Raw genomic sequence first — 115,343 nt, 5'->3', positions numbered from 1 at the left:
GTTCTGCACTTCGATTTCCGCCGCCTGCGCCTCGGCTTCCGCCTTCAGCGCCTCGGCTTCGTACAATTTCGGCATGATGCGGAACAGCAGCTGGCCGGCGCGCACGTGCTGCCCTTCGTCTACCAGCACCTCCTGGAGATACCCCTTTTCCTGGGCCCTCACTTCGATGTTGCGGATGGATTTGATCTGGCAAACGAACTCACGGGTAATGGTGGTGTCTGTCGTCAGCGGGCTGGTCACGAGCAATTTTGCATTTTCTTCGTGATGTTCTTCTTTCGGATGGCAGCCGGTATGGCACAGGAGGGCGCATAGGCCCGACAATATGAGGATCTGCTTCATAAAAAAAAATGGATCTGGGTACGGTTGTATGGAATAAAGCTTCCGTCCGGGCACATAAAATGCCCGTCCGCATGGCGGCGTCGTGTTACGGAAGTATATGAACGGAGGGTTTTCCGGCCGCGAACGGCCGGCGGGTCAGGATCAAATCCTGATCACGCGCTGCACGATGAATTTATCGGCGGATGCGTAGGAGAAATGTTGGCAAAAAGGTAATGGAAGTTGTGGGGAGATGGAAGGGAGCCGGTTGACGTCCGTGAAGATGGCGGTGATGAGGATCTTGCAGAATAGCTGTTGTTTGCGGAAGTTCTGCGCGTCTTCATCTTCCTGGATCTCCACCGCCTTCGTTTTTTCGAAGCCTTCGCGCGCGTCTGGCGGGGTGGATGGAGTGAACTGGTCTTCTTCGCAGTGCGTGTCTGCCGGCATGTCGTCGGCGGTGAGGTTTTGAAAATATTTTCCGGGGGAAAAACGGGCGGCCTGGCAGCAGGAATGCGAATATCCTCCCAACAGGAGCATATACGCAGTGAGCATGAATCCGATCAACAATCGTGTCATTAGACTATTTATTGTCGTGCCAGTTTGATGAATCCCGCCCGGGACCATAATCGGTTTTTAGGCGAACGGGTGTAAAATTAATGGGATTGCCGGCAAACTGCAAACTGTTTCCTCCAAATCCACATTAATTTTTCCTTAAAAATGCATTAAAAGATATATTTCCATATTTTTAATATGATTAAGATGTTATCCACATGCTTATTTGAAACGGTTGATTTTTGGATTATTTTTAGTTGATCCCGAATTATTATGCGTTTGATATTTTGTTTGGTGATGACCGTTGCGATGCAGCCATCCGCTGCGGCGGTGCTCCACACGGGGCATGGGCAGCGCTATGCGCAACTGGCGGAAGCGGCGGAAGCGGCCGTTCCGGGAGACACCATTTTGATACATAACGGCGTGTACCCGGGCGATGTGGACCTGAGCGGATTGAAGGGCTCCCCGGGCCGGTGGGTCTCCATCCTGGCCGAAAGCCCCGGCAGCGTGATTTTCCGCGGCGGCACTTCCGCATGGCACGCCAGCAGCATCGCGTGGCTCCGCGTCGAAGGGATCGTGTTTTCCCGACAAACCGGCAACGGAATCAATTTCGACGATGGCGCCCGTCCGGATTCCCCGGCGCATCACATCTATTTCCGGCATTGCGTTTTCCGCGACATCGCGGCGCAAGGCAATAACGATCTCCTCAAATTATCCGGCGTCCGGGACTTCACGATCGAGGGCTGCGTATTTGAAAACGGCGCCCGGGGCGGCAGCGGTGTAGATATGGTCGGCTGTCATGATGGACGGATCGTCAGATGCCGGTTCGCGGACCTCGGCGCCAACGCGCTCCAGATGAAAGGCGGCAGCAGCCACATTATTGTGGAAGCCTCCCACTTCAGGAATGCGGGCAGCCGGGCCGTCAACCTCGGCGGCAGCACGGGCGCCGCTTTCTTCAGGCCCGCCGATGCAGGGGCGGAAGCCACGCGGTTAACCGTTCGGGCATGCGTGTTCGAGGGGTCAGACGTTCCCGTGGCTTTCGTAGGATGTACCGATTCGGAAGTGATGCATAATACCATTTATCTACCGCGCCGCTGGGCCATCCGCATTCTCCAGGAAAACAAAGACACCGTCCGTTTTGCGAAATGCGCCCGGAATGTATTCCGCAACAATATTATTTATGTAGACGATCAGTTGCGCACCCCCTGCAGCACCGGCGCCGGCACTTCCCCCGAAACCTTCGTCTTTTCCCACAACCTCTGGTACCATGCCACTAACCGCCAATGGCAAGGCCCGCAACTACCCGCAGCCGAGCCCGGCGGCGTGTACGGAAAAGATCCGCAGTTCGCCCATCCCCCATCCGGCGATTTCTCCATCCTTCCCGCAAGCCCCGCCGCCGGTGCCGGCTCGGCCAATCCTTCACCACTGTCCGACCACCTGGGCAACGCTTTCCGTTCCGCCCCGTCTGTCGGCGCTTTTGAGGTAAAGCCTTAGTTAACGTCTGCCGGGCACTTCTCATTCAGTAAGAATTCCCTTAACTTCGATCTACAAGAAAGCTTTTTATGAATTACGAAGACATGGTGAAAAACCAGGCCGGCGAAATGGTAGAAAACCTCATCGCGGAAACGCTTGGTAAAAAAACATTCGACATCCGATACGATTACAACGACAGCGAACAGTGGTCCGTCATCTCCACCCACACCGAGGATGACAATGAGATTTCCCTCCGTGCCTACGGCGCCGACGACTATTTCCTGTACTTCGGTTATTACGATGAAGACGACGATTTCCACGAACTCCTGCAACAGCTGTCCCCCGAAATCAAAAACGCCATTCCCAAACCGCTGCAAAACGCTATGGAAAAAGTGCTGAACGATGAACAGGGCATGCGGCTGCCAGGGAATTTCCTTGGGAAATAGCCTTACGAACGATAATGCAAAGGCCCGCTTTTTATGGCGGGCCTTTGTTATTTCAGGGCAAGACTTACGATATATTCTCCAAAAACTTCAGCACCTCTTCGCGCTTGCGGCTGCTCACGGGGATCTGCTCGTTGTTCTCCATCTGCAGATAACCTTCCCGGTAATATTTTTTAACGAACTGAAAATTGACGAGCCAGGATTGATGGCAGCGTAAAAAACCCGCCGGCCCCAGGATATTTTCATATTCGATCAGCCCCTTCGACACGAGGATTTCCCGCTTGCCGGTCAGGTAAAAAGTCGTGTACCCCTTGTCGCTCCTGCAATACATGATATCTTCCACCGACACGATCTCCATATATTCCACCCGTTTCAGCGCCAGCCGCTTCACATTCCCCGCCCCCTGGGCCCCGTAATGCTGCCGCGCGATCTCCAGCTGCCGGCGGTCGAACTGCTCCTGCTGGCGGTGCTGGGAACATTTGTCCAGCATGGCCGACAGCGCATTTTCGTCGATGGGTTTGAGCAAATACCCGAAAGCCCCCATGTTCAGTGCCTGGATGGCGTACTGGTCGTATGCGGTCAGGAAGATCACCTGGAAACCGGTGTCGCCGATCTCGTGGAAAAGGCGGAAACTGTCGCCGTCTTTCAACCGGATGTCGGCCAGGATGATGTCTGGCTTCAGCGCGGGAATCTCCTTCGCTGCGGTGGCATTATCCGCCGCATGGCCCACTACCTGGACGTTCGGGTTTTTCTGCACCACCTGCAGCAGGTGTTGAAGAATGCGGACTTCATCTTCGAGTATGTATAATTTCATGCGCATGGTGATTGGAATTAGTCCCTGATCTCGGGAATGAGGATGTGGACCGAAACGCCGCGCCCGCCGGTGTTTGCCTTGTTTTCCACATCGAACCGCGCCCGCTGGCAATCTGTGGTGAACAGCGCCTGGAACCGCTCTTTCAGGATGGTTTGGGCGAGCGATTGTTTCTTCTGTTCTCCGGGGCTTTTTTCGGTGATGCCCTTTCCGTTGTCGTTCACGGTAATGTTCAGTTTACCGTCGCGCAGTGCGAACCCGATCGTCAGCATCCCTTTGTATTGAATATTCCGGAACCCGTGCTCGATCGAATTTTCCACGAACGGTTGAATGATCATGGGTGGGATGAGCAGTTCTTCCGGGCAGGTGCCTTCCGCCAGTTCCACTTTATAATCAAACAGCCCTGGATACCGCATCTGTTGCAGTTGCAGGTAGTTTTCCAGTGAGAAAATCTCTTCTTCGAGCGAAATGAAATCTTTCCGGCTTTGTTCCAGCACATTGCGCAGGAGGCCGGAGAAAACACTCAGGTAGCGGACGGATTCCCGCGTATCCCCCGAGGCTACGAGGCTTTGCAGGTTGGCGATGGAATTGAAGATGAAGTGCGGGTTCAGCTGGGCCTGCAATAATTTTTGTTCCATGATGAGCCGGTGATTTTCCGACTCGAGGCGTTTATTCCTTTCGGTCAGTTTGGTTTGACGGTAGAGGAAAAACAGGAACCCGATGCCGCCGAGGAACGCTACGGTCCCCAGGCCGAGAATCCATCTTTGCTGGCGGATGACGCTTTCGTTGAGGGCGTTGCGGCTGCTCAGCTCGGCGATGTTGCGGTCTTTTTTCTCGGTTTCGTATTTTTCGTGGATCTCGGCAAACTTGACCGCTTCGATCTTTTTAAGATTGCGCACTTCGATGCCATACGCAGAATCCAGGGCGTTCATGGCATTTCCCATGTCCCCTTTCAGTTTGTAGGATTCCACGAGGCCTTTGTAATATATTGGTGTTTGCCGGCTGTTCTGCGCCTTTGCCATGGCCATGGCTTTGTTGTAGTACCGGATGGCCGAATCGGGCTGGCCGTTGTGGTTGAAACTGGTGGCAAGGTTGTTGTACGCGATTTCGTGGGGGCGGCTCGTTCTTTCGAGGTAATCCACATAAATCCTGCTGCAGGCGAGCGATTTGGCGAAATCGCCCCGCTTGCTGAGCACCTGCGCTTCGCTGTCGTACGTGCGGGCGATGGCGAGGCTGTCGCCGATATGGACCGCCAGTTTTCTGGACAGCGCGTTGTACAGCATCATTTTATCGTAATCGTCTATCCGGTAAGCGAGGAGGAACGACACATCGTAGTGCCGTTGCATAATTACGGGATGGGTATTGTAGGGATGCGATTTGAAGTGGCGCTCGGCGTATTCGAGGGATTCGCTTTCGTTTTCGTTCTGATAATACGCTTTGGCCATGAGGTCGTAGAACCTGAAAGTGAGCGGGCTGTGGAGGCGTTCGGCTTGCTTCATCGCCGCCAGGATTTTCTGCATCAGTTCCGCTTCCACCATCATGCCGCCGCGGCTTTCGTAGTCGAGGATGGTGTGGTCCCGGAGCAGGGAAACATCGTCGTCCGGCCCCTTCCCTTTCATTTTAGCGAATTGGGCCATGGCGCTGTCGCGCCACTCCTGCTTGATGAGCCGCCGCCCGCGGAAATAGTGGAAAAACGGATTGGCGTTACTGTCTGGCCGATTGGACAGGAGACTGTCTTCCCGGAAAACCAGTTTCCAGTATTGGTCAGACGCGAGGGTGTCCATTCCGATTACAAGAGCCAGGTAATCCTTGTCATCCGCCGCCGCAGCTAGCTGCGGGGCTTTCCGCCGCGCAGGCTGCTCTCCGCAGGATGCGGTCATGAACAAGGCGATTATCCCGAAGACAGCCAATGCCGTTCTTACATTCATCCTTCAAAAATTTGCTCGGCTAAAAAACATAAAAATACGATCCGATCCCTATATGCGGAACGGTTAGATCGCATAACAATATAAATGTACCTATCATGGCGGATAAGCGGCGTGCCGGTTCCATATCCGCCGGGTTCCGGTCCAAATCCGCCGTTTTTCGCCGGATTCCTGCGCGGGGCTTTCCGAATATGGTTCAAATATGGGCCGAAAAGCTTCGAATATGGATTTCTATCCGCCGGATATCGGTTTGCCGTTGCCGGGGCTACGATTGGGAGCGAGATTTGGATATGCATTCATTCCTTCAATACATCATATCCGCGCTGCTGCTTTCCGCACTGTTCTCCTTCCGCCAGCAAGACGACACACCGTTTGAAGGGCGCGCCGGCATCGCATATTATCACTTCTCCCACGTCCGCGACACTATGCGCCCCTCGCGCATCTGGGAAGAAGATTTCCAGCTGGCGTTCGGGCCGCAGCAAAGCGTGTACTTCAGCGCTACCAAGCGCCGGCAGGATTCCACGCACCGCGCTGCCTTCGAGGAAGCCGAGCGCACCAACAGCACTACGGTGAATATGGGCGCCTGGAGGCCGGTCACGGAAGAATCCGTTTACACCAACGGGCAGGCCCTGCTGGTTAACCGTAATTTCCACCAGGCGAACTACCTCATCCGGGAACCCCTCGAAAAAACCGACTGGCAGATTACTACCGAAACGAAACAAATCCTCGGCCATACCTGCCAGAAAGCCACCGGCACGGTGAAAGGCAGAACTTATACCGCCTGGTTCACGACCGACATTCCCGCCAGCTTCGGCCCCTGGAAACTGCACGGGCTGCCCGGCCTCATCCTCGAAGCGCACGACGTCGCCAACCGCATCCGTTTCACCTGCACCCGCATCGAAACGGACGCCGCGCTGCCTTCCGGGGTTTCGCTCGACCCACCGGCAGACGCCACCAGCACAACTAACACCGCTTTCCTCCGTATGGAAGCCGCCTACCGCGAAGGGCTCTCCGCCAATGCCGGAAGCGCCGACGACGTCAGGGTCGAAAACGCAACGGTGAACGGCCAGCAGATGAATGCACCCAGCAACAAGCCCCAGCTCAATTACCCCCTCGAGCACAAGTTAACCAAGTAAAAAAATACCGGATTGCGCTCGAAACCGCTGTTGCTGATATGGCCCGTACTTTCCTTCGCCCTGCAAACCCTGGCGCAAACACCCTCCCCGGTGAACGGCAAGGTGAAAGACAGTACCGGCCGGCCGATTGCGGCAGCTTCCGTAACCATCATCAACACTTCCGGCGCCGGCGTCCATTTTACAAAAACGGATGCCAACGGCGCTTTCGATTGTAAATTCCCTTCCACGGGCAACGGATTGTCGCTCAAAGTGACCGCCCTGGGGTTCCGGCCTTTCATCCAACCCATCTCCAGCGGCAGGTCTCCCTTCCTCATTACCCTTTCCCCGCTGCCTACCGCGCTGGCGGAGGTTACCGTAAAATCAAAAACCGGCATCCAGGCCTCCGGCGATACGCTGAAATATCGCGTAGCCGCTTTCAAAGACAAGAACGACCGGGTGATCGGCGACCTGATCGCCCGGCTGCCCGGGATCGAAGTAGACGAAAAGGGTACGATCAGCTACAACGGTAAACGGATTTCGAATGTCTATATCGACGGGGAAAACCTCCTCAACGGGCGCTACGGCATCGCTACGAACAACGTGCCGGTAGATGCGGTGGAACAGGTGCAGGTGCTGGAGCGCGATCAACCGGTGAAAGTCCTGAGCGGATACGTTCCGGCAGACAATGTTTCCCTCAACCTCCGCCTGTCCGGCAAAGCCCGCGCCACCACGGTCAATACCGGCGAAGCGGGCGCCGGGAACGGTGTTTACCTGCTTTCTTTCAGCAATCTGATCCTGCAGCAACGTGTCAAGAGCATAAACTATGTGAAATCCAATAACGCGGGCGGCAACCTGCAGCGGGAAACCGCCGACCTGGGGGTTTCTTCCGGCAATGGCACCACGCCGCCCCCGCAACCCCACGCCTATCTTTCCATGACCGGAGAAAACGAGCCCGCCGTAAACGAGAAATATTATCTCCGCAATACCGATCACGCCATCAACGCCAACGCATTGTTCAAACTCCCCGCAGAATGGGCACTCCGGCTAAACCTTTCCGCCCTCGACCTGAAGCGCAGGTACGAGTTTTCGCAGTCGGTACAATATTTTCTGCCGCAGGGAGACACCATCCGCTACCACGAATCCCAGTTGAACACAGACCGCCACCGCGAATGGCAGGTGCAGGCACAGTTCGAGAAAAACAGTACCGGGGCTTTCGTGAAATCGTCCACCAAACTGAATATCCCCAGCGCCACCGAAAGGGGAGACGCCTGGCAGAACGGCCGGTTCATGCAGCAACGCCTGCCCGTCCGCCAGCAAGGCGCGGGCAACGAAACGCAGATCGTGAAAGCACTCGGCGGCGGACATTTGCTGCAATACAATTCGGTATTGCAATACGATCATGTGGAAGAAAATCTGTTCATCCTCCCGGGGCTGCATGAAAACCTCGTCAACGACAGCGCAGGGTTTCTGCAACTCGGTCAACAGGTGCGAACGGAACAGTTGTACGTGCATCAGTCCGCCGCGTTCAGGATCAGGCGGGGGCGACTGGTGTGGTCGTTTTCAGCAGGGGGAAATTATGAAAGGAACCATCTCCGTTCCGGCCTCCAGGCGACGGACAGCGCCGGGAAACCCAGCCCCGCGGGAGATCGGTTCTCCAACAACGTCACTTTCGGAAACCTGGGATTGTTCGCCAGCGCCAATGCCACGTGGATGTTGCCGCGGGGCGTGATCGTTGCAGAAGCGAAACCGGCCATGCATTTCATCGGGTATGGCGTACAGGGAGAAAACGGGGACCGCAGGCAGGAGCACTTCCTACTGAACCCCACGCTCGAATTCAGAAAGAACCTGGGCAGGTACAGTGAATTACAGTTCCGGTACGGCAGACAAACCACGTTCGGGCATGTCAACGACATTTATCCCGGGACCATCCTCGTCAATTACCGGCAATTCAACGCCAACGCGGCGCCGCTTCCCAAAACGGGCATACATTCCGCGACGGGCCGCTTCGCTTTCCGCAAGCCCATCCAGATGATGTTCTGGCAAATCACGGTTTCGGCGGAACACACCCGCCAGAATTTCCTGCAGGCTTTTATGGTAGACAGCGGCATTACCCGCATCACGGCCATGGATTACGATAACCGTCAATCGAAATTTACCGCCGGCGGGAATTACTCGAAATACATCTTCGCCTTGTCGCTTCAGTTGTCGGCCGCCGCAAAGGGCAGCCTGCAAACCGGTAACATGTGGTATAACGGCGATATATCGCCCTTCAACTCCCGTCAATTCAGCGTTAGCATGGCCGCACAAAAGAAACTGCCTTTCGGCGCGAAGATTTCCGTGTCCGGGGAAGCGGGGAAACAGGTGTACCGGCTGCAACCCCGGAGAGGCTTTGCAGCGCCCAATATCACGGAATCGGTGAAGGCGAGGGCGGAATGGCAGCAGCAGTTGACCGGGAAGCTTTCCATCACGCCGGCCTATCAATTCACAACTTACCGCCCTTCCGGACAAGCCGGCATCCACCAGCATTTCCTTGATGTGCAGGCGCGATATGCCGTTCCGAAATGGAAAAGCACGTTCGAGTTGAGCGGTATTAATTTGCTGGGACAGGAAAAATACCGGCAGATCATGACCACGGCCAACCAGTTATCCATCATGGAAATGCCGCTGCGCGGCAGAACATTGATGGTGAAGTATCTATTTGGATTCTGATCCTTTATTCCCCCAAACTTTTTACCGGATTCACGAGCGCCGCCCGAACGGATTGGAGGCCAACCGTTGAGACGGCTATAGGATGCATATTTCCAGAGGTTCCTGCAGGCGATCCTGATTGGACAACGGACGTCCGGCTACGGGCCATCAAAAAGGGCAACCCGGTGGATTGCCCTTTGGTGTAAGCCTGGATATTGAAATACCGGGGTTGCCGGCTTTGGGACCTGGCTTTCATCACCTCATGTCTAACAAAATTATCCGTTGAAGCAACCGTTGGAATCCAGGTGCTGGGATACGTAAGTGGTAGCGCAGTCGTACATCTGCAGCCAGGTAGAATTGTTCGGGCCGGATACGTACACAACGATGTGGTTGCCGCAGAGGTCTTGCGTCAGGATCTGGCGCTGGATGCGGAACTGGCTCACTTCCTGTTTTTTCGTGCTTACCACGATGTTGTTGCCATTGGCGGTTTTTACCGTTGCTTTTCCGGTAGCCGGTTTGGTGGTTTTAGCATCAGCTGCAAATGCGCCTGCGCCCAGTGCGAGGCAGAACGTAGCGAGAAATAAACGTTTCATTTTTCTTTGATTTAATTGTTAACAAATGTGTATTCGAATAAGAGGATGATCGGATTGCTGCGGTTGGAAGTGCATTCCGGCCGTAAAAATCGGGATTAACGACCGCCGAATCGGGGCGTTTGTATATTCGTGATCGCCGGATCGATATTCGTACCGATTCAGGGGAAATTCGCGGGAAGGACCAGGAAGCGCAGCGTCGTAAAATTATCCTGTAAGCGAATTAGGGTTAAAAATGAATTCGGGGAATGACAGCGAAAGAAATAAATATTCTACTTACTTTTGATGTGTACTTAACCTAAATGCGATCTTCTTTATGAAAAACAGTATCCTTAGCACACAACCGCTCAGTACCGACCTTGCCGCGCTTTTAATGCGCCTTATCGTTGGTGGACTTTTCATCTATCACGGCTACGGCAAGCTGGCCGCTTACGAAACCATGCTGCAGATGTTTACCGACATCATCGGCATCGGTGTGAAGCCCACAGTGATCCTGGTGATATTCGCCGAGTTTTTCTGCGGGATTTTCGTGGTGCTCGGGCTCTTTACCCGCCTGTCGATCATCCCGATCTTCATCACCATGATCGTTGCATTTTTCATCGCACATGCCAAAGATCCTTTCCAGAACAAGGAACTGGCTTTCGCCTACCTGCTCCTGAGCGTTGTAATTTTCGTGCTCGGAAGCGGACGCTTCTCGCTGGATGCCGCTTTCCGGAAAAAATAATTCCCGGTTTCCCGGTAAAGAAAAGAGCGGCCGGTGTGCCGCTCTTTTCTTTTTATGAGAAGTGAAATGAAAGAAGACGCACTCCGATCCCCCCACTATTCTTTCCCCGCCGAAATTTCTCCCACCACATTATACACCACTTTACTGATGACCAGTTTGTCGGGCGCCGGCGTCACTACCAGGTAACCAAATACGGGAGCGTTGCCGTTCAACGTGAATTTGACCGGTATATAAGCCGTTTCATTGAATTTGACGGTAGACGCGTAGTAAGTAAAATTGCCGGTGTTCACGGGATTGGTGGTAGAGAACAAAAAGCCCGAAGCCGTTTCGGGGTTGAAGATGGCGCCCGTTACCTGCATTCCCATGTCCGACTTTTTGATGTAGGAAGTGGAATTAACGTACTTGTGGGAAAACTTACCTGCGCCGTTCTGCAAGGTCAACAGGCAGTTCCTGTATTCCGTGGAACCGGAGACGGTGAAAATATTCCTGACGAACAGGTTGCAGTTGGAACCGTTGACCGGCATGGCTACGGTTTTTTCCTGTCCTTTCCCGATTTCGGCGTTTAGCGCCACTACGGTAGGCTTTGTGGCGATGAGCCCTTCGATCTGCGATTCTTCCGAACAGGAAACGGTAAATAAGGCAACGAATGCGAATAATATAAGGCAGGATTTCATGGTGCAAGTTTTTCGGTTAAGGCAAGATCAGTTCAGGCGGCCCTGGCGGATGATTTTCACCGCGAAATAGTTCACATCCTTCCTTTCGAGGGTCGAGGGGTAGTGCAACTCACCGGGGATGAAGGTTTTGGGTGTGTAGGTGAAGTCGAGCAGGATGGCGCTGTAAACATTGACCTGGAGGTTCATGCTCAGAACCGGCTTTGCGGCGCCCGTGAAAAACGACGGTTTTTCAAAGAATGCACCCGGCCGGAGGTACGTTTCCTTCCCCCGTCCCCTATCGATCCACCGGAGCATAAACCCGCCGCCATACCGCAATTTGCTGAACGACATATTCCCCTCCCGCACATCATCCGTAGCCGTATTGTTCTGCGCATCGGCGTCGTACTTGAACGTGCCGCTGTAGCGCATCCAGCCGCCTTCGCCGAAGATGCTGAATTTCGCGTGGGGTTTCACCGCCAGTTGCAATACCGCGGCCCCTCCGTAACTGAAATACCCACCGCTCACGCCGGGTACCAGCGCGCTCATGCCGAGATTCATTTCCGGTTTCAGGTAAATCGATACGGGTTTATTGTTCAGCACGCCCAAAGTAAAGCCGGTGTGGAACGTCAGCAGATTGCGCTCCTCGATCCAGGATTTGGCGGCGGCAAATTCGCCGGAGCCGTTGCTCAGGATCGGCGAATGCTCGTACCCCAGTCCCAATGAGAATTTCCCGGCGAAGCCCTTTCCGCTGTAACCATCCTTCAGGAAGACCATGGCGCCGGCGGCTGCGGTGGCCATGGTGCCGTAAGCGATATTCTCATCCTTGTCCCGGATGTTTGCCTGCTCCACCCTCACTTCCCGGTCGGCGGATTTCTTCGCTTCCAAAGCCGCGTTGTAGCTGTTGATGGCCCGGGCCCGGTCGTTGGCGTCTGTCGTGCTGTTCTGGGCAGCCTGGTAATAACTTATCGCGGCAGGGTAATTCCTACTGTTCATCGCCGCGTTGCCCTTCTGCATTTTTTCGTCGAAAGCGGCTTTTTCCGTGGCCATCTTCCTTGCCTGTTCTTCATTCTTGCGTTGCTCTTCGGCCAGGCGCTGTTCTTCCGCTTTCTGTTTTTGTTCTTCGATTATGCGTGCGCTTTGTGCGTTCGCGTTATCCTGCCAGGTTTGGGTTTTGCTGATGGATTCGTGGAGCCGTTTAAGCCCGTCCCGCGCTTCTTTCAGGACGTTGAAGTATCCGTCTTCGGTTATTTTGGTATCCTTCCGGGCATATTCGATCCGCTGGAGGAAATGTTTTTTCGTGGGGTTATCGTCCGGGATCTGGACGGCGTAGCCATTGATCTCCTGCATCAAATCCCTTTCCGATTCGCCGGAATTCTTCGTTCCGTCGTCGTCGCAGGAAAGGTTCCGGCCCGTTTGTGCGTTTTTCACTTCGGTAATGCGGATGCTTTCGATGATGCGGCCACTCATTTTATGGACGAATTCCTGCTGCTCCCCGGGCCGAAGGGTATGCACATCGCCGAAATGCATTTTACCGTTTTTATCGTACAGCCCGAAAACAAAGCTTACCGGCACTTTAAAATTCGATTTGACCTGGAAGTACATATGGACCTGGAAATTCCAGTCGTACCCTTCCAGCGTTTTGTTCCGGTATTGGAGGTTGGCGCATGCGGTGTTGCGCCATTCGTTCCAGTCGGGCTTCGGGGCGGGTTGGGCGGAGGATGTGGTGTTATTCGATTTGGGTGCCAGCCTGCTGCCGGAAGACAAGGTATAGAAGGTTTTTTCCTGCCCTCCCCTGAACATGGCCTGCGACCGGGCCTCCCGCAACGCAGATTCGTCCGACCCGAAGCCGGCGCCAACGCCATAAACCCTCTTCCCCTGGTCGTTCTGGGCGGCCACGATGGCAAAATGCCCCGGGCCGTTATGGGTGAACAGCAAAACCGGGAATTTCCCGCCGCGTTCCTTACAATGTTGATAGGCGTTATTGTCGCGCGGCGGATTTTCCAGTCCGGCGCTCCACCCGATTTCATTGGTTTCGGAGCAAAGGTAAACGCTGAGTTGACCGAACGAGACGGAAGTTTGCAATACAAGTGCAACGAGCAGTAGGCGACTTTTCATGGTAAGGTGCATTCTTGCTGACAAAGCTACCGGCTTCGGAAAAGCAAAAAAATACCTACCGCTAGTTATTTTATATCAAATCCAGCCCTCTCCGATCGCTTTGGTAACCAGCTCCAACGGGGTGTTGACTTCCGCTTTCCGCAGGATGTTTTTCCGGTGAACGTTGACGGTGTTGAGGCTGATGCAAAGCTCGCCGGCGAGCATTTTACTGGATTTCCCTTCCACGATCCCTTTGAGAATGACCCTTTCCTGTTTCGTGAACCGGTCAAACGACTTGGTGAATACCTGTGCGTCCTGGATATTGTAGTACGAGGGTTCGCCATCGAGGCCGATGATGGAGAAGCAGGGTTTGCCTTCGGGCTTGATGTGGGTGATGTCTGTTTCCAGGCAAAGCGTCCGGTAGTAATTCTGTTCGTCGAAATCGATTTGAACGGCCTGGTGCAGCAGGCGAACGTACCGACCGTCTTTGGCTTTGATCCGGAAATCGTATTGCACTTTGTAGCAATGGACTTTTTCGAACGGAAGGCCTTTGAAGAATTCGACTACTTTGTGCTCGAAATTGAGGAAAAATGGTTTATCGTCCGGGTGGATGCAATCCATCAGGAACGAAATCGACATTTCTTCCGGTTCATACCCCAACATGTTGGTGACGCCGGGACTCATCAGGTCGGTGTCGCCGGAATACATATTAAAAACGAAATAGAAATAGTTACCGGCCTGGAATACGTTGAGGAGTTTTTTGTGAAGTTCGATCTGCTGCTGCAGTGCGGCGGGGTCTGCGTCGGTCTCGATGTCTACGACCGTTTTCCAGAACTTTTTGGCCGTCAGGTAATACTTGGAAGGCGTGTTTTTCATACAAAACTGCTTGCGTACGGGGATATGATTTGCTCTTTGAAAATAAATCGGGATCAACTGATTTTGGTTCGGTGCATCTTGAGTGATATTAATCGAAATTGGTTGTTCACTTCATAAAAATTACGATAGTTAGGACTACGACATTGCTATAGACTCGTTAATGTACGATTTTTCGGGATTTCTGCAAATGTTGGGGCGGGATGGGGTACATAAAAAAGGCAGCACCCGCTGTTGAGGCGTGATGCTGCCGGCATATGATGTTGCGCTCAAAGCGCCTGGCGGCGGGATTACTGTGCCGAGGGAACGAGCACGATCTTGAACTTGATCGGGCCGGTGGGCCTGGAACCTGGTCCGCCGTTGGCGCCCTGGACGGAAATGGTCAGGAAGCCGGGAGAATAAAAGAACGTGTAGCTGAAACCGTCATACACCTGTGGCAATGCTTCGTAGTTGATATTATCGAACATCGCTGCCACCACTACCCCGTCGTTGTCGAAAGACACGTTGTCGATTTCGGGCATTTTGATGACCGCCGTATACGTACCGTCTGCCTGGTTGAGGGTCCAATCCGCCACTACAACCGTATGCACCACGGTAAAATTGGGTATCGTTTCATTCGTAATATATTCCTTTTTACAAGCCGAAGTGGTAAAAAGCACAATGCCTAAAAGGAGGAACAAGAGGGGCAATTTCTTCATATGGGTTGTTTTAATGTGAAGAAGCAAAAGGTGTACCGAATCCGGAAAATCCGCCGCTGAAATCATAACAAGGAAACATGAGGATGGTTTTATACCGTCTCAAGCCGTATGGATTTTTGGCGGGATGCAACAAAACAAATAACTATAAATTATTGATTATTAATAAATTGAGTCGGAAATGAAAATTCCGCCCTGGTGCCGTGGCATTATTTTACCGCACTGGATAAAAAAAAAGGCAACGACCAGGGAAGTAAATTCCTTCTGAATCGTTGCCTGTTGTATGTTTCCGCATCTTCCCCGAAGGGGAATGACGCGCCTGAAATCAATGTGCGGGCTGGCTTACTGCTTGTGCAGGTTTGCTGCGTTTCACCCAGAACCAGAGTAATGCGAAGAGCACGATCAAGACCCCGGGGAAGATGATCATGAGCTTCATGGTTTCCTGTCCGGCGGCGAGTTCGAGATCAGCTCCGGTCAAACCGTTTGCTGCGGCTTTTACGCGGCTTTCATCGATCCAACGGCCGATCACGGGGTTCCACATGGAGGTGGAGAACATCCCCATCGCGCCCACGATAGACATGCCGAGGGCGCCGCTTTTGGGAATTTTCTCTGCAACGAACCCGATCATGTTGGGCCAGAAGTAACATACTCCGATCGCGAAGAAAATGGCGGCTACATAAGCCATTCCACCGGTTTGCGTACTGAAGAGGTAAATGCCGATGGTGGCAAAAACCGCTGACCCCAATAACACGCCGGTCTGGTCGAACTTCCCGACGATGCTTCCGCCGAAATATCTCCCAACGGCCATCAATCCTGTTACCAGCGCCAATATTACCATAGGTTCGGCGCCGCTAGCGGCCATGATGATGCCGGTCCACTGTTGCGGCCCGAATTCACTGATGGCGGTGAGCGTCATGCAAAGGGCGATGAATATGAAAAGCGGTGTTGCCATCGCTTTCAGGTTCTCTACTACGGATACGCTTTCCTGGTGCTGCGGTTTCGGGAATTCCTGTTTGTAGAACAGGAAAGCGTACACCAGCGTGGGCAATAGGATAATCCATATCTGCGCTTCCCATCCCAGGTTCAGGTGCGTCATGCCCAAAGACACGAGGCTGCCGATCACGATACCGCCGGGGAACCACATGTGGAAACGGTTGAGCAGGGTATTCATCTGCTTGCCGGAATAACTGTCTGCGATCATGGGGTTACAGGCCGCTTCCGTACAGCCGTTCCCCAAACCCAAAAGCAGCGTGGAAATCAACAGGCCTGTATATCCCCCCGAGTAAATCGTCAGGAGAATGCCCAGCGTATGCGCGAAAAATGCGAAGATCATGATCCGCTTCGGCCCGATCTGGTAATAAAACAGTCCGCCGATCACCATGGAAATCGGGAACCCCAGGAACCACATGGAATTGATGAATCCCAGCTGCGTGGCGCTCAGTTGGAAAGTTTCAGCCAGTTGCGGAAGAATGCCCGCCCTGATGCTGAAAGAAAATGCAGTTGTGATCAGTGCAAAACAACTGCCATAAAACAATCTCAGTTTGTTGTTCATGACGTAGAATTTAAGATTTGGCCCAACGCCGAATTACTTCATAGGGTGTTCTTTCAGTAATTGATCCGTTGAATATAAATCTTTTTTATTTTCTGTGGCCTTTCTAATTTTCTTTACTTTTTCCGGGGAAATGGCGGCACCGTTGTTCCCGAACGAATTCCGGACATACGTCAACACCGCGGCCACCTCTTCATCCTTCAGCAAACCGCCGAAAGGCGTCATGGGCACCTGGCCGGGGTACTTCTTCCCGCTCACTTCGATGGGCCCCACCAATCCCTTGAGCACCAGTTTGATCAGCCGCTCGTCATTACCGTTTACCCAGGCATTCCCGGACAACGGCGGGAACCCGGCAGCCAGCAGGCCCTTCCCGTCTGCCTGGTGACAGGTCTTACAATATCCTTCCTTATTATAGATGACCTTTCCCTGGTTGAACAACGCGAGCGCAGGGCCTTGCAGGGTCGTCTTCTTCTTCGTTTCGGGGTCAGCTTCCTTTTCCACATCCACGCCTTTTACATGTGCCAGCGCGGTTTTATAGGCGTGAACGGTCCATTTGTCCATCGGGAACCTGCCCGCGGCGGCCAGCACCTGCAGCCCGGTTTCCTTCTTCATCCACGAAGCGGCCACGATGGCGGAAAGCCGCACCCGGCTGTTTTTGTCCCGGGCGGCCACCAGCAACTGCGCTGCGGCGTCGGCCACTTCCGGCCCCGCATACCGCAGCACTTGTACGGCCGCTGCCCTCACATGGTAATCTTTCGCTTTCAGGACCTGTTTCAGCAACTGCGGGTCTACTTTCCCGGTGCCCTGGCTCACCCAAAGCGCTTCCAGCAAATGGTGCTCCCGCCGGGCATCGCCGGTGTCCAGGCCGGCGGCCCAGGTTTTGACTTTTGCCATCACTTCCTTTGCATCCCTTCCCCGCAGTTCCCTGCGGGTCCGGTAGCGGGTCCGGTATTCGGGCAGTTTCAGGTTTTCCAGCAGCTCGTCGATCCCCGCACCGGCGATGTTCGCCGGTTTTACGAGCGGGCGGGCGGGATAGGTGATACGATAGATCCTGCCATGGGTATGGTCGCGCAGGGGGTCGCGGGCATTGTGCTGCATGTGGCCGATGAGGACGTTATGCCAATCCACCACGTACAAAGACCCGTCGGGCGCAAACTCCAGGTCTACCGGCCGGAAGTTCGGATCGTCGCTCCTCAGCAAATCCATATGAAAATGGCTTTTATAACCGGTACCGGCGTCTTCCATGGTATGCTGCTTGATGCCCAGGAACCCGATCGTATTGTTGATCAGCAAATCGCCCTGCACATCGTCGGGGAAATGCCGGCTGGAAACGAACTCGATGCCTGACGTGGGCCTCACCAGGTGCTTCGGCTCCACCAGCTGCTCGGATTTGTGCGTTGCACGGCCGTATCGCGGCATCACCATTCCCGGGAGCATCCAGCGCACGTCCGGCGAAGACGTTTCAGCGAAGAATGGCTGGCCCCAATCGTCGAACGTAATGCCCCAGGGATTGGGAATATCCAGCTGCGCGGTACGTTCCAGTTTCATGCGCCGGGTATCGAACCGGTAAAAACCGCCGTTGGTGGCGTAAACCGGGCCGTACGACGTTTCGATATTGGAACGGAGGAACACGCCTTCGCCCGAAAAGATAGCCCCGGAACCGTCTGTCGTGAAGGCGTGATTGCCGTGGTGGGAATCATGATCGTCGAACCCGCTCAGCAGGATCTCCTTCTGATCGGCCTTTCCATCGCCGTCCGTGTCTTTGAGCAGCACCAGGTCGATACCCTGCGAAACATACACGCCTTCCGGCGCTATTTCAAATCCCAGCGGCAAATGCAGACCGTCCGCAAAAACCGTTTGTTTATCGGCCTTTCCGTCCTGGTCGGTGTCTTCCAGGATGATGATCTTATCGTCGGGCTTCGGATCGCCGGGCCTGTATTGCGGATACGTGGGCATGGTAGCCACCCATAAACGGCCTTTATTGTCGAATGAAAGCTGCACGGGGTTGGCGAGATCACTGAATTCCGACTCCGACGCAAAAAGTTCCGCTTTATAGCCCGGGGGCAGTTTCAGGCTTCGTTCCGCCTCCTGTCCGTACAAATACTGCAGGTTCCCGTTCTTGCGGTTTTCGGTATAGTTGGTCTGGATGTCGGGCAGCACGCTGGTATTTTTATCCGCTGCCGCCAGGTCCATGATTTCTCCTTTGGAAGCGGCCAGCCAGATGGCGGTGTCGCGGATTTCTGTCAGCTCGCGGACCTTTTTGATTTCCGCCGGAAAGTTATCGGGCCCATAAGGCTTGTACCTGCGACCATACACATGCACGCTGTTCGGCACTTTATAATCGTACAGCCACATCCAGTTTTTCTCCAGCACCGCGTCGTTCACCAGTTTCCTGTCGGTTTGCGCTTGTGTCATTCCTTCTCCGAAAATCTGGTCGGCGAGCAATACGCTGAGTTTCCGGTAACCTGCTTCGTTCAGCTGGGAGCCGTCGATCGTTAATGGCGCGGCGGATTCGTTGTACCATTTCATGGAAGGATTGAACGCATCCACGAAAAGGACTTTATGCTGCGCGGCCACTTCTTTCATGGCGTTGGCGTATAATTGCAGGTTACGGTTTTCCTTGCGGCCATCGGGCAGATCGCGGGTGTCTGACAGGTTTTCGAAAGCGATCGGGGATACTATGACGAGTTGGGGGGCGGAGGCGCCGTTGTATTTTTGCCGGAGCGTCCATTTGATGAAGGCGCCCAGTTCGGCTTTGAAGTTGGGCAGACCGGCTTCGCCGGCGAAAGATTCGTTGTAGCCGAAAAACGCGATGATCACATCGGTTTTGAGCCGGGTGAGCCATTCATCGGGGGTTTCAAAAAAACCTTCCGCGGGGTCGTTTTCGTCCAGCAGCAATTTGGCGGGATCGGCTTTGCTCCTGATGAGATTAGCGCGTTTCACCGAAAACTTTTCAGCGCCGGGAAAAGCCCAGGGCGTTGTGCGGCCCGCATGCGGCCGGAACCCCGGCGTTTCTCCGGGGTCGCACATATTCCGGATAAAGAGTTGATATGTAGGGAACCGCACCTGGAGCTCGGTTTCCAGGTTATCATAATGGATCATCCTCGACCCCAGGTTATTGCCGATCATGGCGATGCGCGCGCCTTTGACGAGCGTCAGCGGCGGCGGGTCTTTTGCCCTGAAGGCGTTCAATAACAGTATTGCAGGCGCAACTGCACATAGTAGCAGCCCGCCAAACGTGGTTAATCTCATGATCTCCGGTAATTTATTCTAATTAGCTACGCGGTAAGGAACGTTGATATCGATCTTGCCTTTCCATTTCTTCGGTACCTTGCGCCCAAGCTCATCATGAATTGCATTGATCAGCAGCCGCTGGAAAGCTTCCACCCTGAAATCTTCGGGATGACCGAGCGTGGTCATGAATACTTTTCCACCGAAGGAGTTGGTGCCGGTCCAGGCCACGGGATTTTCCACGGCCGGTCTTTCCGGGTTCACCGCTTTGCCCGTCAGCAGCCACGTTGAGCCTTTGACGGGGTAATCGGGCACTACATGATAGAGCCAGGAACGCACGTGCCAGTTTTTCGCAACGCCCGTCAGGATGGGGTTTTCGGCTTGGGCAGGGATCACGCTCACATCGGTGCTGCTGCTGTGGCCATAGTGCGTATGTTTGGCTTTGCCGCCCCAGCCCGGAGGCGCGTTCAGGGCAAATTCCCCGAATGCGTTCCACTTTTCGCTGGCGTGGCCGGCGGGGAAATTAAATGCATGCGTGGTGGTACGGAAGCCCATCACCGGTTTCCCGGATTTCAGGTATGCTTCGATATGCGCCAGCTGATCGGCAGGAAGCCTGCGCCAGCGGAGGTAAAAAACGGCCAGGTCGGCATCCTTCAAGGCTTCCAGACCGGGGATGTTTTCTTCGCTGTTATGGTCCGGGGAAGATTTGAGCACGATCGTTCTCATGCCGTAATTCTTTTCCAGCTCCGCTGCCAGGATCGGCAGGGTTGCTTCGCCACTGTATTCATGGTCTCCGCACACAAAAACGACCAGCGGCTTTTTCGCCTTTTGAGGAGACTGGGTACAGAACAAACCTCCCAGCGTCAATAATAAACCGAAACAAAAAGTATTCATTTTAACAGGGATTTGTGATGGTCATACAAACGAGTTTCTATTGAAAACGCTTTCCTTGTCCGGCTCGCGGCCGGTCAGCAATGCTACTACATTGTTGATGGTGTAAACGCACATTCTCCGGTACGTGGTGGCCGTGAGGCTGGCGGAATGCGGTGTCACGAGCGAACGGGAGTGCTGCACCAGCGCCAGGCTCTGTACCGGCGGCTCGTCGGGCAGCACGTCCGCAGCAAAACCTGCGATGGCACCTTCGTTCAGCGCATCCAGCAACGCGGCATGATCGATCAGCGCGCCTCTTGCCGTATTGATGAGCAGCGATGCTGGTTTCATCATTGCCAGCTCCGCTTTTCCGATCAGATTTTCCATGCCTTTCGCCAATGGAAGATGCAGGCTCACGATATCGGATCGCTGCAAAACTTCCTGCATCGACAGATATGTATAAGGCAATTCCTGTTCCGAGCGGCTCCAGTACACCACGTTCATCCCGAACGCTTCGGCCAGGCGCGCCACGCGCTTACCGATGTTGCCCATGCCGAGGATGCCCAGGGTTTTGCCGTTGAGCTCGTCGCCGGCGTATTGGTTGCGCCAGTTCCAGTCTTCCTTTTTCACACGGTCTACCGAAGCGTACAGGTCGCGCATGAGCATCAGCATGAGGCCCAGCGTATGTTCCGCGATGGTGGCGGCGTTGCTGCCCGGAGCATTGACCACCCGGATCTTTCTTGCCGAAGCGGCGGCCACATCCACATTATCGAGCCCCACGCCGCAGCGGGCCACCACTTCCAGCTGGGGGCATGCGGCCATGAGCGCGTCGTCGACTTTCATTTTTCCCCGCGTGACAATGCCATGAATTTCCGTGGATGCCAGCACCGATTCCTGGCTGGCTTTATCATAGCCGGTAAAAACATGCACATGTTCCCGGAGCACGGCCAACGCCTCGTCGGCAATGGTTTCCAGCAGCATTACATTTTTCTTCATGGCTTGTTATGATATAATGTGGCGTCGTCTGATCGGTCTCCCCGGAAATCGTTCCGGCCGGAAACATACAATCCTTCTTCGTAAAATTCGTCTTCCAGGATACGCGGATCGATCGGTGCGCCGGGAGCGGACGACAGCTCTACCAGGTTGCCCGCCGGGTCTCTCACGAACATCTGCATGGCGCCATCGGGCAGTTTGCGCACCTTGCCCCAGGGGGCTACATCGATCACCCCGAGTTCCTTCATCCGGAAAAATATCGTATTGAAATCGTCTACCTGCACACAGATGTGGCCGCGGAAAGAAGTGCGGTCGTCCCATTCCGAGAGATGCAATTGCTGTTCGGCATTGAACCGGAAAAACATCACCGGGTAATCGAACCGGAAAGCGGGCAGCGGCTCGAGGCCGAGCTCATTTTTATAGAATTCGCCTGCCTTTTCCAGGTTGTCCACTATTAATGTTACGTGGTTGATTTTAATTGCTTTGGCCATAAATACTTTTTTTAAACACCTTGTTTAAATTCCCTGACAAAATCCCAATCCGGCGTCATTCCCAATCCGGGAGCTGTGGGGGCGGCGATGGAGCCGTTGGTAACCGTAATTTTTTCTTTCACGAGGTCGTACATCATCGGGTTGCCGCCCAGCGAAAATTCGATGATGGTGGCGGATGGAGAGGCAAACGCCACGGTGAGCCCGGCCATAAACGAGAACGCGGAACCCCAGCAATGCGGCGCCATTTCCACCTGGTGCGCACAGGCAAGATGCCCTGCCCGCATAGCTTCCGAGATGCCGCCGATGATAGCCGCATCCGGCTGGATCACGTCCACCGCCCGGAGCTGTAAAAGTTCATGTATGTCGAAACTGGTGAATTCACTTTCGCCGGCTGCAATGGGAATGCAGGTGGCCGCCCTTACCTCCGCGGTGCCGGGTTTGTTGTCCGGACTGACCGGCTCCTCGAACCAATAAATATTACTGTCTTCCACGCCGCGGCAAAACTGTTTGGCTTCCGGCACGCTGAAGGTACCGTGTGCGTCTACCATCAATTTTACGTCTGGCTCAAGTACCGCCCTTGCGGCTTTTACCCTGTCGATACTTTTCTGCACGCTGTCGTCCATCACCCCAACCCGCATTTTCACACCCCTGAAGCCTTTATCCACATAGCCTTTTACCTGTGCACCGATATTATTGACATCCGCCCAGCCGCCGCTTGCGTAGGCGGGCATATGGTCGCGGCAGGCGCCGCCGAGGAGGTCGAGCACGGGCACGTTAAGCATTTTGCCTTTCAGGTCCCACAGGGCGGTATCGATCCCGCTCATGGCGGAGATGGTGAGGCCGCGCCGGCCGAGGATGGGGAACTTCCGGCCTCTCGACAGGGCGTAATGATCGCGGGTGCCGTTGTACATTTCTTCCCACAGGCGGGTGATATTGCTGACAGGCTTCCCCACCAGCAAGGGTTTCAGTTCGTTTTCGATGCAGTTGACGATGGAGGCGCATACGCCGGAGGAGCCCACTGCGGCTTTCGCTTCACCGAAGCCCTGCAATCCGCTGTCTGTCGTGATTACGACCAAAGTCATATCAAAATTCGTCAGCAAGCCATAATCCGAGGCGTGCTGTTTTTCTTTCGGGATGGGGCAGCGTAACCAAAACGCTTCTACGTTCGAGATTCTCATTTATTGAAGTTGACCGCTTTTAAATAAGTTTGGATAAGGTATTATAGGACTCACGGGTGAGCATGGAATAAAATTCTTCCGTAACGGAAGAGCTGCCATGGTCTACCAGGAATTTCTCCTGTTCGGCCGAAAGGTTTTCCGGCGTTTCATCGATAGAGCCCGGATAGGGATTGGCCGGCGTCCGGTCTAGCGGGGCGCAGAATTCTACGGACAATACTTTGTCGTAGTTGACTTCGCGGAGGGTGTCCACGATCTTTTTCCAATCGAGATTCCCCATTCCCGGGGCCATCCGGTTATTGTCGGCCACATGGAAACCGGCCAGTTTGCTGCCTGCCCTGCGGATGGCGGCAAACATATCCGTTTCTTCGATGTTCATGTGGAAGGTGTCGAGGCACACGCCGCAATTGGGCCCCACGGCGGCGGCGAGCGCCAGCGCCTGGTCGGCCCGGTTGATGAAATACGTTTCGAACCGGTTGATGGGCTCAATTCCCAGTACGATCCCGGCGGCTTCACTGTAGGCGTAAATTTCCTTCATGGCGTCTACGGCCCATTGCCATTCTTCCTCCGGCCGGCCGTCGGGCACGAGCTTTCCAACGGTACCGGGAACCACGGAAACCATATGTCCATCCAATTCCTTCACCATTTTCACCACATCCTTTACATATTGAACGGATGCGGCGCGCTGCGCTTCGCTCCTGGCCAGCAGGTTCCGTTCTCCCAGCATGAGGGTAACCGACCCCCAGCATTTGACGCCGTGTTCCTTCAATGTTTTCCGTACTTCGGCCGTGTCGTACTGTTCCGGGCTTCCGGCAATTTCGAACAGGGGGTACCCCTGTGCTGCAATTCTCCGTATCGTGGTCGTGACTGTTTCGGAGCGCATCCAATTGTGTATCGCTAGTTCCATATCGGGCTGTATATAAAGTGAAATTGATGATCAGGTCGGTATGCAAGGTAGACTTCCTCTCGTGAAGCTGATGTTACAAACTTATTCAGGTTACCGTTGAAATAAAAGTACACCATTTGCCGATTTTCAATACTATATTTACCTAAATCCGATTTCCAGCCGCCGGAAAACAATTATTGTACTAAAATTGGCCGCATGAAAGTTTCTTACCGACATATATCCACCTCGGAGGATGCCAGTTTTGCCATCAAGGAATTCTGCCAGCCGCACTTCACCAACACGTTCCATTTTCACAGGGGATATGAAGTGACGCTCATCGTAAAAAGTGCGGGACAGGTGTATGTGGGCAATAAAGTGGTGAATTATGATGAGGGGGAAATATTTATGTTCGGGCCGGGACTGGTGCATTGTTTCTCCAACGACAACCTTTCCGTCGGGAAAAATGAAAACGTGCATGCGGTGGTGGTGCAGTTTGAAGCGGATTTCATGGGGAAGGATTTTTTCGACACGCTCGAATTGAGGAATATCAAGCTGCTGCTGCAGCGGTCCGCTTACGGCATCAAGTTCGGCAACAATCATGCATCCCTCCACCAGCTGTTTTTCCAGTTCCAGCCCAACCAGCAAATGAAAAACCTCATCGTGCTGCTGCAGATCCTGGAAGAATTATCCCGGGTCCATAAAGAAGACGGGGCCATCATTACCGACGACAGCCGGAAGATCCAGTACAAGGAAAGCGATGCTGAAAAACTGTCGTCCATTTTCAACTATGTGCTCGAGAACTACCATCATGACGTAGACATCCGGACCGCCGCATCGCTGGCCTGTATGAACGAAGCGGCCTTTTGCCGTTTTTTCAAGCGGAACACGCACAAAACATTTTCACAGTTCGTCAATGAAATCAGGATCAGCCACGCCACGCGGTTGCTGATCGGGAAAGACGATAATATTACCGACATCTGTTATGCCTGCGGGTTCGACAATGTATCCTATTTTAACCGGCAGTTCAAGATCCACCAGGGCATTACGCCGCGGGAGTACCGCAAGGTGTTCGTTGTCAGCAATGCCGGGACGCCGCTGTTGCGGGTGGTGGATTGAAATACTTCCCTTCCGGCGATACAAAAACCGTCAGTTCCGGGTATTTTAAAAGCCAAACACATCACATAAATAATAATAAGTAATAATAAGTAATAATAACACAAACAATCACTTGCGGTTTACGGAGAACAGATTTTGACAGTAAGAAAACCCGTTTACGATTAATTTACAAAGGTTACACTATTATTTACAATCCAGATTCTTCCAGTTGAAGCTCGTCCAGGTAATTTAGCTGAATCGCCATTTCCCGGATATACACGCCAAAGGAAATGCCTTAAACGGATCTGCTTTTCAGGAGATCGATTTATGTTAATTAAACCATCAAAAATCATGAAAAAATTCATTTATCTGCTGATCTTACCGCTGGTTGTGGTAGGCGGGCTTGTATTCGCGAATCGCGAGATCAAAAATGAGCCCCCCAAAAAATCAACTCCCAAACCCCTCTCTGCTGCCGAAATGGAAGCCGAACGAAAGAACTGGGAGGCCACCCCTGCAGGTATGAATTTCAAAAAATGGGAAGCGTCTCTTGCAGGTAGAAAAGTGCTTTCCAGGGCTGAAAAATTAAGGCATCATATAAGCACCTCTTCCAAAATGGAGGCGGTTGTCACGTCCCTTTCACTTCCACCTGGCTCACGATTAGGTTTCGGGTTGATGGTCAGGATCAATGGAGAAGAATACATAGCAACATTTCAGTCGGAAAAGGCACAAATGGAGGTATTGCAAAGCCTGAAAGTCAACGACAAGATTATTATGAGGGGCCATCACGTATCGTACGCGCCCAAGTATTCGTATCCAATAGTTACCGTCGAATATGCCGAACGGGATGGTAAAGCAATTTTTAAACGTATTCTCCCCGAAGGCGGTTGCTGAGTAAATCAATTATTCTTTGTTCCTGACGATTGCTTGCAGGCGTAAGGGCATTCTGCTGAATTGCCCTTACGCATTGCATTATATTAGATTAACAAATGCATCCCTCCCTCAAAATGAAAATGCCTGGATGGCACCAGGCATTTTCGGGATAGATTTTTGATGGGTTTCTGAATAATTACACCATGATGACGATTTTCACGAACACCATTCCCGACGGCCCGTCCCATTGCGTGAGCGTATAATTGTACGGCGCAGTAATGGTTGGGTTGGGGAAAGTATAACTGCATAACGGAACGTCCGCAATCTCTTCATAGAGCGTATTTCCATAGGAATTATCAACGCCTACGGTGAAGATCGAATTCCCGCCGGCGAGGATCTCGATTCCGGGGTTGGTCCCGTTTAAGCCATGGCCCCACACCATATTGGTATCGGTGCCCTCGATGGAATCGCCACCCGCGAATTGTTGCGCGCCGTAGGCAGGGATCGTATACTTCACCAGGGGGAAGTTAGTTGCGGTATCACATCCTGTACCAACAAGGTTATTGAGGGTCAATTGAAGCTCCAGTTCAACATTGGTCAGGTTTTCGAAGGTGAAGATGATGGTTGCCGCGGAAGGGACACTATTACTATCATCATATGTCAGCAGGCCCTGATAATCCACAGGTACGTTCCAACCGTCCAATCCCTTGAAATAGCTGACCACATTCATTCCGTTGCTGAGCGCCAGTTTCCATACATTATCTGCGATGTTGGTCGAATATTGGTTTTGGGTTGCGTCGGCGTTATCCATATAGTAGTTTCCGTTATTCCATCCTTTGCTGACGAGCGAGCCGTAATTCATGTGCATCGTGGCGTAGTTCTTGTAGCCGGAATTGGCGGGGATCAATGTTTTCAGGACGCTAAGTGCATAGGTTTGCAACATCTGGCTGGTGTCCATCGCCGTCATGGTAGACGGCCAGTAGAGCGAATACATGTCTGTCGTATTTTGGATCATATCGTAAACCGCCTGCATCTTTCCCCAGTCTGCCAGAATCGCCGTTTCTACCTGTCCCAGCGCGGTGCCGAGGGCTTCAAATTCGGCCAGCAACATTCGCTGCAAGCCGGCAACGGTCATTTCGTAATTGTAAAAATCGATTTCCGCCTGCTTCAGTTTTGCGAGCGCCTTGGATTCGTTGGCTCCCGGCGACTGTTGCGCTGCCTGAAAAGTAGTAAAACCGGTGGCCATTAAGTTAGCGAAGCATGGGAATCCATCCTTTACGATCCCTACTGCACCTGAAACTTCTTTCCCGGCCTCGGGATCTCCGACAAAACTGCCGGCAACGTTCAGCGCGGTATAGGTAATTCCTTCTATGAGATCCCCGATCCAGCTTTTCTTCTTCTTTTTCGGGGGAGGCGGCGGCACTTTGGTATTTATCCCATTGGGAAGCGAGCTGGCCGTGATGAGTTCGTCGAGCGTCAATACCTGGCCCTGGCTAAGGGAAAGGTAAACCGTGGTAGCCTGTTGGAACAATTGCTGAACAGCCATTACCGAGGTGATTTCCTTGTTGAGCCGCGCAATTACGTTACCACAATTCTGAATCTCCGACTGCGCCGGCGTCTTCCCTCCTGATTGCATACTTTCAAACAACATACCCGTCAGCATGAGATTCATTTCAGACAGATAGGTGGTCAGCGGCGCCGCGAGGTTGAGGTATTGGGTACGTACGCCTTCCGGGATCCCGAGCTTTGCGCTGATCTTTTGATAAGCGGTCTCCAAATCGCTGGCAAAGGCAGGGAAAGGCAATGAAGGCTGCTGCAAAACGGTCTGTAATGCCATGCCCGGTGCGAACTCCCAATACTGATAGGCAGTTTTCATATCAGTAGCGATGGCAGCGGTAACTACGCTGGAAGTTGCCACCGGCGTGGAAGCGGGGATCGGAATGGCGAGGGCTTGTCCGTTATTCCTGTTAACGATCAGGCCTTCTGCCGTTACGTCCCAAAGTTGGAACAGTGCTGGTTTCGGCATCCGCGCGTAAGCCACTACGGTATTGGTGTAAGCCGGCGCTACAGGATTACCGTTGGCTTCCGGCTCCAGAGAAAGTACGATGTTATCGTTTGCGCTGTTGACGATGTAACCGGGATACTGATATTGCCAAATAGTAGCAGTAGGATCGTTCTGCGCTGCGCCTACCTGTACTTTGTAGCCGCCGTTCACATCCGGATCGTTTAACAACGACAAAAACAATCCCGGGCTTTTACCGTCACCTGCATTCCGGATGGTGGTGCTGGTTTCAAACGGCATCGCATGTGGCAGCACAAACCACAATTCGCCATCGGTAACTCCTGAAGTTGGTGCGGATGTAAGACTGACCCCGCTCCCCGCTCCCCCCGAAGTGGACAGTATCGTGTTCCCTTGCGATGGCGAAAGTGAGCCTGCAGGTAATTTCTGATTCGTTTGACTGTCTACGATGAATTGGCCGTTGCCCCAGTTCCATATCTGACTGTCGTTCCCTGCCTCCAGCTGGCTCATGGCAAGGGCGCCCGATGTTCCGGCGGTGAGCGCCATATTGGGGATCAGCGCGTTTACGATATTGCCCGACAGTGTCCTTTTCCATAGCTGGTTGATGGCCGCCGCGCCGTTCTTCAATTTGGGGCCGCCCATGGGTGGCTGCACGCAGATCGATCCGTTTTCGGCTAAGGTAAGCAAGGAACCGGGTGCTGTGCCGGGCGCGGAGGTAGCAGACTGGATTGTAAACCATAGCCCTTCCGGTCGGTGAGGTATTACGCGCCATATGGCATTGCTGTTAACTGTGGCATTATACGCAATAACCACGGCGCCTGCCGAAGCATTTCCTCCACCAGACACGTTGGCGAAATATACTGCACCTGAATTCCCTATGGCCAGCCAACCGTTAGGTAACAGGTTCCAGTACTGAAGATCGGTGCCGAGGGGCGATACGGTGATCGGTTGTTTGTTGCCTGTAGTCGTGGTTAGCCCCCAATTTTTGTTGAGTGCGCTCACAACGTATCCATCGGCGTCAACAAACCACAGCTGGTTGAGGGACCCTGGCTGCAGGGCGTCGATTACCACCTGCGTACCAGCCGTGGGAGCGGTACCGGGGACGGTGATAACATAGACGGCGTTGTCTCCGCTTGCATCAGGCATTTCCGTCTGAAGGTAAAAACAGGTTGTGGAAGGTAAGGTCTGGACCGGAACCAGGTACCATAGTTCGTTTGTCGACCCGTCACACTCAAATGAAGTTACCGCATCCCCATTTTGTGGTGAGGAAGGCGCATTCAGCGCGAAAACAAAATTGCTTCCATATAGTGGCGCTGTCGTCAGACAGCCGCCGTCGCGTTTCCAGTCCTGCCCCTGGTACAGGTCAATTGGCGACATCAGGTTGACGCTTCCCATTTGAGGGGGGCCAATGTAGGTTGTAGTCAACAACATATCCGGATAAGCAATGGAGACGATGGTACCATTATCAAGAAATTCCCACATTTGCGCGGTACTACCCGGCGACCATTGTTCCATCGTCACGTTATAATCCGGACCAGGGCCCGCACTCGCCACGTAAGGGTTTGGGGTGGTTCCAGGATTGCCGCTGAGGGGCCGTCATAATATAAAATTGATTTGCCTTGATGGCTAGAGACACGGAGGGCGCCGTGCTGGGGTTCGCGAGTTTCATAAGAGGTGTATTGGTTAATAACTAAATGTAAGGATAAAATCTGCTCACACCATGCTGTCGGGGCGCATTAACATAATATCCAGTAATCACAAACTAGTTTGTTAATTGGGAGGATTTCTACGTGCATAATGTGTATAGGGAGTAAATAATAGTTATGATTGCTAACTATTGGGACGACCATGGCGGCTGATATCAACTGTGTTCGGATTGGGTGCGCGGGTTGGTAAATACGGATACTGGCAGCACAATGAAAAACAGGTTTATTGCAGAAAAAGCACATCGGCTATCAACAATTGGAACGATTCTTACGCCCTAATTTTAAGCTTATATCCTTTTCCGCGCACAGCAACAATGTTGATATCAGGATCAGGTTCCAGTTTTTTTATACGCTTTGAATTAAACGTATCCAGGCTACGCCCCACAATTACGCCTTCGCCTTCCCATATATCTTTGCAACCGGCTACTCGCTATGGTCTGGTTAGGCTACAGTGCGAAAATGAGCAGCAAACGCACTTCCGTACCAGACAGGTCTATAGTGCTTTTATTGATAACCAGGAGCCGTTCCTACGTATTAAACGAGCCCGACCCAATAGTCAAGATTCCGGAAATTTGATCGCCGGACAAAATGTAACAAAACAAAATATCGGGAAATGCAAAACATCCTAAAACCAAAAATCCTCTCATTTTTAATGAAATGAGAGGATTTCCTTATCAATGCTTATTGATATTTTGTTTTTTACTTCCCGATACAGAATGCATAATTAATTGAATTTCAATTCAATACCGGATTTAACTTTACTTAATCCGGGCTTTATGGAACGGTTCATAAAATCTTCGAAAATTGGTCTTCCCGGAAGATTATAACCACCCAAAACCGTAAACCATGTCTCGAGGAACCAGTTCGATCCTTTCCGAAAAGACCTATTCGGCGAGGGAAATTAAGGCTAAAAATAGTGAATTACCCAGGCGGACAAGTTCGAACTTTGGGTGACTAAGGCTAACCTGGAGGTCTTTAAACAGGAAATCGTTATCGAAATTCCCGCATTGATCTTTACTTTTGCGCCTTCTCCAATTTTCTGAAATAATTTGGTAGCGGCAAAAATTGGCTTCGTTTTCCGCTTTTACGTTCTTCAAGAACACCATTTTCAACTAACCCAGCGAGGTCATTTCGGGCAGTCTGATTGCTAATTCCGAATTTGTTTTGAACTTGAGCGACAGTAAAGTAAACTGTGGAATCCTTCAATATTTCTTGAATTAATCCAATTTGTCGGTCATTAAAAGACGTATTGCGAAGCAGTGTAATTATATTCTGTTTTTCTGCAGTTTTTCGCTGGATATAACTTTTCAAATCCTCCATTGCAATATTTATCGAACGGAGATTATAAATGATAAAATATGTCAAATCATTTTCATCTAGCTCTGTATGCAAATAGGCACGAGCATACTGAGCCTTTGAGTTAAGTATTACACGTGATACCGACATATACTCGATTAACCAATATCCCTTTTTAATCAAGTACCAATAAAAGATTGTCCTTGCAGTTCTTCCATTACCATCTACAAATGGGTGAATATAACCCATTAGAAAGTGAAGAATAATCCCCTTTGTGATTGGATGCATGAAAAAATTCAACTTTTCTTTATCATTAGCAAAATGACAAAAGTCCTCCATCAGTTGCTCCAATTGTTCTGCAGGTGGGGGCGTATAAACTGATCTCCCTGTTTGGACATCTACTACATTAATATCATCACTTTTCCGAATTGCTCCCTCTTCGCTTTTATCTGAAAGCGTGTCTTTCGTAAGTATCGCATGAATTTGAAGAATTGTATCTTTAGTAATACTCCTACTCTTATTCTCAACTATCCATTTCATTGCCTCATAGTTATTGAGAATCATTTGTTCAGAAGTATTCTTGGGTTTTCGGTTATTCTCCAACATTTCCTTTGCCACTTTCCGCGTTGTAGCAGCCCCTTCCAACTGACTTGAAGCAATTGCTTCCTCCATTAATGAACTAATTAAATAACGATCCCTGTCTTCTGAAGGTATAATGCTATCCCCCTGCAAGGAGCCGCCTAGGTTCATATCAAAAGCATGAAGAGCCTGTTGCACAATTGATGGTGACCCGACTAGAAATTGGAACTTAGGCAAGGACGAAATGTAGAGCCTTTTGTTTGAAAGTCGCCAAGTTTTTACAGCGGCCCAAAGCTTTTTGGCATCCAAATTCCAGTCATCTGCCAGATACTTCCACTTTTCCCAGTAATAATATTTGTTGTCGTTAATTTCTAAAAATTCCTGGAACTTCTTTATCTCTATTAACTGAGAAAGGACTTCAGAGTAAACAAAATCCTTGGGTATAATTGGCGGGCCTTCAGGTATTCTCATTATCTCCTAATTTTTACAAAACTAGGAGTTTTTAGAATGTAAAACATTTAAAATCGCCCTAAATTTCCTAAAATAGCAAAATTTAGGAGCAAATTGCTTTTGATAATACACAATGAACCAACTAACATGTTGCTTATCAATGTATTGCGTATATTCCATTCTTTATAGAAAACTACGCAAGAAAACTGTTAATACAAAATCAGCAAAAAAAGTTCTCACTTAAAGCTTTGAAGAACTGTAACGAAAACAGCCTTTTCAGTTTGATTGTACGTTCTTATCGATGGGAATATCTGTGAAAGGGGGAATATGGTAACGGTGGGCCACCATCTCACAAACGCGGTTGCTAATTCTCTCTTTGGTGGATTTGAGGTTTCGGACGATTTCGTCGCTGGAATAAAAGATTTCCAACCTGGAAATATCGTCCTCAAAGGACTTTTCGTTTGTCATGTACAAAGCGCGAGGAATAATGAGATCTTGATCTCTATCGGGTTCTAATTGGTCAACCCTTACATCCCAAAAAAGATGCTTAGGGAAAATTGTTGATATGTTTGCTACTTTGCGCACACCTCTAAGTTACTATTTTTCTATAGATTGCGATCTGCCCCAATGTAGCGATAAATACGACACGAAAATTGCAACCAATTGACCGAAGCTAATTGCTTTGATTTATTTCACTTATTTAACCTATTGGTCAATCATCGCCTCCAATCTAGCATATATGCTGGTAGACAATTCATTACGCATTAATAAAATGTATTTTGAAGAAATGTTTTCTGAGTAGTTAAAAGTAAACCTCAACTTTTCAGCGTTTTGAACATAATATACCATATGGTAACAATCTGCTTCAAAATAAAATCGCACTAACTCAGCTATAGGTTTAATAAAATACTCGGGATTAGGATTTTTGGCTGCAAAAGTTACATTAATTACTGCTTGCGGCTCAATTCCATCTATTAAATTCAATAAATCCGGGCAACCATCTGTAACTGCGTTAAAACTTATGGACCCATGGTGTTCTCTTTCTATTGTACATTCAACGTTTCCATAAAATGCAGCTAATGCTCTTGCCAAGAAAGTCGCAATACCATATATTGGCTGATCAATATTCAGGCAGATATCCTTTGCTGAAATCTCCAGCAATCTAAGCTTATTTTCTAACGACTTCTTCTGACGAGCCCTGTCAAAGAGCTTCTTCATCGATTCTTCAAAGTTTTCCATCTTTTCGGATTTCATCTAGTAGGGATTCAAGCGATTCAATTACTTTCTCTCCAATTAACAAAAACCATCCTTCTGGATCACCGTTATCTGCTTTCCTAAGTCTATCAATGTATATCTTACGCTCAATTTCCGTAAATACAGGAGGAGGAATTCGACTACTCAATAAAATTGAACTACTCACGATACGCGCAAGCCGCCCATTGCCGTCTGCATAAGGATGTATTGAAACAATGCGATAATGAAATTCGGCGGCCAATATCACGGGATGATAGTCTGGGCTATGTTTATTTGCATTATACCATTTAATTAAATCATTCAGTGCACTCTCTATCCGTCCTGGCTCGGCAAACCTTAATGAACCTTTGCTATCCCCAATTTCAACATGCTCAGATCTATAAACTCCTCCACCTTCGACAATTGCCTGATGAATCGAATTTAACTTTGTTATCGACAACTCGCTATTTCGAATAACTCCGTCTACCAAACTGCGTATCAACTTATTCTCAGACACTCCTAGGGGAATTCTATTAACTTTATGTTGATCATCAACTAACCCCTTAATTATTACAGCTTGTGTTGCTCCAATATTAAACTCATCCGTCGAATTTTCTGATCGATCAAACCCCCAGTCTAATCGAAATTTCTCCGAGGCTTTTAAAATAGCAACAGTTGAAATTACATTCTCATCAATCATATTGATGAGATGATTAATCCTTGATAATAATTGCTCTAAAAGCATGTTTAGTTCCTCCTTATACTATTAAGCTTACACCTAATTCAATATGAAAAATTCTATTTGCCCGCAGAAAATACAATTACGCTTTCACGCAGATTCTCAACACTGGGACTGTATTTAGTCTTCCTCCGTTTTAAATATCTTAACACTCCAATTTCTTGCAAAAACCACCCAGCCTTAGCACCAATATCACCAATTATTAGATCCACCGGCACCTCTAAATCTGCATATGCCGAATTGGAAACAACAAACCAAACTTGAGCATCTTTACTTGCCTTCAATCTCAACTCCTTAAGTACACCATAAATATCTTCAAAGTAGGCTTGAATCATCGTAGGTATGCTTTTATCCATTAAGGCGTCTCTATTCGCGTTTACATGACTCATAACTTGCTGAAACAATAATCCGAAATCCAACTGCTCTGGAGACTTCCATTTTGCTTGAATATGCGAACGAACAGTTTTCAACCGAATATCGTATAACTGCTGAGTGTCTTTGACAAACTTCCCTAAAAACAACTCTGGCCTATATATATCAGTATAGTCAAACGTATTGAGGTATGGCGGTGATGTTATACAAAGTTTAAATTGATCAATTGATCTATCCGTTTTAAGAATTGTCCTTGAATCGCCGTTAATAATCTGTGGAGCCTTCTTTATATTTGTACTATTTATATCTTCTTTAATAACTTCTATATTCTGAAAAAGCCTTTCTTGAAAGCTTGTTCGATCATATCCAAGGCGCTTCCAAGATTCTTTATACTTCATACATTTCCCATCTCGCCTTGCGTTACAGTTTTGCATAGCGGATGAAATCAAACTTAGTCGCAATAACTTTCTCAAGTCTCTGGATTTTACATCTGAAGTACTTGCCCATGCTCCTTCAAATGCCATCAATACATCATCGTTAAAAAGCCATTTCTCCAACCCCGGCGCCTTTGAAAAAGTAGAATATCCCATTAACGGTGAACTAGCTTTCTTTTGGCTCGCTAACATTAACGAATCCCTCCATCTATTAATTTCATTAGTTGATGACGTTTTTGTTTTCGCGTCTGATAAGAATGAAGTAAATGGATTCACCTCTATACCAGTTGAACGAAAACCTAATAAAGACGATGTTAAAGTTGTTGTTCCACTTCCATTAAAGGGATCAATTATCAATTCTTCTGGTTTGACATTCGCAACCTCGATGGCCTTCTCTACTAAAAGAGGAGAAAACCCCTCTTTATAAAAATACCATCTATGCCTGGGCACAGACATTGTATTTTCATAATTAGAATAACCTTTATTAGTCAAATCATGGTTCACATTAATCATCTTCCAATATTAATTTGAAATTCTTGGCTCCATAAAAAATCTCGTCGGCTTTGCAAAATCGCTTCTTTGCGCTGTATAATCAGGGTCAAAATTCACTTCCTTATTCTCAAAATGATATCCATTATTGCGGTCTAAGTCCGTGGTGGTAATTGAAGTTTGCCATCTCCTTCCATCAAATACAACTAAATACCCCTTAGTAACGTTCCTACTTGTATTCAATTTATTCTGATCAAGGTAGTCAGCTAATTGCTTAGCACCTGACTTTGCCCTTGAATCCGTATAAATTTGATTAAACTTTTCTCCCCCTGTCCTTTCAATTGACTTCCCTAACCATTTAATCTCAATTAATGCAATATGACTCGAAAATCCCCATGTAATTTTAATATCTACGGGCTCGGTATCATTGACATTTTGCTCTTCCCGCACCTCCGCCCTAACAGACAATGACAAAAAGTCATATAATGATTTTCGCATTTTCTCTTCAGGCTTTGGAGAGAAAAAGATCTGCTTTTCATCTATCCACGCCTGCTTCAAAAAAGGGCATGTAGACTTTCTAGCCCTAGCTAAATAATAATGCTGAAATGCGTTCTCTAAGCTTCTAAAAGTAGGAAATGCAAAATAGCTCGAAATATCAGGAGGTCTTTCAAGCTTTACTGGACCTTTTAAACAATAAACAAACTCTTGTCCTTGAGCATATCGATAAACTACAGCTTCTGGAATTATCCCTTGTATATCTATCGCAGTGTCATAAAGAACATAAATCTCCTCTGAACTGACGATTTCCACCGCAAAAGTATAAGAACTATTTGCCGAAAAGAAAGCAAAATCCGACACCTTTATCACTTTACCAGAATACTTAACAGGTAAAATTGATGAGGACTTGAAAGATTTAAATACAAGTATGTCGCACTTCTCATTCAGGTCAATATATTTGTACAGGGTAGATATCGCATCTGTAACTAATGGTAAACAGGTTACACCCTCATCCCCATAAGAATCGTGAATCGAAATTGAAAAAGATTTTTCTGCAATCTTTTTCATGAACGCTAGATCTTGCTCTTTTGTTAGAATCATAATGCAACACTAGTTTTTTTCTTCTCAGCCAAATATTCAAGCCAGACGACCGCTGGAACAACTAGATTGTCTCGTGAACCACCAAGTGCATTTTTCAACATCTCAAATTGATCATATAAAATAGAAAATGCAGGTCCATCCTGATCGGACAACAATCTTTTGTTAGTATGTTGATTGGCATAATTCATTATTGGCTCTTTTGATATTGAATCCTTAACTACACCATATGGAAGTAATTGTATGCTCTTGCAAGCGGCTTCTAAGGAGGTGATTCTGTTTCTGTTACTTGGGAAGGAAGAATAATTGTTGAGTAAAACGTGACCAGTATCACTCAATTTCATAAAGCCACCTTCATCTTTCTCCATATCCCCCTTTATTAATAAAGCTTCCAATGACTCATCCAATATTTTACTATAAGGTGAGCCCAAATCATTTTTTATAAATGCATAGCCCCAATTTGAAATTGGGTTACCATTGTAAAGAGAAAGCAAACATGATAGATACCCAAATAATTGCACCTCATAACTTGAAAAATCTCCAAGCTTCTCTTGAAGTTTAGCTCCAACATATAGGGAATCAAATATGCCAATTGATGATATCATCCTTCTAGTATTTCTTCAATTCTCTGAAAGGCTTCTTGCATATACGCTTGCTCCTGTTGCTGGACTTCTGAAAGGAATGTCCAATCAGTCATTTTTTCAAGTTTCATGTGCCCTGATCCACACTGCGTTGCAAGTTGAATCAAAAGCATGGACGAATTAATGTTGGCAGTCATAAGTAGATTATAATCTTTCTTAGTAAAGTCCGCAAACATTTTACCTGCCTTACTTTCATAGGCAATATCGAGCGAGCCTTCAGGGGTATCAATTAAAATAACTGCCTTTTCAGAGGAATATTCAATCAAAGCCATTCTAAGTGCAATATCAATAAAATAGCGTTGGCTTTCAGACAACTGATACTTCTCCTTTCGTAGAGAATCATTTACTTCTAATATTAAAGTAGCTCCTTTTGCATATGTCTGGATATTTACATTAACATCAAGCCCTAGAAAATTCCTCGCATAATCAACAAAAATGGGCATAAATTTCTCTTCAGCTTCAACGTACTTTTGATTAAGTTCTCTTTCTAAAATCTTCAACTCTTCTCTTTTCAAGTCTCTCTTTTTGCTCTCCTCCTGTTTGATCTGCAAAATTCTATCAATATGGGATCGCATGCTAGTTACAAGTACTGACAAATCTGTAGTTGCGGTATTTTTGTATAAACTCAATACAAAATTTTCGTTCGCCTGCTCAATTTCATCCATCAAACTCTTAATTTCATTCGCCTTATTTCGGTACTGCTTATAATCCTCGGTTAATCGATCCTTACGTTTCTGTATTTTGTCATGCTCAGAGGTCTTAGAAAATATATCTTCATCAATACTTCTAAGTCGGGCCAATTGCTCCTCACTGTCCAAATTACTATTCTTGATACATTTTGTTTCCCAAATAATCTTAATTATTTCGGAAAATAGAGGAGTGGGATCTACACCATCACAAACGTTATGTCTAATTTTAAATAGTAAGTCAATGATTGCAGGATCTTTCTCCAAAGCTGCATCCCTATTGAATGAAGAGTTAAACAATAAATCATATTCACTTTTTAATGTGGACATACGAAGTCTGTAATCAGCCAAAAGTAAATCACACTCCTTTAATTCACTTTCCACATTTTGTATCATATCTAATGTATCATTGAGCCTACCAGAGAGTTCTTGGTATTGCTTAACATCTTCTTCCTGGATTCCTGCATTGGAATTTCCAGAGTCTTCAATTTGACTTAATAAACTTGCTAGCTCCTTACCTTTTTGGGTAGCATCCCATTGCAAATTCCTCATTGATGATTCCGTTGCGGTAATTTCCTTTCGCAACTGATCTGCAATTTTGGCCTTGGATGGATCTAAATTAAAAAATAGATATAACACCCTTTCCATCAATGAATTATCCCAAAATAATAATTGATGTGTTTCATCAAACGTAAATACAAAAAATTGTAGAAATACAAATTGTTCAAAGTCTCCCAGACCAATATTCTCAGCCAAAGTCTTCTTGTAAAAACTATCTAAATCACCTTCTGTTACAGTGTTGGCTTCAACCAAGTTTTGATTCTCTCTTATTATCGATAATGACTCAATCGCATCGATGCTAAAAAAGTTTCGAGTAACAGTATAAATAGTGTTTCTGACAGAGAATTCGACGGTAACGTTGGCGACAGAACGATAGTTCTCATCTATCCGGCGATCAAAGTAAATAGGTGCAAATGACTTACTTTTCGTATAGAACTGCGGAATACTTCCAAATTGACTAAAGTCCGAATCTGGCCTTTTAACTATACCGGTTAATGCAAAATTTAGAATGTTAATAAAGGTCGATTTCCCAAGCCCATTTGCCCCTACTAAACAAAAAACCCCATTGGGTAAATCAATTGAAACTTGATTTACCTTTTTATAAAGTGTAAAATCATTTATTACTAGCTTTCTTATTATTGGAAAATAGTAGTTCTTCATCTCATAAGTATAATTTCGATTGGGTCAATCCATGCATTTTCATAATATCAAAGTAAATTGGGGTTATAGCAGAAATAGCAATATAATTAAAATATAGAATAAAACCAATACGTCACTAAATTTCACAACGGTAATTCAGGTAAAAAATCCTTTGGAGAACAACGCATTATCTTAGCAAGTTCATTCAAATGCCGAAGGTTGTATTTCGAAGCTCGTTTTGGAGTTTCTATATTTGCTATGAAACCTTCACTATAGCCTAACAAGTGAGCTAGCTGTTCCTGAGAAATACCTAATTGCTTTCTCCGCTCCCTAACTGCATCGATTACATATTGTTCAATTGGTGCCAATTCCATGTGTAAAAGGATTTGGGGCGAATCAACGGCACCCCGCGAATAAATTTACACGCCTATAGACTAGGGAATCAAAATATTTCGTATATTCGAGCTATAATTCCCCCAAAAGGCATCCTCAAAAAATGCCTGGGGAAAATATTAGCTTTGCAGCTTTAAGATATTAAGCGCATAGCCCGAATTCTCGTTCCAGACCCGCGAAACAAGGAACACGAGAGGAAGGCTTGCCCGCGTTCGTGCGCGGGCTCTTCTTGTCCGTGTTCCAATCCTCGCGGGTCTGGGCGGCAGGTTGAGTACCGCGCCTTTTTTATGCCGGTACCTCAACCCCCAAAACCGGCCTTATGCAGAAATCCACCAACATCAAGGAAAAGGTAGAGGAGTTAGCCAGGCTTCTCCTCCCACTGGGAATCTCCCATATTACTATCTACATCACCGGTAGCCGGGATCTGTTCTCGCCTGCCCTTCCCATCTCCCGCCTCCCGTTCAACGACGGCGAGCTCCTATTCCAAGAGATGAAAAATAATTGGGAGACCCCAATAACTGTCATTTTAAAAGCCTCCTCCATCTGAAATTAGATCCATCATTCATTAATCCGACGCTATATGACAAACAAGAAAAACGAACTGAAAGCGGTATCGCAATATTTTAAGGACCTGGACGACAAGTTCCGGAAGCGAGTCTGCAAGGAACTGGCCTGGCGGAAATCCACTTTCCAGCGAAAACAGAAAAGCCCCGCCAGCTTCAGCCCGATAGAATTGGAAACCATCAAAGGCATCGGCTGGGAGATGGCCGACGAGCTTCGCCGTAAAATCGCTAAATAACTGGTTATGGAAGATACACCCACAAACGAGGAGCCCCGCCGCCGCGGCCGTCCCCTAAAAACCGAGCGCCAGATCCCCGATTACCCGGAGGACTTTATTAGCTATTATCGCAACTTGTCCTTCATCGAACGGGAAAAGATCATCCGGACAGGAATAACCAAAAGGCAACTCGTTTGCCTGAAGGAAATATTAAAATTCGATTATGACACACTCGCCGCAACGATGGGAGTAACTACGCGCACCCTTTTCCTCCGGAAATTAGATCAGACATTCAGCCGAATGATGAGTGACCGGATCGCCATCCTGCTGGAACTGTATTGCTACGGTCTGGATGTATTCGGAGAACACGAACTTCTGCTCGAATGGCTCACCACTCCCAACGAAACCCTGCTGGATCAGCGCCCGATCGATATCCTCAATACCCATCCCGGCGTGCTGGAAGTGCGGAAAAGACTACATCGTCTATGTATCGGACAATTCTAATATCATCATGAAACTCTACCGCCTCGCTCATAAAGACCTTGTATTCCAACTGGAAAATAACCCGCTACTTGGATGCGTTTCGAATGGGAAGCACCCCTTCTTTTGCGCCTTCGATTCTATCGCATCCGCAATTCTGGAAAGCTGCGGGCATCGAACGCTGGGAAAATTGTCCCTCAATCTCCATTTGGTAGAATTTCGGCTGCCGGACCACTGTTGGATTTCCACGGTCCACGATGAGGCAATAATCGACCCGAGTGGTGGTATATTCAGCGGGAGCCCCGGCGCGAAGGCGCGGCAATTCCTGCAAGATAGGAAAGCCCTCGTTGCCACGTTCCCTTCCCTTCATTGGCGTCACCAGTTAAATTACCTCATCAATCCCCGCCATCCCCTATTTAAAGAAATCACTATAACCAAGATCCTCCCCTGTATTTAGGTCAGCGGCCAAATCCCTTTTCCCTTAGCCTTTCCGCCTCCCGAACCATTTGCCAATACCGCTCCCGGTTTTCTTCAACCTGGAGAACGCTATCCCTCACACTTTCCGGATCAGATTTCACCAATTTCTCCGCACGTATTAAGGCGGAATAAAGCGAGTCCTCCGGCAAAAGGCGCAGATAACGAATTTGGGTATCTGCATCCCTATACTCCCGCCCTGATTTGAAAGATTGAAACCAACCACCTACGGCGACTGAAAATCCAATCAGCAATGCGAAAGCTGCCCACAAGATTTTGGAAAAATGGTGGTGATGCTCATGCTGCAATGGCTTCGTCAAATCATGCCGGAGTTGTCCCACAAGCCCCTGCACTCCTTTAATGTCCTGCGATAATTGTCCCGCATCACGGGACGACGCTTGGAGTTCTTTCAGCAGCGAATTGGCAGTACGATCTAAAACCTCCACCTTTATCACAGCGATTTTGATTTCCGAAATCGTCTCAGTCTGGTGGCCTATGTCTTCCCGGATCTGATGCAGATCCTTCGACATTATATTTAAAAACATTTCATCCATAAAATACTTTTTAACGGCTTAAACCATTACGTTTCTTTCGCTTCCTGGCCTCCTGCAAGAGCTCATACGGAATTTGATTATTGACATATTCCGGGTTGAGCAACTCCTCAAGTATGCCCGTCATGGCCGACGCCACTTCCTTAACAGGCATTTCCTTTACAAAAGATAACCCGGAGGAGGATTGCTGAAGGAGTATCAACCGGGAGCTTTTTCCAGTTTCCTGAGAAATACGCTGTTGCGATGCCATAGCTTTCTGGAGATTGGCGAGGGAGAACTTCCGGTCAACGGCACTCCCCTTGAAACAAAAATTCCCGACCTTAAAACTTATCCCCTGCGGCTCCCGCGTCCCGCTGCGGAACTTGACCACCGTTTCAACGCCCCTCACTTTCAACCTCCGCGCCAATTCATCGATGTCGGTACACCCCTTCAGGCTGCTGGAGATGGCCGAATAAATCCGGTAACGTATTTGCTCCGGTTCGCTCATCGCTTTGAGCTGGGTACGGGAGATATCCTTCTTTTCCGCCGGTCGTAATCCAAACTCCCGGGTCAGTTCCTGGGCAACGGCTTTCGCCCGCCTGCCGATCATGCTGTCGGTAATTGCCTTGCCCTGGAAGTTGACGCGGTTGGCTATGATGTGGACATGCGGATGCTCTGTGTCCGTGTGCCGGACGACAGCGAACTGAGTTCCGACCATCCCGATCCCGTCTAGGTACTTACCGGCCAGGTCTTCCATCAATTCGTCCGTAACCTTTTCACCCGGAGGGAAACTCAGCACCGCATGGAAACAAGGGCGGGAAATCGTCCGGCGAAGCTCCGCCTGTGCCTCAAAATCATCGGCCATCAATCGCGGGCAATGGTCGCGGACGCCGTCGGAAGCCAGGATATATGCCCCGTCTTTCCCTAACACATATTGGCAGGTTCGGCGAAAACTGGCACTGCTAATTACCTTGCTGATCATTCTGCACCTGTTTCATTTGCTCGTCGAAAAATCCGATTATCTCCTTCAGTTTGGTATAGAGCGGAAGAATTCCCTGCTTATTGACAGCCCGCGCCACTTGGTTCAGATTGGTCGAAATACCAATGGCCTGGCGAAAAAAGGCATGATCTTTTACCTGAGGCAGGGCAACTACTTTGCCCTTAATCGCGGCGGCGCGGATGTAATTCGCCAGGTTCGTCCCGGCCTCCCGCGCTTTTCCTTTCAATATATACCTTTCCGCTTCGGTCAGGCGGATGGTAATTCTCCATTCTTTTTTCACCGGTTTTTTCGGCCGTCCGCCGTGGTTAGTATCGCCCATCATGCACAATTTTCCGGTTCAAAAAACACCCTTTGCGACCAACGGGAGCAAAGGGCAAGCGGTTTTCGGCTGCCGAAAACACCGCTTGCAATTCCAATATCCGCTCCGGTGAGACAAAAAGCCCCTTCCACCTTTAGCGGATAGCATCGTGGTTGAAAACCTTTGGGTTATCGACGCCGTGGCGTCGCAAGTTGGCCTTTAAGTTCATCCACAACTGGATATTATAATCCGCAATTTCCTCCAGATCGTTGGCGGATAAGTTGTGGACGTTGATCACTTTGCCATCGGGATCATTCGGCCCCTCCGTCCCGGAGAACGAAAAAATATTCGGTGCGCATCCTTCCCCGATTTCCAATCCCTTGGAAATCGCGATGCTACTGCCATACAATCGCACCTGCCTGCCGCTGGCGAGCGACAGCAGCTTCTTGCGTAGTTCTGCCATTACAATAAGTTTTTGAAGTAAATGAATTGATTAGCGGATTCTCCGGCCAGGATTCCGGAGTTGAGGGGAGTTGTCATCATCAGGAAACCTCCGCGGGAGATCCCGAGCCAGTTGTTGCACATCCGACATCTTCGGATAAATCGTCACGAACCATTCGTTCAGATCCTTTGCGCCCTTGTAAAAGGCACTTCCATCCCGCGCAGCCGGATGCTCCTGGATTACCTGCTCCGTTGCCCGCCGACCTGCAGCATCGTGATCGAGGTAAAGAGACGCGGAGGGATATTGCCGGATCACCGGCAAGCTCTCCCGGAGAAATGCCACCGAGTTCAAGATCAAACAGGTGGACGGCGGAAGTTCGAACCGCTCTTCGAGTACCTTGAAGGAAAGGAAGTCAAAGCACCCCTCGAAAATCCGCAACTCCCGCGACTCCCCCGGGATAAGCGTCGTCCCTTTGGGAGAATTACTCAGCTTGATCCGGGCGTTCCGCAACTCGAAGCCGCCTTTGTCGTTCTTAAACCCGATTGCATAAAAATCCTTCTTACCCAGCCGGTAGACTACCTCCCGGCAATACCTGTTCGCCAGTTCAAGCGGAATCCCACGTTGGTCGAGGTAGTCGATTAACGCCGGGGCCATGATCGGCCGTTCGGCCCGGATGTGGATCTTTGGCTCTTCATGGATGGATTGCGCCGGTGCCGCATTATGCTGACCGAGCTGCCCATGAAAAGAAAACTCATGGTCGAATTTGGATAGGAAGGTGGGAATATCGCATTGATAAAACGCCATCCCGAAATCGATGATCGTATCGCCAACGGCTTCCCCGAAATCATACCACAGGTTCTTCTGCCGGTCAACCTTAAATGAGGCCGTTTTCTCCGACCGCAACGGCGACAAGTACCATGCGTCCCGCTCGTTCTTCCGCTCGGGTGTGAATCCCAGCGAAGCGAGGAACTCCACCAGGTCGATCTTCTTCACGTCTTCAATGTTCACGCTCATAACCGTTGTTTTTCTGATTCAAGTAAAGGGGATTCGCTGCCGTGGGAACGCAGGCGTTTGATATCTTCTTCCAGCTCCGACCGGTAAAACACTTTCTTCCGGGGGCCGAGATCATGCCGGCGGACGACAGCCGCTTCCACATACTTACGGAGCGTCGGCTTCGAAACACCAAGGAACTTACAGGCGTCCCGGATCGATAAAGGGGCTTCCATTACCTTCGGCGCAGGGAAACAGTTTTTCAGGCAAGCGATCACGATGGATTCGATAAACAACCGGGCTTCGTCGAGGCTCAGCCCCACAAAATGCAACTGACTCATTTTCCATTTTTTTGTTTCATCGGCAATTTGCACCGGGGACGCGCTGGAATAAGGCAAATAGCAGCAACGAAGTAAAAAACCAGCAAAATCTTCTCACTGGAGGCAAAGATCACTTGCCTTTACTTTTCGATAAATAATTGTTTATCAATTTGATAACAGGTTCAACCGACCGGCGGGCTTTCCGCTCCTTCTGGAGATCGATGGAAGTATTGATCCGCGAAAAACCAGCAAGTTTCTTACCTCCGGCATCATAAATATGGACGAACCGGTCGATCACATCCCACGAAACGGTCAGGCCGTTTTGTTTGATTTCCCGGAAAATGACCCAATAATATTGCTGATCCGCCTGACCTTCCCGAACGAGTTCAAGCACGGGCGCGCCTTCCTCCCGGAACACCTTTTGAAAATCCTCAAAGTTCTTTGCCGCCCGAAAATGTGGTTGGAGTAATTCATACATTTCCCGGATCACCTCGTTTTGTTGACCGGCCGTCAGATCGTCGGATAATTTCAGGTACCGGTATTGGCTGGCCTCCCGTTGTCTTTTGCCGGGCTTCGGTTCCGGAAGTTGTGGCTCTACCGCTGGAGGTTCTGGCCGTCCGGCCAACAAACTTTGGATATGGGAAAGCAACCGGGCTCGTTGCGCTTCGTCAATCTCCATAATCTTCCGGAAATCGTCGTACTTCAGGAAATTGGTCTTTTTCAGGAGCGCCCATTGCTGGCGGTGGTCGGCGGCCTTCACGTCGTATTGATAGGCTTGAGGGAACGCTTTCAGTTCTGTTTCCAGAAACCGGAGCTGATAAGTCTGCAATTTCTCCAGCGCGGGAAAGATCTGGAGCACCCATATGGAATCCTGGAGATTGAAATACAAATACCGGTTGAACCAATGGAAATGCAAGAACAGATTATCGAGGTCGAATTTATGGGGACATTTGAGAAAGGAAATGCAATAGTGATTATGCAAAGCATAGTTCGCCAGGGCTTCGAAATCACGTCCGATCTTGAAGGGCTGTTTCTTTTGATCGCCGTAGGGAACGTCCCTGAGAAATGCATTCGTTTCCGTCATCCGCACATAGAACGGCACATCCTTTACATCATCGAGGTGGGTCATGGTGTAAGGTTTTTCGGGGGATATGATATATGAATATACGAAAATCAGCCGTCAGGGGCAAACGGCCATAGGGTTAACCGCGGAGCTGGTTAACCTGGAGATAGCGGGTCACGTAGTCATCGACGGAAATCCCGCTGCCTTTGTCGTACTGCTTCATGCAATTCAGAATATCGGACTTACGGAATTTATAGTGTTTGCCGAGTTTGGAATAAGGTAGTTCTCCACGGGAACATTTGCTATATACGAGATTCACATCGATCCGGAGGAAGTCCGCGACCTCCCGGGCAGACATGATGTGTTCCTCCTGCGGCGGTTGCCCGGTACCTCGGGCCACATCTACCAGTTCAGCCAGCATGGCCTTCATTTCCCGGATGTCCGACTCCATGCCTTCAATCCGCTGTTCCAATTCCTGCGTTATCATTCGGTTTCGGTTTAAGGTTATAATTCAACTTCATCGCCGCCTTAACCCGGTTCGAGTCGGGCACCTGCGCGTAAATCTGCGTGGTCTTGACATGCTTATGGTTGAGCATCTTGCTCACGACGTAAATATCCTCACCCTTTTCGATCAGGCTGGTGGCGTACTTATGCCGCCAGTTGTGGAATTTGGCCTTGTCCTTCATCCCCACGCTCGTGAACCACTCTTTCAGCTTCGTGCGGGTGCGGCTGTAGTTCAAGTCGGGGAAGACGAGCGCCCCCTTCTCCCCGCGTGTCCCCAGCAAATCTACTGCCTGCTGGCTCACGTAATGCTTGAACGACCTTTCCGGTTTGGGATCGATGATATGGAAGTACCAGGCTTCCTGCCCCTTGGAGTAATGCAGATCACCCCATTTGAGAATCCTCAAAGCACTGAACCGGAACCCCGTCATCAGCGCGAACAGGGAAGAACGATAAACAAGCTCGTCTTCGCAGGGGTTATCCAGCAAGAGTTGCAATTCTTCGTCGTCGATGATCTCCCGCGGCGAGTCCACGTTGCTGATACGCGGCACCCGTAGCGTGTAATCCTCCTGCAAATACTTATCACGGAAAGCGGTCTGCACGATCAACGCGAACTTATCATAATAAGACGCAGCGGAGTTCTGATTGAGCTTGACCTTCTCTGATTTCAGCGAAGTCGTTGAAAGAAGAAAAGTCTTGAACTTCTTGAGAAATTCTTCATCGATGTGCCGGAAGCGGAAATGATCACCCACAAACTTTTTGAGGTATTTGATGCCGGTTTCATAGTGCGTAGTATCAACCTTCTCGCGCTGCTTCGCGCGGATGAAGTTTAGGGCGTAGGTGTAGAAATCCACCTCCAGCGCGTCCTGGTTGAAAAGCCCGTTAGCCTCCAGCATCAGCGCGTTCATCCGTTTGAGATAAATCTTCTCCGCGATCTCCATGCAAAGACTGTTCTCCTTCTTCTGCAAGGAAGTCACCGGATTCTTATACAGGTAAAGGCCCAGCTTCTCGCGCCGCGTGTACACCTTCTTCTGCGGGTTCCACACGGCCGGAAAGTAATCAATGTACAGACTGAGCCGCCCGCTCTTCAGTTCCGTCGATCTCAGTTTTCCTCTCATACTGTGCTGTATTTACGAACGATGAATTGAATAACAGTTTCCCGGTGAAACAGGAGATTCCGCCCGATCCTGATCTTCGGGAACTCAGGGTCTTTGATCAATCTGAAGAGCGTCCGCTCGCTGAGGTTAGTGACCTGGGCCAATTGCTGGATGGTGATCAGATCCCCCATCCCCGAAGCAGCCTCCACCTTCACCGGGCCGATCTTTTCAACAGGCGGAGAACTGTCTATAACTGCCGGAGCCTCCGCCTTCTTCAACCGCTCCCGCTTCTCCCGCAACTTATAATTACGCTGCGCACAAACCAACGAACAATACTTCGTCGTCGCTTTTTGCGCGATGAAGATCTCGTTGCAATGCTCGCAGACTTTCTTGATCCGTTGGTTGCTGCTCATGGACAAAAAGTTAAGTGTTCGAAATGCCCAAAACTGACCCGGAAAGACGCGAAGTGCCAATAACCGCCAAATACTGCCATATACTGACAACTTCTCCTTACCTCCCCATCACGTTTTGTACTGTTTCATCTCAAAACAATACTAAGCCTTTTCAAAACACGAGCAAAATAAAACGGGAACAAAAAAGGGCAATCCGCTGGATTGCCCTACTGTATTACATTACGTTAGATAAACAAAGAAAATTTAAAGCAATTAAAAACAAGCCGCTACTTCCCGATACAAAACTTCGAAAAAATATAGTCCAACCGGTCCTCATTCGTCACCTCCCCGGCGATATCCGCTAAATAATGCAGGCACCGGCGAATGTCGAGCGCGAGGAGATCCCCGGGCAGCCCGTTATCCATTCCTCCCTTCACATCTTTCAACGAAGACAGCACTTCCTGCAGCGCCGAGTAATGGCGAACGTTTGTAATGATGGTATTTTCTGTGTTGATGGCGCCGCCCATCACTTTGTGTACCAGCTGATCTTTCAACTCCGTGATCTGGGAATGATCGCGGGCGGAGATGAAAATGATCCCGGGAATGAAACTGAATTTGGCGCGCGCTTCCTCGGCCCCCAGCACGTCGGATTTATTGCCGACCAACAGGTACGAAATCCCCTCGTGATCGAATTCCTTCACTTGTTCCAGCAAATCATCCACCGTCAGTTCAGACACATCGAACAGGTATACCACGATGCCCGCTTCGCGCATCTTCTCCAGCGACTTCTGTACCCCGATGCTCTCGATGGCATCGTTGCTTTCCCGGATGCCCGCCGTATCGATTAGGCGGAACAGGATGCCGCCGATGTTGAGCACTTCTTCGATGGTGTCGCGCGTGGTGCCGGCGATGTCGCTCACGATGGCGCGGTTTTCATTGAGCAGCGTGTTGAGCAGGGTGGATTTCCCGGCGTTCGGGCGCCCGATGATCGCGGTATTTACACCGTTTTTGATAACGTTCCCCACTTTGAACGACGAAATCAGCCGCGAAACTTCCGAAACGGATTCGTTTACCAGCGCGTACAGGGCAGTGCGGTCTGCGAATTCCACGTCTTCCTGGCTGAAATCGAGCTCGAGCTCTATGAGTGCGGAAAATTTGATGAGTTGTTCGCGGAGGGCGTACAGCTCGCGCGAAAAGCCGCCGCGCATTTGCTGGAGCGCCGTTTGGTGCGAAGCGGCCGTGTTGCTGGCGATCAGGTCGGCGACGGATTCGGCTTGCGTAAGATCGAGCTTGCCGTTGAGGAACGCCCGCTGGGTGAACTCTCCGGGCCGCGCAAGCCGCGCGCCTTCAGCGATGCAGGCTTCCACGATCTGCTGCTGGATGAAAGGTGAACCATGACAGGAAATTTCCACCACTTCCTCGCCGGTGTAAGACTTCGGCGCACGGTAAAGTGAAACCACCACCTCGTCTACAAGGCGCCCCTGGAAATGGAGCCCGCCGAAATGCAGGGTGTGGGTGGGTTGCGAAGCCAAATCTTTCGAGGGGAACAGCCGGTCGGTGATGGCTACGGCCGCTTTGCCGCTCAGCCGGATCACGGCAATGGCGCCAACGCCCGGCGCGGTTGCGATGGCCACGATGGTGTCGTCGTGCCCGCCAAGTTTTCCTATCATGGCCCGAAATTAAAGAAAATCTCCGTGCCGGCGGGGCGGGGCCGTTGGGCCCAATAAAAAATCCCCCCGGTAAACCAGGGGGATTTAGTATGTACTACTAGCTTGAGACTAAATACTACTCTTGGAGGGTGAAGCGGATAGGCAGGTTGAACTGCACAGATACCTGGCGTCCGTTCTGCTTACCGGGTTTCCATTTCGGCATTTTCTTCACCACGCGGATGGCCTCATCTTCGAGACCGCCGCCTTTGGCTTGCCCAACAGTTTTCACATCCTTGATGTTACCTTCCGAGTCTACCACGAATGATACGAACACGGTACCCTGGATGCCGTTTTCAGTGGCCAGGTGGGGGTAACGGATGTTATTGCTGAGGAACTTGTTGAGCGCTTCGTCACCACCGGGGAAGGTCGGAGGTTGTTCCACGAAGGTGAAAATCTCCTCTTTCGGGGGCGGCGGGGGCGCGTCAACTACGCCGGTACCTTTGGAATCATTGATCAGGCCCGGGTCGATACCGTTAGGATCGCCTTCTACGGTTTTGGTAGAAACGGCCTTGTCTTTGATCTCTTCAATCTTTACCAGTTCTTCCTCAGCTTTCACCTCTTCGTCTTTCTTGATCACCGGAGGGGTGAACTGAACAGACGGCTTCACCGGCGGGGGCGGAGCGGGCGGCGGAGGGGGCGGGGGCGGAGTTTTCGGATCGTCCGGCAACTTCACGTCCTCCAGTTTAATATCCTCGATGACCGGCTTGGTGTTTTTATCTGTATTGTCTGCTTTCAGGTTCAGGTAGATGAAGTAAGAGCCGACAATCAGCAACGCCATGGCAGCCGTTCCCAGGATAGAGTTCCGAACGCGCTTGTCGTACTTCTTGCGAAGCTCGTAAGCACCGTAGTTCTTGTTCCTGTCTTCGAACAGGATGTCAAGAAAGTCGGACTTGAGAATTTTAGCTGTATCCATAGTTACACGTTTATTGATGGATGCAAAAAATGATTGTTTTCCATACTACTGGATGCCGTTGCTGGCTTCAGTAGATTTGATCCATTGCTTGTCCTGGTCGCTGATATCCACCGTAGCATAACGCTGGATACGGTTGATGGCCATTTCATCCAATAAATCTACAAAGTTCTTGTACGTAGAGCCATCGTCAGCTTTGATGATGACAACCACGTCTTCAGGCTCTCCTTTGCTGTTCCGCAGGCGGGCCACTTCATCACGTTTTTTGATGATGATGTCGCGGATGCCGTTGGTATTGGCGAAGGTGGTTGCTTTGAAGAAGTCCGGGTTGCTGGAGGCATTCGGATCCTGTGCCAACCCTTCGTAGTAGTAAACCTGGTCTTTTTTACCCAACAGGATGGTAAGAGCGGTGGATTCTTTCACCTTGTTCTGCTCTTCCTGCTTTTCAGTATCCTTGGGCATGATCAGGTCCATGGTCTTGGGCTTCGACATGGTGGTGGTGAGCATGAAGAAGGTGATCAGGAGAAACCCGAGATCCACCATCGGAGTCATGTCCACACGGGTAGAAAGTTTTTTGCCTTTCTTGACGCCGTGTTTCTTCTTACCACCGCCCTGACTACTGGTATCCATTTCAGCCATGGTAGCAATATTTTTTAGTTACTTAATGTTGTTTACTGACAGGAGGGCCTTTTAATGGGCTTAATCCTGGTTTTGCTCTTCATACAGCGCAGCCGCGGAGCCTGCCGGTTTGGCCTCCAGGTTGGTCACCAGGTTTAATTTCTGGATTTTCTTTTCCTTGAAGGTGTCCAGCACCCGTTTGATCACGGGGTAGGGCGTCTCGTTGTCGGCCTTGATGCAATACTTCAGCTTGTTGTTGTTCCCTTGCGCGGCACGTGCGTACTCGATCCAGATCGCCAGCTCGTTGTTCGTGGAATCCATGGGGATGCCTTTCTCAACATTACTTTGCTTGCGCTGGTCGGCCGTAAGGTTCAATACCTGTTTCAGGTTTTTGAAATCCGTACCTACGCTGGAGCCAACCATGAAGTTCCGGATATCCTTCTCTTCCAGGCCAAGCTTGAAGTTGGTATTCAGGTCTTCGATGAGTTGTCTTCTTTTGGGCTGACCGTCCATGCTGAAAAACACTCTTCCGTCTTTGTCCACTGTCAGCAGGATCACGTCCGCGTCCGGCAGCAGCTGGGTGTTGATGGAGGAGGGAGTCACCACCGCAACCGGTTCGTCCGGTTTGAATTTGGTGGCGAGCATGAAGAAGGTCAGCAGCAGGAAAGCCACGTCACACATCGCCGTCATGTCGATGAGGGTGCTTTTCCTTGGCATTTTTACCTTTGGCATCTTACACTCCTTTTGTTTGGTTCACTTAATTAGATTCAGTTCGCGGTAGATTCCACAATAATTTACGAAATTATTTGTGGTTGGCAGCGAAAGACTGTGTCAAAGTAAAGCCAGATTCGTCGATAGCGTAGGTGATGCTGTCGATATTGGTAGTGAAGTAGTTATACATGATGATCGCGATAGCGGAGGTACCGATACCCAGTGCCGTGTTGATGAGGGCCTCAGAGATACCGAGTGCCAGTGCGGAAGAGTCCGGAGCACCGCTGTTAGACATCGCGGAGAACGCCTTGATCATCCCGAGTACCGTACCGAACAGCCCTACCAGCGTAGCTACGGAAGCGATGGTAGACAGGAACACGAGGTTCTTTTCCATCATCGGGAGCTCCAGCGCAGTCGTTTCCTCGATTTCGTTCTTGATGGTCAGGATCTTCTGGTCCGTGTCCAGCTCGGTGTTGGTGATCATTTCCTTGTACTTCTTCAGGCCTGCTTTCAGAACATTCCCTACAGAGCCTTTTTGCTTGTCGCATTCCGCCATTGCAGCGTCAACGTTTTTGTTCGCCAGGTGATACTGCACTTTACGTACCAGCTCGGATCCGCTGAATTTACCCTTTGCTTTCGACAGGTACAGGGCACGCTCGATTACGAAAGTGATACAAATCAACAAGATTGAGATAAGAATAGGCACGATGGCGCCACCTTTGTGAACGGTACCAAACCATTTTCCAATTCCGGTGTCTACCGGGTGATTCTCAGGATTGCCTCCCTGGAAGTTCTGAGCATTACCTAATACAAAAATGTAAAAGATGTATGCGATGGCGATACAAATAGGTACAGCCAGGATCGCAAATAAATTGGACGATTTTTTGGCTTGATGAGAAGTCGTTTTGGCAGCAGCTGCAGTCACAGTTGTTTTAGTCTCAGCCATGTTGATTGAATTTTAGTGTTAAAAATTAAACTGTTTGTTTGTTAGTAATTAAAAAGTTTAGATCGCAATTTCATAATTCACACGGGTAACCCGCTTATAATCAGTGATTCGCAAAGTTATAAGCCTTCCTCAAAAAAACAAGTGTCACCCAAAAAATTTAACCACACTTCACAAAAGCCCCACCATAGGGCATTCCACTCCCCTTCACATTAATTGAGCAAACACTTAGATAGAAAAAATAAATAATGTTATTCTTACTGTCCTCTCCCAACTTAGCTCTACCGACACGGCGGAATCGATTGATTTTTTTTCAAAGTTGGACGCACAATTTAAGAAAATTTCCAAACGATCCAACAGAAATTTTAAATACTTACGATTCCTATTTCATGGTTCCCCCTGCATTCACATCGCAGCAACGCTCCCGTTACAGGGAATGCCTTCGGGCAATTTACAGATTTTTAATTTCCGCTCTTACTGCATTTTTTGTCTTTTATGGATTTTAACGATTTATTATGACTTTCTTACCCTTCTTTTGTCTCCGCTTATTATTTACCACACAAAAACCAATCACCACGCACATGCAACTACAGCGCACCTTTGCCGCTGCCGTAGCCGGCGTATTGTGCACAGCACTGCTGATGCCGTCCGCCACTCACGCCCAGCGCAGGAAGAAAAATGAAAAAACTCCTGCCGCCGCGTCCCCGGCCAAAGACACCACCGCCCGGCCCGCCGGCCCCCAAAGGCCCTCCGGACCGCCCAAACCGCAACCCAAGAAGTTCACCGAAGTCATCAACGCCAACGCCGTTGCCGACTCCGGCCTGTTCAACATCTACAAACAGGAAGACCGCTTCTTCGCCGAAATCCCTGATGCCCTCCTCGGCAGAGACATCCTCGTGGTAAGCCGCCTCTCCAAGTCCGCCGCCGGCCTCCGCGCCCGCATGATGGGCTTCGCCGGCGACCAGATCAACGAAACCGTCATCCGCTTCGAAAAAGGCCCTAACCATCGCATTTTCCTGAAGAACATCTCCTTCTCGGAACGCTCCAAAGACTCCACCCAGCCCATGTTCGTGGCCGTGATGAACTCCAACGTGCAACCCATCGTGGCTTCGTTCGACGTAAAAGCGTACTCCAGGAACGGCAAAGGTTCCGTGGTAGACCTCACCGATTACATTAACAGCGATAACGACGTCCTGTTCTTCGACAGCAGCGTAAAAGGTATGCTGAAACTCGGCGCTCCGCAGGGAGACAAGTCGTACATCGACGATGTGCGCTCCTATCCCGAGAACATCGAGATCAAAACCGTTAAAACCTACTCCAAACAAGGCACTCCCCCCATGCCGGGCATGCCCCCTGCCGGCGGCGGCTTCGCTACCGTAGAGCTCAACAGCTCCATCGTACTGCTCCCCGCCGTTCCCATGGAACCCCGCTACTTCGATCCCCGCGTCGGCTACTTCGCCACCGGCATCACCGACTTCGACGCAGACCCGCAGGGCGTGAAGAAACTCGCCATGATCACCCGCTGGCGCCTCGAACCCAAGGCCGAAGACATGGAAAAATTCCGTCGCGGTGAACTGGTGGAACCCAAAAAGCCCATCATTTTCTACATCGATCCCGCAACCCCTGAAAAATGGCGCAAATATCTCATCATGGGGGTGAACGACTGGCAGGGTGCATTCGAACAGGCAGGCTTCAAAAACGCCATCTCCGCCCGCATGGCCCCCACCCGCGCCGAAGACTCCACCTGGAGCCTGGAAGACGCACGGTACAGCGCCATCGTATATAAACCTTCCGACGTGCCCAACGCCTCCGGCCCGCACGTACACGATCCCCGCTCCGGCGAGATCCTGGAAAGCCACATCAACTGGTACCATAACGTCATGAGCCTCCTCCGCAACTGGTACATGATCCAGGCGGCGCCCAACGACGAGCGCGCACGCAAAATGCAGTTCGACGACCAGCTGATGGGCGAACTCATCCGCTTCGTATCCAGCCACGAAGTTGGCCACACCCTCGGCCTCCGTCACAACTTCGGCTCCAGCTCCACCTATCCCGTAGAAAAACTCCGCGATAAGAACTGGGTGAAAGAACACGGCCACGCCGCTTCCATCATGGACTACGCCCGTTTCAACTACGTAGCACAGCCGGGCGACGGCATCTCCGGCGCCGATCTGTATCCCCGCATCAACTATTACGACAAATGGGCCATCGAATGGGGGTATAAAGCCATCCCCGGCACCAACGCCGATTCCGAGCGGCCTACCCTCAACAAATGGGTGATCAACCGCCTGCAGGACAAACGTTACTGGTTCGGCACCGAAATGAACCCCGACGATCCGCGCAGCCAGAACGAAGACCTGGGCGACAACGCCATGAAAGCCAGCGAATACGGTATCAAAAACCTTCAGCGCATCCTCCCCAATCTCATGGCCTGGACCCGCACTGAAAACGAAGGCTATTCCAGCCTGGCCACCATGTACCAGGAACTCCTCGGTCAGTTCGGCCGCTACAACGGCCACGTAGCCAAAAACATCGCCGGTATCTACGAAACGCCGAAAACCGTTGAACAGTCCGGCACCGTATACGAGCCAGTTGCCAAAGCCACCCAGCAGGATGCCCTGAAATTCCTCCAGGCCCAGCTGTTCAGCACCCCGAACTGGCTGCTCGACAAGGAAATCCTGGCCCGCGTTGGCGGAAACGCCCCCACCCTCATCCTGACTCAGCAGGAACGCGTGCTCGCCCGTCTGCTCAGCACCAACACCTTTGTGAAACTGCTGAACAACGAAGCCGTGAACCCCGCTGCCTACAAGGCTGTGGACTATGCTACCGACCTGAAAAAAGGCATCTTCTCCGAGATTTACACCCGCAAACCTGTAGACATTTATCGCCGCAACCTGCAGAAAGCCTACATCACGCAGCTTTCCAAGCTGGTGAAGGAGCCTGAAACCTCCCCGAACCAGATGATGATGGGCGGTGGCGGCCCCAACCCCATGACGTCCGACGCGGCCAGCATCGCCCGCGCACAACTGACCGCACTCCGCGGCGAAGTGCGCACGGCTGCCGCAGGAGCGCCAGACGCCATGACCCGCTTCCACCTGCAGGACCTCGCCGAGCGCATCGGCCAGGCCCTGCACCCGAAGTCCTGATCGATACAGATGAAAAATTGATAAGTCGCGGAAGCCGCATCCTTTACCGGGTGCGGCTTTTCGCATAAAAAAAGGACCGCCCATGAGTAGGCGGTCCTGTAATTTTCCCTATACTAATAAAAGTACAGGGTCAAAATTAGGTATGCGGCATGCATTGTATCTGCGCAGTGATTTTTTACCACCATTTTCCCCTGGCGGGATAATTCCGGTTGCCGGGGATGTTATTTATGATATACGCCACGATCAGCAGCAAAGCCACGCCGGAAGCCACGGGCGTCAATACGTACAAATACCCCAGCGCCCGGATCTTCGCGCTGCCGGCAACGGCCAGCAAAGCCGTAGCGCCGCCGGGCGGATGCACCGTTTTCGTCATTTGCATCACCACGATGGAACAGGCCACGGCCAGCGCGCCGGCCAGCCACTCCCATTCCGGTGAAGCAATCAGCAAACCCATCGTAACGCCTGTGACGGCGCTGAGCACGTGCCCGCCGAACACATTGCGCGGCTGAGCCAGCGGACTTTGGGTATGCCCGTATATCAGGACGGCGGATGCACCGAAAGAGCCCAGCACGAAGAGGTTGTCGCGCGCGGGCAGGTAAAAGTGATTGATCATCCCGATCAGCCCCACCCCGAGTAATGCCCCGAGGAAAGACCAGGCCATATCTTTGCGGTCGATCAGCGTTTCCCGGTAGATTACGTACTTCGCTATACGGTAAGTCCGTTTCATATGTCTCTTCATCGGGTGCAAAAATACACCTATCAATAAATTTTCTTAATATCGCCCTAAATTGACTGCCACCCCGTGAAAGAACGTCCTAACACCAACAAGATCACGATCTATGACATCGCCCAGGCGTTGGGGCTCAGCGCTTCCACGGTATCGCGCGCGTTGCAGAACAACCCGCTGATCAACGAAGAAACCCGCACCAAAGTGCAGGACGCGGCCACCAATATGGGGTATGTGCCCAACTGGATCGCGTCGAGCCTGCGCAAGAAAAGGTCCAACATCCTGGGGCTCATCGTGCCCCGCACCAGCATGTATTTCCAGAGCACCGCCATCAGCGGCATCCAGCACGAAGCCCACAAGTACGGGTTCAGCATCGTGATCGGGCAGTCTGACGAAACGGTAGCCATGGAAAAAGAGCTGGCGCATACCTTTTTTTCGCTGCGGGTAGATGGCTTGCTGGCGGCTTCGTCCATGTTCACGACCAATATCGACCACTTCTCCCCTTTCATCAAGAATAATATCCCGCTTGTGTTTTACGATCGGGTGCCGCAGGACTTTCCCGGTTACACGATCACGGGCGACGATTTCAAGGGAGGGTTCCTGGCTACGGAGCATCTGATCAAGCAGGGATGCAAAAAGATCGCGCATTTTTCCGGCCAGCTGACCTGTAACCTTTACCAGCAGCGCCTGGCGGGATATAAAGCCGCGCTGGCCAAGTACAGGATCCCGTACGACGAATCGCTGCTATATGTCCACAACCTCACGCTGGACGCGGGCGCCGAAGCGGCGCGACAGATTTTTGCGGGAAAAGTGTTGCCTGACGGGCTTTTCGCGGCCAACGACGCCTCCGCCGTCGCGTTTATCCAGGAAGCGCGGAAAGTGGGGATCGAAATCCCCGGGAAAATCAAGGTAGTAGGGTATTCCAACGACCTTTCATCGCGGATCATCAGTCCTTCCCTCACCACCATCGAACAATCGGGTTATAAAATGGGTGAAAAGGCGGTGGAAACGCTCGTTCAGCTCATCAACAAGGAAGAAAAGATCAAGATCGTGAAGAATTACGTCTTCGAAGTGGAACTGATCCAGCGCGAATCTTCTGCCATGTAACCTAAACCGTATCGTAACCGTTTAATTGCCGATCAACCTACAACAACTTTAGTATGAAGAAATCCTACCTGTTTCTGCTGGCTCCCGCCTTGGCATTATTCGCCTGTAACAGGAACGTTTACGTCCCCAATCAGATCAATGCCCCCCTGCTGAAGGAAAAGGGCGAGGTGAAAGCCTCCGTTTCACTGTCTGACTGGCAGGCGGCCTATGCTGTGACCGATAACTTCGCCATCATGGCCAACGGCCAATATATTTCCCGCCTGCTTACGCTGGAGGGCGACGGGATCGACGACGATCCGATCATAGACCCCAATACCCGCGGCGGGCTGATCGAATTGGGCGCGGGTTATACCAAGGCGCTCGGCGTTTCGAAGAAAGCGGTTTTCGAAGTATATGGCGGTTATGGTTATGGAGGGTTCAGGACGTTGGAGGAATCCTACCTGTCCAAGCCCGATTCCGTGCGCGGGTACGACGATTACCGGCTTCGCACGAAGTTTCACAAGTTTTTTATCCAGCCTTCGTTCGGATTGTCGCACAAGGTGGTGGAAGTCGCGGTTTCGACCCGGTTTTCGCTGGTGAATTTCAATGATGTTTCCAGCGGTCGGCTGACCTGGGACGGCGATCCCGATATGAGAATGGATTTCCAGCGGCTGGACGGCAAGCTGATCGGTTTCATGGAACCGGCGGCTACGGTGCGCGTGGGTTTTAAAAATATCAAATGGTTCTGGCAGTTGCGCGCCTCCGTTCCCCTGCGTTCAGACGGCGTGGAAGCCGGCCCGACCCTGAACAATTACTTCCAGCCTTTCTCCTTCAATACCGGCATTTCCCTGAATTTCGGGAACTGGCTGAAGGATTAAAACGAACTGACGGTAGCCCGGCTACATTTTTAATAAACGGTCTGCATCTGGTGAGGCATTCAATGCCGCCGGTTGCAGACCGTTTTTTTTGTGAAAGCGGTCAGTAAAAAAGCGGGCCGTTAAGCCCGCTTTCCCGCGTATTCGAATTCGTTCGGTGATTTATTGCAGTTTGATGGCTGCGGCATGTCGGAAACCCTTTTGCTGCGCGGCAGCCGGTATTTTGATCTCAACGGCACCATCCTGCTCCTTCCAGCTCAGCTTACCGTGGTATCCAAGGAGTTGCATTTTTGTGCCTTTTTTAGGTTTTATACCATTGAAACGGATGACGGCGGGGAGCTGTTCACCTTCTTTCAGCAGATAGATCGCGTAGATGCCGCCATCGCGCTTTTGGGTGAAGCAGACATTCCCGTCTTTATATGGCGCAATGGAGCGGGTGCCGTAAATCGCGTCGCCGTTCAATTGCATCCAGGCACCGATGCTGTCGAGCTTGCGGTAGGCTTCGTCGTGCCAGGTGCCATCGGGGCCGGGGCCGATATTGAGCAGATAGTTCCCGCCTTTGGCCACGATATCTACCAGGTTATGGATGATCGTGTTGGTGGATTTGTATTGGTCGTTGGGCACGTAGCTCCAGGAGCCGCCCATGGTCATGCAGGTTTCCCAGGGATAATCGAGGGGCTTGTCGGGAATGGTTTGTTCGGGCGTACGGTAGTTTTCGTACGGGCCGTGAACACTCCGGTCTACCACGATGAGGCCGGGCTGGTTCTTCCGCGCCATTGCCGTGATGCCGGGCATATCGATATCCTGGTCCTGCGCCGGTGTTTTGTTCCACGACAGGGATTCCTTGGTGTGCATGCTGAGCGGGCGGACCCATCCACCATCCAGCCAAAGGATATCGACCTTGCCGTAGCCCGTCATCAGTTCCTGGATCTGATTGAACGTGAATTTCTTGAAAGCATTCCAGCGTTCGGGGTATTTGGACAGTTCGTAGCTGGGGTTACGGTCTTTCGGCGGGAAATAGCTCCACCAGTAGGAATCTACGTGCCAGTCAGGCTTGGAGAAATAAGCACCGATATGGATGCCTTCTTTGCGGAAAGCGTTGAAGACTTCCCGGGTAACATCGGCACGGGGATCTTTGCTGAAAGGCACGTTGGGCGCGGTAATCTTATAATCCGACTGCCTGGTGTCGAACATGTTGAAGCCGTCGTGATGCTTGGTGGTGAAAACCATGTATTTCATCCCGGCCTTTTTAGCCGCGGCGGCCCATTTTGCGGGGTCGAAATTTACGGGATTGAAGGTATTGGGCAGCGCTTCGTACTTTTTCACGTATTCGTAGTAAGGTATGCCGGCGGGTTGCCGTTGGGTCCAGCCCTCGTCTTCCGGGCAGAGGCTCCAGGACTCCACGATCCCCCATTGGGAATACGTTCCCCAGTGCATCATCAGGCCAAACTTCCAATCCTGCCATGCTTCGAGTTTTTCGAGCACCAGCGGGTCCGTTTCTTTCACATACGGCTCGTGCTGCGCCTGGGCGGAAATACCCGCCAGCAGGCAGCCGGCCAATATCAAATGCTTCATCTTCATGGTTTTGTTCACTGTTTTTAATTGTTCACTGTTATGGTTTGGTAACACTTTTTACATGCCAGGCCTGCAGTTGCGAACGCACCGCTTCCAGCCCGAGGCTTGTTTCCACCTCCACCGTACGGCTCATGCCCGGCAACAGGTCGAAATAGTTATCCGAAAAATGCGATTGGTCGTCTTTATCCAGTAGCAGCCAGACGTTTTTCGCCAGCTTTTGCGAGCTGAGGGTCACTCGTTTTTTTCCACCCGATTCCGTCACTTCCAGGCGTATGTCCGGTTCCGGCAACTCCAGTTCCCGGGGTGCAACAAAATAAAACACATTCTCAGAGAGGGTTTGGTTTTGATTTACCACTTTGGCATACAATATTACCTTCCGCGGACCGGCCCCTTGCAACAGCGCGGCCCGGTCCATCCGCCAGGCGATTTCCGAAGTATTGGCTTTCGCCGTGACGGGTTCGGTGAACGAACGAACCACTTTCCCTTCCATATCCATCAGCGTCAATTCCAGTTTCGCTTTTTCATCCTTCCAGAGATCGTTCACGATATATGCCCTCACTTGCCCCTCTTCGGCAGACAGGCTTACCAGCAGCGGCGTAAACGCTTTCTGCGCGAAGTATTGCAAGGCCTTCCAGCGACCGAAATAGTCGATGCTGCTCCACGAGGCTCCGGGCCAGGTATCGTTCAACTGCCAGTAAAGCGTGCCCATACAGAATGGCATATTGCGGCGGTGCGCTTCCAGCCCGATCTTCATCCCTTCCGCCTGCAACACCTGGCTCATATACAGGAATCCGGCGAAGTCTTTCGGGCGATGGTAATAATGGTCCATATAAGTCTGGATCGCGGCATTACCACGGGTAAAGGATTTCTGGTGCGATTGCATCACGAAGGAATGGATGTCCCACTGCGTGGAATCCGCGAACCGGCGAACAGTGTGCAGGTCCGGGAACGACTGGAAACCGAATTCGCTCATGAAACGTGGAACGTGCGAGGTAAAGGCCTCGAACCACTCCATGCCATGCCAGACGCCCCAGTAGTGGTTATCTCCGTGGCGGAAATCCTCCGCACGCCCCCAGTTGCTGATGGGCGAAGAGGGGAAGTAGAATCTTCCGGGATCGTGCGCCCTCACTTCGTTGCGCAGCAGTTCCTGGAAAAGGGTTTCGTATCCTTTCAACATGGTGGCCCATTGTTGTTCGGAATAGGCGTAACCGTCTTTCCAACCCCAGTTCCTGATTGCCACGGCAATTTCGTTGTTGCCGCACCACAGCGCCAGGGAGGGGTGGTTCCGCAGCCGGCGGATATTGTAAGCGGTTTCCTCCTTCACCTGCGACAGGAAAGCGGGATCGGACGGGTACAGCGTGCAGGCGAACATAAAATCCTGCCATACCAGGATCCCGTTTTCATCCGCCAGGTCATAGAAAATATCGTTTTCGTAAATGCCACCGCCCCAGACCCGTACCATATTGAAATGGCTGATTTCCATGTCCCGGAACATCTTGCGATAACGTTCGTCTGTAACGCGGGGCAGGAAGTTGTCGGACGGGATGTAGTTCGCGCCTTTCATGAACACGGGTTTACCATTGACCTTCACGAAAAAGGAAGTCCCGTCCTTATCGGGCGCATTCACCACTTCCACCGTTCGCAGTCCGATGCGGCGGGTCGTTTGCTGGATGGTATCTTTTTCGTGCAGGATCGAAACGGTTACCGGGTACAGGTAGGCTTCCCCCAATCCATTGGGCCACCAGCGTTTCGGCCGATGAATGGAAAAGGGAACGGTAACCGTCTGAGTGCCGGCCTGCAGGGATGTTTGCAGCTTTTGCGCTGAAAAAGCCTTGTTGCCGCTGTGCACAACGGCGGTATAATTCCCGGCCTGTTGAACGTCCAGCGTAATCGTGGCATCGAGGGTGGCTACGGCGTCGTTGAGGTCTTGCTGGCGGACCCAGGCGTCTTTCAACTGCAATTTGTTCCAGGCGCGCAGGAACACCGGGCGCCAGATGCCGCTGGTCACGTATCGCGGGCCCCAGTCCCATCCGTAATGGTAGGGAGCTTTCCGGGCGTGAATGCTAAGGGGGATATCGCTGGCGTCGTTGCCGGCGGGGTAAACGAGCCGATCGTTGAGGAATTTCGGCATATCATAGGCGATCGGGCTGTGGAACAGGATGCGCAAAGCGTTTCCCCGCTCCCGGGCGATGCCTTTAACGGCCACCTGTTTGCCCACGAACATGTTCCGGGCTTGCAGGATGAGGGAATCGTTGAGGTAGACGTCCGCATATGTGTCCAGGCCGGTGAAATCCAGCGCGATGGCTTCCTGCGAGAACATGGAAGCGGGAATGTCGAAACTGGTGCGGTATTCCCAGTCCTTTTTGTCGATCCATTGCAGTCCTTTTTCGTTGGCACCGGCAAATGGATCGGGAATCAGCCGATGGGCGAGCAGGTCGGTGTGGACGGTCCCCGGAACGGTGGCCCGTCGCCAGATGTTTTCGTCCGTCCGGCGGAATTCCCAGCCGGAGCCCAATTCCTGTAGCTGCTGTGCCATGGCCGGCATCGACAAGACCGCCAGTCCCAAAATCCCGATAATTCTCCTCATAACTGTCTGAAAAATGGTTAATTACCGGGTAAAAATAACAGTTTATGAAGAATCGGCGGGCATTTCGGATATTTGGGGCATGAAAAGTATCTGGAACCAGATTTTGCAGTATCTCTACATTCGTAAACGCGACAAATCGGAGCCGCTCAACACCAATACGAAATTGATGCACGGCATGAACCGGATTTCCATCCTGATGTTCCTGATCGCGATACTGATTCTATTGTATAGGGTGTTCTTTCATAAGTCGCACTAGGGTGTATAGGGCGTTCAGAGTTAAGTTGCACTAAGGATTGCTCCGTCCTGAATTTTCACAAGCAGTTGGCTGCGATCCTGTTCCGCTTACCGATAAAAAAATGTGCGGCCAGGAGCTCCCGGCCGCACATCCAATCTTTTCCACTAAAAGTTTCACTTCCCGTGAACCATCTTCACAATTTCCCCCGCCGCTTTCTCCGACGCCGTCCCGTCGCCCAAAAGGGTCCATAGGGTTGCGTAGTCGGCTTTCATCTGTTGATGACGGGCCGTATCTTTCAATATCAACGTCAATTCTTTCAGGAGATTCTCTTCCGTCAGATCGTGCTGGATCAGCTCCTTCACCACCAGCTTGTCCATGATTAGGTTCACCAGCGAGATATACTTCACCTTAATCAATCGCCTGGCGAAGAAATACGAGACCGGGCTCCCCTTATAACAAACCACCTCCGGCACTCCAAACAGCGCCGTTTCGAGGGTGGCCGTTCCGCTGGTCACCAGCGCAGCCGTAGCCTGCAACAGCAACGGATAGGTCTGGTTCTTCACCGTGGAAACGTTCGGATAAGCGTCCGTAAACTGACGGAGAAACGAATCGTCCAGGCTGGGTGCCTGCGCTACGATGAACTGGTATTCCGGAAAATACTTCGCTACGGAAAGCATCACAGGCAACTTCTTCAGCACTTCCTGCTTACGGCTGCCGGGCAGCAGCGCGATAATCGGCTTGTCCGAAAACGGCGGTAACGGCGGTGCCTGCTGCGCAGCCTTCACGGCTTCGATCAGCGGATGCCCCACATACGTTACCTCGAAATCCCACTTTTTATAAAAATCCTGCTCAAACGGCAGGATCACCAGCATTTTGTCGACCACCTCACGAATCTTCTTTACGCGCCCTTCCTTCCATGCCCACACCTGCGGACTGATATAATACACCGTCCGGATGCCCTGCTGTTTCGCCCATTCGGCGATGCGCAGGTTAAACCCGGGATAATCGATCAGGATGAGCACATCCGGTTGCCAGGCTGCGATATCCTGTTTACAGTAATCGAGGTTTTTAAGAATGGTGCGCAGGTTCATGATCACTTCGGCAAAACCCATGAACGCCAGGTCGCGGTAATGCTTCACTACGGTGGCGCCGGCTTTCTGCATGAGGTCGCCGCCCCAGCAGCGGATATCGGACGAGGGGTCCTGTTTTTTGAGTTGAAGGATCAGGTTGCTTCCGTGCAGGTCTCCGGAGGCCTCTCCCGCAATGATGTAATACTTCATGCCCCGTTCTTAGATGATTTTAAGCAGCAAGATAACGATTGCGTATAACAATGTGATCAGGAATATCCCGCGGGCCGTGAGGTCGCGGTGTTTGCGGGTATACAGGTAAAACACGATACCGTTCGCCAGCAGGCAAATGCTGATGATTTTGGGGATGAGGAACCGGTTGTTGCCTAACATCTTGATGAATTCCCCCAGCCCCTGGCCTTTCGGGTAAAAAACACCCAAATAATATAGCAGAAAGGCGATAATAGGGGTCAGGAGCCCCAGCAGAATGCCCAGCGATAATTTGTCTTGTTTCAACATGTTCATAGGATTATCGGAAATGCCATTCGGCTTCCAGTTGTTTTTTCAGGCGGTAGTTGGTAAGGTCGAACTGCACCGGCACGAGCGAAGTGTAGTTGTTCTCAAGCGCCCAAACGTCGGTTTCGTCGCCACTGTCCTGGTTCTTGAACGCGCCGGTAAGCCAGTAGTATTTCTTGCCGTGAGGGTCTCTCCGTTCGTCGAACTCCTCCTGCCATTTGGCGTTAGCCTGCCGGCAGATACGGATACCTTGATAATCTTTCTCCGGAACGGCGGGAATATTCACATTGAACAGGGTATGCGCCGGCAGCGGGGTTCCCAGCATTTTGCGCGTCACTTCATGTGCAACCTTCCGCGGGACGGACATATCGGCATCATATGCATAGTCCAGGAACGAAAAACCTACCGACGGGATTCCTTCAATGGCCGCCTCCATGGCAGCAGACATGGTGCCGGAATAAATGATATTGATGGAATGGTTCGCACCATGATTGATACCGCTCACACAAACATCGGGCGCACGGTCCAGGATCTTGTCGCGGGCGAGCTTTACACAATCAACCGGCGTACCGGAACACTGCCAGGCCTCGATACCTTCGAAGATATCCACGGAATTCAGCCGGAGCGGAAACCCCAGTGTAATGGCGTGGCCTTTGCCGGACTGCGGACTGTCGGGTGCCACCACCACCACCTGCCCCAGGGGGCGTACGGCTTCGATCAGGTTGCGGATGCCCGGGGCGGTTATCCCATCGTCGTTCGTCACCAGTATCAATTTTTCCTGCTTCACCTTTTTACTTTTATCAACAAATGTACATGCACCGGCCCATAATTCCTGCGGCTGTTCGGAATATTAACGATGAGATCAAAGATCGGATCGCTTGATTCTCCGGTAAGCGAGGAAGCTGAACAACAGGATATACCCGAAGGCGATCAGCTGCAGCGTCGATTGTTCAAACGGCCGAATCCCCTGCGATGCCAGCTGGTTCACGAGTTTCGTTTCCCCGGGAATCATCCTGTCGGTACATTCCAGCGGGAACAGCGCGCCCAAATGGGCCCTCACTTTAAAATCCACCAGCCGGCTGATGAAAAACTCGAATACATATGCATACATCACATAAATCGCGATCGCCACACCGGCACGCCGCATGAACACGCCGAGGAACATCGCCAACGCCAGATAAGCCATCGACTGTACAAATATCAGCCAGATCATTCCTATCCCATCGCCCGGACTTCCATTTCCTGACCGCAAGCCAAAAAACACGGCGCAGGCAGAGATCACGAGCGTCATAAACAACGCCATGGTGATCATCACACCGAATTTGGCCAGGATATACTGGTCTCTGCTCCAACCGTCGATGATATTCTGGCGGCTGGTCCGGAAATTATTTTCGTTGGTCAGGAAGATGATGAGCAGGATGCCCATGATCGGATACATCATACTGCCGATCCAGGCGGTGGTTTCCCAGGCTTTCGGGAAGCTGAATGCGCCGAGGAAGGTGGCCATCTGGCTGTTATTTTTCAGGATCAGCTCGTACGACCATAAAATCAATGGCACGATTACGAGGAACAGTCCGGATAAGAGCCAGAATGTGCGATAGGCTTTAACTTTCAGCCATTCTATTTTCAAAAGTTCGGTCATGGCAGGGGAATTAATTGGTCAGTTCAATGAAACGCGCTTCCAGGCTCTTTTTGCGCAGGGCGAGATAGTTGAGGGCGATGCCTTGCTCGAAGCAATAGCGATTCACCTGTTCCGCAGTTTGCCCGTTGTCGAAAACGGCCTGGAAACCGCCGTTATGCCGGCGCAGGGATCGCAGGCCGGGCATGGCGTTCAGCACCTGTTCCAGTTTGTTGCCGTCGGCCGAGTTTATTTCGATCATGTCTTCACTCGCCAGCACTTCGTCTACATGCCCGGAAGTGAGGAGCGTTCCCATTTTCAGGATCGCTACGTGCGTGCAGACTTTCTCCACTTCATCGAGCAGGTGACTGGCCATGATGACGGTGGTGCCCTGGCGCCCCAGTTCCCGGATCAGCTCACGGATCTCGGCGATACCGGCAGGGTCGAGACCGTTGGTAGGCTCGTCCAGCAGCAGCACTTCCGGGTTGCCCAGCAATGCGCTGGCAATGGCGAGGCGTTGTTTCATCCCCAGCGAATAGGTACTGAACTTTGAATCTTTCCTGGCCCAGAGACCACAGATCTTCAGCACGCGCTCGATATCGTCGCGCCCGCGCTGTTTGATGGCTGCGGCGATCTCCAGGTTACGGACCGCGGAATAATAATGGTAGAAATTGGGAGTCTCCAGCAGGGCGCCGATGCGGCGGCGAAGAGAATGATGCGGCGGCTGGCCGAACCAGGCATAAGTGCCCGAATCGGCCTTCAGCACGTCCATCACGATCCCCAACAACGTCGTTTTACCGCTGCCGTTAGGGCCCAGTACCCCGAAAACGCTGCCCGCGGGCACGTCGAAGGAAACTCCTTTCAACGCCTGGACAGGGCCATAGCGCTTGGAGAGCTGGTGCAGGGATAGCATGTGTGTGTTTTCCAAGTTGACAGATTTGAATGGCGAAAATATAAAAATCAGTTTCGGATCGGCTTGCCGGTTTTCAGCACGCTCTGCAACCTTTCCAGGGTTTTACGCTCGCCGCAAAGGCTAAGGAACGCTTCCCTTTCAAGGTCGAGAAGGTACTGCTCGCTGACAAGCGCAGGCTCGGACAGGTCGCCGCCGCACATCACGTACGCCAGCTTCCCGGCGATCTTGCCGTCGTGCTCCGAAATATAGTTGGCAAATTTCATGGCATTGATGCCGGTGAGCATCGCGCCCAGGGCGCCACGCCCCAGCACCCGGATGTCTGTCCGCTCGATAGGCCGAACATATCCCGCATCGGCCAGTTCCAGGGCTTTCTGCTTGGCATCAGCGATGATCCGGCTGTGATTGAGGCTCACCGCGTCTGTTCCATGCCGGAGGATCCCCAGTCCGAACGCCTCCGCGGCCGATGTGGCCACCTTCGCCTGCGCGATGGTCAGGAAGCGGTCCTGCAAAATCGGGTTCTCGATCTGGCCTTCACGATATTCGTCGGACGCGCGCAGCGCAAATTCTTTGGTCCCGCCGCCGCCGGGGATCAATCCCACGCCCAGCTCCACCAGGCCGATGTACGTTTCCGCACCGGCCTGCACCGCATCCGCATGGAGGCTCATCTCGCACCCACCGCCCAACGTCAGCCCGTGCGGCGCCACCACCACGGGGATGGAAGAATACCGCAGCCGCATCGTGCTCCGCTGGAACAGGCGGATGGCCATGTCCAGCTCGTCGTACTCCTGCTCCGCCGCAAACATGAAGATCATGCCCACGTTGGCGCCGGCCGAGAAATTGGCCGCGTCGTTGGCGAGCACCAGGCCGCGGAAGTCTTTCTCCGCGCGGTCGATGGATTTATGCACGCCTTCCAGCACCTCGCCGCCGATGGTATTCATCTTGGTCTTCCATTCGAGCGACAATATCCCGTCCCCCAAATCGTACAGGTTGCAGGCGCTGTTTTTCCAGACGATGTTGTTGGAAATATTTTCGAGGATGATGAACGCATCCGCACCGGGCACCGGTTGATAGGATTTCGAGGCCAGGTCGTAATAGCATTTCTTCCCGCCATCGATTTTGTAAAAGCTTTTCGCGCCCGAAGCGAGCATTTCCTCCACCCAGGGCGCCACTGTCCGGCCTTTGTCCTTAATGGTCTTAATGCCGTTTTCCACACCGAGCAGGTCCCAGGTCTCGAACGCCCCGATCTCCCATCCGAAGCCGGCTTTCATGGCGTCGTCCACTTTATAGAGATCATCGGCGATCTCGGGAATGCGGTGGGAAATGTAGGAAAACAGGTATGCGTGGAAGTTTTTGTAGAACTCGCCCGCTTTATCGCCGGCGGTGGCCAGCATCCTGATGCGTTGCTTGAGGTCTTCCACGGGCTTCGCCGCGTCGATAGACGCGAATTTCGCGCGTTGTTTCGGACCGTATTCCATGGTCTGAAGGTTGAGGGTAAGGATTTCCTTCCCGCCTTCGCCTTTCGTTTTCTTGTAAAAGCCCTGGCCGGTTTTATCGCCGAGCCAGTTATTTTCCACCACTTTCTGCAGGAACGGCGGAATCTCCATGATGGCGCGCGCTTCGTCGTTCGGTGCGTTCTCTGCCACGCCTTTGGCCACTTTCACGAGGGTGTCGATGCCCACCACATCAGCGGTGCGGAAGGTGGCGGACTTGGGCCGGCCGATGATGGGGCCCGTCAGTGCATCGATCTCGTCGATCCCCAACCCCATATCCTGCATGATGTGGAAAATGGCCATGATGGAGAAAACGCCCACGCGGTTGGCGATGAATGCCGGCGTGTCCTTACACAGCACGGTAGTTTTGCCGAGATACAGGTCGCCGTAATGCATGAGAAAATCCGTCACGGCCGGGTCTGTATGCGGCGTGGGGATGATTTCCAGCAGGCGGAGATAGCGGGGCGGGTTGAAGAAGTGCGTGCCGCAGAAATGTTTCCGAAAATCTTCGCTGCGCCCTTCCGTCATGAGATGGATGGGAATGCCGGATGTATTGGAAGTGATGAGGGTGCCCGGCGTGCGGAATTGCTCCACCTGTTCGAACACCTTCTTTTTAATATCGAGATTTTCTACTACTACTTCGATGATCCAGTCGCAGCCGGCGATGGATTTCATATCGTCGTCGAAATTGCCGGTGGAGATGTGATTGGCGGCTTCTTTGGTATAAAGCGGGGAAGGATTGGATTTGATGGCGGCCTGGAGCGCGTCGTTCACGATACGGTTGCGAACGGCCTTGCTTTCGAGGGTGAGGCCTTTGGCTTTTTCCTTATCATTCGGTTCTTTCGGCACGATATCGAGCAGTAAAACCTTCACGCCTACACCGGCGAAGTGGCAAGCGATCCGCGAGCCCATTACACCAGAGCCCAGCACAGCAACTTTATTGATCCTTCTTTGCATAATTTCCAGCTTTAGAGCAATGAATTTAGCATTTTTTACGGTTGAAAACTTGCGAAAACAGAAAAAGGCCGGCGAATCCGCCGGCCTTTTAACATTATTTTCTGACGATCAGCTGATCCCGCTACCCGGGGCCACGGTGGCGTCCGGGTTCACGAATACCAGCTTGCCATTATCTTCTGCCATGAGGATCATACCCTGGCTTTCGATGCCGCGCATTTTGCGGGGGGCCAGGTTGGCGACCAGCGTCACCTGTTTGCCGATGATGGCTTCGGGCGCGTAGTGCTCCGCGATCCCCGACACCACGGTCCGCTGTTCGCTGCCGAGGTCTACGGTGAGTTTCAACAGTTTATCCGCCTTCGGTACCTTCTCGGCATGCGTGATGGTACCGGCGCGCAGGTCCAGCTTCGCGAAATCGTCGTACTGGATCTCGGCCTTCGCAGGCTTCGCTTCCGGCGCAGGTGCAGCAGCCGCGGCGGCCGCCGCGGCAGATTTTTTCAGTCCGGCGTGAAGTTTTTCCACCTGTGCCGTCACCTGTTCGTCTTCGATCTTCCTGAACAGCAGTTCAGGCGCGCGCAGCGAGTATCCTACGCTTACGAGCTTCATGCTCCCGGCGTTTTCCCAATCCAGCATCCTGTCCACCACTTTCAGCATATGGCAGATTTTCTGCGCGGTAAACGGCAGGAAGGGATTGAGGAAAATGGCGAGATTGGCCGTGAGCTGCAGGCAGACGTGCATGCAGTTGTCGATCTTTTCCTGGTTGGCGGCCTGCAGTTCCGGCGTTTTCGCCAGTATCCAGGGTTGTTTTTCCTGGAGGTAGCGGTTGCCTTCGCGGGCCACGTTCATCACTTCGGCGAGCGCGTCGCGGAAACGGAAGTGCTCGAGGTTTTCGGCGATCTTCAATTTCGCATCCTGCAGCATCGCAAAAATGGCATCGTCTGCCGCATCTTTCACGGATGCGTGCATTTGAGGCACTTTCCCGCCGCACAGCTTGTGCATCAATACCATGGTACGGTTCACGAAGTTGCCGAGGTTAGCGACCAGCTCGTTGTTATTCCGGTCCTGGAAATCCTTCCAGGTGAAATCGTTGTCTTTCGTTTCGGGCGCCGTAGAACAGAGCACGTACCGGAGCACGTCCTGCTGGTCGGGGAAATCCTTGATATAATCGTGTACCCATACGGCCCAGTTGCGGGAAGTGGATACTTTTTCGCCCTCGATGTTGAGGAATTCGTTGGCCGGAACGTTGTCCGGGACGATGAAGCCGCCGTGACCCTTGAGCATCGCGGGGAAGATGATACAGTGGAACACGATATTGTCTTTCCCGATGAAATGCACCAGGCGCGTATCTTCCTTGCACCAGTAATCGGCCCAGTTTTCGGTGAGCTCCTTGGTGGCGGAAATATATCCGATCGGCGCGTCGAACCAAACGTACAGCACTTTCCCTTCGGCGTCCGGCAGCGGCACCTTGATGCCCCAGCTGCTGTCGCGCGTCATGGCGCGGCTTTGCAGGCCGTTGTCCAGCCAGCTTTTACACTGTCCGAACACGTTATTTTTCCATTCCTTGTGGTCTTCGAGAATCCATTGTTTCAACCAGGGCTCGTATTGCTGGAGGGGCATGTACCAGTGTTTGGTCTTGCGCTTCACCGGCACCGCGTCGCTGAGGGCGGAACGGGGATTGATAAGCTCGTCCGGGCTGAGGGAACTGCCGCAGCGCTCGCACTGGTCGCCATAAGCGCGGTCGTTACCGCATTTCGGGCAGGTACCGATGATGTACCGGTCTGCGAGGAACACCTGTTTGATCTCGTCGAAATATTGTTCCGATTCCCGTTCTTCGAACAGGCCTTTATCGTACATCTCCTTGAAGAACGCCGCGGCCGTTTCATGATGGACCTGGCGGGAGGTGCGGGAGAATATATCGAAAGAAATGCCCATCGCCGCGAAGCTGTCGCGGATGACGGCGTAGTATTTATCGACGATGTCTTGCGGGCTCACGTTTTCCTGCATGGCCTTGATAGTGATGGGCACTCCATGCTCGTCTGTCCCGCAGACGAATTTTACATCCATTTTCCTGGACCTGAGATACCGCACGTAAATATCGGACGGCAGATAGCAGCCGGCCAGGTGCCCGATGTGCACCGGTCCGTTGGCATAGGGTAAAGCCGCCGTCACCAGGTATCTGTTAAATTTTTCCATTGGCGTATTCTCCGTTAAAAAATTGAAAATAACACTTACTTTGGTCACCCAATGCAGGTTATTTGTGAATTTATTACTAATCTGCAAAGGTAAACTAAAGCGACGACGAATGAGCAAAATTCCGCCCTATCTTAAAAAAGGCGACCTTATAGGCATTATGTGCCCCAGCAGTAAAATGGAGCTCCACGCGGCCGAGTTTGCGGCAGGCATACTGCGGTCATGGGGGTACCGTGTGCACCTCGGGATTACGGTAGGCACGAGTTTCCATAACTTTTCCGCGCCCGACGAGCTCCGGTTGGAGGAATTGCAGGATATGATGGACGATCCGGAGATCAAGGCGATCCTTTTCGGCCGCGGTGGCTACGGCCTCGTGTGCATCCTCGACCGGATCAATTTCTCCAGATTCCGCCGCCATCCCAAATGGCTTTGCGGGTATAGCGACATCACGGTGCTGCATACCCATCTCCAGGAGCAATTCAAGATCGCCAGCCTCCACACCCTCATGTGCAGCGGCATCACCCCGTCCACCAAAGACAATAATTATGTAGCCAGTCTCCGCGACGCCCTTTCCGGCAAACGGAGCCGTTATACCGCCGAGCCCCACCACATGAACCGTTCCGGTAAAGCTGCCGGCAAACTGGTGGGCGGCAACCTGACCCTCCTTTCCAACGTTTCCGGCACCTCGTCACAGCCCAACACCAAAGGGAAAATCCTCGTACTGGAAGACATCGGCGAATACCGCTATAACGTAGACCGCATGATGTACAACCTCAAACGGGCTGGCTGGCTCGACAACCTGGCCGGCCTCGTGGTGGGATCGTTCGCCGATCCCCGGGAAACGGAAACCCCCTTCGGCCAAACCGAGTTCGAGATCATCCGCAACCTGGTGGCGGAATATGATTATCCCGTTTGCTACGACTTCCCGGTCGGGCATCAGGACGAGAACTTCGCGCTCAAAATGGGCGTTGCGCACGAGCTGAAAGTGACGCCCCGCGGCGTTTCGCTGGCGGAGGTGCGCTGATCCCGCAGGTAACCTGTCAGCGTTGCAGGATGGAATCGAGTTTCTGGTGGTAGAAGGGATAATCCCCGAGGTTGTTATGCTCCCCGCCCTGGATGGTAAACAACGTATCGCCCGGCTTGAAGAAGGTTTTCAGCTTCTCGCCGGAAGCGTAAGGCACCGTATCGTCGTCCGTTCCGTGGAAGATCACGACGGGCGCGGTCACTTTGGGGAGATATTCGTAAGTGGGCAGCTTGAAATCGAGCATGAGGCTGTAGGGATAGATGGGCGCCACCTCGGCAGCCACGTCGTGGATGCTGTAATAGGGCGTTTCGAGGATGAGGCGCCTGCAATCGCGCACAGACGCCAGTTCCGTAGCGATCCCCGTGCCGAGGGATTTCCCGTAAATCACGATCTGGTGGGGCGCAAAGCGGGTGCGGGCCACCTTGTACATGAGGAGCGCATCCTCGTACAACGCTTCTTCCGTCAACCTGCCCGTACTTTTCCCGAATTCCCGGTAATCCATGATCAGCACGTCGTACCCGTTCCGGGTAAAATCGGGCATATACTTCGCGTACCGGTTGATGTTCGCCGTATTCCCATGGAAATAAAGCACCATCCCCCGCGGTTTTTCCGCTTTGAACAATACTGCGCTCAGTTTCACTTTCTTATTGACCGGGATCAGCATTTCCTGGAAAGGCACGTCGAATTTGTACTGGTAATTGACCGGTAAAACTTCCGGGTGAAATAGCAGCTTATCCTGCAGAAAATACAATATCACCCCGGCCAGGAGGTAGATGGCGATGGCCCAAAGGGCGATCTTCTTCAAATATTTGCGGATGGTGGACGGCTGCTGCTCCATGATTCGAAATCTTTATTCCTGCAGGATGTCGCGGATGAAAGTATGATACTCCGGGAAAGACGGCAGATTGTTATGCCCCCCGCCCTGGATGTGGATCAGCGTCACTTTCGCGGGATTGAGGGCGCGGAGGGCTTCGCTGTGGCGGATAGGGATCAACCTGTCTTTCGTTCCATGCAGGATATAGGTGTGGCAATTCACTTTCCGTATCCATCGATCGGCGCGAAGGTGGTATCGCAACACCCAGGTTACCGGTAAAATAGGTAAAAATCGCTTGACGACGCGGGTAATACTGTAATACGGCGCGTGCAGGATGCAGTACCGTGGCCGGTTATCGCAGGCCAGCTTCACCGCAAACCCGCTCCCCATGCTCCTACCGTATACCAGAATGTGGCTTTCGGGGTATTTCTCCAACTGCACGTCGTATACGAACTGCGCATCTTTCAGCAATTGCGTTTCCGAACGCTTCCCCGTGCTTTTCCCGAACCCGCGGTAATCTACCATGAGCACGTCGTAGCCATGGCGGGTATAGTCGCGGGCGTATTTGCCCCAACCCTTGATACTGCGGGTGTTTCCATGAAAATACAGCAAAAGCCCCCTCGGCTCCGGCACCTTGAAATGCAGTCCGTTCAGCCTTACGCCCGGTTCCGGGTCGAAGAACAGCTCCTCGAAAGGCTGATCGTACCGGAAAGTGAAGTCAGGATGCAGTTTCTCCGGCTTCCAGATGAAGCGGTCCTGGATGATGAAGGCCAGTACGATGAGCACGATATAACCGGCGAGGATGTAGTAAACCATACAGGACCGGGACTTTGGGTGAAAACGGGTCAGTCTTCCACATCCGGCACGATCTCCATGCCATAATCGTCCGCAGTCAGCAGCCCCTGGTCTTTCACGCCCTGAATTCTGGACGCGTCTGAATGGAGGTCGCGCACGTCGAACTGGTGATGCAGGTAATTGAAGGTATGCAATTTTCCTGCAAGTCCCGGTACGCCCGCGAGGTATTTGATGATTTCGTTCACCATGAGCAGGGCGGTGGCGCCATGCGTGGCGCCCATGGCGCCGGCGTCGAAATTGCGGAAATCGTCGAGGAGGAATTCGTTGCAGCGGTACGAAGCGGCGGGCGCTCCGCTGGCGGGCAGCATATTGAACCCTCCCCACCAGGCGGTCCAGTTATGGACTTCGCCCATGACGAAGGGTTTATTATCGAGGATGCAGGCATCGTTGGTCACGAGGTGGGTGGGGCGATGTTGCGAGCAGTCCACGATGAGGTCGAATCCCTGGAAAACCTGCCGGGCATTTTCCGGTTTTACCTGGATGAGAAAGGGGTAATGCTTGTTCCAGGGGTTGAGGGAAAAGAGGCGGCTGGCGGCCATTTTGGCCTTGTGCTTGCGCACGTCCTGCATGTTGAACAGGGGCTGGCGATGGAGGTCTTCCTCCCATATCACCCCATAATCCGCGATGCCGATCACGCCAACGCCTGCTGCGCTGAGGTATTGGGCAACGGGGCTACCCAATCCGCCCGCGCCGATGATGAGAATGCGCGCTTTCTTCAATTGCTCCTGCATCTGCACGCCCATTCCGGGCACCGCGATGGGATGTTTATATCTGTTCAGTTCTTTTTCTGACAACATGTTATGCTAAGGTCTGATTTCCTCCGCAAAGATAACCTACTCCTGCGGAAACTCCATCGTGAAACGGCTGCCCTTGCCCATAATGCTTTCCACGCGGATCTTTCCCTTGTGCGCGTCTACGATGGCTTTCACGTAAGTAAGCCCCAGCCCGAAACCTTTCACGTTATGCACGTTCCCGGTATGGGCGCGGTAAAATTTCTCGAATATGCGCGACACCGTGTCGCGGCTCATCCCGATGCCGTTGTCGGCGATCGAGATCACGAGGTTTTTGCGGGTGTTGGACGTGGCGATGCGGATCTCCAGGTTGTCTTTCGAATACTTGATCGCGTTATCGAGCAGGTTGAAGATGAGGTTGGAGAAATGCACTTCGTCGGCCTTCAGGATGGGCTGGATGGCGTTCAGCTGCAATTCCACGCGGCCGTTCTTGCCGTCGAGCTGCAGGCGGAGGTTGTCGATGGTATGGGTGATGAGTTGGTGCACGTCGATGGGCTGCAGGTTGAGGGTCAATTCCTCTTTTTCCATGAGGGCGGATTGGAGGATGGATTCCACCTGTTTGTTCATCCGTTTGTTTTCCTCCTTGATGATGCCCGAAAAGTACCTGATTTTCTCCTTGTTTTCCATGACGCGTTCGTTGCCGATGGCGTCTATGGCGAGGGAGATGGTGGCGAGCGGTGTTTTCAGCTCGTGGGTCATGTTATTGATGAAATCGCTCTTGATCTCGGAAAGTTTTTTCTGGCCGAGCATGGTGCGGATGGTGAGGGCGAAAGCGGTGACGATGATGATGGTAAAAACGATGCTGCCGAAGATCATCCATCCGAGTGATTTGAACACCGTGAAACTGCTTTGCGGAACGAATACGTGGAGCACTTCCATGGTGGGCGATGTAAGGTTATCGGCCAGCGGAACGATGATTTCCTGGTAGAGTGCGGAGTCGACGTCGCGCCGGCGGAGGCGTTCCACGAAGTTGCGGGAGCTGAGCTGGATATTGATGCCGTGCGGGGTGGGCGACTCGATGCCGAATTCGAAGATCGTGTCGAGCTTGTTGGCCTTCATGGCTTTGCGGAGCGCAGCAGACACTTCGTTGACATCTACCTGTGCGGAGATCGGTATAATCTGTTTGATGTTGTTGTCGGAGAAGGGATCGAGCATGAATTTGCCGAGCACGCCATCGGGTTTGTTCCGGTCGATCTGGATGCGGGTGACGGGTGTGACGGATTTGCTGAGGATGTCGTTCCCGGCGGCGAGAACGGCTTCTTCCATTTTATGTTCTTTCTCTTCTTTTTTGATATGGGCAGCATTACGAATCCAGCTAAACTGTATATAAATGATACCCAGGAGGGAAAGTGAAATCAGTGCAATTAGAACAGGAAATATCTTTTTTAACGGCAGCATTTTGTAAGACTATGAAACGATAAATATAGCGAAAAAAGCGGGGTACGCCGGTAATTGCTACAGCAACTATGGTACAAAATTATAGGGGTAGGTAGGATATATAGGGGCACTGCTGTTAAAAAACACCACTTTAACGTAATTTTAACGGAGAAATTGCGCGGTTATTATGTGTTCTTTACATACCTTTGTTCTGTCATCTGGTACTAAATTTGATACTGGATAACAAACACAAATAAGCGAATAAACTTTCTACATACATCGACGTGGATTCGTTCCATAAGCGATTTAGATTTTGGTTGATAAAATGGTAAGGGATCTTTCTAGGTCCCTTTTTTTATTTGTTGCTTTCTCTACTATAATTAATTGTTTTACAGCTGTTTGGAGTCCTGCCTTTTGCCTGCCTGCAGGTTTGAGCCGGCCGGAGGGAATATCGTGGGAACCGGGGGCGTATTGTGCTTGTGGGGTGGCCGTGTGGAATTACCCGTTCATTTTCTCCGAACTGGTGGTGGAAGCCCAATCATCTGCTTATTTGAAATCTCAATGGACTCAATTGCATGTAGTTTTCCAGCTTCCGAAGAAGCCGGCAGTACGCGGCATGCAACTATATATCGGAATCCACGCCGGACTTCATGATTTCAGTACTGTTTACGCACGTTTGGTGACAGTAGCCGTTTTCCTAACCGAAACGCCGGTCTTTTTAGCGAAAACTTTCTTTCGAGCAGCGACCCCTACTTTTTCTTCGCTGCGGGCACCGGCTTGGCCTTGGGCGCTGCTGCACTGGCTTTCTTCGCAGCGGCTTTAGGTTTCGCAGGTGCTGCTGGCCGGGTTTTGGAGGCTGCAGCTCCGGCCCTTTTAGCGGCGGGCTGAGGTTTCAATTTGGATGAATTCTTCGCTTCTTCTAGCCGGAACTTCACCATGCGCCCGATGAGGTCCAGGGGCAGTGGGGAGCTTTTAGGCAACTGCACCACGCTTTTCGATTGCCGGTAAGGCGCCAGTTCTTTGGCGAACACTTCGAAAACGGTGAACGGCGGAGGAAACGCAAGGGAATAATGCTCCTTGAATCCTGAAAAATAAATAACATATCCATTCTCCTTATAGGCAGGGATCTGGTAACTGATCACCTCTTCCGCGTTGGGCGCAGCTTTGCGGATCGCCTGGCGGATTTTCGTCAGCGCCGCCTGGTCCGCAGCGTCGAACGTGGAGATGTACTCGTCGATGGTTTTGAAATCGGTCTTGGCCATGGTATGAAAGGGTTTTGTGCGGATCAAAAATACCGACGGCCATTCTTTTTCATACATGCCGGAAGCGACAAAAAAAGGGCAAAATGCGTCGAAAAGAAGTTCCCTTTCAAAAAAGTCGCCTTCTATTGCCGATAGTTGCCCGGAGTTGGTTAAATTTGGTTAGAGCATGTGGAATATGGTATGGAACAACTTGCGCCTGGAATATTGCTGATTGCGGACCCTTTCCTGAAAGATCCGAATTTCGCCAGAACGGTGGTCCTCTTATGCGAGCACCAGGAAGAAGGTAGCTTCGGATTCGTGGTAAACCGCCCGTTCGATCATAAACTCGACGAGCTTATTCCCGCCGTCGTTACCCCCAACATCCCCGTCTTTTACGGCGGCCCCGTTCAGCTCGACACCATTCATTTCATACATCAACTCCCCGGCCAGATCGAGGGCGGCTTCGAAGTTTTTCCCGGGCTTTTCTGGGGCGGCGACTTTGCCACCGTTGTAGCGCTTATCAACCGCGGCGAGCTGGATATGCAGAAAATCAAATTCTTCATCGGCTACTCCGGCTGGAGCAGCGGCCAGCTCGAAGGTGAGCTGAATGAGAAAAGCTGGATACTTTCCCGTATCACTCCTCCGCTTCTTTTCAGTGGAAACGAAGAAGAGATCTGGAAACTATCCCTGCAGAAGCTGGGCAACAACTTCGCCATGATGGCCAATTTCCCGATAGACCCGTCGTTGAACTAATCGCTACCATCCAAACCGTCCCTTCATAACATTTTATGCAGTATCTATGCTAGACGAATGCGACGCCGCTACCAGGCGCATGCGCAGCGTTCGCGGCGCGGAAAACGGCTTAATCGCCGCCCACCCCGTAATAAAGCCGGACTTCGCCAGATAAACCGATACCCATAAAAAAAGCCGGGCATCGCTGCCCGGCCTTGATATATTGCCTTTGAGGAGTTTACTGGGCGGTGGCGCCTTCTACCAGCACCGTCGCCTTGTTATTCAGCACCTCTACGAAACCACCCTCGATGGAGTAATGGTCTGCATGGCTCTTATCTTTCAGCACCTTCATCTTGCCTTTACCCAGGGCGGCGATCAGCGGAGCGTGGCGGTCCAGCACTTCGAAGGAACCGTCTACGCCCGGCAACTGGATGCCATATACTTCTCCCGTGTACAGCTTTCTTTCCGGTGTCAATATTTCCAATAACATGTTAATCGGTTTAGTGGTGTGTGGCCTTATTTAGCAGCCGCAAGCAGTTTCTTGCCTTTCTCGATGGCATCGTCGATCGTACCAACCAGGTTGAACGCAGCTTCCGGATATTCGTCCACTTCGCCGTCCATGATCATGTTGAAGCCGCGGATGGTTTCCTCGATGGGAACCAGTACGCCTTTCAGACCGGTGAACTGCTCTGCTACGTGGAAGGGCTGAGACAGGAAGCGTTCCACACGGCGGGCGCGGGATACGGTCAGCTTGTCGTCGTCGCTCAGCTCGTCCATACCGAGGATCGCGATGATGTCCTGCAGTTCTTTATAGCGCTGGAGGATCATTTTCACGCGTTGAGCGGTATTGTAGTGAGATTCGCCTACGATAGCGGGGGAAAGGATACGGCTGGTAGAATCCAGGGGATCCACAGCGGGATAGATACCCTTATCCGCGATCTTACGGGAAAGTACGGTAGTAGCGTCAAGGTGGGAGAAGGTAGTTGCCGGAGCGGGGTCGGTCAAGTCATCCGCCGGTACATATACCGCCTGTACGGAGGTAATGGAACCGTTTTTGGTGGATGTGATACGCTCCTGCATCAGACCCATTTCAGTGGCCAGGGTAGGCTGGTAACCTACTGCGGAGGGCATACGGCCCAGCAGTGCGGATACTTCGGAACCTGCCTGGGTGAAACGAAAGATGTTATCTACGAAGAAGAGGATGTCACGACCGCTGCCGGCAGTGCCGTCGCCATCACGGAAGTATTCCGCCATGGTGAGCCCGGAGAGGGCCACACGGGCACGGGCTCCGGGAGGTTCGTTCATCTGGCCGAACACGAAGGTAGCCTGGGAGTTTTTCAGTTCTTCCTGGTCTACAGCGGAGAGGTCCCAACCGCCATGTTCCATGGATTCCTTGAATTTATCGCCGTAGCGTACGATGTTCGCTTCGATCATCTCACGCATCAGGTCGTTCCCTTCACGGGTACGCTCACCAACGCCTGCGAATACGGACAGACCGGCGTGGCCTTTGGCGATGTTGTTGATCAGTTCCTGGATCAGTACGGTTTTACCTACACCCGCACCGCCGAACAGACCAATTTTACCACCTTTCGCGTAAGGCTCGATCAGGTCGATTACCTTGATACCGGTAAACAGCACTTCGGTGTCGGTTGCCAGGTCCTCGAAACGGGGAGGCATCCGGTGGATCGGGGCGCCATTGGTAGCGTCCAGCTGTCCGAGACCGTCGATAGCCTCGCCCACCACGTTGAACAGACGGCCTTTAATGGCATCGCCGGTCGGCATTTTAATGGGACCGCCCTTGTCGGTCACATTCATACCACGAACCAGGCCCTCGGTAGAGTCCATAGCCACGGTACGCACGCTATCTTCGCCCAGGTGCTGCTGCACCTCCAGAATTACCTTCTGGCCGTTATCACGGGTGAGTTCAAGCGCGTTATAAATTTCCGGCAATTTTCCTTCAAAATGCACGTCCACAACGGGACCGATGATTTGTTTGATCTTACCTGTATTAGGCATATTTGTTAGTTGTTTATAGTACGCAAGTAAAATGTGCTAATGCAAAATTTCGCGCAAAGGTAACGATTGAAGCCAGAAAACCCAAAATTCCGGGAATTTGATTTGGGGTGATTTTCGTCAGTTTTCCATACCGAGGCATCAAATATATTAATTATAGTCAATAAGTTGGCATTTCCGGGCGGAGGATATTATTTTTAGCGGCATAACACGCTTTATAATGATACAAAACGATAAGCCCGCACCATCCCGCCGGAAATTCCTCGGTAATCTTACGAAAGCCGGATTATTCGGCGCCGCCACCCTCGCACCCGGAGCCCGCACCGCCGCCGCGGCCGTTTCCAGCACGGTCCCGGAAGCCGATCCCGCCGCAGAAGCGCACACCTTCCTCTGCCAACCCTACCTCCAGCACCCAATGCCCGACGGCATGACGGTCATGTGGCTCAGCAACAAGCCCACCTACAGCTGGGTAGAATACGGCGAAACCGAAGCCCTCGGCTCCAAAGCCCAGCACAGCAACGCCGGCGTAGTCGACTCCTACAACACCCTCCACAAAATCCGCCTCAGCCACCTCAAACCCGGCACCACCTATCATTACCGGGTACATTCGAAGGAGATCGTGGAATTCCAGCCATATAAACTTACTTATGGAGACACCCTCGTCTCCGAAATATACGCGTTCACCACTCCCGCCCTCAAGCCCGCAGCGGTATCCTGGCTCGTGATCAACGACATCCACGACCGCCCGCAATCCATCCCCCACCTCACCGGTCTGACCAAAGACCCGTACGATTTCGTGTTTTTCAATGGCGATATATTTGATTACCAGGAAGATGAGAAGCAAATCATCGATCACCTGCTCGCGCCGGCCGGTAAAGCCTTCGCCTCCAATACACCTTTTATCTTCACCCGCGGCAACCACGAAACCCGGGGTAAATACCGCCGCGAACTGGCGAATTACTTCGACGGCGAGTATATCTTCGACCGCACCTGGGGCCCCGTCCACTTCACCGTGCTCGACACCGGCGAAGACAAGCCCGATGACCACCCGGTTTACGCCGGTATCGTGAGCTTCGACGAATACCGCCGCCAGCAGGCCGAAACCCTGAAAAAAATCGTGGCCACCCCGGCATTCAAAAAGGCGAAATTCCGCGTGGTGATGATGCACATCCCGCATTATTACTCGGGCGACTGGCACGGCCCCATGCATTGCCGCGAAATGTTTGCCGATACCTTCGAGAAATCGGGCATCGATCTCTTCATCGCCGGGCACACCCACAAAATGGGCATCTTCCAACCGGTAAAAGGGCAACACTCCTACCCCATCGTGATCGGGGGCGGGCCGAAAGACGGCAACCGCACGCTCATCAAGGTGAAAGCCACGGAAAAAGACCTGCAGCTCGTGATGCTGAAAGACGATGGCTCCGAATTCGGGAAAGTGGAGCTGAAAAGCAAACGCTAGCATCCCAAACCTTATAAAAACGCCAAGGCCCCCGCGTTCGCGGGGGCCTTGGCTATATAAGGATGGCCGATCCGTCAGTGTTTCCAGGTCTTCTCGCCTTTCTCCATCTTTTCCAGCAGTTGTTTCGCTGATTTCAGCATGTACGCTCCCGATTTTTCGGTGCTGGCGGCATACGCTGCCACTACTTCCTGCTGCAGCGCGATGCCTTCGGGCTTACGGTCCAGCCGGTACAGCAGGTGCGCATACACACTTTTGATCATCGGCTCGGAAGCTTCCGCTTCCATGGCCTGGCGGCTCCACTTCAGCGCGGATTGCAGGCAGGCGGGATCGCTGCAGTTCCGTGCGATCGAGCCGGCGAGGCTGCTGAGCTCCGAAGGTGCAAGATCGGCGCCGTATTTTTCCACGAAACGGGGCGCTTCGGCCTGGAACTTGTCCCACTGGCCGTTCCGCTGGTAAACATTCAGCCTGAACATCCCGAACAGTTTGCCGGCCTGTTGCGGATATTTCTTTTTGAGCGCGGATTCCAGCCCTTTCATATCCGGTTCGCCTTCCCCTTTCCATTTGCTGTACAGTTCTTCCCCGGCGATGATCTGGCCGGTTTTCTTCGCGGCAAACCCTTCGCCCATCACAGCGTCCACTTTTGCAGACTGGCGGAGGAAAATGGCGAAACCGGGATCTTCGGAACGCATGGTCATTTGGTCGAGGAACGAGAGGTCTTCTTTATTGTAAACATCGGATTTCACCTGCAGCCAGGTTTTCATCAGCTTCGTCATGTTGACGCCGTCGTAGACCTTTTTAGCTTCCCTGACGAGGGATTTCACTTTTTCCGGATCGCTGCCAACTTCTTTGCGGGCATTCTCCATCCGGGTGTAGTATTGCGTTTCGGGATCGAAAGCGGCGGCCGATCTCGCAATAAAGGCCTTCGCGCTGTCCGTCCCCACCACCAGGTGCACCAGCTTCCCCTGCGGCGTGAAATACAGGAAAGTGGGATACGCCATGACGGCATACTCCTTCGCCAGGAAATCCGCGTCGGCATAGCGTGCTTTCACTTCTTCGTCGTCTTTGGCGGTACGGTCCATCTGCATCTTCACGCTCACGAATTTTTCATTGAAGAAATCGCCGACGTTTTTTTGGGGGAAGACGTCGCGGCTCATCATTTTGCAGGGGCCGCACCAGGTGGTGAAGCAATCCACGAAAATGTATTTATTCTCGCGCTTCGCTTTTTCCAGCACGGCTTTCCAGGAAAGGCCATGGGTGAAGCGAATCCCTTCGTCCTGCGCGCTTACGGTCAGCGTGGCGAGCATCAGGCAAAAGAACAAGGTCAGTTTTTGAAGGTCCATATGCAATCCGTTTTAAATTATCGTTGATTGGGTTTGATTTCGGGACTGAGCATCATGATCCGCGACGGGATCGGGTAAGTATACCTTGCACTGTTCGGTTCCAGCGTGAAGGATTTATCCCCGAACTGGTGCGTCACGGGCTTCGCGAAAGCCGGCTCCAGGTTGAGGCGGCGCAGGTCGAACCAACGCATCGCGCGGCTGAACAGCTCCCGTCTCCTTTCTTCCAGCACTATTTTCAGCGCCTCCGCCGGCGTAGCCGCCGTCAGTTCCGAGAAATCCGCCGGCTCGAAGCGTTTGCGGCGCAGGTTGTTGATAATACCCAAAGCTTCGGCTGCCTTGCCTTCGCGGGCACGCGCCTCCGCTTGCGTAAGCAGCATTTCCGGTACGCGGGGACCAACGTCGCGGGTATCGAACGCGAGGAATTCGCCGTTATAGATGCGCCCCTTAATGCCGAGGAGCGCTTCACCATCGCCGGTGAAGATTTGGTACCGGAGGTCTTTGGTGCCCAGCAGCGTCAGTAATTCCTGGCTGTAGAATGCGCTGGCATAGGCATTGAAAGCGGTTTTATAAAGGATCACTTCCGGGTTCTGGATGTTCCTCGGGATGAGGGTGCCCGGGCTCGATTTGATCGTATTCAGATCGAGTACGTCGCCCTGGTAGGCCAGCGCACTGTCTGCATATTTCCCTGCTTTCACGTAATCGCGGCGCATGAGGTAAGTGCGGGAAAACATGGCGTACACGGCCGCTTTCCCGGGATAAAGCTTCACCGCAGGCTTCTCCGCCACCATGGGCAAAGCGGCCTGCAGATCGGCCAGGATGCGGTCGTACACGGCTTTCACCGTGGCGCGGTCGAGTTTGGCGTTCAGATCGGGCGCCAGCAGCAGTGGTACTCCGGGGTCGGCCGACGAAGCAGATCCGTTCCAGGGTTTCGCGTACAGATTGATGAGGCTCCAGTAGCCAAACGCCCTGTGCACCAGCGCCTCCCCCATCAGCTGGTTCTTCTCCTGCTGCGTTCCGCCCGTCGCATCCGGCAATCCGGCAATTACGACGTTAGCGGTGTAGATGAGTTTGTACAGGGTATTCCATTCGCCGTCGTCTACATCCTGCCGGTAAAAATCGGGCTGGAACGTGTAAATATTGACCGTGCTTTCCCCAAGGGATTTCTGGAGCGCGGGGTCCGTATTGAAATCATAATCGTCCGAACCCATGTCAGACGTACCATACGACGCGCTCAGCGTATTCACGTTATTGAGCAGCAACCGGTAATCGCGGACGGTCTGGGGAATGATGACGCCCTTCGGCCTGATGTCTACATAATCGCGGCAGGCGCCCATCGCCAACATGCATCCCGCCGATATATAAAAGATGATCTTTTTCATTTTCTTTCTTTTTTGTGGTTACATCAGAATCCTGCTCTCAGCGAGAAGATGAACGATTTCGCCGGCGGCAGCACCGTAGCGTTGTCCGACGGAATGAAATCCGGATCGATGCCCTGTTTGTTTTTCGTCCACAGGGCGAGGTTACGGCCCTGCACGCTCACTTGCAGCGTCCGCAATACGTTCTTCACGTATGCGGGAACGGGCACGTTGTAGCTGAGGGTCACCTCGCGCAAACGGGCATGACTGCCGCTTTCGATCAGCTTGTCGCTGGAAAGGTAACGCGCCGGGTTGTTGCGCCCGTTGAACACGGGAATCCCCGGAACATCGGTAAACTGCTCGTCGCCGGGCTTCTTCCAGCGTTCGGACACATCGGCATGAAGGATCTTCTGCGAGATATAATTGCTGTAGTTCCCCGCCGAAGTGCGGCGGAACACATGGCCCAGTTTATACGTGATGAGCGAAGACAGCTCGAGCCCTTTCCAATGGAAGGTGTTCGTCCATCCGCCGAAATACGGCGGCACCGTTACCCCGCTGTACGCCAGCGCCGCAGGATTGGTCACCGTCACCGTCGTGTTCACGAGCGCATGTTTGTCGTCGTAAATCAGCGGCTGGCCTTCATTATCCAATCCACCGAAACGATAACTGTACAGGTAGTTCATCGGCTTGCCCCTGATAGCCTGGCCGCTGAGGTAATACGACACGTTATCGAGCTGGCGGTCTGCCGACGTCACTTCGTTTTTGTTCCACGCAAAGGTCAGCATCGTGTTCCATCCCCAGTTCCGCTGCGCGATCAGCGTGCCGAAAAGCGTTACGTCCACCCCGCGGCCTTTCATGGCGGCGGTGTTGATGGTCGCCGTACCGAAACCCAATGTGGGGTTCAGTGTTGCGGGGCCAAGGAGGTCTGTATTTTTCTTGAAGTATACGTCCACCGAACCGCCGAACTTCCCGTCCCACATCGCGAAATCGGTACCGATGTTCAGCGTGGCGGTTTTCTCCCAGCGGAGATAAGGGTTTTCCGGGTTGCGGATCGTGGCGTAGGAAAGATCGTTGATGTTGTCGCGGAGCACATTGGCGATAAGGTAAGGGCTCGTGCTGCGGTCTACGTTTCCGTTCAGGCCGTAGGTGGCGCGGAGCTGGAGTTTGTCGAGCCAGTTGTTTTTCATCCAGGCTTCCTCGCTCACTCTCCAGGCCATCCCTGCCGACCAGAGCGGCGTGGAGCGGTATTTCCTGCTGGCGCCGAAAAGATTGGAATCGTCGAGCCGCGCGCTTCCCGACAAGGTATATTTCCCAACATACGTGTAGCTGGCGTTCCCATAGTATGACAGATAACGGTTACGGTCATACGTCAATGTAGAAGGAACGGCTACTTTCGTGCGGTTGCTGTATACGGCCGTGAAATATTCCAGGTCGTAATTCACCGCCTGGAAAGTGAGGTCCTGATCGTTAAAACCATATTTCCTGTCGGAGAAAGTGGTCATGAGATACTGGCGGATCTCAGATCCGGCCACCGCGTCTACCCTATGTCTGGTGCCGAACGTGCGGTTAAGGGTCAGCTGGCCGCGGAGGTTGTAGTGGCTCAGTTCATTGTCCTGCTGATTGAGGATCGCGCCCTTCGGGATACCGTACACGAGCTTGCCCGTTCCGGCCTGGATGGAAGTGGCGTTGTTAATAGTATTGCGAACGGTGTACGACGCTTCGTTATAGTAATTCCGCGTCTTCACGAACCCCTTTTCCTGCATCCCCATGATCGTGGCCTTGAGCCCCTTGATCAGGTCGATGTCGAGCGCGCCATTGAAACGATAGGTATGGTCCCGGGTCACGTTGTCCATATTCGCCATTTCGTCGAGATAGGAAAACCGCCAGGGCAGATAACCCTTCGATTCCAGCTCGTCGAGCTTCGAATAATAGAATGCCCGCGATTCCCTCACAGGTTGACCGTTTGCGTCCACGAACCGCGCGTAAGGCAATACCGTACCGCTTCCCGGCGTCAGGGGCGACAGTCCGTACCCGTTATTCTCCTGTTTCACGCTGGCCGCATTGAGCCCCGCCGTGAGCGTAAAGCGTTTCAGGAATTTGGCGGTAGTCTGGAGGTTGACGGTCCACCGGTCTGCCGAGTTCCCTTTGGCAATGGGCAATTCCTTCGCGTAGGAGCTGGACAGAAAATACCGGATAGCGTTTTCGCCGCCGGAAACCGACAGGTTATACTGCTGGTTGGCGGGGTTCTGCAGGAAATATTTTTGATATTGATCGCTGTAGTCGCGGGCGCGGAGTTGTGCGAGCGCGGCTTCTTTTTCAGCCGGCGTGATCTTTCCGCGCAGCTGCTGGAACATGATCTCCATGCCTTCGCTGATCATGAAAGGGTTCCGCTGGCTGAGGGGATCGGTCAGCTGTTTTTTATCGATCATCTCCTGTTCGAAATCGAGATATTCGGTGGAATTGAGGATGGGGCGATAGGAAAGCCGCGGCCGGCCGGCGACAGACAGCACGGTAGACAGGTTGACGATGGGCGCTTTGTGATAGCTTCCTTTCCTGGTTTCGATCACCACCACGCCATTGGCCGCGCGAACGCCCCAGATAGATGCGGCAGCGGCGTCTTTCAGGAAAGTGATCCGTTCGATGTCGTCGGGATTGATGGCGCGGAGGTCCAGTTCGGTGGAAAACCCGTCGATCACCACCAGCGGCGACGTGCTGGGATTGCTGATGGTGTTGCGTCCGCGGATGCTCATCCCGATGCGCGAACTGCCGGATGCGGACAGCATGGCGTCTGTATTCCGGACATCCACCAATACACCGCTCACCATACCTTCCAGGCGGTCGATGATATTCGGGACGGGCTTCTGCTGGAGGTCTTTGGCCGTCAGTTGCCCGAAAGCCCCGGTTTGCCGGTCTTTCGGAAGTGTTTGGTAACCGGTAGACACTTCCACCTGTTCCAGCATCTTCACGTTGCTTTGCAGCACGATGGCGATGCGGTCGCGGTAACCGGGAAGCACGTCCTGCGGCAGGTAACCCAGGCAGGAAACATGAAGCTTCGCCACGGGCATGGGCAGGCGGAGCCGGAACTGCCCGTCGTCGTCCGTCACGGCGCCGAGCGTGGTGCCCGGAACGCTGATGGTGGCGCCTACTACCGGGGCGCCGCCGTCGCCCGTTACTGTTCCGCTAACATCGTAAGACGCTGGTTCGGCTGGCTGGGTTTTGCCGGCCGGAGCGGCTGGTTCCCTGCGATTGTCGGGCACAATAGCGTAATGCCCGCGTTTCACATAAATGAAAACCAGTTTCTGCGGATACAGGAGCTGTTTCAGCAATTCGTCCAGCGGCAACTGCCTGTGCGCCGCGAGGTCGAACGTGCTGGACTTGTTCTCCAGGATGGAAAACTCATAGGCGAAGCGGACGTTGTACGTTTTTCCCACTTCTTTCAAAATGCCGCTCAGTGGCTGGCTGCGTTGCTGCTGCGCAACGGCGGACTGACTGATCAATACGAATAAACTCAGCATCGTCAGACGGATCTTGTCCCTCATGTGCATCATGCTTCGATTTTGGTTATGTTAAAGGTTGGTATTTGAGGGCGTCTTGCCCGTTTATCTTTTCTTCAAGTCCAGATTTTTTCCATCGACGGTAATATCGGCGTCGAGGAGTTGGGAGAGCAGGAAGAGGATATCTTCCGGTTTGCCCTGTACGAATTCGCCTTCCAGTTCCTTTTTCAGCAGCGAGCTGTCTGCCTGGCGGACCGTGTAACCATAATTATCTTCCAGGTAATGCAGCACTTCTTCCGCCGTGGTGCGATGCAGTACCAGCTGGCCTTTCGTCCAGGCGGCAACGGCGGCCGTATCTGCCTGGACCACGGTCATGACGTGCTGTTCTTTCACGTACCGGACTTTTTCCCCGGGCATGAGCACCCGGCTTTTTTCGCCTGCATCCACCCGCACCTTGCCGTCTATCAGCACTACTTCCAGCGCCTGCCTGCGGTGGCGGACGTTAAAAGTTGTGCCCAGCACGGTGATGAAAGCATTGCCGGCGGAAACGGTGAACGGTTGCGCGGGGTTGCCGTGCTGCGCGATGGGCGGCACCTTGAACAAGGCCTCCCCGTCCAGCTGTACCTTCCTGTCGCCACCGTACTGCCACTTTCCGGCGACGCGAAGCCTGGAATTGGCCTGCAGTACCACTTCGGTATGATCGGGCAACGTCAGCCGGCGGATCTCGCCGTAGGCGGTAGCGTACTCTTCGGCCCGGAGGTTCCGCCAGGCGTACCATCCCGTGCTCACCAGCAACAGTACCGCTGCAGCAGCCGCGGCGCGGCGGAACAACCGTACCACGCGGGCCCTGCGCTCCTTTTCCATGGCAACCGCCAATCCGGCCAGGTACGATTCCCGGGCCGCGGCTTTCCGCAAAGGATGGGGTCGGTGCTCGGCGAAACGGATGGACAGCAGCACTTCGCGGGCCCTAGCGAGCATGTCTTTCCCGCCGGGATGGCGATCCAGCCAGGCCGTCCAGTAGGCGTCGGGCGCAGCGCTTCCCCGCAACACCCAATCCTGGAATCGCGTGTCGGCCAACAGTTCGTCTACGGTAGACGGGTTCCTTTCTGCTTCGGATCGATGCATCATACAAACTAAATGATCCCGGTCGGGCAAATATTACCCCACGGAAATGAAAAAAAATTTCAGCAGGGCCTCAGGAGGAAGAGTAATGCCACCAAAGACACTCCCATGGCCTCCCGCATCTCGTTGAGCGCGCGGGCCATCAGTTTATAGGATGCTTTGACGGAGATGTCCATCACGGCGGCGATTTCGTCGTAGGACAGGTTTTCATAGAATCGGAGGAAAATGGCTTCGCGCTGGCGGGCACTGAGGGCGCCGATCGCTTTGCGAAGGCGGGCCTGCATGGCGGCGTCGCTTTCGCGGGCCAGCAGGATGTGATCGGCATTGAATTCGGGAAGGCGGGCTTCCAGCTCATCCGGGCTGAGGCGGTGGCGCTCGGCGTCGCGGAAATGACGGAAGAGGGCGTTGCGGAACATGCGGAAGATGTATCCGTTCCAGGCGGCGGCGGGCGGCAGTTTCTGGCGGTCGGCCCAGAGGCGGACGAACGTTTCCTGGATGGTATCTTCAATGAGGGATTCGTCGGCCGTGAGCTTGCGGCCGTAGTTGAAAAGTCGGTCGAAATAAAGGTTATAGAGCGCGGTGTGCGACGGTACGTCGCCGGCGATGACTCCTTCCCAGTTGATATGCTCCTCCATGTCTGATGCGGCTTAGCCCGGATGCCGAAGCGGGGACCGCCGGGCCATAAATATAGGGCATTTGGCGCTACCGGGCGAGGGAATCCGCCGGTTTGGCCCTGGGAACGCAGGCCCAGGGGTCTTCATCCCCCGGGACCACCCGCTTGCCGGCCGACCAGCAGAAGTTCATGGGCTGGCTCGTGACGCTCATCAGCCGGATGTTCACCTTCGTCCCTTTCCGGGAATTGCTGGCCTGGATAGTGCGGCTCCCTTTTTCGGGGATATTATGAATGGTGTATGGCTCGGATTTGAAGACGGCGCCGTTCCCGCGGAGGTACTCCACGATCACCACGGCATTGTCCAGCGGGAATTCCGTCTGGTTGCGGAGCGTGATTTCCAGGTTGCGGATGCCGCCCAGGAAGCCGGTTTTGTAATCTCCGGTATGTAAAGTGATGTACTGCTTCCAGTTCCGGCGGAAATATTCGCGCCGGTCCACGAAAGTGGCCTGCATTTGCAGCTGCATGTCTTTCCGGTCGGCGATCTGCTGGGTGGTGCGGTTGCTGAGGGTAAGCCTGTCTTTCAATTCCTGGTTTTCACGGATCAGGCCCGCATTCACCCGCAGCAGTTTGCGGGCGCGGTTCTGGTCGGCGCAGGATTTAATCCCGAACGCCACCACGAGCACGGATAATACGGCGATCATAATCCAATTGGGACGCATATCCTCCCTTACAGAAAAAATAATGCCGGATTTTCAAAGGAGAAAACCCGGCACCGTCTGGTATATGGCTCCGTTTTATGGTTCGTCGTATTCGTACCTGATCTTTTCGTTTTTCTCGAAATCGAAAAGCGTCAGGCGGCGGAGGGTATAATAATTGTTCCAGAAGCTGCGCAGGGCGGTGATGTACGACTGTGTGGCCTGGTCTTTTTCCTGCTGCGCGAGGTTGAGGTCGGTGATGCTGATTTTCCCGATGAGGTACCGCTGCTTGGTGATCTCGTATCGCAAACGGGCAATGGTGTCTGCCTTCGCGGCGCTGGACAGCACCCGTTTCTGGATGTTGAACTGCTGGGTTTGGAGGTACACTTCCTGTTCGAATTTCCTTTCTTCCTGCTGCACGTCTATCTCGATGAGGTCGCGGTTGGCCTTTGCCTGGCGGACCCTGTTCCGGGCGCGGCCCCAGTCCATGATCGGGATACCCACGCCTACGCTCAGGTTCTGCTGCACTTCTCCGCCGGAATAGGCTTTCCGCAGCTTTTCGTCGTTATTCCGCTGACCCAGCTGCGCCTGCAGGTTGAATTCGTAGCCGCTGTACGCTTTGGCTGCCGCCACATCCCGGTTGGCCTCCAGCCGCCGGCGGCGGAATTCCAGCACGCTCTGCCGGTTGCTCGACGCTTCGGCCACGGCCTTATCCAGCGGCACCTCGAACTGGGGCACCGCGTCTGGCATCGCCAGGGAAATATCGGCGTCTTTCGGCATGTTGAGGAACCGCTTCAGTTCCTGGTACGCCATTTCTTTCTGGAGGGTCGACTGCTCGAGGGTATTGCGGGCATTGAGCAAACTCAGTTCGATTTGCAGCAATTCGTTCTCCGCGATCTTCCCCAGGTCGAACCGGCCTTTGGAAATTTTGTACAGGGTGTCCGTATTGTCCACATTCTGTTGATAGATTTTCACCTGCACCTGTGCGTTGAGGGCGGCGAAGAAATACGAAGCGCCGTCGAGCCCCACCACCTCCAGGTCTTCCACATACTGCCGCTTGCTTTCGTCGTACATGATGGGGGCGATCATGCGCTCCCAGCGGAAAGGGTTGTACACGACAGAGGGCTGGTTGTAGTTAATGGAAAACGGCGTGGCCAGGTAGTTCTGGGACGACAGGTCGCCGAATACATCGAACCGGCTGAGGTCCGAGCGGACGGAGAAGGAGCCCCCGGTCCAGGGAACATTCTGGCGCAAACCGAGCCCCAGCGAGGTGTTGGAGGTCTTCCTCCGGATGTATTCTATCTTCCCGTCGGGCTGCAACACTTCCACCGTTTCACCGAGCAAACTGCTGCTGTTGTTGAAGTTCAGCGCCAGCTGCGGCATCTGCCCCGATTTGAAATACCGGTAAGCGTATAACGAGTTGAGGGCGCGGCTCTGCGCGCGGTAGAACGAGGGCGAGTTGCGCTGCGCCAGGGAAATCACGTCTTTAAGGTGCAACGATTGCTGCGCGCGGGCCGCAGGTATGAGGGCTGCCGCCACCACGGCGGAAAGGGTCAGTTTTTTAAGCATGGCGTAAACATTCAATTGGGTTCTGGTTGGCGGCCTTCCGTGCGGGGGAGATCCCGAAGATCAACCCTACAGACGATGCCAGCACAAAGGATAACAGGATGGAAATAGCGGAAATGATGGTCTTGATATCGGCCACCTTGTCCACAAAATAAGCTCCGGCCACACCGAGCAGAATGCCGATGATGCCGCCGCAAAGACTGATGAGCACGGCTTCGAAGAGGAATTGCATGACGATGTCCCGCTTCTGCGCGCCCAAAGCCATGCGGATGCCGATCTCTTTGGTCCGCTCCAGTACAGACGCCAGCATGATGTTCATGATGCCGATACCGCCCACCAGCAGCGAAATCCCCGCGATGGCGCTCAATACGATATTGAACACGTCTTTTGTTTTCTGCTGTTGCTTCAGGAGCTGCTCGGGGATCGTTACTTCGAAATCTTCCACGTCGGAATGCCGCCGTTTCAGCATCCGGCTGATGATGCCGGCCGATTCGGTGAGCAGCTCCGGATCGTGGACTTTCACGATGAGCTGGTCGAGCTGGTGCGCCGGCGGGGGATTATCGTCTCTTTCCCAGCGGTTATCCGAAATCCGGAACGCGGGGTTGCGGTAGCGGAGCACGGCCGTCTGGATGGGGATGTAGACATCCATGTTGTAGTCGCGGATACCGAGGTTTTCTTTCGTGGCGCTGCTGATGAGCTTTTCGTCGGTCACCCCGATCACGCGGAGCCATTGCTGGCCGATCTTGATGTCTTTGCCCACCGGGTCTTCCGACAAAAAGAACTTCCGTTTCACGCCTGCGCCGATGATACACACGCCTTCGCCCCGGGCCAGTTGCTGCTCGTTGAACATTTTGCCTTCGGCCAGCCCGATGTTGTTGAGGGCGAAAAACGACGGCTCTACGCCCACGGTTTTCAGTTTTTTGCTTTTGCTTTTGTAGATAATGTCCTGGTCGAGGATCATCTCTGCGCTGATGGATTCTACGGTGGGCACCATTTTCAGAATGGAATGCGCATCGGCCAGGCTGAGGCCTTTGGAGAACTTCTGCTTCTTTTCCTGTCCGGCGGGCTTTTTCTGTTCCGTCCCTTCCTTCTCTTCTTCTTCCTTTTTTTCGGTGACGGGCTTGATGACGATATTATTGACCCCGACCAGTTTCATCTGGTTCATGATCTCTTCCTTGGCGCCGCGGCCGATGGCGAGCATGGCGATCACGGCGCCAACGCCGAAGATGATGCCCAGCGCGGTGAGGAACGACCGCAGCCGGTTGGCCACGAGGGAATCCAGCGCGATGCGCAGGTTATTGGAATTACGGGTACCCCATAATTGCTGCATGAGTGGCGGTTTTAGGGGTTATTTGATGGGTATGATGGCATTTTCCCTGGCGGATGCCGGTTCCGACATGAAGACTTCGTCTCCCGCCGCCAGGCCTTTTTCCACGATCACGACTTCGTCGTTGCTCTTGCCCAGGGCCACTTCGCGCTTCTCGATGACGTTGCCTTTGCGCAGGTACACGTAGCTTTTCGACTTCTCGCTGAAAACGCTTTCCAGCGGAATGGTCAGTTTTCCGGGGACTTCGTTGATGAGGATATTGTTGGAAGTGGTCATCCCCGGTTTGAGGATAGAATCCACTTTTTCGAGCTTGATCATTACCTCAAACACCTTTGCGTTCGACCCGGGCCTGTTTTCGCCGATATTGGCGACGGAGGATACGGTGCCGGTGAGTTTCACTTCCGGGAAGGCATCGAGGCCCATGGTAACTTTCTGGCCTTTTTTGATTTTGCTGATATCGACCTCGTTGATGTAGGTTTTGGATAGCATGCTGGAGAGATCGGGGAGCATGGCGAGGTTGGGGTCCCAGCTGCGGATGGAGGAGCCGGATTTCTTTTTGCCGCCTTGCGACCAGTCGTTCACATATACCAGCAGTCCGTTTTTCGGGGCTTTGATGGTGAATTTGCTTTTCAGTTCCTCGAGGTTGGCGAGGTTCTTTTGATGGCGGGCCACATCGCGCTGGGCCTGTTCCATTTTGGCGATGCTTTGCCGTTCCTTGATCTTGTGCTTTTCTTCGAGCTGCTGGAGGTCGCGGCGGGCCTTGTCGAGGTCCAGTTCCGCCTGGCGGATGGTGGCGGGCGGTTCGAATTTGCTCAGCTGCAGGGCGATCTGTTTCTGTTCCAGGCCGAACACCTGGTTGGTGATGGCATCCCGCGATTCGCGGAGCTGGAGCGTAGTGTCGAGCGCGGTTTGGGACAGGGTGGTATTGGCGCGGTCGAGCTCCATGCTCACGTCGCTGATTTTTTTATTGACCACGGCGGGGTCGAGGGTGGCGATGTAATCGCCTTCCTTCACGGTGATGCCTTCCGCTACCATGTCCTGGATCTTGACGTCTTCATAGATCTGGTTGGCCTGGAGCGGAGGGCCCTGGATGTAAACGGTGTTTTCCGCCATGAGCTCGCCGGGGCTGGCCACGATGTCGCGGAACATATCTTTTTTCACAGTAGCGCGGGCGCCAGGGCCTTCCGCCTTCTTCCCGAACATGAAAAAGCCTATCAAGGCACAAACAAACAGGAGGGTAGCGATCAGCCACCATTTCTTTTTTAGCATAACAGAACGGTGTGTGGTATGAATCAAGGGTATGTCGGAATGTATTTTTCAGGTCTCAACTGCGCAAACCACCATGGGGCGGTATAAACGGGATGCACGGGTTCAGTTATTCCATAAAAATAGTAGGGGAAAGCTAAACGAAACGTTAATTGTGGCAGATGGATAAGTTTGCATTTCAAACGGGATTATTAGGGGGCGAAATATGATTTCCATTACTTTGCATTTCTAAAAATTCATCCGGATGAATAACGGATTCCAATATATTTTATTTTTGCACCTATGTCCCAGATGAAAATAAAACCGGTAAACGACGAAACCACGGCGCGGGCATTCCTCCAGGTACACGTAACGCTGAACCAGGATAAGGAAGGCTGGATTCAACCGCTCGACAAAGACATCGAGGATGTTTTCAGCCCGGAAAAGAACAAGGCCTTCCGGTTCGGAGAGGCCATCCGTTGGGTGATGGAAGACGAACAGGGCAGGCTCACGGGGCGCATCGCCGCGTTCGTGAACAAGCGGTATAAAACCATTGGAGACGATTTCCCCGTTGGCGGCGTCGGTTTTTTCGACTGCGTCGACGACCAGGCCGCCGCCGATCTCCTGTTCGATACGGCGAAAGCCTGGCTGGCCGAAAGAGGGATGGAGGCGATGGACGGGCCCATCAATTTCGGGGATCGCGACCGTTGGTGGGGATTGCAGGTTGAAGGGTTCGTGGACCCTCCTTTCGGCATGGCCTACAATCCGCCGTACTACAAAAAATTGTTTGAAAACTATGGCTTTTTGCCATTTTTCAACCAGATCTGTTTCGGGCTCGACGTGCAGGGGACCACGTTAAAAAGCAAATTCCATTCCCGCCATGCCGCCATCGCGGAAGACCCGGCCTTCGAGGCGCGGCATCTCCGTAAAGACCAACTGGATAAATTCGCCGGTGATTTCGTGACCGTCTACAACAAAGCCTGGGCGGGCCATGGCGGCAATAAGGAAATGAGCCGGGAACAGGCCGTCCTTATCTTCCGGAAAATGAAACCGGTGATGGACGAGGAGATCGTATGGTTCGTTTATCATAATAACGAGCCCGTTGCCTGCTGGCTCAACCTCCCCGACCTCAACCAGTACTTCAAGCATATGCACGGCAAATTCGGCCTGCTGCAGAAATTGCAGTTCCTCTGGCTGAAGATGACAGGCGCCTGCCGGAAATTTACCGGGCTGGTGTTCGGCGTGGTGCCGGAGTTCCAGGGAAAAGGGGTCGATTCCTTTATGATCGTGGAAGGCGCCAAAGTCATCCAGCCCCGGAAGCGGTACGATCAATACGAAATGCAATGGGTGGGCGACTGGAACCCCAAAATGCTCAATGTGGCCGAAAGCCTGGGTGGCACCCACAGCCGGAAACTGACCACTTTCCGGTACCTGTTCGACCGGCAGCGGGAGTTCAAACGGCACCCCGTGCTCCAGTAAGGGAAGATATTACGAAAACCGGCCTCCATGGCCGGTTTTCGTTTTCCAACTTTTTACTTCCTATTTTTTGCGTTACTTTCGGCTTTTGGAAAGGAGCGACGCCCATCATGGAAAATTTTATCGTATCGGCCCGTAAGTACCGCCCACAGAACTTCTCGACGGTAGTAGGCCAGGCCCACATTACCACCACTCTCAAGAATGCCATCCGCAATAACCAGCTGGCGCATGCCTTCCTGTTTTGCGGCCCCAGGGGCGTGGGTAAAACCACCTGCGCCAGGATCCTCGCCAAAACGATCAACTGCGAGAACCTACAGGCAGACGGCGAAGCGTGCAACGAATGCAATTCCTGCCGCACGTTCAACGAAGGCAGCTCTTTCAACATCCATGAGCTCGACGCCGCGTCCAATAACTCGGTAGACGATATCCGGACCCTGGTAGACCAGGTGCGCTTTGCCCCCCAGGCCGGTAAATACAAGATATATATCATAGATGAGGTGCACATGCTCAGCTCGTCGGCCTTCAACGCGTTCCTCAAAACGCTCGAAGAACCGCCGTCTTACGCCATCTTCATCCTCGCCACCACCGAAAAGCATAAAATCCTGCCCACCATCCTGTCTCGCTGCCAGATTTTCGACTTCCGGCGGATCACGATCCAGGACACGGTAGACCATCTGCAGGAAATCGTGAACAAGGAGCAGCTTTCCGCCGAGGGAGACGCCCTGCACCTCATTGCCCAGAAAACGGACGGTTGCATGCGCGATTCGCTCAGTACGCTGGACAAGATCGTGAGCTTTACCGGCGGGCAGCTTACCTATCAAAATACCCTCGAGCACCTCAATATCCTCGATTACGACTACTTCTTCCGGATCATGGAAGGGGTGTTGAACCAGGATATCGCGGGCTCGCTGCTGATATTCGACGAAATCCTGCAAAAGGGTTTCGAGGGCGACAATTTCCTGGGCGGCCTGGCCGAATTCCTGCGTAACTTACTGGTTTGCAAGGATGAAAAGGTGCTCCACCTCATGGAAGTGTCTGCCAACCTGAAAGACCGCTACCGCCAGATGAGCGGCCGCCTGAGCGCACCTTTCATCGTAACGGCCCTGCAATTGCTGAACGATACCGAAATCGGGTACCGGATGGCGCGGAACAAGCGCCTGCACGTGGAAATGGCCCTTATCCGGCTGTGTTACCTCCAGCAGGCGGTGACGCTCGTGAGCAATGAGCAGACGGGCGAAGTGGTAAAAAAAAACTTGATTCCTGAAGGGGCTCCCCAGCGCCTGAGAGCCCCGTTCCCCACGCCGATCTACGGCAAACCGGCCACCAGCAAAACGATCACGCCGCCCGAACCCAAACTCACCATCGAGTCTGGCGCTGCACGGCCAGCACAAACCGCGCAGCCCGTGCAGGCCCCGGCCCCCACGCCTCCGGCTCCGAAACCCGCGCCCGCGCCCAACCCGGTTGCGGCTACGCCCCCGCCGGCAGCGGGGAACGGTGGCCCGAAGCCCAAACTGACCGGGCTCGCCGCCATGAAGGAAGCCCTGGCCGCCAAACAGCAGCAAAACGCCAACGCCGTCGTAAAAGAATCCATCCCGCTTACCGCCGGCGCCGTTGCCGTGTATTGGGACGAATTCATCGACCGGTTCCGGCAAGCCAATAAAATGACCGTGGTAGGTAACCTCCAGCTGGCCCAAACCGAGCTCAGAGGCCCCGAAGAGATCAATATCACCAGCAGGAACATCGTTCAGTACCGCTTCATGGAAGAGGAAAAACTCGAAATCTCCGAGTTTTTCAAGCAGAAATTCCGGAATAAGGACCTCATCCTGACCCTTTCGCTCGACGAATCGCGCCAGTCCGAGGAAGATACCGGCCCGGTGCCGCTTTCCAGCAAGGAGCAATTTGTACGGATGATGGAAAAATACCCCCTGGTAAAGGAACTGCGTGAACGGCTCAACATGGAACTCGATTTTTAACGTAACATCCCTATTGGGAACGACTATTTTTAAACTCCCTTACACTGCATCCTTTGCGTTTTTGCGCAAAAACTTGTAGGTTTGGGCAAAATTTCGAAGAAACACTATGGCAGAAGTTATCAGAATGCCCCTTTTAAGTGATACGATGACAGAAGGGGTGATCGCGGAATGGCATAAAAAGGTAGGCGATACCGTAAAATCGGACGATGTAATTGCCGAAGTGGAGACCGACAAGGCTACCATGGAGGTTATGCCATACGTGGACGGAACCGTATTATACATCGGCGTGGAAAAAGGGAAAGCCGCTAAGGTGAACGAGATCATCGCCATCATCGGCAAACCGGGAGAAGATTTCAAATCGCTCCTGGACGGAGGCGCCGCCCCCGCAGCCCAGGCCGCCGCTCCCGCCCCCAAGGCCGAAGCAGCCGCTCCTGCCGCCGCAGCCCCCGCTGCAGATAAAGGCGCGCTGGACGCAGCCCTCAAAAACGCCACCGTGATCCGTATGCCGCTCCTGAGCGATACCATGACGGAAGGCAAGATCGTAGCATGGAATAAAAAAGTGGGCGATACCGTAAAATCTGACGACGTGCTCGCTGAAGTGGAAACCGATAAGGCAACCATGGAAGTGATCGGGTATGCAGACGGTACGCTTCTCCATATCGGCATCCCCGAAGGGAATGTCGCCAAAGTAAATGGCATCATCGCCATCGTCGGCAAGAAAGGTACCGATGTGGACGCCATCCTCGCTGCCGAACAATCCGGTGGTGCAGCGCCCGCAGCCGCAGCCCAAACCGAAGCCGCTCCCGCGGCAGCATCGGCCCCTGCTGCTTCCGCTCCCGCCGCTGCATCTGCGGATGGCCGCGTGAAAGCTTCCCCCCTGGCCCGCAAGCTGGCGGAAGAAAAAGGGATCGACATCAACCAGGTGCCCGGTTCCGGCGACAATGGCCGTATCGTAAAACGCGACGTAGACAGCTTCGTGCCCGGTAAAGCCGCTGCACCTGCCGCCGCTCCCGCTGCTGGCGCCCCCGCTCCGCAGGTAGCCGCCTTCGCCGCCATCGGTGAGGAAAGCTTCAACGAAGTGCCCGTTAGCCAGATGCGCAAAGCCATCTCACGCCGCCTGAGCGAAAGCAAATTCCAGGCGCCGCACTTCTACCTGACCATGGAAATCAACATGGACAATGCCATGGCAGCCCGCGAAGCCATCAATAAAATCTCCCCCGCCAAGGTTTCCTTCAACGATATGGTCATCAAGGCCTGCGCCATGGCCCTCCGCCAGCATCCTGACGTAAACAGCAGCTGGAGAGGGGACGTGATCCGCTACAACCAGCACATCCACGTAGGCTCCGCCGTTGCCGTGGATGAAGGCCTCATCGTTCCCGTGATCCGCTTCGCCGACCAGAAAAGCTTCTCCCAGATCGCTGCGGAAGCCAAATCCCTGGCCGATAAAGCGAAAAACAAGAAACTTCAGCCCAACGATTACTCCGGCAATACCTTCACGGTGTCTAACCTGGGCATGATGGGCATCGAATCCTTCACCGCCATCATCAACTCCCCCGATTCCGCCATCCTCGCAGTTGGCGCCATCAAGGAGATCGTGGTTGCCGATAAAGGACAGTTCAAAACCACCAACGTGATGAAAGTTACCCTCAGCTGCGACCACCGTACGGTAGACGGCGCTGTAGGTTCACGCTTCCTCGTTACCGTGAAGAACTTCCTCGAGAACCCGGTAAACATGCTGGTATAACCCAAGCAACAATCATCTGCCATATAGCGCCTCCCGACCGGGAGGCGCTTTTTTTGCTGCTTAATCCCCAAGGCCTGGCCGTGGCTGGAAATTTATCTCCTCACACATTTAATTTTCAAAAACTTTTGAAAGTTCAATAACTTACCCTACATTTGATATATGAAATTGCCAGAAGCCAAAGCGCAGTTCATCCAGACATGGGGATTGTTGGGCGCCCAGTGGGGCGTGAACCGGACCATGGCCCAGATTCACGCGCTGCTGCTGATCGCTCCCGAACCCCTGAGCGCCGAAGACATCATGTCCGGCCTCGACATCTCGCGCGGGAACGTCAACATGAACGTGCGTGAACTGATGAACTGGGGAATCGTGGAAAAAATACTCGTGCCCGGCGAAAGAAAAGAATTCTTCGTCGCCGAAAAAGATATCTGGAAAGTAGGGACCGCCATCGCCCGGGAAAGGAAGAAACGAGAGCTCGACCCGATCCTCAAAGTCCTCCTCCAACTCAGTAAAGTGGAAGGGGACCCGAAAGACAAAAACGTTCGCGCCTTCCGGGACACGATGCAGAATATCCAGAAATTCGCCCACCAGACAGACGCTGCTCTTAACGCGTTCATCAAGTCGGAAGAAAACTGGTTCTACAGCACCCTCATGAAAGTGATCCGCTGATTTTTTAACGACATTCCACAAATGGATACTCGTTTGATAATATATTTCAATTATTTCTGAATTTTCAATTATTATGAAAAACAAACGCATTGTCATCGCCGGCGGCGCCGGTTTCATCGGGAAAGGTTTGGTGGAGGAATGGGGAGAGAACAACTTCATCGTTATCCTGACCCGTAGCCAACCGGCGCCCCCGGCGCATGGCAATGTCAGTTTCCTGCATTGGGATGGCGCCACTTTGGGCAACTGGGCCACCGCGCTCGAGGGCGCAGACCTGCTCCTCAACCTCTGTGGCAAAAGCGTCAACTGCCGGTATACTCCTGCCAATAAAAACGAGATTTTCGACAGCAGGACCCGCAGCACCGAAGCGCTCGGAGCGGCCGTCCGCCGCTGCAAGAATCCGCCCGCATTATGGGTGAACGCCGCGTCCGCCACTATTTACCGGCATGCCGAAGACCGGCCCATGGACGAATACACCGGAGAGTTCCACAGCGACTTCTCCGTGCAGGTATGCCAGCGTTGGGAAAGCGCTTTCAACCGCCAGGAAACACCCGGCACACGAAAGGTGATCCTCCGCATGGCAATCGTGATCGGTGCGCAGGGCGGCGTGATGGACCCCTACCTTAACCTCCTGAAATTCGGCCTGGGCGGGCGCCAGGGCAGCGGAAAACAGAAATTCAGCTGGGTACATATCGCCGACGTGGCGGGCATGCTGGAATTTTTCATGGAACACGGGGATTGCAGCGGGGTGTACAATTGCAGCTCCCCGCAACCGACAGACAACCGGGGTTTTACGGCTACCTTGCAGAAAGTCTGCGGATATTACTTCGGTCTGCCGGCGCCCGCCTGGATGTTGCGAATCGGTGCGGCGCTGATCGGGACGGAAACGGAACTTCTGCTGAAAAGCAGGTGGGTATTGCCTACCCGGGTAACGGAGGCGGGATATGCATTCAAATATCCCGGTGTGGAGGAGGCGCTACGGCAGGTGAAAGAGGCTTTGCCGCGCAAGCGGTATCACCTTTTCTAAGGCATGGTATAACTTTTGCGCACCAATCCGCAGAAGCTTAACTTTACAGTATGGATACACCTAAACACACGGTTGTGCTCGGCGCTTCGCCCAATCCCGAACGTTACGGATACCTGGCCGTTACGCGCCTCCGGGCGCATGGCCACCCGGTTACGGCCATCGGCAAGCGCCCCGGCTCCATCGGCGACACGCCGGTTACCGACGAGCATCCGGCGCTGAGCGGTGTGGATACGGTGACGCTGTACCTCAATCCCATGAACCAGGTACAGTATTACGATTACATCCTCAGCCTCCACCCGAAAAGGATCATTTTCAACCCCGGCACCGAAAACCCGGAACTGGAAACCCTCGCCCGGGAAAACGGCATCATCCCCCAACAGGCCTGCACCCTCGTGCTGCTGAGCACCGGGCAATTCTGATTACTGCAATCCACACGATTTCCCCAAACCGCACACCTCCCTGCCAGACACGATTCTGCTGCAGTTAATTTTCGTATATTCGAATAATTCCAAATACCAGGCTTAACCCAGGAGACCGGCACAAAGACTATCAGCAAGGCACATCGTTTACGCATCACCGTTTAAACATTCCTGTATGAAATGGAGAAGATTCAATGGTGAACCCATTCACCTGCCCATTAAGGAGGAAGTGCGGCGTGCCATCGTCCGGGAAACCGGTCGTGGGCACAAATTAAAGGTCTGCATCGGCACCGATTCGCAGGTGAAGGGCCTGGAAACCGAATTCGCCACCGTGATCGTCTTCCTGCGCGAAGGCCATGGCGGGTTCATGTTCATCCACAACGAAAAAACGCGGGACGTGTATTCCATCAAGGAGCGGATGCTCGTGGAAGTGGCCCGCAGCATCGAGATCGCCTATGAATTGTGCGACCTGTTCACCGATTATGATGTGGACATGGAAGTACATGCGGACATTAACACCAATCCGCAGTTCAAGAGCAACCTGGCGCTACGCGAGGCCATGGGCTACATCCTGGGGATGGGCTTCGCCTTCAAGGCCAAGCCGGAAGCCTTTGCCAGCAGCTCCTGCGCCAACAAGATCGTGAATTAGGCGATGCCCTGGAAGCGCGCGTTCATTTCGGCGATAAACGCCAGGATCTGATCGCGGCCCGTCTTTTTTACGGTAGAAGTGACATAGCTCGCGGGCAGGAACTGCCAGGTTTCCCGCAGCTTGTTGAGAAATGCTTTCGTATTACGGCTGGTTTCCAGCTGCGTATTTTTGTCTGCCTTCGTGAACACCAGCTGGAACGGAATGTTCCACTCCCCGAGCTGGTTGATGAAATCGATATCGATTTTCTGCGGCGTATGCCGGCTGTCTATCAGCACGAACACGTTCATGAGGTTCGGTCTTTTCCGCAGATAATCCTCGATCATCCGCTCCCACGATTTACGTTGCCCCTGCGATACCTTGGCGAAGCCATATCCCGGCAGATCCACCAGGTACCATTGATTATTGATCAGGAAGTGATTGATCAGCTGCGTTTTGCCCGGCGTGCCCGAGGTCTTCGCCAGTTTATCCCTGCTGGTCAGCAAGTTGATCAGGCTCGATTTGCCGACGTTGGAACGGCCGATGAAGGCGTATTCCGGTTTGTCGGCCACAGGGCATTTTTCCCAGTCGACGTTGCTGATGAGGTATTCTGCAGATTTGATCACCATAATTTTTCCATTTGCGGCCCCTCTGTTACCTTTGCCCCATTATGACGAGCAAAGACGTACAGAAAGTGGTTCCTTTTGAAGGGTCAAAATTAAGCAAGAAGGAGCAGATGGCCAGCATGTTCAACGATATTGCCGGCCGCTACGACTTCATGAACCATTTCATGAGCCTCGGGATCGACGTCTGGTGGCGGAAAGTAGCCCTCCGGAAACTGAAACCCCTGGCCCCCAAATCCCTGCTCGACGTAGCCACCGGCACCGGTGATGTGGCGATTATGGCCCAACGGATGCTGAACCCCGGCCATATCACCGGCATCGATATTTCCGAAGGCATGCTCGAAATCGGCCGGGAAAAAGTAGCGAAAGCCGGTTTCAGCGATAAAATCACCCTGCAAACGGGCGACTCCGAAACAATAAGTTTTCCCGATGCAACGTTTGATGCCATAACGGCGGCTTTCGGCGTCCGGAACTTCGAAAACCTGGCGAAAGGCCTCGGCGAAATGTGCCGCGTCCTCAAACCAGGCGGCATGGCCGTAATCCTCGAATTCTCCAACCCGACAGCTTTCCCGATCAAACAATTATATAATTTTTATTTTCGTTATATTACACCGACGATCGGTAAGCTCGTAGCCCGCAACAAAGCGGCCTATTCGTACCTGCCGAGTTCCGTGAAAGAGATGCCGCAAGGCCAGGAGATGTGCGATATCCTTAAAAAAGTTGGTTTTCAAGACGTTACATGCAAAACGCTTACTTTCGGGATCTGTTCCGTTTACTGCGCCACCCGCTGACGATGGCCGTTTTCTTCCTGGCAGCCCTGCCCGCCAGGGCGCAGCTCAATATGGAAGAACACGACGGCAAACCCTATTATTTCGGCATCACCCTCGCGGTGAACCAAAGCCATTTGCGCCTCACCCACAGCGATATTTTCCTCAAACAGGACTCTATCATGGTAGCCGAGCCCCTCAAAACCATCGGCTTCAACGTAGGCCTGCTGGCGAACCTGCGGTTCAACCACCGGTTCGACCTCCGCTTCAACCCGCAACTGTTCTTCGCCAATAAAAACCTGTCGTACAAGGAAAATTACCCGGAAAGGACCACCGAAAAGAAAGTGGAATCCATCACCGCATCCTTCCCCCTCCAGATCAAATTCAAATCCGACCGCATCGGCAACCTCCGCGTATACACGATCGCCGGGATGAAGCTCGATTACGACCTGGCGTCCAACAAAGGGCTCCGCCGGGCGGAAGATCTCGTAAAAATCAACAAGACAGCCTACGGATACGAAGTGGGCGCCGGCTTCGAGATTTACTTCCCTTCCTTCATCTTCACCCCCGAATTCAAGATCAGCAACGGTTTGAACGATGTGCACGTGAAAGACCCGAACCTCCGGTACTCCCGCGTCCTCGACCAGCTCAATACCCGCACCATCGTGTTTTCCATCCATCTGCAAGGTTAAAAACATTTACCTTTGCGACATGCAAAACACCATCATCAAGAATATATCCATCGTTAACGAAGGGTCCACCGCCGTGGGCGATGTCCTCATCCGCAACGGCCGCATCGAAAAAATTGCGCCGCAGATCGGAGAAACCGGCCGCGAGATCGACGGAACGGGAAAATACCTCCTGCCAGGCGTCATCGACGACCAGGTGCATTTCCGCGAGCCCGGCCTCACCCATAAGGCAGACATCCGCCACGAAGCCAGGGCCGCCGTAGCCGGGGGCACCACTTCCTTCATGGAAATGCCCAACACCAAACCCGAAGCCGTTACCCAGGAACGCCTCGAAGATAAATACGACATCGCCGCCCGCACTTCCCTCGCCAACTACAGCTTTTTCATGGGCGTAGCCAACGATAATGCCGAAGAGGTGCTCAAAACCAACGCCAAGAAAGACCGCATTTGCGGCGTGAAAATTTTCATGGGCTCTTCAACCGGCAACATGCTCGTCGACAATTTCCTGACCCTGGAGAGAATATTCGGTGGAACGGAGCTCCTCATCGCCACGCATTGTGAAGACGAGAAGATCATCCGCCACAACATGGAGGAATTCAAAAAAGCGAAAGGCGACCAGCTCACCGCGGCCGACCATCCGCTGATCCGCAACGAGGAAGCCTGCTTCGAATCGTCGCTCGTAGCCGTTCAGTTTGCCATGAAGCACAACTCCCGCCTCCACATCCTGCATATTTCCACAGAAAAGGAACTCCAGCTTTTCAGCAACATGAAACCGCTGTCCGAAAAAAGGATCACGGCAGAAGTTTGTGTCCATCACCTCTGGTTTTCGGCCGGCGATTATGCGCAATACGGCAACCTCATCAAATGCAATCCCGCCATCAAGGCGGCCAGCAACCGCGAAGCATTGTGGAAAGGCTTGCTGGACGACCGGCTGGACGTTATCGCCACCGATCATGCGCCGCATACCTGGGAGGAGAAACAACAGCCATACCTGCAGGCGCCTTCCGGCGTTCCGCTCGTGCAGCACAGCCTGCTGATGATGCTGGAACAGGTGAAGGCTGGGCGTTTTACCATAGAGCAGCTTGTGCGCAAGATGAGCCACGCCCCCGCAGAGTGTTTCCGCATCCGGGAAAGAGGCTTCCTGCGCGAAGGGTACTGGGCCGATGCCGTGATCGTGGATTTGAACGGCGCGACCCATGTTTCCAAAGACAACCTTTACTACAAATGCGGCTGGAGCCCCTTCGAAGGGCATGCCTTCCCCGCAGCCGTGACCCATACTTTCGTGAGCGGGCACCTCGCCTACGAAAACGGGACGTTCAACGAACAGCAGTGCGGCCAACGCCTGTTATTTAACGCCTAAGCGGATTTCAACCCATCCATACACGTAGCGCCCCCGGCAACGGCGGCGTTTTTTTTATGGAAAATTCCGGGGCCGGCATCTTTCCCGTTAGATTGATTCATTGTAATTTCACGAAAACGCCTGTGCATGGAGCTGGACAAAACAACCTACCTCGACCTTTCGATCTTCAACCGGGAAGACGAATATTCCCTATTCCACAAACTCGATTTCACCACCACGGCCGGCGGGCGGGAATACCTCCGCAAACTATTCGGGCAGCCGCTGAAAGACATCACCTCCATCCACAACCGCCAGCAGATGCTGCAATACCTGCTGGAAAACGAGAAAGCCTGGCCCAAAGCCATCAGCAACGGCACCATCGTGGTGGTGGAGAATTACCTGAACGCGGAGATCGAGCCGATCTCGAGCAGCGGCGGCCTGGCGTTATACATCAACACGCTCGTCACCAAAACGATCTACGCGCCTGATTTCGGGTTCATCAAGTTCTCGTTCGAACAACTGCTCAACCTTATCCGCGGCTTCCGCTCGCTCACGGAAGAAATCGATATTGAAACGGCGCCCACCCACCTCCGCGTGTTGCTGGAAAGGGCGCGCGTGCTCATTAACAAGGACGAATTCCACGCCATCGTTCAGCTGGATGACGACGGGGCGCTCAATTCCCGCGAGATCCTCCGGTACGACCGCGCCATCCGCAAGAAGTACAAAAAAGTATTGTGGGAGCTGACCGAAATCTATACCCAGCTGGATGCATTCCAAAGCATGGCCAAGGCCATCCTGCGGTTCGGGTTGCATTTCCCCTCGTTCACGGAAGAGATCAAACCGCACATCGCCATCAAGCAATTGTATCATCTTATTCTGCCGCAGCCGGTGGCGTATGATGTGACGATGGAGCCGGACGGAGGGTTTATATTCCTTACCGGTGCGAATATGGCGGGCAAGACCACGTTCATCAAGGCCGTGGGGATTTCCGTGTTCCTGGCGCACCTGGGCATGGGGGTTCCGGCACAGTCCATGACGCTGAGTTTCTTCCATGGCATCCTGTCGAACATCGACGTTAAAGACAACATCTTCAAAGGCGAAAGTTATTTCTACAACGAAGTACAGCGCATCAAAAATACCATCATCAAAATCAGCGACGGCAAAAACTGGCTGATCCTGATCGATGAAATGTTCAAGGGCACCAATGTGGAAGATGCGAAAAACTGTTCGCTTGCCGTGATCCGCGGATTACTCCAGAACCGGCGCTGCCTCTACATCCTATCGACTCACCTGTACGAAATCGCGGAAGAATTGCGGGAAGAGCCGAAGATCATTTTCAAATATTTCCAGTCGGAAGTCATCGACGACAACCTGCATTTTACCTACGAGCTGCGCGATGGCATCGCGAAAGAAAAGATCGGTTACCTCATTTTGAGAAAAGAAAAAGTAATCGAATTGCTGAACAACATGAAGATGGATTAATCCCTATCTTCATGTTTCACTAACATTGTTTGTTCCCAATGCTCGTCAGAATTTTCGGCAGCGCCATTCACGGCGTGGATGCCATTACCATTACTATTGAAGTCAATGTAGGCCAGGGCACGCGGTTTTGTCTTGTGGGCCTGCCAGACAATGCCGTTAAGGAAAGCGAATACCGGATCGAGACGGTGATCAAGAACACCGGTTACCGCATGCCCCGTTTGCGGACGGTGGTGAACATGGCGCCGGCAGACATCCGCAAGGCGGGCGCTGCGTACGATCTACCCATTGCGCTGGGGATTTTGGCAGCTTCCGAACAGGCGGTTTTCCGGCAGCCGGCAGAGCGGTTCGTGATCATGGGGGAATTGGGGCTGGACGGGACGTTGCGCCCCGTACGCGGAGCATTGCCGATGGCGATGCGCGCCCGGCAGGAAGGGTTCTCCGGCATGATACTGCCGCATCAGAATGCGCTGGAAGCCGCAATGGTGGAAGGGATCGATGTGTATGGCATGTCGCACGTTCGGGAGGTATTGGCTTTTCTCGAAGGAAAGGAATCGCGAAATCCCGAACCGCCAACTGCTTATCAGCCGGGCTTTCCGGAAGGGCTCGATTTTTCGGAAGTGAAAGGGCAGGAAACGATCAAGCGGGCGATGGAGATCGCCGCGGCGGGCGGCCACAACATCCTGCTGGTGGGGCCTCCCGGCGCAGGCAAAACGATGCTGGCGCGAAGGCTCCCCACTATTTTACCGCCGCTCACGCTGGCGGAAGCCCTCGAAACCACGCGTATCCATTCCGTAGCGGGAAAACTCAACGCGTCGGACGGCGTGCTGACATCCCGCCCCTTCCGTTCCCCGCACCATACCATCAGCGAAATGGCGATGGTGGGCGGCGGGAGCATTCCCCAGCCCGGAGAAATCTCGCTGGCGCAACACGGCATCCTTTTCCTCGACGAACTGCCCGAGTACCGGCGCTCCGTCCTCGAAGTGCTGCGACAGCCCATGGAGGAAAGATGCGTCAGTATTTCGAGGGCGCGCCAGGCCATGGAGTTCCCGGCTACATTCCAGCTCGTGGCGAGCATGAACCCCTGCCCCTGCGGCTATTTCAATCATCCCGAAAAGCCCTGCACCTGCCATCCCGGCGTTGTCCGGAAATACCTCAACCGCATTTCGGGCCCGCTGCTCGACCGTATCGATCTTCATGTGGAAGTTACCCCCGTACATCCCGGCGCGCTGGCCGATTCTCCATCGCCGGAGCCCAGTGCTGCCATCAGGGGCCGGGTGATGGAGGCGCGGCGGTTACAGTCGCAGCGGTTCGGGCATTCGGAGCATCCGCTTCCGCCGGGCAACCGCCGTTTGCAGCCGGATGCGTATTGCAATGCGCAGATGAACAGCGGTCAACTGGAGAAGTATTGTCGCCTGGGGCCGGAAGCGCGGCAGTTGCTCTCTACGGCCATGAACAGGCTACAGCTCAGCGCCAGGGCCTACGACCGCATTCTCAAAGTGGCGCGTACCATCGCTGATCTCGAGGCTTGCGCGCAAATTGCACCGAGCCACATCGCGGGGGCTATTCAATACAGGACCTTGGACCGGGCGGGCTGGGGCGCGGAGATGTAATCATAATCCCGGCAGCGGAAAAATTCGCGCTGGTGCATGGCAGAAAGCGATAGGGTGAAGTGAGTTGCCGATCGGAAAATTGGGGGATGGAACAGACAGCCTGCATAGCTAAGGAAAAAGGCCCGCAGAAAATAATCTGCGGGCCGATGATCGAAAGCAACGGCAAGCGTCAACGATCAATGCTGGCCGTTTTGCTGTTCTACTTTCCGGTAGTCTTCGCTGAGTTTTTTCTGGACATCCGCCGGAACGGGCGCGTATTCCGCGAAGCTTACTTTTACCTTCGCTTTTCCCTGCGTTACGTTGCGCAGGGCAGCGAAAAGGTGATCGAGTTCCGCCTGCGGCGTTCGCGCCTTGATGACCTGTTTGGCGTTGCCGGCATCCATGCCGGTAATGATGCTGCGATGGCTTTGCAGCTCGCTCATGATATCGCCCATCATCACATCGGGAGCGGAGGCTTCGAGGTCATACACCGGCTCCAGCAGCTGGGGCGCGGCCTGGTGGAATGCTTCGCGGAACGCCATCATACCGGCGATCTTGAAGGAAATATCGTTGCTGTCTACCGGGTGCATCTTGCCATCGTACACGCTTACACGCACATCGCGCACGTAAGAACCGGTGAGCGGCCCTTCGTTCATTTTTTCCATCACGCCTTTGAGGATCGATGGCAGGAAGCGCGCGTCTATCGCTCCGCCTACGATGCAATTATTGAACACGAGCTTGCCGCCCCAGCTGAGCGCGATCTCTTCCGTATCGCGCACCGGGAATTCCTTGAAGGCCGGCATGCCGTCGAACCAGGGCTCGATCTTCATGAAAACCTCGCCGAACTGGCCCGCACCGCCCGATTGTTTTTTGTGCCGGTACGTTGCCTGCGCCGCCTTCTGGATCGTTTCACGGTAGGGAATGCGCGCCGGCAGGTACTCCACCTGCATGCCATACACATTTTCCAGCCGCCATTTGGTGACGGCAAGATGCAGTTCTCCCTGTCCGTGAAGGATGACCTGTTTCAGTTCGCGGTTGTATTCCACTTCGAGCGTTGGGTCTTCCATATGGATTTCGTTGAGCACTTCACCGAGCTTTTCATCGTCGGCCTTGTTTTTGGCGACGATGGCGGTACGGACGCGCGGCGCCGGGAAGTGGACGGGATCGATCTGGGCGTTGAATTTCAGATCGTTGAGGGTATGATTGGTGAAGGTGTTTTTCAGCTTCAGGGTGCAGCCGATATCGCCGGAACGGAGGCGGTCTACGGGCTGGCGGTTCTTTCCGTCTGCGATGAACAGCTGGTTCAGCCGTTCGGATGTGTTTCCTTTTTCGTTATATAGTTCCTGACCGGCTTTCACTTCGCCGCTCATCACTTTAAAAAAGGAGAGTTTGCCGATGTGTGGTTCCAGGAGGGTTTTAAACACGAAAAGACAGGTGGGCCCGGCGGGGTCGCAGGGCACTTCGCGGCCGTCTTCCGTAACTTCCGGGGGCATTTCCACGGCGGAAGGGGCAACGTTGTCGATGAACCCCATCAGCCTGCCGCTGCCCATGTTCCGGAGGGCGCTGAGGCAGAAAACAGGGAACACCTGGTGTTTCATCATCCCGATCTTCAGGCCCTGCCGCAACTCGTCCTCATCCAAACTGCCTTTTTCGAAGTACAGTTCCATGAGGGCGTCGTCGTTTTCGGCGGCTTTTTCGACGAGGGCGTTATGCCATTCGTCTGCCTGCGCTTTTTCATCGTCGGGGATGGGGAGTTTTTCGGGTTTGCCGCCCCCTTCGGGGAAGCGGTACATGGTCATTTTGAGGAGGTCGATGATGGCGTTGAAGCCGGGCCCCTGGTTCACGGGGTATTGCATGAGGGTAACGGCCGGCCCGAAGAAGCCCTTCGCCTGGTCGAGCACCTGCTGGAAATTGGCGTTTTCATGATCGAGCTGGTTGATGGCCAGAATGGTGGGCTTGCCGTACCGGTCTACATAATCCCAGATCAGTTCCGTGCCCACTTCCACGCCGTTGTAGGCATGCAGCACCATCACGGCGGTGTCGCACACACGGATGGAGGAAGCCACTTCTCCCATGAAGTCTTCCAGGCCCGGGGTATCGATGATATTGATCTTGTAATCCCGCCACTCGGTATGCAGCGTGGTGGCGTACACGGAGTTGCCCCGGGCGTGCTCTACTTCGTGGTAATCCGACACGGTGTTTCGCTCCTCCACGGAGCCGCGTTTTGGGATAATGCCGGCCTCGAAGAGCATGTCTTCGGCCAGCGTCGTTTTGCCGCTCTTGGCAGCGCCAATGAGCACAACGTTTTTGATGTGTTTTTCGTCATACGTTTTCATACGGCAATTGTTTTGCGGGTGAAGCGCCGGGGCGAGCGGGTTTGCCGTTCTGCGGAGAAATATCAGTTTGCGAGGCTCATAACATGCTGGTGGATGACCTTCCCGGCCGGATATTAATTTACGCAATTTTTAGGGTAAATACCGTGATTAGTCCAGTTTAAAATCGATGTCGCAACACCGTTAGGGTAACAAATAACCCTAACTTTGCCCCATGAAATTATTACTGCAGTACCTCAAAAACTATAAATGGCTGGTGGTGGCTGCCCTCGGGCTTGCGACCGTCAACCAGGTCTTTTCCCTCATGGACCCCTGGATCTTCGGCGTGATCGTGGACAAGTTCGCCGACCATCCCACCACGTTTTCCGCCAAGAATGCGGCTGAAGCCATTCCGCGGACCGAAAGCCAATACCTGAGCGGTGTGTTGCTGTTGCTGCTGGCTTCCATCGGCGTGGCCATGGTATCGCGCATTGCCAAGGCTTTCCAGGATTACTTCGTGAGCGCCATCACCCAGCGCCTCGGGGCCAAAATGTATACGGACGGCCTGCGCCATTCCATGCGGCTGCCATACCAGGAGTTCGAAGACCAGCGTTCCGGAGAAACCCTCGCGGTGCTCCAGAAAGTGCGGCTCGACACGGAAAAATTCATCTCCCAGTTTATCAATATACTTTTCACCACCCTCGTGGGCGTCGTGTTCGTGATGATTTTCGCGTTCAGGGTCCACTGGTCGCTGGTGTTCGTATATTTCGGCGGGTCCATCCTGCTGGGTTGGCTCATGAACGTACTGAGCAAACGCATCAAATCCATCCAGAAGAACATCGTGAAGGAGACCACCGTGCTGGCAGGCGCCACCACGGAATCTTTGCGCAACATCGAACTGGTGAAAAGCCTCGGGCTTACCAACCAGGAAATCCGCCGGCTGAACGCCAATACCATGAAGATCCTGCTGCTGGAGCTCACCAAAGTGAAACGCGTCCGCAGTATCGCGTTCGTCCAGGGCACATTCGTGAACCTCCTCCGCTCCTCCATCCTCTTCCTGCTGCTGTACCTGCTGTATGGGGATGTGGTGACGGTGGGACAACTATTCTCTCTCCAGCTCTATTCCTTCTTCCTGTTCGGCCCCCTGCAGGAGCTGGGCAACATCATCCTCGCCTACCGCGAAGCACAGGTTTCGCTCGATAACTTCCAGCGGATATTGAAGACGCCGGTGGAAGAAACGCCCGCATCGCCGGCCCGGCTTTCGCTGGTGAACGAACTGGCGTTCCGGGACGTGAGTTTCCAGCATATCACGGCCAAAAGCAAGGCGCTCGACGATATCACTTTCACGGTAAAAACCGGGGAAACCATCGCATTCGTGGGGCCATCGGGAAGCGGCAAAACAACCCTGGTGAAATTGCTCGTGGGATTGTACAAGCCCGGTGAAGGGCATATCCAGTACAACGGCATCGATTCCAACGCACTGGATATCGAAGAACTGCGGCTCCAGCTCGGCTTCGTGACGCAGGATACGCAGCTGTTTTCGGGAACGATCCGGGAGAACCTCGCGTTCGTGAACCCCCAAGCCACGGAAGAAGACATGATGAGCGCGCTGCAAAGGGCATCGGCCTACAGCCTCCTGGCGCGTGCGGAAAAAGGGATCGATACGGTGATCGGTGAAGGCGGGATCAAGATTTCGGGCGGCGAAAAACAACGCCTCTCCATCGCCCGGGCCCTGCTGCGCCAACCGAGGCTGCTGGTATTCGACGAAGCCACTTCCGCCCTCGATTCCATCACGGAAGAAGAAATCACCCAAACCGTGCGGCACGTCACCTCCAGCAAGGAACACATCACCGTAATGATCGCCCATCGCCTGTCTACCATCATGCATGCCGACCGCATATACGTGCTCGAAAAAGGAAAGATCGTGGAAACCGGCGCGCATCACGACCTGCTCACGGAAAAAGGACTGTACTACGCCATGTGGCGCCAGCAGATCGGTGAACGCAAAACCACCGAAGTGCCGGCAGCATCCTGAAATTAAATCGTATTTTTGCGCACCATGAGCAACAGACCGAATTACTTTCTCAGCATGCTGAAGATGAAATGCCCCCACTGCAGAAGGGGCGATATGTTCAAGAACAAAAATCCCTTCCAGCTGCGCTTCTCGAAAATCTTCGAGATGTACGAAAGATGCCCCGTGTGCAATCAGAAATATGAACTGGAAACCGGTTTCTGGTTCGGGACCGGATATGTGAGCTACGCGCTCGGCATCGCCCTGTCTGTCTTCAACCTGATCTGGTACTGGTTTTTCTTCGGAATGAGCTGGGACGATAACAGTATTTACTGGTGGCTCAGTATCAACGGTGTCATACTCATCGCCCTGCAACCCTGGCTGATGCGCATTTCCCGCGTTATCTACCTCTACTTCTTCGTGTATTACGATGAAGATACCGCCCAACTCCCCGATCCCGGGCATGGGCACGATCATTCTCACTGATTATTAATTCCTTATTAATACACAAGGGCCGTGAAAACGGCCCTTTTTTGCTTTTCATCCAAAATCTGAGCAGTATGTCAGATCATCTTTAGTATGTTGAATGATGTTTTATTCCAGTAAATCGGACGGAAATCCATCCACCCTCAAATATATCTTATCATTTTCATTACGTCCCATTTTTTTCTCTCCCGATTTCTTGTAACACAAGCCCCGCGCGACTTACTTATCACCCCCGAAAATCGTTTCCAATAAATCCAGCCATAAATTTGCAACGTTGATGCATTTTTATAGATTTGCAACTTTGTTGCACTTTAATAAGCCTTACATGAAAAAAATCCTTCTCCCGGCTATTTTCGCCGGGTTGTTCCTGGCCGCCTGCCGGAAAAACGACAAACCAGCCGTTCCTGACGAACCCTCCAAACCGGAAGCCACCTTTCTCCGCCTGATCGTCAGCGATGTAGACCAGGCACGGATTTCAGTGATCGACCCGCTGAAGAAAACAGCCGTAAACTATCCCGTTTCTTCCGCCCAACCATCGCTGTACGCCACCAGCACGGGCCAGTTCGCCGCCATCATCAGCCGCGCGGCGGGGAAAGTGGAATTCTTCAATACCGGCGTGGAAAAACACGGCGGGCATCTGCATATCCATGAAGCGGAAATGTCGCCGGTCAACTTCTCCGAAGCCGGGCCCACCCATTTCTTCGGTCATGCCGGACTGAACGCGATCTTTAACGACGGCACCGGGTCGCTCAGCATCTTCAAGGACGGCGACCTCGAAGGCGATGGCGGCACCGTGATCCCCGTTGCGCAGCCGCATCATGGCGCCATGGTCATCTTCGACGATTTCACCATCGCGGTAACACAAAAAGACGGTTCCGTTTCCGGGACATTGCCGGAAAAAGTGAAGATCATCGACCGGTTCGGGAAAACGCTGCATGAAACGAAGATCGCCACCAAAGGGATCCATGGCGATGCGGGCAACGGCAAGCTGGCCGCGTTCGGCAGTACAGACGGCATCCTCATCGTGTCACAAACCGGCGAGCAATCCCTCATCCCCTATCCTTCCAGCTTCGGTACCGCGTGGATCGGAACTGTATTGGGAAACAAGGCGCTGCCGCATTTCTTCGGGTACGTTTCGCTGGGGCTTTTCAAGATCGATCCCGCCAGCAGGCAAATCACGGAAGTCCTCAAAAACGATAACAACATCCATCAATACCTCCTCGACAGCGACGGCAAAAACCTCTACGTGCTGCTCACCGACGGTACGTTGAAAATCTTCGACGCAGTGACCGCCCAACTCAAGAAAGAAGGGAAGATCGCCACTGCCATTCCCGCAGGCGCCACCGCCGCGCAGAAACCGTATTTCGCCGTTT

The 115,343-nt window shown here is 52.7% G+C and carries 101 protein-coding genes (2 of these 101 only partly in view); 32 read left to right on the top strand and 69 right to left on the bottom strand.

Annotated elements, in window-relative coordinates:
• A protein-coding gene (locus EJ361_RS08385) for an efflux RND transporter periplasmic adaptor subunit (protein WP_126245042.1) crosses the window boundary here: on the bottom strand, positions 1 to 339 show its 5' portion. Its footprint begins 744 nt before the window's first position; 339 of the gene's 1,083 nt are visible here — the first part of the coding sequence; it begins with the start codon at positions 337 to 339; its stop codon lies off the left edge, out of view.
• 141 nt (positions 340 to 480) lie between these two features.
• Positions 481 to 891 carry a hypothetical protein gene (locus EJ361_RS08380; RefSeq protein ID WP_126245041.1) on the bottom strand — a complete coding sequence of 137 codons (411 nt, stop codon included), beginning with the start codon at positions 889 to 891 and terminating at the stop codon, positions 481 to 483.
• 249 nt (positions 892 to 1,140) lie between these two features.
• Between EJ361_RS08380 and EJ361_RS08375 the strand changes: the two genes are divergently transcribed.
• Entirely contained in the window at positions 1,141 to 2,361 is a 1,221-nt protein-coding gene (locus tag EJ361_RS08375) for a right-handed parallel beta-helix repeat-containing protein (protein WP_126245040.1), read from the top strand.
• A gap of 68 nt (positions 2,362 to 2,429) precedes the next feature.
• Positions 2,430 to 2,786, top strand: coding sequence for a hypothetical protein (locus EJ361_RS08370; RefSeq protein ID WP_126245039.1), 357 nt, complete (start codon positions 2,430 to 2,432; stop codon positions 2,784 to 2,786).
• 64 nt (positions 2,787 to 2,850) lie between these two features.
• On the opposite strand, the gene EJ361_RS08365 is transcribed toward EJ361_RS08370, so the two are convergent.
• Both EJ361_RS08365 and EJ361_RS08360 read right to left on the bottom strand, forming a co-directional pair.
• A complete protein-coding gene (locus EJ361_RS08365; protein ID WP_126245038.1) occupies positions 2,851 to 3,597 on the bottom strand; it encodes a LytR/AlgR family response regulator transcription factor in 747 nt (248 codons plus the stop codon).
• A 17-nt stretch (positions 3,598 to 3,614) separates the two neighbouring features.
• Positions 3,615 to 5,474: a histidine kinase gene (locus tag EJ361_RS08360; RefSeq protein ID WP_205686955.1), complete on the bottom strand. Its 1,860-nt coding sequence runs from the start codon at positions 5,472 to 5,474 to the stop codon at positions 3,615 to 3,617.
• A gap of 335 nt (positions 5,475 to 5,809) precedes the next feature.
• Here EJ361_RS08360 and EJ361_RS08355 point away from each other — a divergent pair, with 335 nt between their 5' ends.
• On the top strand, positions 5,810 to 6,655 hold the full coding sequence (locus EJ361_RS08355; RefSeq protein WP_164714133.1) for a GLPGLI family protein: 846 nt from the start codon (positions 5,810 to 5,812) through the stop codon (positions 6,653 to 6,655).
• A gap of 12 nt (positions 6,656 to 6,667) precedes the next feature.
• On the top strand, positions 6,668 to 9,343 hold the full coding sequence (locus EJ361_RS08350) for a carboxypeptidase regulatory-like domain-containing protein (RefSeq protein ID WP_126245035.1): 2,676 nt from the start codon (positions 6,668 to 6,670) through the stop codon (positions 9,341 to 9,343).
• A 254-nt stretch (positions 9,344 to 9,597) separates the two neighbouring features.
• Here EJ361_RS08350 and EJ361_RS08345 read toward each other — a convergent pair whose 3' ends face one another.
• Complete coding sequence (locus tag EJ361_RS08345; RefSeq protein ID WP_126245034.1) at positions 9,598 to 9,915, bottom strand: hypothetical protein; 318 nt, start codon at positions 9,913 to 9,915, stop codon at positions 9,598 to 9,600.
• Between the two features lie 313 nt (positions 9,916 to 10,228).
• Here EJ361_RS08345 and EJ361_RS08340 point away from each other — a divergent pair, with 313 nt between their 5' ends.
• Positions 10,229 to 10,636 (top strand): DoxX family protein, encoded by a 408-nt coding sequence (locus tag EJ361_RS08340; protein WP_126245033.1) that lies wholly within the window; start codon positions 10,229 to 10,231, stop codon positions 10,634 to 10,636.
• Positions 10,637 to 10,731: 95 nt separating this feature from the next.
• Here EJ361_RS08340 and EJ361_RS08335 read toward each other — a convergent pair whose 3' ends face one another.
• The 11 genes from EJ361_RS08335 to EJ361_RS08285 form a co-directional block, all read right to left on the bottom strand.
• Positions 10,732 to 11,310: a hypothetical protein gene (locus EJ361_RS08335; protein WP_126245032.1), complete on the bottom strand. Its 579-nt coding sequence runs from the start codon at positions 11,308 to 11,310 to the stop codon at positions 10,732 to 10,734.
• A 27-nt stretch (positions 11,311 to 11,337) separates the two neighbouring features.
• Complete coding sequence (locus tag EJ361_RS08330) at positions 11,338 to 13,404, bottom strand: hypothetical protein (RefSeq protein WP_126245031.1); 2,067 nt, start codon at positions 13,402 to 13,404, stop codon at positions 11,338 to 11,340.
• Between the two features lie 75 nt (positions 13,405 to 13,479).
• The gene (locus tag EJ361_RS08325) at positions 13,480 to 14,259 is read right to left on the bottom strand and encodes a LuxR C-terminal-related transcriptional regulator (protein WP_205686954.1); all 780 of its coding nucleotides are present in this window, start codon (positions 14,257 to 14,259) and stop codon (positions 13,480 to 13,482) included.
• A gap of 287 nt (positions 14,260 to 14,546) precedes the next feature.
• On the bottom strand, positions 14,547 to 14,954 hold the full coding sequence (locus EJ361_RS08320; RefSeq protein ID WP_126245030.1) for a hypothetical protein: 408 nt from the start codon (positions 14,952 to 14,954) through the stop codon (positions 14,547 to 14,549).
• 322 nt (positions 14,955 to 15,276) lie between these two features.
• Positions 15,277 to 16,503: an MFS transporter gene (locus tag EJ361_RS08315; RefSeq protein ID WP_126245029.1), complete on the bottom strand. Its 1,227-nt coding sequence runs from the start codon at positions 16,501 to 16,503 to the stop codon at positions 15,277 to 15,279.
• Between the two features lie 33 nt (positions 16,504 to 16,536).
• Positions 16,537 to 19,752: a PVC-type heme-binding CxxCH protein gene (locus EJ361_RS08310; protein ID WP_126245028.1), complete on the bottom strand. Its 3,216-nt coding sequence runs from the start codon at positions 19,750 to 19,752 to the stop codon at positions 16,537 to 16,539.
• A gap of 18 nt (positions 19,753 to 19,770) precedes the next feature.
• The gene (locus tag EJ361_RS08305; RefSeq protein ID WP_126245027.1) at positions 19,771 to 20,625 is read right to left on the bottom strand and encodes a ThuA domain-containing protein; all 855 of its coding nucleotides are present in this window, start codon (positions 20,623 to 20,625) and stop codon (positions 19,771 to 19,773) included.
• 21 nt (positions 20,626 to 20,646) lie between these two features.
• Entirely contained in the window at positions 20,647 to 21,597 is a 951-nt protein-coding gene (locus EJ361_RS08300) for a 2-hydroxyacid dehydrogenase (protein ID WP_126245026.1), read from the bottom strand.
• On the bottom strand, positions 21,594 to 22,085 hold the full coding sequence (locus EJ361_RS08295) for a VOC family protein (protein WP_126245025.1): 492 nt from the start codon (positions 22,083 to 22,085) through the stop codon (positions 21,594 to 21,596). The genes EJ361_RS08300 and EJ361_RS08295 overlap by 4 nt, the downstream gene beginning before the upstream one ends.
• A gap of 11 nt (positions 22,086 to 22,096) precedes the next feature.
• Positions 22,097 to 23,263, bottom strand: coding sequence for a mandelate racemase/muconate lactonizing enzyme family protein (locus tag EJ361_RS08290; protein ID WP_126245024.1), 1,167 nt, complete (start codon positions 23,261 to 23,263; stop codon positions 22,097 to 22,099).
• A gap of 19 nt (positions 23,264 to 23,282) precedes the next feature.
• The gene (locus tag EJ361_RS08285) at positions 23,283 to 24,167 is read right to left on the bottom strand and encodes a sugar phosphate isomerase/epimerase family protein (protein WP_126245023.1); all 885 of its coding nucleotides are present in this window, start codon (positions 24,165 to 24,167) and stop codon (positions 23,283 to 23,285) included.
• 195 nt (positions 24,168 to 24,362) lie between these two features.
• On the opposite strand from EJ361_RS08285, the gene EJ361_RS08280 reads away from it, so the two are divergent.
• Both EJ361_RS08280 and EJ361_RS08275 read left to right on the top strand, forming a co-directional pair.
• Positions 24,363 to 25,262 (top strand): AraC family transcriptional regulator, encoded by a 900-nt coding sequence (locus tag EJ361_RS08280; protein WP_126245022.1) that lies wholly within the window; start codon positions 24,363 to 24,365, stop codon positions 25,260 to 25,262.
• A 330-nt stretch (positions 25,263 to 25,592) separates the two neighbouring features.
• A complete protein-coding gene (locus EJ361_RS08275) occupies positions 25,593 to 26,132 on the top strand; it encodes a hypothetical protein (protein WP_126245021.1) in 540 nt (179 codons plus the stop codon).
• Between the two features lie 175 nt (positions 26,133 to 26,307).
• Here the strand turns inward: EJ361_RS08275 and EJ361_RS08270 are convergent, their stop codons facing one another.
• From EJ361_RS08270 to EJ361_RS08225, 10 genes are all read right to left on the bottom strand, one after another.
• Positions 26,308 to 29,277 carry an RICIN domain-containing protein gene (locus tag EJ361_RS08270; RefSeq protein WP_126245020.1) on the bottom strand — a complete coding sequence of 990 codons (2,970 nt, stop codon included), beginning with the start codon at positions 29,275 to 29,277 and terminating at the stop codon, positions 26,308 to 26,310.
• A 1,574-nt stretch (positions 29,278 to 30,851) separates the two neighbouring features.
• On the bottom strand, positions 30,852 to 32,183 hold the full coding sequence (locus EJ361_RS08265) for a Fic family protein (RefSeq protein WP_126245019.1): 1,332 nt from the start codon (positions 32,181 to 32,183) through the stop codon (positions 30,852 to 30,854).
• Between the two features lie 255 nt (positions 32,184 to 32,438).
• Positions 32,439 to 32,747: a DUF6922 domain-containing protein gene (locus EJ361_RS26130; protein ID WP_126245018.1), complete on the bottom strand. Its 309-nt coding sequence runs from the start codon at positions 32,745 to 32,747 to the stop codon at positions 32,439 to 32,441.
• 120 nt (positions 32,748 to 32,867) lie between these two features.
• Positions 32,868 to 33,401: a hypothetical protein gene (locus EJ361_RS08255; protein ID WP_126245017.1), complete on the bottom strand. Its 534-nt coding sequence runs from the start codon at positions 33,399 to 33,401 to the stop codon at positions 32,868 to 32,870.
• Entirely contained in the window at positions 33,388 to 34,140 is a 753-nt protein-coding gene (locus tag EJ361_RS08250; RefSeq protein ID WP_126245016.1) for a Fic family protein, read from the bottom strand. Before EJ361_RS08250 ends, EJ361_RS08255 begins: the two co-directional genes overlap by 14 nt.
• Positions 34,141 to 34,193: 53 nt before the next feature.
• Positions 34,194 to 35,453 (bottom strand): DNA methyltransferase, encoded by a 1,260-nt coding sequence (locus EJ361_RS08245; RefSeq protein WP_126245015.1) that lies wholly within the window; start codon positions 35,451 to 35,453, stop codon positions 34,194 to 34,196.
• A gap of 9 nt (positions 35,454 to 35,462) precedes the next feature.
• The gene (locus tag EJ361_RS08240) at positions 35,463 to 36,494 is read right to left on the bottom strand and encodes a hypothetical protein (protein ID WP_126245014.1); all 1,032 of its coding nucleotides are present in this window, start codon (positions 36,492 to 36,494) and stop codon (positions 35,463 to 35,465) included.
• A 29-nt stretch (positions 36,495 to 36,523) separates the two neighbouring features.
• Positions 36,524 to 37,129 carry a hypothetical protein gene (locus tag EJ361_RS08235; RefSeq protein WP_126245013.1) on the bottom strand — a complete coding sequence of 202 codons (606 nt, stop codon included), beginning with the start codon at positions 37,127 to 37,129 and terminating at the stop codon, positions 36,524 to 36,526.
• Positions 37,126 to 39,072: an AAA family ATPase gene (locus tag EJ361_RS08230; protein ID WP_126245012.1), complete on the bottom strand. Its 1,947-nt coding sequence runs from the start codon at positions 39,070 to 39,072 to the stop codon at positions 37,126 to 37,128. The genes EJ361_RS08235 and EJ361_RS08230 overlap by 4 nt, the downstream gene beginning before the upstream one ends.
• Before the next feature lie 122 nt (positions 39,073 to 39,194).
• Positions 39,195 to 39,425 (bottom strand): helix-turn-helix domain-containing protein, encoded by a 231-nt coding sequence (locus tag EJ361_RS08225; RefSeq protein WP_126245011.1) that lies wholly within the window; start codon positions 39,423 to 39,425, stop codon positions 39,195 to 39,197.
• 338 nt (positions 39,426 to 39,763) lie between these two features.
• Here EJ361_RS08225 and EJ361_RS08220 point away from each other — a divergent pair, with 338 nt between their 5' ends.
• Genes EJ361_RS08220 through EJ361_RS08210 form a run of 3 tightly spaced genes read left to right on the top strand, consistent with a single transcriptional unit; the run spans position 39,764 to position 40,726 of the window.
• Positions 39,764 to 39,991, top strand: coding sequence for a hypothetical protein (locus EJ361_RS08220; protein ID WP_126245010.1), 228 nt, complete (start codon positions 39,764 to 39,766; stop codon positions 39,989 to 39,991).
• 33 nt (positions 39,992 to 40,024) lie between these two features.
• Complete coding sequence (locus EJ361_RS08215) at positions 40,025 to 40,243, top strand: hypothetical protein (protein WP_126245009.1); 219 nt, start codon at positions 40,025 to 40,027, stop codon at positions 40,241 to 40,243.
• A 6-nt stretch (positions 40,244 to 40,249) separates the two neighbouring features.
• On the top strand, positions 40,250 to 40,726 hold the full coding sequence (locus EJ361_RS08210) for an antitoxin Xre/MbcA/ParS toxin-binding domain-containing protein (RefSeq protein WP_126245008.1): 477 nt from the start codon (positions 40,250 to 40,252) through the stop codon (positions 40,724 to 40,726).
• Between the two features lie 434 nt (positions 40,727 to 41,160).
• Here EJ361_RS08210 and EJ361_RS08205 read toward each other — a convergent pair whose 3' ends face one another.
• The 15 genes from EJ361_RS08205 to EJ361_RS08135 form a co-directional block, all read right to left on the bottom strand.
• Complete coding sequence (locus tag EJ361_RS08205; protein WP_126245007.1) at positions 41,161 to 41,730, bottom strand: hypothetical protein; 570 nt, start codon at positions 41,728 to 41,730, stop codon at positions 41,161 to 41,163.
• Between the two features lie 10 nt (positions 41,731 to 41,740).
• On the bottom strand, positions 41,741 to 42,688 hold the full coding sequence (locus EJ361_RS08200; protein WP_126245006.1) for a relaxase/mobilization nuclease domain-containing protein: 948 nt from the start codon (positions 42,686 to 42,688) through the stop codon (positions 41,741 to 41,743).
• A complete protein-coding gene (locus tag EJ361_RS08195; RefSeq protein ID WP_164714132.1) occupies positions 42,669 to 43,025 on the bottom strand; it encodes a plasmid mobilization protein in 357 nt (118 codons plus the stop codon). The genes EJ361_RS08200 and EJ361_RS08195 overlap by 20 nt, the downstream gene beginning before the upstream one ends.
• Positions 43,026 to 43,158: 133 nt before the next feature.
• Positions 43,159 to 43,467: a hypothetical protein gene (locus EJ361_RS08190; RefSeq protein WP_126245004.1), complete on the bottom strand. Its 309-nt coding sequence runs from the start codon at positions 43,465 to 43,467 to the stop codon at positions 43,159 to 43,161.
• A 30-nt stretch (positions 43,468 to 43,497) separates the two neighbouring features.
• Positions 43,498 to 44,460, bottom strand: coding sequence for a toprim domain-containing protein (locus EJ361_RS08185; protein ID WP_126245003.1), 963 nt, complete (start codon positions 44,458 to 44,460; stop codon positions 43,498 to 43,500).
• Complete coding sequence (locus EJ361_RS08180; RefSeq protein ID WP_126245002.1) at positions 44,457 to 44,777, bottom strand: helix-turn-helix transcriptional regulator; 321 nt, start codon at positions 44,775 to 44,777, stop codon at positions 44,457 to 44,459. The genes EJ361_RS08185 and EJ361_RS08180 overlap by 4 nt, the downstream gene beginning before the upstream one ends.
• Positions 44,778 to 44,886: 109 nt before the next feature.
• The gene (locus tag EJ361_RS08175; RefSeq protein WP_126245001.1) at positions 44,887 to 45,885 is read right to left on the bottom strand and encodes a hypothetical protein; all 999 of its coding nucleotides are present in this window, start codon (positions 45,883 to 45,885) and stop codon (positions 44,887 to 44,889) included.
• Between the two features lie 73 nt (positions 45,886 to 45,958).
• Complete coding sequence (locus EJ361_RS08170) at positions 45,959 to 46,306, bottom strand: helix-turn-helix domain-containing protein (protein ID WP_126245000.1); 348 nt, start codon at positions 46,304 to 46,306, stop codon at positions 45,959 to 45,961.
• Positions 46,275 to 47,438, bottom strand: coding sequence for a tyrosine-type recombinase/integrase (locus tag EJ361_RS08165; protein ID WP_126244999.1), 1,164 nt, complete (start codon positions 47,436 to 47,438; stop codon positions 46,275 to 46,277). Before EJ361_RS08165 ends, EJ361_RS08170 begins: the two co-directional genes overlap by 32 nt.
• Complete coding sequence (locus EJ361_RS08160) at positions 47,435 to 47,830, bottom strand: helix-turn-helix transcriptional regulator (RefSeq protein WP_126244998.1); 396 nt, start codon at positions 47,828 to 47,830, stop codon at positions 47,435 to 47,437. Before EJ361_RS08160 ends, EJ361_RS08165 begins: the two co-directional genes overlap by 4 nt.
• A gap of 266 nt (positions 47,831 to 48,096) precedes the next feature.
• Entirely contained in the window at positions 48,097 to 49,479 is a 1,383-nt protein-coding gene (gene mnmE / locus EJ361_RS08155; protein ID WP_126244997.1) for a tRNA uridine-5-carboxymethylaminomethyl(34) synthesis GTPase MnmE, read from the bottom strand.
• Between the two features lie 115 nt (positions 49,480 to 49,594).
• On the bottom strand, positions 49,595 to 50,431 hold the full coding sequence (locus EJ361_RS08150; RefSeq protein ID WP_126244996.1) for an energy transducer TonB: 837 nt from the start codon (positions 50,429 to 50,431) through the stop codon (positions 49,595 to 49,597).
• Between the two features lie 45 nt (positions 50,432 to 50,476).
• Entirely contained in the window at positions 50,477 to 51,058 is a 582-nt protein-coding gene (locus tag EJ361_RS08145; RefSeq protein WP_240646583.1) for an ExbD/TolR family protein, read from the bottom strand.
• 69 nt (positions 51,059 to 51,127) lie between these two features.
• Complete coding sequence (locus tag EJ361_RS08140; RefSeq protein WP_240646582.1) at positions 51,128 to 51,763, bottom strand: ExbD/TolR family protein; 636 nt, start codon at positions 51,761 to 51,763, stop codon at positions 51,128 to 51,130.
• A gap of 85 nt (positions 51,764 to 51,848) precedes the next feature.
• Entirely contained in the window at positions 51,849 to 52,442 is a 594-nt protein-coding gene (locus EJ361_RS08135) for a MotA/TolQ/ExbB proton channel family protein (RefSeq protein ID WP_240646581.1), read from the bottom strand.
• Positions 52,443 to 53,281: 839 nt separating this feature from the next.
• Here EJ361_RS08135 and EJ361_RS08130 point away from each other — a divergent pair.
• On the top strand, positions 53,282 to 55,846 hold the full coding sequence (locus EJ361_RS08130; RefSeq protein WP_126244992.1) for a zinc-dependent metalloprotease: 2,565 nt from the start codon (positions 53,282 to 53,284) through the stop codon (positions 55,844 to 55,846).
• 175 nt (positions 55,847 to 56,021) lie between these two features.
• On the opposite strand, the gene EJ361_RS08125 is transcribed toward EJ361_RS08130, so the two are convergent.
• On the bottom strand, positions 56,022 to 56,585 hold the full coding sequence (locus tag EJ361_RS08125) for an HPP family protein (RefSeq protein WP_126244991.1): 564 nt from the start codon (positions 56,583 to 56,585) through the stop codon (positions 56,022 to 56,024).
• Positions 56,586 to 56,648: 63 nt separating this feature from the next.
• On the opposite strand from EJ361_RS08125, the gene EJ361_RS08120 reads away from it, so the two are divergent.
• The gene (locus tag EJ361_RS08120) at positions 56,649 to 57,680 is read left to right on the top strand and encodes a LacI family DNA-binding transcriptional regulator (RefSeq protein ID WP_126244990.1); all 1,032 of its coding nucleotides are present in this window, start codon (positions 56,649 to 56,651) and stop codon (positions 57,678 to 57,680) included.
• 53 nt (positions 57,681 to 57,733) lie between these two features.
• The gene (locus EJ361_RS08115) at positions 57,734 to 58,537 is read left to right on the top strand and encodes a hypothetical protein (RefSeq protein ID WP_126244989.1); all 804 of its coding nucleotides are present in this window, start codon (positions 57,734 to 57,736) and stop codon (positions 58,535 to 58,537) included.
• A gap of 159 nt (positions 58,538 to 58,696) precedes the next feature.
• Here the strand turns inward: EJ361_RS08115 and EJ361_RS08110 are convergent, their stop codons facing one another.
• Together EJ361_RS08110 and EJ361_RS08105 are read right to left on the bottom strand one after the other, a co-directional pair.
• Positions 58,697 to 60,109, bottom strand: a complete 1,413-nt coding sequence (locus tag EJ361_RS08110; RefSeq protein ID WP_240646580.1) for an alpha-L-fucosidase — start codon at positions 60,107 to 60,109, stop codon at positions 58,697 to 58,699.
• A gap of 37 nt (positions 60,110 to 60,146) precedes the next feature.
• A complete protein-coding gene (locus tag EJ361_RS08105) occupies positions 60,147 to 62,696 on the bottom strand; it encodes a beta-mannosidase (protein WP_240646579.1) in 2,550 nt (849 codons plus the stop codon).
• Positions 62,697 to 62,775: 79 nt separating this feature from the next.
• Here EJ361_RS08105 and EJ361_RS25575 point away from each other — a divergent pair, with 79 nt between their 5' ends.
• Positions 62,776 to 62,952, top strand: coding sequence for a DUF6728 family protein (locus EJ361_RS25575; RefSeq protein WP_164714131.1), 177 nt, complete (start codon positions 62,776 to 62,778; stop codon positions 62,950 to 62,952).
• Between the two features lie 152 nt (positions 62,953 to 63,104).
• Here EJ361_RS25575 and lpxB read toward each other — a convergent pair whose 3' ends face one another.
• The 7 genes from lpxB to metG form a co-directional block, all read right to left on the bottom strand.
• Positions 63,105 to 64,211, bottom strand: a complete 1,107-nt coding sequence (gene lpxB / locus EJ361_RS08100; protein WP_126244987.1) for a lipid-A-disaccharide synthase — start codon at positions 64,209 to 64,211, stop codon at positions 63,105 to 63,107.
• Positions 64,212 to 64,220: 9 nt separating this feature from the next.
• Positions 64,221 to 64,517, bottom strand: a complete 297-nt coding sequence (locus EJ361_RS08095) for a hypothetical protein (RefSeq protein WP_126244986.1) — start codon at positions 64,515 to 64,517, stop codon at positions 64,221 to 64,223.
• A 10-nt stretch (positions 64,518 to 64,527) separates the two neighbouring features.
• Positions 64,528 to 65,301 carry a 5'/3'-nucleotidase SurE gene (gene surE / locus EJ361_RS08090; RefSeq protein WP_126244985.1) on the bottom strand — a complete coding sequence of 258 codons (774 nt, stop codon included), beginning with the start codon at positions 65,299 to 65,301 and terminating at the stop codon, positions 64,528 to 64,530.
• Positions 65,302 to 65,376: 75 nt separating this feature from the next.
• On the bottom strand, positions 65,377 to 66,156 hold the full coding sequence (locus EJ361_RS08085; protein WP_126244984.1) for an ABC transporter permease: 780 nt from the start codon (positions 66,154 to 66,156) through the stop codon (positions 65,377 to 65,379).
• Positions 66,157 to 66,166: 10 nt separating this feature from the next.
• Complete coding sequence (locus EJ361_RS08080) at positions 66,167 to 67,060, bottom strand: ABC transporter ATP-binding protein (RefSeq protein WP_240646578.1); 894 nt, start codon at positions 67,058 to 67,060, stop codon at positions 66,167 to 66,169.
• A 32-nt stretch (positions 67,061 to 67,092) separates the two neighbouring features.
• Positions 67,093 to 69,492 (bottom strand): 3-hydroxyacyl-CoA dehydrogenase/enoyl-CoA hydratase family protein, encoded by a 2,400-nt coding sequence (locus EJ361_RS08075; RefSeq protein WP_126244983.1) that lies wholly within the window; start codon positions 69,490 to 69,492, stop codon positions 67,093 to 67,095.
• Between the two features lie 108 nt (positions 69,493 to 69,600).
• Positions 69,601 to 71,682, bottom strand: coding sequence for a methionine--tRNA ligase (gene metG, locus EJ361_RS08070; protein ID WP_126244982.1), 2,082 nt, complete (start codon positions 71,680 to 71,682; stop codon positions 69,601 to 69,603).
• A 109-nt stretch (positions 71,683 to 71,791) separates the two neighbouring features.
• Here metG and EJ361_RS08065 point away from each other — a divergent pair, with 109 nt between their 5' ends.
• Positions 71,792 to 72,703, top strand: a complete 912-nt coding sequence (locus EJ361_RS08065; protein ID WP_126244981.1) for a S66 peptidase family protein — start codon at positions 71,792 to 71,794, stop codon at positions 72,701 to 72,703.
• Between the two features lie 16 nt (positions 72,704 to 72,719).
• Here EJ361_RS08065 and EJ361_RS08060 read toward each other — a convergent pair whose 3' ends face one another.
• From EJ361_RS08060 to EJ361_RS08040, 5 genes are all read right to left on the bottom strand, one after another.
• The gene (locus EJ361_RS08060; RefSeq protein ID WP_126244980.1) at positions 72,720 to 73,541 is read right to left on the bottom strand and encodes an alpha/beta hydrolase; all 822 of its coding nucleotides are present in this window, start codon (positions 73,539 to 73,541) and stop codon (positions 72,720 to 72,722) included.
• 12 nt (positions 73,542 to 73,553) lie between these two features.
• Complete coding sequence (locus EJ361_RS08055) at positions 73,554 to 74,333, bottom strand: alpha/beta hydrolase (RefSeq protein ID WP_126244979.1); 780 nt, start codon at positions 74,331 to 74,333, stop codon at positions 73,554 to 73,556.
• A 29-nt stretch (positions 74,334 to 74,362) separates the two neighbouring features.
• Positions 74,363 to 75,169, bottom strand: a complete 807-nt coding sequence (locus tag EJ361_RS08050) for a HesA/MoeB/ThiF family protein (RefSeq protein WP_126244978.1) — start codon at positions 75,167 to 75,169, stop codon at positions 74,363 to 74,365.
• A gap of 36 nt (positions 75,170 to 75,205) precedes the next feature.
• Positions 75,206 to 76,429: a sensor histidine kinase gene (locus tag EJ361_RS08045; RefSeq protein ID WP_240646577.1), complete on the bottom strand. Its 1,224-nt coding sequence runs from the start codon at positions 76,427 to 76,429 to the stop codon at positions 75,206 to 75,208.
• An 860-nt stretch (positions 76,430 to 77,289) separates the two neighbouring features.
• On the bottom strand, positions 77,290 to 77,802 hold the full coding sequence (locus EJ361_RS08040) for an iron chaperone (protein WP_126244976.1): 513 nt from the start codon (positions 77,800 to 77,802) through the stop codon (positions 77,290 to 77,292).
• A 180-nt stretch (positions 77,803 to 77,982) separates the two neighbouring features.
• Between EJ361_RS08040 and EJ361_RS08035 the strand changes: the two genes are divergently transcribed.
• Entirely contained in the window at positions 77,983 to 78,534 is a 552-nt protein-coding gene (locus tag EJ361_RS08035) for a YqgE/AlgH family protein (protein WP_126244975.1), read from the top strand.
• Positions 78,535 to 78,751: 217 nt separating this feature from the next.
• Here EJ361_RS08035 and atpC read toward each other — a convergent pair whose 3' ends face one another.
• Both atpC and atpD read right to left on the bottom strand, forming a co-directional pair.
• Positions 78,752 to 79,003: an ATP synthase F1 subunit epsilon gene (atpC, locus tag EJ361_RS08030; RefSeq protein WP_126244974.1), complete on the bottom strand. Its 252-nt coding sequence runs from the start codon at positions 79,001 to 79,003 to the stop codon at positions 78,752 to 78,754.
• A gap of 26 nt (positions 79,004 to 79,029) precedes the next feature.
• Positions 79,030 to 80,529 carry a F0F1 ATP synthase subunit beta gene (gene atpD / locus EJ361_RS08025; RefSeq protein ID WP_126244973.1) on the bottom strand — a complete coding sequence of 500 codons (1,500 nt, stop codon included), beginning with the start codon at positions 80,527 to 80,529 and terminating at the stop codon, positions 79,030 to 79,032.
• 217 nt (positions 80,530 to 80,746) lie between these two features.
• Here atpD and EJ361_RS08020 point away from each other — a divergent pair, with 217 nt between their 5' ends.
• On the top strand, positions 80,747 to 81,988 hold the full coding sequence (locus EJ361_RS08020) for an FN3 domain-containing metallophosphoesterase family protein (RefSeq protein ID WP_126244972.1): 1,242 nt from the start codon (positions 80,747 to 80,749) through the stop codon (positions 81,986 to 81,988).
• 74 nt (positions 81,989 to 82,062) lie between these two features.
• On the opposite strand, the gene EJ361_RS08015 is transcribed toward EJ361_RS08020, so the two are convergent.
• From EJ361_RS08015 to EJ361_RS07975, 9 genes are all read right to left on the bottom strand, one after another.
• Positions 82,063 to 83,328 carry a thioredoxin family protein gene (locus tag EJ361_RS08015; RefSeq protein ID WP_126244971.1) on the bottom strand — a complete coding sequence of 422 codons (1,266 nt, stop codon included), beginning with the start codon at positions 83,326 to 83,328 and terminating at the stop codon, positions 82,063 to 82,065.
• Positions 83,329 to 83,345: 17 nt separating this feature from the next.
• On the bottom strand, positions 83,346 to 84,707 hold the full coding sequence (locus EJ361_RS08010; RefSeq protein WP_126244970.1) for a RagB/SusD family nutrient uptake outer membrane protein: 1,362 nt from the start codon (positions 84,705 to 84,707) through the stop codon (positions 83,346 to 83,348).
• A gap of 23 nt (positions 84,708 to 84,730) precedes the next feature.
• Positions 84,731 to 88,231: a SusC/RagA family TonB-linked outer membrane protein gene (locus EJ361_RS08005; RefSeq protein WP_126244969.1), complete on the bottom strand. Its 3,501-nt coding sequence runs from the start codon at positions 88,229 to 88,231 to the stop codon at positions 84,731 to 84,733.
• A gap of 51 nt (positions 88,232 to 88,282) precedes the next feature.
• Complete coding sequence (locus tag EJ361_RS08000; protein ID WP_126244968.1) at positions 88,283 to 89,305, bottom strand: FecR family protein; 1,023 nt, start codon at positions 89,303 to 89,305, stop codon at positions 88,283 to 88,285.
• A gap of 56 nt (positions 89,306 to 89,361) precedes the next feature.
• Positions 89,362 to 89,934, bottom strand: coding sequence for an RNA polymerase sigma factor (locus tag EJ361_RS07995; RefSeq protein WP_126244967.1), 573 nt, complete (start codon positions 89,932 to 89,934; stop codon positions 89,362 to 89,364).
• A 67-nt stretch (positions 89,935 to 90,001) separates the two neighbouring features.
• Entirely contained in the window at positions 90,002 to 90,613 is a 612-nt protein-coding gene (locus EJ361_RS07990; protein ID WP_126244966.1) for a hypothetical protein, read from the bottom strand.
• 93 nt (positions 90,614 to 90,706) lie between these two features.
• A complete protein-coding gene (locus EJ361_RS07985) occupies positions 90,707 to 92,176 on the bottom strand; it encodes a TolC family protein (protein WP_126244965.1) in 1,470 nt (489 codons plus the stop codon).
• Complete coding sequence (locus EJ361_RS07980) at positions 92,169 to 93,503, bottom strand: ABC transporter permease (protein WP_126244964.1); 1,335 nt, start codon at positions 93,501 to 93,503, stop codon at positions 92,169 to 92,171. Before EJ361_RS07980 ends, EJ361_RS07985 begins: the two co-directional genes overlap by 8 nt.
• A gap of 18 nt (positions 93,504 to 93,521) precedes the next feature.
• Positions 93,522 to 94,769, bottom strand: coding sequence for an efflux RND transporter periplasmic adaptor subunit (locus EJ361_RS07975; RefSeq protein WP_126244963.1), 1,248 nt, complete (start codon positions 94,767 to 94,769; stop codon positions 93,522 to 93,524).
• Between the two features lie 279 nt (positions 94,770 to 95,048).
• Between EJ361_RS07975 and EJ361_RS07970 the strand changes: the two genes are divergently transcribed.
• The 7 genes from EJ361_RS07970 (at position 95,049) to EJ361_RS07940 (ending at position 102,696) form a co-directional block, all read left to right on the top strand.
• A complete protein-coding gene (locus EJ361_RS07970) occupies positions 95,049 to 96,224 on the top strand; it encodes a hypothetical protein (protein WP_240646576.1) in 1,176 nt (391 codons plus the stop codon).
• Between the two features lie 107 nt (positions 96,225 to 96,331).
• Complete coding sequence (locus EJ361_RS07965) at positions 96,332 to 98,194, top strand: DNA polymerase III subunit gamma/tau (protein WP_126244962.1); 1,863 nt, start codon at positions 96,332 to 96,334, stop codon at positions 98,192 to 98,194.
• Between the two features lie 106 nt (positions 98,195 to 98,300).
• The gene (locus tag EJ361_RS07960) at positions 98,301 to 99,938 is read left to right on the top strand and encodes a pyruvate dehydrogenase complex dihydrolipoamide acetyltransferase (protein ID WP_126244961.1); all 1,638 of its coding nucleotides are present in this window, start codon (positions 98,301 to 98,303) and stop codon (positions 99,936 to 99,938) included.
• A gap of 159 nt (positions 99,939 to 100,097) precedes the next feature.
• Positions 100,098 to 100,604, top strand: coding sequence for a GbsR/MarR family transcriptional regulator (locus EJ361_RS07955; RefSeq protein WP_126244960.1), 507 nt, complete (start codon positions 100,098 to 100,100; stop codon positions 100,602 to 100,604).
• 73 nt (positions 100,605 to 100,677) lie between these two features.
• A complete protein-coding gene (locus EJ361_RS07950) occupies positions 100,678 to 101,628 on the top strand; it encodes a TIGR01777 family oxidoreductase (protein ID WP_126244959.1) in 951 nt (316 codons plus the stop codon).
• 50 nt (positions 101,629 to 101,678) lie between these two features.
• Positions 101,679 to 102,047: a CoA-binding protein gene (locus EJ361_RS07945; protein WP_126244958.1), complete on the top strand. Its 369-nt coding sequence runs from the start codon at positions 101,679 to 101,681 to the stop codon at positions 102,045 to 102,047.
• A 175-nt stretch (positions 102,048 to 102,222) separates the two neighbouring features.
• Positions 102,223 to 102,696, top strand: a complete 474-nt coding sequence (locus EJ361_RS07940) for a ribonuclease H-like YkuK family protein (protein WP_126244957.1) — start codon at positions 102,223 to 102,225, stop codon at positions 102,694 to 102,696.
• On the opposite strand, the gene yihA is transcribed toward EJ361_RS07940, so the two are convergent.
• Positions 102,693 to 103,301: a ribosome biogenesis GTP-binding protein YihA/YsxC gene (yihA, locus tag EJ361_RS07935; protein ID WP_126244956.1), complete on the bottom strand. Its 609-nt coding sequence runs from the start codon at positions 103,299 to 103,301 to the stop codon at positions 102,693 to 102,695. The genes EJ361_RS07940 and yihA overlap by 4 nt on opposite strands.
• 41 nt (positions 103,302 to 103,342) lie before the next feature.
• Between yihA and ubiE the strand changes: the two genes are divergently transcribed.
• From ubiE to EJ361_RS07910, 5 genes are all read left to right on the top strand, one after another.
• Positions 103,343 to 104,086, top strand: a complete 744-nt coding sequence (ubiE, locus tag EJ361_RS07930; RefSeq protein WP_126244955.1) for a bifunctional demethylmenaquinone methyltransferase/2-methoxy-6-polyprenyl-1,4-benzoquinol methylase UbiE — start codon at positions 103,343 to 103,345, stop codon at positions 104,084 to 104,086.
• Positions 104,035 to 104,754, top strand: coding sequence for a type IX secretion/gliding motility protein PorT/SprT (gene porT / locus EJ361_RS07925; RefSeq protein ID WP_240646575.1), 720 nt, complete (start codon positions 104,035 to 104,037; stop codon positions 104,752 to 104,754). The genes ubiE and porT overlap by 52 nt, the downstream gene beginning before the upstream one ends.
• 19 nt (positions 104,755 to 104,773) lie before the next feature.
• Positions 104,774 to 106,111 carry a dihydroorotase gene (locus EJ361_RS07920; protein ID WP_126244954.1) on the top strand — a complete coding sequence of 446 codons (1,338 nt, stop codon included), beginning with the start codon at positions 104,774 to 104,776 and terminating at the stop codon, positions 106,109 to 106,111.
• Between the two features lie 126 nt (positions 106,112 to 106,237).
• Positions 106,238 to 107,572, top strand: a complete 1,335-nt coding sequence (locus EJ361_RS07915) for a MutS-related protein (protein ID WP_126244953.1) — start codon at positions 106,238 to 106,240, stop codon at positions 107,570 to 107,572.
• 38 nt (positions 107,573 to 107,610) lie between these two features.
• Positions 107,611 to 109,182, top strand: a complete 1,572-nt coding sequence (locus EJ361_RS07910) for a YifB family Mg chelatase-like AAA ATPase (protein ID WP_126244952.1) — start codon at positions 107,611 to 107,613, stop codon at positions 109,180 to 109,182.
• A 176-nt stretch (positions 109,183 to 109,358) separates the two neighbouring features.
• Here EJ361_RS07910 and EJ361_RS07905 read toward each other — a convergent pair whose 3' ends face one another.
• Positions 109,359 to 111,497, bottom strand: a complete 2,139-nt coding sequence (locus EJ361_RS07905) for an elongation factor G (protein ID WP_126244951.1) — start codon at positions 111,495 to 111,497, stop codon at positions 109,359 to 109,361.
• Positions 111,498 to 111,708: 211 nt separating this feature from the next.
• Here EJ361_RS07905 and EJ361_RS07900 point away from each other — a divergent pair, with 211 nt between their 5' ends.
• The 3 genes from EJ361_RS07900 to EJ361_RS07890 all read left to right on the top strand — a co-directional run.
• Complete coding sequence (locus tag EJ361_RS07900; protein WP_126244950.1) at positions 111,709 to 113,508, top strand: ABC transporter ATP-binding protein; 1,800 nt, start codon at positions 111,709 to 111,711, stop codon at positions 113,506 to 113,508.
• 24 nt (positions 113,509 to 113,532) lie between these two features.
• Positions 113,533 to 113,970, top strand: coding sequence for a DUF983 domain-containing protein (locus EJ361_RS07895; RefSeq protein WP_126244949.1), 438 nt, complete (start codon positions 113,533 to 113,535; stop codon positions 113,968 to 113,970).
• Positions 113,971 to 114,295: 325 nt separating this feature from the next.
• A protein-coding gene (locus tag EJ361_RS07890) for a YncE family protein (RefSeq protein WP_126244948.1) crosses the window boundary here: on the top strand, positions 114,296 to 115,343 show its 5' portion. The gene runs 158 nt beyond the window's last position; 1,048 of the gene's 1,206 nt are visible here — the first part of the coding sequence; it begins with the start codon at positions 114,296 to 114,298; its stop codon lies beyond the right edge, outside the window.

The sequence above is a fragment of the Chitinophaga rhizosphaerae genome, assembly GCF_003958645.1.
Classification (GTDB): Bacteria; Bacteroidota; Bacteroidia; order Chitinophagales; family Chitinophagaceae; genus Chitinophaga; species Chitinophaga rhizosphaerae.
Note: the sequence above shows the minus strand (reverse complement) of the source record. Positions and strands in the feature narration are given on the sequence as shown.

Excerpts from the sequence above, each read along its gene's own strand:
- EJ361_RS08160 (WP_126244998.1), bottom strand. The coding sequence starts at position 47,830 with ATGAGCAGCAACCAACGGATCAAGAAAGTCTGCGAGCATTGCAACGAG.
- EJ361_RS08150 (WP_126244996.1), bottom strand. The coding sequence starts at position 50,431 with ATGGATACAGCTAAAATTCTCAAGTCCGACTTTCTTGACATCCTGTTC.
- EJ361_RS08040 (WP_126244976.1), bottom strand. The coding sequence starts at position 77,802 with ATGGCCAAGACCGATTTCAAAACCATCGACGAGTACATCTCCACGTTC.
- EJ361_RS07915 (WP_126244953.1), top strand. The coding sequence starts at position 106,238 with ATGGAGCTGGACAAAACAACCTACCTCGACCTTTCGATCTTCAACCGG.
- EJ361_RS07970 (WP_240646576.1), top strand. The coding sequence starts at position 95,049 with ATGTCCCAGATGAAAATAAAACCGGTAAACGACGAAACCACGGCGCGG.
- EJ361_RS08270 (WP_126245020.1), bottom strand. The coding sequence starts at position 29,277 with ATGCCTGATGCAAGCGGAGACAACGCCGTCTATGTTATCACCGTCCCC.
- EJ361_RS08305 (WP_126245027.1), bottom strand. The coding sequence starts at position 20,625 with ATGAATACTTTTTGTTTCGGTTTATTATTGACGCTGGGAGGTTTGTTC.
- EJ361_RS07920 (WP_126244954.1), top strand. The coding sequence starts at position 104,774 with ATGCAAAACACCATCATCAAGAATATATCCATCGTTAACGAAGGGTCC.
- EJ361_RS25575 (WP_164714131.1), top strand. The coding sequence starts at position 62,776 with ATGAAAAGTATCTGGAACCAGATTTTGCAGTATCTCTACATTCGTAAA.
- EJ361_RS08345 (WP_126245034.1), bottom strand. The coding sequence starts at position 9,915 with ATGAAACGTTTATTTCTCGCTACGTTCTGCCTCGCACTGGGCGCAGGC.
- EJ361_RS07910 (WP_126244952.1), top strand. The coding sequence starts at position 107,611 with ATGCTCGTCAGAATTTTCGGCAGCGCCATTCACGGCGTGGATGCCATT.
- EJ361_RS08085 (WP_126244984.1), bottom strand. The coding sequence starts at position 66,156 with ATGACCGAACTTTTGAAAATAGAATGGCTGAAAGTTAAAGCCTATCGC.
- yihA (WP_126244956.1), bottom strand. The coding sequence starts at position 103,301 with ATGGTGATCAAATCTGCAGAATACCTCATCAGCAACGTCGACTGGGAA.
- EJ361_RS08035 (WP_126244975.1), top strand. The coding sequence starts at position 77,983 with ATGGAACAACTTGCGCCTGGAATATTGCTGATTGCGGACCCTTTCCTG.
- EJ361_RS08265 (WP_126245019.1), bottom strand. The coding sequence starts at position 32,183 with ATGAGAATACCTGAAGGCCCGCCAATTATACCCAAGGATTTTGTTTAC.
- EJ361_RS08250 (WP_126245016.1), bottom strand. The coding sequence starts at position 34,140 with ATGCTTTTAGAGCAATTATTATCAAGGATTAATCATCTCATCAATATG.
- EJ361_RS08000 (WP_126244968.1), bottom strand. The coding sequence starts at position 89,305 with ATGATGCATCGATCCGAAGCAGAAAGGAACCCGTCTACCGTAGACGAA.
- EJ361_RS08055 (WP_126244979.1), bottom strand. The coding sequence starts at position 74,333 with ATGGTTTACTACATCCTCGCCGGTTATATCGTGCTCATCGTACTGGCC.
- EJ361_RS08225 (WP_126245011.1), bottom strand. The coding sequence starts at position 39,425 with ATGGAATTGGCACCAATTGAACAATATGTAATCGATGCAGTTAGGGAG.
- EJ361_RS08175 (WP_126245001.1), bottom strand. The coding sequence starts at position 45,885 with ATGACCCACCTCGATGATGTAAAGGATGTGCCGTTCTATGTGCGGATG.
- EJ361_RS08330 (WP_126245031.1), bottom strand. The coding sequence starts at position 13,404 with ATGAAAAGTCGCCTACTGCTCGTTGCACTTGTATTGCAAACTTCCGTC.
- EJ361_RS08295 (WP_126245025.1), bottom strand. The coding sequence starts at position 22,085 with ATGGCCAAAGCAATTAAAATCAACCACGTAACATTAATAGTGGACAAC.
- lpxB (WP_126244987.1), bottom strand. The coding sequence starts at position 64,211 with ATGAAGTATTACATCATTGCGGGAGAGGCCTCCGGAGACCTGCACGGA.
- EJ361_RS08095 (WP_126244986.1), bottom strand. The coding sequence starts at position 64,517 with ATGTTGAAACAAGACAAATTATCGCTGGGCATTCTGCTGGGGCTCCTG.
- EJ361_RS07965 (WP_126244962.1), top strand. The coding sequence starts at position 96,332 with ATGGAAAATTTTATCGTATCGGCCCGTAAGTACCGCCCACAGAACTTC.
- EJ361_RS07945 (WP_126244958.1), top strand. The coding sequence starts at position 101,679 with ATGGATACACCTAAACACACGGTTGTGCTCGGCGCTTCGCCCAATCCC.
- EJ361_RS08325 (WP_205686954.1), bottom strand. The coding sequence starts at position 14,259 with ATGAAAAACACGCCTTCCAAGTATTACCTGACGGCCAAAAAGTTCTGG.
- EJ361_RS08375 (WP_126245040.1), top strand. The coding sequence starts at position 1,141 with ATGCGTTTGATATTTTGTTTGGTGATGACCGTTGCGATGCAGCCATCC.
- EJ361_RS08115 (WP_126244989.1), top strand. The coding sequence starts at position 57,734 with ATGAAGAAATCCTACCTGTTTCTGCTGGCTCCCGCCTTGGCATTATTC.
- EJ361_RS08105 (WP_240646579.1), bottom strand. The coding sequence starts at position 62,696 with ATGAGGAGAATTATCGGGATTTTGGGACTGGCGGTCTTGTCGATGCCG.
- EJ361_RS07940 (WP_126244957.1), top strand. The coding sequence starts at position 102,223 with ATGAAATGGAGAAGATTCAATGGTGAACCCATTCACCTGCCCATTAAG.
- EJ361_RS08370 (WP_126245039.1), top strand. The coding sequence starts at position 2,430 with ATGAATTACGAAGACATGGTGAAAAACCAGGCCGGCGAAATGGTAGAA.
- EJ361_RS08340 (WP_126245033.1), top strand. The coding sequence starts at position 10,229 with ATGAAAAACAGTATCCTTAGCACACAACCGCTCAGTACCGACCTTGCC.
- EJ361_RS07900 (WP_126244950.1), top strand. The coding sequence starts at position 111,709 with ATGAAATTATTACTGCAGTACCTCAAAAACTATAAATGGCTGGTGGTG.
- EJ361_RS08280 (WP_126245022.1), top strand. The coding sequence starts at position 24,363 with ATGAAAGTTTCTTACCGACATATATCCACCTCGGAGGATGCCAGTTTT.
- EJ361_RS08285 (WP_126245023.1), bottom strand. The coding sequence starts at position 24,167 with ATGGAACTAGCGATACACAATTGGATGCGCTCCGAAACAGTCACGACC.
- metG (WP_126244982.1), bottom strand. The coding sequence starts at position 71,682 with ATGGAAAAATTTAACAGATACCTGGTGACGGCGGCTTTACCCTATGCC.
- EJ361_RS08125 (WP_126244991.1), bottom strand. The coding sequence starts at position 56,585 with ATGAAGAGACATATGAAACGGACTTACCGTATAGCGAAGTACGTAATC.
- EJ361_RS08215 (WP_126245009.1), top strand. The coding sequence starts at position 40,025 with ATGACAAACAAGAAAAACGAACTGAAAGCGGTATCGCAATATTTTAAG.
- EJ361_RS07905 (WP_126244951.1), bottom strand. The coding sequence starts at position 111,497 with ATGAAAACGTATGACGAAAAACACATCAAAAACGTTGTGCTCATTGGC.
- EJ361_RS07950 (WP_126244959.1), top strand. The coding sequence starts at position 100,678 with ATGAAAAACAAACGCATTGTCATCGCCGGCGGCGCCGGTTTCATCGGG.
- EJ361_RS08245 (WP_126245015.1), bottom strand. The coding sequence starts at position 35,453 with ATGATTAATGTGAACCATGATTTGACTAATAAAGGTTATTCTAATTAT.
- EJ361_RS08275 (WP_126245021.1), top strand. The coding sequence starts at position 25,593 with ATGAAAAAATTCATTTATCTGCTGATCTTACCGCTGGTTGTGGTAGGC.
- atpD (WP_126244973.1), bottom strand. The coding sequence starts at position 80,529 with ATGCCTAATACAGGTAAGATCAAACAAATCATCGGTCCCGTTGTGGAC.
- EJ361_RS08130 (WP_126244992.1), top strand. The coding sequence starts at position 53,282 with ATGCAACTACAGCGCACCTTTGCCGCTGCCGTAGCCGGCGTATTGTGC.
- EJ361_RS08065 (WP_126244981.1), top strand. The coding sequence starts at position 71,792 with ATGAGCAAAATTCCGCCCTATCTTAAAAAAGGCGACCTTATAGGCATT.
- EJ361_RS08200 (WP_126245006.1), bottom strand. The coding sequence starts at position 42,688 with ATGATCAGCAAGGTAATTAGCAGTGCCAGTTTTCGCCGAACCTGCCAA.
- EJ361_RS08255 (WP_126245017.1), bottom strand. The coding sequence starts at position 33,401 with ATGGAAAACTTTGAAGAATCGATGAAGAAGCTCTTTGACAGGGCTCGT.
- EJ361_RS08020 (WP_126244972.1), top strand. The coding sequence starts at position 80,747 with ATGATACAAAACGATAAGCCCGCACCATCCCGCCGGAAATTCCTCGGT.
- EJ361_RS08335 (WP_126245032.1), bottom strand. The coding sequence starts at position 11,310 with ATGAAATCCTGCCTTATATTATTCGCATTCGTTGCCTTATTTACCGTT.
- EJ361_RS07975 (WP_126244963.1), bottom strand. The coding sequence starts at position 94,769 with ATGCTAAAAAAGAAATGGTGGCTGATCGCTACCCTCCTGTTTGTTTGT.
- EJ361_RS08355 (WP_164714133.1), top strand. The coding sequence starts at position 5,810 with ATGCATTCATTCCTTCAATACATCATATCCGCGCTGCTGCTTTCCGCA.
- EJ361_RS08010 (WP_126244970.1), bottom strand. The coding sequence starts at position 84,707 with ATGAAAAAGATCATCTTTTATATATCGGCGGGATGCATGTTGGCGATG.
- EJ361_RS07980 (WP_126244964.1), bottom strand. The coding sequence starts at position 93,503 with ATGCAGCAATTATGGGGTACCCGTAATTCCAATAACCTGCGCATCGCG.
- EJ361_RS08310 (WP_126245028.1), bottom strand. The coding sequence starts at position 19,752 with ATGAGATTAACCACGTTTGGCGGGCTGCTACTATGTGCAGTTGCGCCT.
- EJ361_RS08235 (WP_126245013.1), bottom strand. The coding sequence starts at position 37,129 with ATGATATCATCAATTGGCATATTTGATTCCCTATATGTTGGAGCTAAA.
- EJ361_RS08360 (WP_205686955.1), bottom strand. The coding sequence starts at position 5,474 with ATGACCGCATCCTGCGGAGAGCAGCCTGCGCGGCGGAAAGCCCCGCAG.
- EJ361_RS08320 (WP_126245030.1), bottom strand. The coding sequence starts at position 14,954 with ATGAAGAAATTGCCCCTCTTGTTCCTCCTTTTAGGCATTGTGCTTTTT.
- EJ361_RS08210 (WP_126245008.1), top strand. The coding sequence starts at position 40,250 with ATGGAAGATACACCCACAAACGAGGAGCCCCGCCGCCGCGGCCGTCCC.
- EJ361_RS08195 (WP_164714132.1), bottom strand. The coding sequence starts at position 43,025 with ATGGGCGATACTAACCACGGCGGACGGCCGAAAAAACCGGTGAAAAAA.
- EJ361_RS08290 (WP_126245024.1), bottom strand. The coding sequence starts at position 23,263 with ATGAGAATCTCGAACGTAGAAGCGTTTTGGTTACGCTGCCCCATCCCG.
- EJ361_RS08220 (WP_126245010.1), top strand. The coding sequence starts at position 39,764 with ATGCAGAAATCCACCAACATCAAGGAAAAGGTAGAGGAGTTAGCCAGG.
- EJ361_RS08050 (WP_126244978.1), bottom strand. The coding sequence starts at position 75,169 with ATGTTGTCAGAAAAAGAACTGAACAGATATAAACATCCCATCGCGGTG.
- atpC (WP_126244974.1), bottom strand. The coding sequence starts at position 79,003 with ATGTTATTGGAAATATTGACACCGGAAAGAAAGCTGTACACGGGAGAA.
- EJ361_RS08315 (WP_126245029.1), bottom strand. The coding sequence starts at position 16,503 with ATGAACAACAAACTGAGATTGTTTTATGGCAGTTGTTTTGCACTGATC.
- EJ361_RS08075 (WP_126244983.1), bottom strand. The coding sequence starts at position 69,492 with ATGCAAAGAAGGATCAATAAAGTTGCTGTGCTGGGCTCTGGTGTAATG.
- EJ361_RS08005 (WP_126244969.1), bottom strand. The coding sequence starts at position 88,231 with ATGATGCACATGAGGGACAAGATCCGTCTGACGATGCTGAGTTTATTC.
- EJ361_RS08205 (WP_126245007.1), bottom strand. The coding sequence starts at position 41,730 with ATGGATGAAATGTTTTTAAATATAATGTCGAAGGATCTGCATCAGATC.
- EJ361_RS08165 (WP_126244999.1), bottom strand. The coding sequence starts at position 47,438 with ATGAGAGGAAAACTGAGATCGACGGAACTGAAGAGCGGGCGGCTCAGT.
- ubiE (WP_126244955.1), top strand. The coding sequence starts at position 103,343 with ATGACGAGCAAAGACGTACAGAAAGTGGTTCCTTTTGAAGGGTCAAAA.
- EJ361_RS07990 (WP_126244966.1), bottom strand. The coding sequence starts at position 90,613 with ATGATCGCCGTATTATCCGTGCTCGTGGTGGCGTTCGGGATTAAATCC.
- porT (WP_240646575.1), top strand. The coding sequence starts at position 104,035 with ATGCAAAACGCTTACTTTCGGGATCTGTTCCGTTTACTGCGCCACCCG.
- EJ361_RS08380 (WP_126245041.1), bottom strand. The coding sequence starts at position 891 with ATGACACGATTGTTGATCGGATTCATGCTCACTGCGTATATGCTCCTG.
- EJ361_RS08140 (WP_240646582.1), bottom strand. The coding sequence starts at position 51,763 with ATGCCAAGGAAAAGCACCCTCATCGACATGACGGCGATGTGTGACGTG.
- EJ361_RS08145 (WP_240646583.1), bottom strand. The coding sequence starts at position 51,058 with ATGGATACCAGTAGTCAGGGCGGTGGTAAGAAGAAACACGGCGTCAAG.
- EJ361_RS08185 (WP_126245003.1), bottom strand. The coding sequence starts at position 44,460 with ATGAGCGTGAACATTGAAGACGTGAAGAAGATCGACCTGGTGGAGTTC.
- EJ361_RS07995 (WP_126244967.1), bottom strand. The coding sequence starts at position 89,934 with ATGGAGGAGCATATCAACTGGGAAGGAGTCATCGCCGGCGACGTACCG.
- EJ361_RS07960 (WP_126244961.1), top strand. The coding sequence starts at position 98,301 with ATGGCAGAAGTTATCAGAATGCCCCTTTTAAGTGATACGATGACAGAA.
- EJ361_RS08045 (WP_240646577.1), bottom strand. The coding sequence starts at position 76,429 with ATGGAAGAAGCCGTTCTCGCCGCCGGGAACGACATCCTCAGCAAATCC.
- EJ361_RS08170 (WP_126245000.1), bottom strand. The coding sequence starts at position 46,306 with ATGATAACGCAGGAATTGGAACAGCGGATTGAAGGCATGGAGTCGGAC.
- EJ361_RS07985 (WP_126244965.1), bottom strand. The coding sequence starts at position 92,176 with ATGCTTAAAAAACTGACCCTTTCCGCCGTGGTGGCGGCAGCCCTCATA.
- EJ361_RS08110 (WP_240646580.1), bottom strand. The coding sequence starts at position 60,109 with ATGAAGCATTTGATATTGGCCGGCTGCCTGCTGGCGGGTATTTCCGCC.
- EJ361_RS07895 (WP_126244949.1), top strand. The coding sequence starts at position 113,533 with ATGAGCAACAGACCGAATTACTTTCTCAGCATGCTGAAGATGAAATGC.
- EJ361_RS08240 (WP_126245014.1), bottom strand. The coding sequence starts at position 36,494 with ATGAAAAAGATTGCAGAAAAATCTTTTTCAATTTCGATTCACGATTCT.
- EJ361_RS08060 (WP_126244980.1), bottom strand. The coding sequence starts at position 73,541 with ATGGAGCAGCAGCCGTCCACCATCCGCAAATATTTGAAGAAGATCGCC.
- EJ361_RS08180 (WP_126245002.1), bottom strand. The coding sequence starts at position 44,777 with ATGAGTCAGTTGCATTTTGTGGGGCTGAGCCTCGACGAAGCCCGGTTG.
- mnmE (WP_126244997.1), bottom strand. The coding sequence starts at position 49,479 with ATGATAGGAAAACTTGGCGGGCACGACGACACCATCGTGGCCATCGCA.
- EJ361_RS08300 (WP_126245026.1), bottom strand. The coding sequence starts at position 21,597 with ATGAAGAAAAATGTAATGCTGCTGGAAACCATTGCCGACGAGGCGTTG.
- EJ361_RS08190 (WP_126245004.1), bottom strand. The coding sequence starts at position 43,467 with ATGGCAGAACTACGCAAGAAGCTGCTGTCGCTCGCCAGCGGCAGGCAG.
- EJ361_RS08365 (WP_126245038.1), bottom strand. The coding sequence starts at position 3,597 with ATGAAATTATACATACTCGAAGATGAAGTCCGCATTCTTCAACACCTG.
- EJ361_RS07955 (WP_126244960.1), top strand. The coding sequence starts at position 100,098 with ATGAAATTGCCAGAAGCCAAAGCGCAGTTCATCCAGACATGGGGATTG.
- EJ361_RS08015 (WP_126244971.1), bottom strand. The coding sequence starts at position 83,328 with ATGGACCTTCAAAAACTGACCTTGTTCTTTTGCCTGATGCTCGCCACG.
- EJ361_RS08230 (WP_126245012.1), bottom strand. The coding sequence starts at position 39,072 with ATGAAGAACTACTATTTTCCAATAATAAGAAAGCTAGTAATAAATGAT.